The following is a 99,261-nucleotide window of genomic DNA, read 5'->3' as shown; positions in this document are numbered from 1 at the left end:
AACGCCGTAGCGCCGATGGTAGTGTGGGGTCTCCCCATGCGAGAGTAGGACACTGCCAGGCATCAAACACGAGTTATCAGAGTGACATCTGGTAACTGTCAAAATCGCTAAAAGTGGTTTTGCACAGCGCGGAGCGCTGGCCCTTATGGGGTTAAGTATCAGGAAGATACACGTAAAAGAATCGGTGGAGCGGTAGTTCAGTTGGTTAGAATACCTGCCTGTCACGCAGGGGGTCGCGGGTTCGAGCCCCGTCCGTTCCGCCACTTATTGCAAAGCCCTGAATCTAAGATTCAGGGCTTTTTGCATTGCTAAAATAGCAACAATGTAAGTTCCATCTTCCATTACCTATTTTTTTCATCCATTTATTTAGTTATCTATTTTCTCTTCACCCACTTTAGCCACCAGTGTCATGATGTCGGCTTATTCTCGCTCATTTGAAGCCAAAATTTCACCGATATTGTTGATATTTTATCAAAAGTATTATGTTTAATAGGCCATTTTTTGTCGATAAAAATCTTGCCATAATGTATTCAGTTTTTATCTGGTAGTTATTTAGAACATTCCACTGCCGATAAATATTCGTTATGACTCGCAAGATAAAATGATTGTTAGCAAAAAATGAGAAACTATTATGGGTATACCTGCATTCGGATTAGGAACTTTTCGCCTTCAAGATCAAATTGTTATTGATTCAGTGAGCCAAGCCCTGAGGTTGGGCTATCGGGCAATTGATACAGCACAAATATATGAAAATGAAGCGGCTGTTGGTCAGGCAATTCAAGAGAGTGGTATTAATCGTGATGAGCTATTTATTACTACTAAGATCTGGGTTGCTAATTTATCAAAAGATAAATTAATTTCCAGCTTGCAAGAAAGCATACAGAAACTGAAAACTGACTATGTAGACTTAACGCTGATTCATTGGCCATCACCTAATGATGAAGTGTCTGTTGCTGAATTTATGTCCGAGTTATTAAAAGCAAAAAAACTAGGTTTAACTCGTCAAATTGGTATTTCTAACTTTACTATTGATTTAATGAAGCAGGCGATTGTGGCCGTTGGTGCAAAAGAGATTGCAACTAACCAAATCGAGCTTTCTCCATTATTACAAAACCGTAATGTTGTTGATTTTGCGAAAGAAAATGGCATCGGAGTGACCTCCTATATGACATTGGCTTATGGCAAGGCACTTGAAGAACCCGTGATTAAAACGATTGCTGAGCAACATGGTGCGACCCCCGCACAAGTTATTTTGAGTTGGGCGATGCAACTGGGTTATAGCGTTATTCCGTCATCGACTAAAGCTGCTAACTTGGCCAGCAACTTACTAGCACAGGAATTATGCCTGAATGCAACTGATATGGCTTTGATCGCCACGTTGGATCGCAATGAGAGGTTGGTCAGCCCTGATGGTTTAGCCCCAAAATGGGATTAATCACAGCCTAAGCCACTGAATGAGCCACCTTACATGTAAGGTGGTTTTTCATTTTGGTACACCTTGACGGGGTCTCAAACAGATACGCCGAAAAGTGGGAAAATGGATGTGGAGTTGTCACCTGCACGGTGATAACAGGCAGTAGTAACACGCAGTAATCTGATGCTGGCTTATCAGCGAGTAGTAGAGAATAAAGGCCCGATAGGGGCAGACAACGCGATCGTTAAAAAATATGGTAGCGAGGCCATGGCGCTGTAATTTTCCGGGTTACAGCCTGACAACGGGTCACAGCCGAAAGCGCCGGGCAAGGTAACTGCGAGGCTAGCACCACTGCTGAGAGGATGGATAAGTTACTTCCGTTTAACCGAGGTAGAAGGAGAACTGGAATAGTTGGATCAGTGGATATGAAGGAAATTGAGCTGCCTGCTGTGGCGGCAGGAGCAACGATGCTTATTAGAAGAGGTCTTCTACAGAAAATGACCGGTATATCAGCGAGAAACCAACGAGGGCAGTGGTGGAACTCGGGCACGAGTCATATGAATAAAGTGGTACGAAAGAATGGCCTTGAACAGGGAGAACGGTTATCACTGAGTACACTAAATTATTTTCACCGCAATACAGGATAGATATTGATTTTCAGCCTATGACTTGAATTGTGGGCTTTTTTGTTAATACATCAGCTTATTCGTGCGATAGATTGAATATACTGTTGAGTATCCCTATATCTAGGTAATCCCTTGTGGAAAAGATATTACTGGCCGGGATATCTGGGAGTATAATCAATAGAATCCCGGCTGCTATTAACTATTGAGCCAGTGTGATTTTAGATAAGGAATAGGCGATAAGCGTGCCGAAAAGAACATATGCAATGCGGTATGTTGCAGGACAACCGGTTGAACGGATCTTCCCTGGCGCTGCTAAGCAACTCGATCAAGGCTTGCCGTTAGGCGCACCATTACCTACATCTGAATTTTTGCGAGTGGTAGTGTGGAATATCTTTAAGCAGCAGCGGGCTGGATGGCTGCCTGTACTTAAGGAACTCGGGCGTGATACTCAACTGATGTTACTGCAAGAAGCACAAACTACACCTGAGTTGGTGAGGTTTGCGACAGCTAGCTATCAGGCCGCTGATCAGGTACCTGCTTTTTCATTGCCTCAGCACCCTTCTGGTGTGATGACGCTGGCTGCGGCTCATCCAGTATACTGTTGCCCTTTGCGTGAGCGTGAGCCGCTACTGCGCTTGTCTAAATCGGCTTTAGTTACTGTTTATCCTATTCATGATGGTCGCTTGTTAATGGTGGTGAATATTCATGCAGTAAACTTCAGTCTTGGTGTCGATGTTTACAGTAAGCAGCTCGATCCGATTGGTGAGCAAATTGCTTCACATCGTGGCCCAGTTATTCTGGCGGGTGATTTCAATGCCTGGAGCCGCCAACGTATTAATGCCTTGCAGCACTTTGCACAAGAGGCCGGTTTACAAGAGGTTGAATTTCGCGTCGATCACCGCAGTCGTGCGTTCGGCCGGCCTCTGGACTTTATTTTTTATCGTGGCCTTACCGTTGTTGATGCTTCGGTTTTAGTGACCAGAGCCTCCGATCACAACCCACTAATTGTCGAATTCCAACCATAAAAAAAGCACCTCGAAAGGTGCTTTTTACAGTTATTCTGGCTCTACGTCTCCGGGGTTGATTTGTCGTTAACAAACAACGTCAATTTCAAGCCAGGTTGTAAATTGTTAGCTTTGCTGATTACCGAATTCCATCGCATCACATCGTCGGTGTTTACACCGTGACGCTTGGCAATACTGGCAAAGGAATCACCTTTACGAACTTGATAGGTGATGCTTTTGCTGGCTGTATTGCTTGCCAGTTGCAGGGTTTGCCCAACTTTTAAGGTGCTCTTGGCACGTAAGTTGTTCCAACTCTGCAAATCGCTGGTCTTGATATTCAACCGCTTGGCAATCGTAGATAAGGTATCGCCTGGGCGAACTTTATACTGCGAACTTGATGCTGATTTTGTACTGTTCGTTGCCAATTTTGTGGGTTGAACGGCAGTAATATCAGTATCAGCCAATGAATCTTTCAACTGCTCAGCATGGGCTTTCGGTAACATAATATAACGAGGACCATGTCCGTCTGGTGCCGTTACATTGCGTTTGTAGCCAGAATTAAAGGATTTCAGCTTTGTCAGTGACATCCCCGCCATCTCAGCTGCCTGAGTTAGCTCTATTTGCTGATCGACATCAACGCGAGCTAGTGCACGGTCTTTGTCAGTCTCAGGCAAGGTTATACCGTACTTTTTGCTGTTCTTAAGTAAATCACCCAAGGCTAGCATTTTGGGAACATAAATTGACGTTTCACGTGGAAGCGACAATGCCCAAAAATTGGTCGGTTTTCCCTTTGCCTTATTGGCTTTCACCGCTTGCATAACTCGGCCTTCACCGCTGTTATAAGCTGCAACTGTCAATAACCAGTCACCGTTAAACATTTTGTTCAGGCGTTCCAATATATCAAGCGCTGCTTTGGTAGAGGCAACAACATCTCTGCGACCGTCATACCATTGATTTTGCTTCAAGCCATAATTTCGCCCCGTACTTGGCACAATCTGCCATAGCCCTGCGGCATTGGCGGATGATGTCGCGTGTGGGTCAAAAGCGCTCTCCACTATGGGTAGCAGTACCAATTCCATCGGCATCTTACGTTTCTTAATCTGCTCGACTATCAGGTACATGTACGGCTCTGCCCGTAATGTTACATCGTGGAGATAGCTCTTATTTTTTAAGTATTTTTGTTTTTGCTCACGGATCCGGGAATTCTCCGGAACCTTCATCTTCAGCTCGTCTTTGATGAAGTTCCACAAATCTTGCTGCGCGTAGCTGCTTTCACTTTCCAGCCAGCGCGCTGAACCCTCTCGGGTGCTATTTGTGTACTCTCCTGCTTCACCTGCCGAAGACAAACTCTGTGCGTGCTGTTCGGGAACCTGCGCGTCCTGCTTGGACGCCTGGCACCCAACAAGCAAGACTGAGGCGAGAAGTATCGCTTTGGTCTTCATGTGTGTGTCAATGTGGTTGCTTAAAAGACGAGCAATCATACTTTGCTTCGATAAAAAACACAACTAAAAGCTCAGAAGCCGTCTTTTCGGGAGCGTAATTCGGAGAAAACAGAGATAAGTGAGTCTGGAGGCGAAGTTATGCCTATTTTTCTTTGTAAATCAATGTCGTCACAACGTAAAAAAACATTAATTTTGCGCTCAAATTGCAATTTTACTGGTAGGCTAGGTAGGTTTTTTGACCGTAATTGCTCAATTTGTTGTTGATATGTAGCAATGTCTTGATCTGCAGGCAAAATTGCGTGGGCAAACTTAAGATTTGAGAGAGTATATTCATGCGCGCAGCATATTAAGGTTTCGTCTGGTAACTGCGCGAGTCGTTGAATTGAAGCGTACATTTGCTCTGGTGTGCCCTCAAATAATCGCCCACAGCCAGCAGAAAATAGGGTATCTCCGCAGAAAAGATAAGGAGAACTGTAGTATGCAATATGACCTAGAGTATGGCCGGGGACGGCGATAATGGTGTAATCCTGGCCGTCAATGGTGAAGTTGTCGCCATCATTAACAATGACAGTGGCCCCTTTTTTCGCGGTTTCTTGTGGCCCATAGACGGGAATATCAGGGAAATGGTGGCGTAAATCAGCAACCCCTCCCACGTGATCGTTATGGTGGTGGGTCAATAATATAGCTTGTGGAACATACTGGCCTTGGGCCAGCGTGGCTAGCACTGGCGCTGACTCACCAGGATCAACGATAACACAGTGTTTTTGTGGGTTAGCCAATAGCCAAATGTAATTGTCTTGAAATGCCGGAATGCTGATAAGATTCATTAGATACCTCTCGTTGGCAACAGCTTGAAAGAAGATAATAAAACATGAAACCAGCGCAAATACGTCAAAATATTGAGACACCTACATCTTGGGCTGAATTACCTTGGGGGGAATACTACCGCGCAGCGCTTGAACAACAACTGCAACCCTGGTGGCCAAAATTTTTTGGTTTTCACTTGCTGAAGGTTGGCCATTTAAGTGCTGAAATCGCCAGCGATAAATGTGCGATTGCTCATCAGGTTAATGTCGGGGAGTGGGGCAAAAATATGCAAGTGCTCGCCAGCCCTTATCAGTTACCCTTTGCTGAAAAATCGGTAGATGCTTGCCTACTTTCCCATACTTTGGCTTACGCCGCTAATCCGCACCGTATTCTACGTGAGGTAGATAGGGTGTTAATTGATGATGGTTGGCTGGTTATCAGCAGTTTCAATCCATTCAGTTTGTTAGGCTTGGGGAAATTGGTGCCGGTATTACGTCAGCGGCAGCCATACATCAGCCGGATGTTTACTCAAATGCGTTTGCTGGATTGGCTGAGTTTACTGAATTATGAAGTAGTACATTTATCGTGCTTTCACGTTTTGCCCTTCAATAAAAACGGTGGGCACTTTATCAGTACCCACCTACCTGCGTTGGGATGTATCAATTTAATTGTTGCCCGTAAACGCACGGTACCGTTGACGTTCAATCCGATGAAGTTCGGCGCACGTAAACCTTGGTTCAGTCGGGCAGTTGGCGCAACAAAAAGTTACCGGGATCAACCCTGACTCAAGTCAATCATTCGAATGAGTAAGAGCCGCTAGCACGCCAAGCGAGCAGGATTAATCAGGGTTATAGCCCGTATCATCGAGTGTCGGCGAATTAGCCCCTTGGCGGGCCAGTTCATCGCAACGTTCGTTTTCTGGATGACCCGCATGGCCCTTAACCCACTCCCACTGTATGGTATGGCTCTGGATAGCTAGATCCAGACGCTGCCATAGGTCCACATTGCGGACAGGCTTGCGATCTGTTGTTTTCCAGCCGCGTTTTTTCCAGTTGTGGATCCATTGAGTGATACCCTGACGCACATATTGGCTATCGGTACTTAGGGTCACTTCGCAAGGCGAGGTCAATGCCTCTAGTGCTACGATGGCAGCCATCAGTTCCATACGGTTGTTGGTGGTCAAATAATAGCCAGCACTAAACATTTTTTCGTGTTGTTTATAACGTAAAATTGCGCCATAGCCCCCAGGGCCTGGATTACCGAGGCAGGAGCCATCGGTGAAAATTTCTACCTGTTTAGTCATCTCTGGTAGACTCTTCCTATCTGTTTAAACGTCAAGTCTGACATAAACGAGCGCTGTGAGCACTGCAATATGATCATTACACCGACCAGACAGATTGTTCTGGATACTGAAACTACCGGTATGAATAAGCTTGGCGTTCATTATGAAGGCCATCGGATTATTGAAATCGGTGCTGTTGAAGTTATCAACCGCCGCCTGACTGGCAGAAATTTCCATGTGTATGTGAAGCCCGATCGTTTGGTTGATCCAGAAGCGTACGGGGTCCATGGTATCAGTGATGAGTTTTTGGCTGACAAGCCAACATTTGCTGATATTACGCCGGAGTTTTTAGACTTCATCCGTGGTGCTGAATTAGTCATCCATAATGCTGCGTTTGATATCGGCTTTATGGATTACGAGTTCCGGATGTTGCAGCAAGATATTCCGAAAACGGAGACCTTCTGTACAATCACTGATAGCCTGTTGATGGCTCGCCGCTTATTCCCCGGTAAGCGTAATAACCTTGATGCCCTGTGTGATCGCTATCAGATAGATAATACCAAACGGACCATGCACGGCGCATTACTTGATGCCGAGATTCTAGCTGAAGTTTATTTAGCGATGACCGGCGGGCAAACATCGCTTACTTTCTCCATGGAAGGCGAAGTGTCACAGAATAACGCGTCTGAAGATATCCAACGCATTACCCGCCCAGCGTCGGCATTGAAAATTATCTATGCTACTGAGGATGAGTTGGCTAATCATGAATCCCGTTTGGATTTTGTTATGAAAAAGGGCGGTAGTTGCCTGTGGCGGATGCCGCTTGAGGTAGAAGAAGAGACAAAAGCAGAATAAAACCACATTCAGGTGAAAAACTGTGCAACCGACTTATTTTACTGGAAAAAGTGTTGACGTTACTCCGTTCTAACCGTAACATTCATCTCGTTCTTAACCGGAACAACAGCGTGGTGCGGTAGTTCAGTCGGTTAGAATACCGGCCTGTCACGCCGGGGGTCGCGGGTTCGAGTCCCGTCCGCACCGCCAAAATTTAGAAGCCCTGAGTTAAGTAATAATTCAGGGCTTTGTCGTTTCCGCGTAACTCAATCTTTGCCTATCTCAGGGCGTATAAACAGTGCCGCATTGTTCGGCAATTGGTCGTTGCGCGCAATAAAGCGATAGATACTCCCCCCCAGAAACGCACCAATAAACCAACTGAAGCTGGAGATCTGCTGTAGGTTGGGGATGAAAATGATCATCAAGCCAATGGCGACTGCGGGTAGTAGCGCCATAACCGCTTTCGGATTAAAACCTCCACGATACCAATAACGTCCTGATGGCGAAGCATTAAACAGATCATCTACATATAATTGGCCGCGTTTAATCAGATAGAAATCAGCGATTAAAATACCAAATAGCGGCCCCATAAAGGCACCCAGTACGTCCAGGGTGTAGTGGATAATGATTGGTGACTGGAACAGGTTCCATGGGGTAAGCAAAACAGAACCTATCGCCGCTATCATCCCACCAGTACGGAAGTTGATTCTTTGTGGTGAACAGTTAGAGAAATCAAAGGCGGGTGAAACAAAGTTTGCAACGATATTAATCCCGATAGTAGCGATAATCATGGTCAGTAGACCCAGAGCGATAGCCACGCCATTGCCGACGCGGGTGACGGTCTCGATAGGGTCGGTAATCATTTCTCCGAACAGCGATTGTGAGCCGGAGACAATTACCACGGTGACGATGGAGAATAGGAGAAAGTTAAAAGGTAGCCCCCATCGGTTGCCTCGGCGGACTTCTCGCATACTTTTGCCATAGCGGGAGAAATCACCAAAGTTCAGTAGCGGCCCAGCGAAATAAGAGACGACCAGCGCGGTCGCCGTTAGCATTTGCCAGACCTGTTCTGATGGGCTTAAGATTTTACTGGCGAGGGTGAATGAAATGTTACTCCAGCCGGTTTGATAGACAATCCATAATGCCAATGACAGCATCACGACATAGACTGCCGGCCCGGCAAAATCAATAAAGCGCTTAATCGCATTCATCCCATGCCAGAACACCATCGCCTGTAGCACCCACATAACAGAGAAGCAGATCCAGCCTAGGGTGGATAACCCCAGCCATTGGCTCTGTGTCAGGGGCATCAGGCTGGGGAAGAATTTCAGTATCACGAGCATAAAAGCATTACCTGCCAGATAGGTTTGAATGCCATACCAGGCAACGGCGATCAGCCCGCGGATAACGGCTGGGATATTTGCCCCAAATACCCCGAAAGACTGTCGACAGATAACGGCATAGGGTACGCCTGCCATCTGGCTTGGTTTAGCCACCAGATTAGCGCAAATTTGCACAATGCAGATACCGACTAATAAAGATAACAACACCTGCCAACTGGATAGTCCGAGAGCAAAGAAGCTGGCGGCGACCACATACCCCCCCATGCTGTGCACATCTGTCATCCAAAATGAGAAGATATTGTACCAACCCCAGTTCTGCTTACGAGTTGGGGCTAGATCTTCGTTAGCGAGTTTGGGGCTGTAGTTGGGGTTAATGCCGCTAGCCGAGATTTTTTCATTATTTGGCATAAAGCGTGTTCCTTCCAAAGGCAACATTCAGATGATGTGAGACAAAGTTTGTTGAACCTCACGTGAGAAATATTTACAGAGTTGGGGCTAGAGATATTTGCAGAACTAAGGCCAAAAATTATTGTTCAGCTATACGCAGTTGTTCAGCTACACGTAAATGAATTTGTACGTACAATTAACATACAATTTGTATACATAATTTATACAGTATATGTGTTTTTTATATACAATTAGCGAGCGGGCCGGAAGGCAGCAAATGTGATGATGTGGGATGAGTGATGATGTGGGATAGGCATACAATCGCTTATCTTATTAATAATAAATATATTTATAACGCGTTGGTTGCGGCTCCAGAAGAGGCTGGGATGTTTCGCTGTTTCAACGAGTCAGTGGATATACATAATGGAGTATGCCAATGCATGAGACTGAACTTAATCATGATTATCCACGGGACTTGGCCGGTTACGGTGGCCAACCCCCAGAGGCCAACTGGCCGGGGCAGGCACGTATTGCGGTGCAATTTGTCCTGAATATTGAAGAAGGTGCGGAAAATAGCGTCCTGCATGGCGATGCGGGATCTGAACAATTTCTTTCCGATATTATCGGTGCAGACAGTTATCCCGATCGGCATATGTCGATGGAGTCACTTTACGAATATGGAACTCGTGCTGGCTTCTGGCGTATTAATCAGGAGTTTGTCTCTCGGGGGCTACCTATGACGGTCTTTGGTGTCGCTATGGCATTGGAGCGTAATCCATTGATTGTCGAGGCGATTAAGCATGCGGGTTATGATGTGGTTTGCCATGGCTGGCGTTGGCTCCATTATCAACGCGTCGATGAGCAAACCGAACGTGAGCATATGCAACGGGCCATCGAGATATTACATAATTTATTCGGCCAATCCCCCGCAGGCTGGTATACCGGGCGTGATAGCCCAAATACCCGGCGGTTGGTGGTGGAGAATGGTCACCTTTTGTATGACAGCGATTATTATGGCGATGATTTGCCCTTTTGGTCGCAAGTAAGGGGCGTTGATGGCAGTACCACCCCACATCTGGTCGTGCCTTATACGTTGGATGCCAATGATATGCGTTTTGCCTCAGCACAGGGATTCAACTCCAGTGAGCAGTTTTATACCTATTTAAAAGACAGCTTCGATGTGTTGTACGCAGAGGGGGAGACCGTGCCTAAAATGATGTCAGTGGGGATGCATTGCCGGTTATTAGGGCGCCCTGGACGTTTCCGGGCTTTGCAGCGCTTTTTGGATTATATCCAGCAACACGAAAGGGTGTGGGTCTGTCGGCGTCAAGAGATTGCGGAGCATTGGGTTAAGCACCACCCGTTTGAAGGAATCAATGGTCGGTAGGGATAAAAAAACAGACACCCGAAAGTATCTGTTTTCTATCTATTTACTGTGCTGTTTGGGAATTAGCCGCTTCAGCCGCTGTTTTTACCCAACCATCAAAAGTCGCCTGATGAGCTTTGATCCAGCCATTTACATGACGTTCAATATCGGCATCTGAGGATTCACCACTGTGCATCCGCATATTTTGAGCATTCACATCATTAATTGATAATTTCATGATAGAGAACAGCTTGGCGGCTGCCGGATTGGCTTCAGCCCATTTTTTGTTCGCCACAATATGCATTACGCTGGGTGGGAAACCATAGTTCGCGCCATTAGAAAGTTGGGTATCGATAGTTTTATCTGGCAAGGAAGAGAATGGGACTTGTAGCCACACCACATCACGACCTGGCACCAATACGTCACTGACCCAATAGGGGGTCCAGGTGTAATACAGGATGGGGTTGCCTTCTTTGTAACGGGTAATGGTATCGGCGATCATGGCGGCATAGTTACCCTGATTATGGGTCACCGTATCGCTCAGGCCGTAAGCGTTGATCTGATGATTGATCGGGGCCTCACAACCCCAACCGGGGTTACAGCCAGTGAGATCGGCTTTGCCATCATTATTAGCATCAAACAATTTGGCTATTTTTGGATCTTTTAACTGTGCAATATTGGTGATGTTGTATTGGTCGGCCGTTTTTTTATCGATCAGATAACCCTGTGCCAAGCCTTCAATATAGTTACCCTGCCGGTAAAATTTAGCATCGCCACCGGCCGCATTATATTGATCGTTATGCAGTGGCACCCAATTTACCGCCAGATAGGTTGCATCACCTGCAGCAATGGAAGAGTAGGCGACATTGTAATCGACTTCTTTCGTGGGTTGGACATCGTAACCGAGTTTTTCCAACGCTTTATTAACCAGTGAGGTCTGGAATGTCTCTTCCGAAATGGTGCTTTGCAGAGGCTGGACGGTGATCCCTTTGCCCGGAAGTTCTGCTGCGGATAACTGAGAGCTGATCAGTGTCGTGAGGGCTAAGGCCCAGATTCCTGTCGTGCGCATCGTTTTTCCCTTTTTTAAGCTATTAAATTTTAGCGTAATTAATTGAAATTATTTGCTGTTACGGAAGGGGTTGGTGAGCAGCCCCACAGGGCCTGTGGTATACCAGCGACCAGTGCCTTTGCTGCGGCGATCACGGCCTAATGATTGGGTCAGGCGATCTAGAATAATGGCGAGGATCACAATACCAACGCCGCCAACGGCTGCTAGCCCCATATCTAGACGGCCAATACCGCGCAGAACCATCTGGCCTAAACCACCCACTGCAATCATTGAAGCGATAACTACCATGGACAGTGCCAGCATCAAGGTTTGGTTCACCCCAGCCATAATGGTTGGCATCGCCAGCGGTAACTGTACTTTGAACAGTAACTGACGTGGACTGGCGCCAAAGGACTCAGCGGCCTCAATCAGGTCTTCCGGCACTTGTTTGATGCCGAGAATTGTCAGACGGACAATAGGGGGCAGGGCAAAAATAATCGTCACCACGACACCGGGGACATTACCGATACCGAACAGCATGACGATGGGCACCAGATAGACAAACGCGGGTGTGGTCTGCATTGCATCCAGTAAGGGCCGAATAATCCGGGCGGCATTATTGCTGCGCGCTAGCCATATTCCGAGGGGTAGCCCAATCAGAATACAGAAGAACAGGGAGGTCAGAACCAGTGCTAAGGTCACCATGGCCTGCGACCATGCGCCGATAGCTCCTATGGCAATCAGTGATATTAGGGTTGCCGCGCCCATACTGAGCGTGGAAAACTGCCAGGCGATCAGGGCGAAAACTAAAATCGCCACAGGTGCAGGCATCCCCAGTAACAGTGTTTGAAAGCCGCTGAGGATAAAATCAACCGGTACGCGGATCCCCTGAAACAGTGGCCGAAAATGCAGAACGACCCAATCAATACCTTGGGTAACCCACAAATCCAGTGGGATCCACGTATTCTGGAACGGATCCATCAGGCTGAAATGTTCGGGTGCTGGGGTAGGCGCGCTGTTCAACCAATCGGTATTTTGTGCGGCCTGAGACGCCGCCTCATGCGTTGCAGACCCTGCGCTATTGCTACCCTCGGCCATGCTTGCTCCCCATGGGTCAGCAGCGGCTGACAGGCTCTGAGGTGCACTATCGGTAACCGTGGGTGCCACTGATGTCGCCGTATCAGTTGCCCACGGATTACTGACTGTTTGTTCGTTCACCTGAATTTGATCACTCATTTGGCGTCTCCTTATCTAAGGCCTGCAATAGCATGGCTTTTGAAATAATACCGATATAGCTACTGTCTTCACCGATTACCGGGACCGCACACGGAGCCTGTGCAACCAATGAAATCAGCTCACTGAGGGGCATATCAGCAGGAACCGGTGCGGGTTCAGCCAGCAAAGCGCTATCCAACGGTTGATGTTCTGCCAATGCTTTCTTCAGTGATTCTATCGATACTACGCCAATGAATTTTTGACCGCGTTCCAGCACATAGCCGTAATCACGGTTTTCATCCTGAAGCAGTTTTAACGCTGAACGCGGGCCGAAACCCGGTGTTTTACGGATTAATGAAGCTGGACGGCGGCGTGCGATATCTTTGGCACTGAAGACATGAGTAATATCGACACCACGGAAGAAGGTACGCACATAATCATTGGCTGGATTATTGAGGATCTCATCCGGTGTCCCCACTTGCACAACTTCACCACCTTGCATAATGGCAATACGATCGCCAATACGCATAGCTTCATCCAGGTCATGGGAAATAAAAACAATGGTTCGCTGATGCTTGGCTTGTAACTTGACCAGCTCATCTTGCATTTCGGTACGTATTAAGGGGTCAAGGGCTGAAAAGGCCTCATCCATTAATAGGATATCCGGATTATTGGCCATGGCTCTGGCTAAGCCAACACGCTGGCGCATCCCACCGGAAAGTTCGTCGGGATAGGAATTGGCATAGCTATCCAAACTGACCTGACGCAATGCTTCTAATGCTTTTTCATTGCGTTCCAGCAATGGGATGCCCGCTAATTCCATGCCGAATGCGGTATTATCTAATACATTTAAATGCGGCATTAATGCAAAGGATTGAAATACCATACTGATCTTATTACGGCGAACGGTGCGCAGGGCACTGTCAGATATTTTGGCAATATCTTCACCATCTATCAGTACTTCACCACGAGTAGGTTCTATCAGACGATTGAGAAGGCGTACCAGTGTGGATTTACCGGAACCGGATAACCCCATGATGACGAATATCTCGCCTTCTTCAATGGCCAGATTGGCATCTTTGACACCAACGGATAACCCGGTTTTGGCAAATATCTGCTCTTTATTTTTACCTGATTCAAGCAGCTTAAAAGCCCGTTCCGGATGTTCACCAAATACTTTATATAAGTTCTTTACTTCGAGTTTAATTGCCATGCAATAGGTATATCCCTCTGTTAGTTTTAAATTTTTGTTTATTCGATCAATGTTATCCTGATGAAAATATAGAACGCTATATACCCTAACACAGTGAGAATCTGAGACAACCCTCAATTTTCTTATATGCGGTTTTTATTCCCCCCCATTTTCAATATATGGCTTTTAGATGGGTATATATATCTATGTTAATAATGTGTTTTTCAGAGCCTATTAATCGTTGAATATTGGCGCAAAGAATTAAGGGTAATTAGGCTGTGGGTAGGTTAATTGTCATGCATATATTTCACCATAAGGTGACTGATTATATCCTTCTACTATGAGTTCATGTTTTGCATGATATCTGCGCGATATTACCTCATTCGATACATCCGCTATACGGCCTCGTTGTATTAGGCGAATCCCCCTTGTGCTCTGGTCTGAACGCCAATAAACAGATAACAATATGCAAAGTCAGTACAGAATATGCTGCATTAAGCAGGCTATAGCAAAGTAAGATGATGGATGGCAGTCATATGGCCGTAAATGCGTCGATTTACGGCGGTAAGCGATAAGGTATATTGAAGGGGAGGCGTGCCAACTGCCTGTTGGGGCGGAACCCTCCCTTTTTTATCTGGCATCCCTTCTTTTTTATCAAAATAAAAATGAGGGCAACTGTGTAGGAAAGTCTTAAAAATCCCAATCTTCGTCTTCAGTGTTGACCGCTTTACCGATCACATAAGATGAGCCTGACCCGGAGAAAAAATCGTGGTTTTCATCTGCATTTGGCGATAACGCCGCCAGAATTGCAGGGCTGACCGCCGCCTGGCTGGTGGGAAATAGAGCCTCATAGCCTAAATTCATGAGTGCTTTATTGGCATTGTAGTGAAGAAATTTTTTCACATCCTCTGTCCAGCCAACGTGGTCATACAGATCTTCGGTATAACGCACTTCGTTTTCATAGAGGTCTTGCAATAGGTCGAAGGCGAAATTCTTTATTTCCTGACGGCGGGTACTCTCTACTTTTTCCAACCCCTTTTGAAACTTATAGCCGATATAATATCCATGGACAGCCTCGTCTCTAATAATAAGACGAATAAGATCTGCAGTGTTGGTTAATTTAGCTCTGCTGGACCAATACATGGGTAAATAAAAACCGGAATAGAATAAAAATGATTCCAAAAATACACTGGCAATCTTTTTCTTCAGCGGGTCGTCATTATGGTAATGCTGCAAAATAATATCAGCTTTCTTTTGTAGTGGCCCATTATCCTCACTCCAACGGTAGGCGTCGTCCACATCCGATGTCATACAAAGTGTAGAAAAAATAGAGCTATAAGAACGTGCATGCACGGCCTCCATAAAGCTGATATTTGAAAATATCGCCTCCTCATGGGGGGTAATCGCATCTTTAATTAGTGCGGGGGCACCCAGCGTATTCTGGATCGTATCCAATAGCGTCAGGCCGGTAAAAACACGGATAGTCAGTTGTTGTTCATGTGGCGTGAGTGTTGCCCACGACGGAATATCATTCGACAGCGGGACTTTTTCTGGCAGCCAGAAATTAGATGTCAGTCGGTTCCACACTTCCAGATCTTTATCGTCTTCAATTTTATTCCAGTTGATGGCGCTGATACGTGTTATTGGTTTTACTACGTTCATATCATTGTTTCCTTAATCGAACCGACCTGATTAATTCAGTGCTATCTATTACAGCAAACAGGAAAAGCATTGCATTACAGAGAACAGGAAACACAGCCCTCGACTTCGGTTCCCTCTAGTGCCATCTGACGTAGCCGGATGTAATAAATTGTCTTGATCCCTTTCTTCCAAGCGTAGATCTGTGCTTTGTTAATATCGCGGGTAGTGGCGGTATCACGGAAGAACAGCGTCAGAGAGAGACCTTGATCAACATGCTGGGTTGCTGCGGCATAGGTATCGATGATTTTTTCAGGCCCGATTTGGTAAGCATCTTGATAATATTCAAGGTTATCGTTGGTCATATAAGGTGCGGGATAATAAACACGACCTATTTTTCCTTCTTTACGGATCTCAATCGGAGAGACAATCGGGTGGATGCTTGATGTCGAATGATTGATATAGGAAATAGATCCAGTCGGTGGCACCGCCTGTAGGTTCTGATTATAAATACCGTGCTCCATGACGGATTGCCGTAGCGCGATCCAATCCTGTTGGTTTGGTATGACAATACCGGCGCCGGTAAACAGTGCCTGTACTCTTGCTGTTTTCGGTAGCCAGCTTTGCTCGATATATTTGGTGAAAAAAGTACCCGAAGCATAATCTGATTCATCGAAGCCTTTGAAATGGCTGGCCCGTTCTATTGCCAACTGGTTTGATGCCCGGATCGCGTGATACGCCACGGTATAAAAATAGATATTGGTAAAATCCAACGCCTCTTCCGAACCGTAAAAAAGATGCTCCCGCGCCAGATAACCGTGCAGGTTCATCTGCCCAAGGCCAATAGCATGTGATTCTTGATTGCCTTTTTCAATGGATGGCACCGAGCGAATATTGCTCATTTCAGATACGGCAGTCAGTCCACGAATGGCGATCTCAATGGATTTACCAAAGTCGGGTGAGTCCATAACCTGCGCGATATTCAGCGAGCCAAGGTTACAGGAAATATCTTTTCCGATATGACGATAGCTGAGGTCTTCATGGTATTCAGTGGGGGCGTTGACCTGTAAAATTTCCGAACACAGATTACTCATATTAATACGGCCTTTAATCGGATTGGCGCGATTAACCGTATCTTCAAACATCATATAGGGGTAGCCAGATTCAAACTGAATTTCAGCCAGTATTTGGAAGAAATCGCGGGCTTTAATTTTGCTTTTACGGATGCGTTTGTTATCCACCATTTCGCGGTATTTTTCGCTGATGCTAATTTCAGACATGGGCACGCCGTAAACCTGTTCAATGTCATAAGGTGAAAACAGGTACATTTCTTCATTATTCTTCGCCAGTTCAAAGGTGATATCCGGTATCACTACTCCCAACGATAAGGTTTTAATCCGTACTTTTTCATCGGCATTCTCCCGTTTGGTATCCAGAAAACGCAAAATATCTGGATGATGGGCATGGAGATAGACCGCCCCCGCCCCCTGACGGGCACCCAATTGATTGGCATAAGAGAAGGCGTCCTCCAACATTTTCATTATCGGGATAACACCAGAGGACTGATTTTCAATCCGTTTGATGGGGGCACCTACTTCACGGATGTTGCTGAGCAGGAACGCCACCCCTCCACCACGTTTAGATAATTGCAGCGCCGAGTTAATTGAACGGCCAATGGACTCCATATTGTCTTCTATACGCAACAGGAAGCAGGAGACCAATTCACCACGTTGCTTTTTACCGCAATTTAGGAAGGTTGGGGTAGCGGGTTGGAAGCGGCCAGAGATAATTTCTTCTACCAGTTCCCGTGCCAGCGTTTGGTTACCTGTAGCCAGTGTCAGTGCGACCATGCAAACGCGATCTTCGTAGCGTTCTAGATAACGTTTGCCATCAAAGGTTTTCAGGGTGTAGCTGGTGTAATATTTAAACGCCCCGAGGAAAGTGGGGAAGCGAAATTTTTTGCTATAGGCTTGCTGGAATAGACTTTTGATAAAGCTAAAATCGTATTGATCCAGAACCTCTTTTTCGTAATATCCCTCCTCAATCAGGTAATCAATTTTTTCCTGTAGATTATGGAAGAACACCGTGTTTTGATTAACGTGCTGCAAAAAATATTGCCGTGCGGCCAGCCGGTCTTTATCAAACTGGATACGCCCATCAGCATCATAAAGGTTCAGCATTGCATTCAGTGAGTGATAATCCAGCTCATTGTTGGATAAATCGATGACGTTCAGTTTTGTCGTTGCCAAAATTCAGTTACTCCCTTGCGAACGTTTGCCACATCTTCTGCTGTACCCAGGAGTTCAAAGCGATACAGGTAAGGAACCTGACACTTGTGAGAGATAATATCCCCCGCCAGACAGTAGGCGTCGCCAAAATTAGTGTTGCCCGCGGCAATAACACCGCGGATCAATGAACGGTTATGAACATCGTTCAGGAACCGAATGACCTGAATAGGCACCGCGCCAACCGGGCTGCCCCCCCCGTAGCTGGGTACCAGCAAAATATAGGGCTGCTCGACCCGTAGTTTTGCCCGCGCCCCGGCAATAGGGATCCGGATGGCGGGTAGTTGTAGTTTTTCGACAAAACGATGGGAGTTCTCCGAGCTGCTGGAGAAATAAACCAGCGGATTCATATCTTCGACCTCATCAGACACTGACCGCCTGAACCAGTGCATTAATCTTATCCGGGTGGAAGCCTGACCAATGCTCATCTCCTGCCACAATCACGGGAACTTGCTGATAACCCAACGATTTGACATGGTTTAGTGCCTGCTCATCTTCTGTTAAATCAATGACTTGATATGGGATGCCTTGTCTGTCGAATGCCCGGTAGGTGGCATTACACTGGACACAGTCAGGTTTGCTGTAAATAATAATACTCATGATTCGTATTTACCTTTTATGTTAAAGGAAAATCATACCCTTCAGGCTGCTATGGGGTACGTATGACGTACCACAGTGGCCTATGATTATCATCTGCGTATTCATTTCCGTAAGTGATGACAAAATACTATATGTAGTGATTATTTAATTCAACCACACCACATGTAGTTATTTGTGCCTATTTAACCCGCTATTCAGAGATAAGGCCGTCAGCACGGGGCTGACAGCAGAATTTGGGGACATTGAGTTGGGTGAAAATATTTTATTGCAGAACAAGGAAAGGGGAGCTTAGAGATGATATCGGTTATGAGTCGTGCCAATTTTTTACTAGATCAGAACATTTACTGGACTCGGCCATTACGACCAGGCTGTACATTTGGTTACTTAGCGAAACCAATGACTCACGGAAAGGCAAATCTTGTTCCTCTATGATTTATTCCAACGGCCCCATTGGGGGCTTAGCGAAACAAACTCTGAGGATTTGAAAATGAAAAAAGTATTAGCATTAATTGTTGCAGCCACCCTGGGTCTATCTTCAGTTGCTTTCGCTGCTGACACTACGGTAACGGCTACACCAGCCCCTGCCGCAACCAGTACGACAGCCACTCCTGCCGCTTCAGCTAAGACAACTCAACATCAAAAACATAAAGTGACGAAGAAAGCCGCAGAGCAGAAAGCGCAGGCTGCTAAGAAACACGAGAAAAAAGCATCAACTCAAAAAGCACAGGCAGCAAAAAAGCACCATAAGGCGGCTAAAAAACCAGTAGCGGCACCAGCAGCATAAGGTCGCCCCAGAGGTTGTATCATCAGGTTAATCCCAATCACCCACTTAATTGTGGGTTTTTTTTATAAGTTAATCATCATGATTAATCACTCTTAGTTCGAATTTATTTTCAGCGCAATAGTATGGTGGGGCGTTTTCAATACGCTGTTTTAACTGATATTTTTATCCTTTTCTGACTTTCCGTTTCTGCAATATTAAGCGCTTTCACTCACCTGAATCACTGACGTAAACCATTATTTGAGGTATAGTCAGTTAATTGCATACCCATTAATTTAAGCTAAGCATTGATTATTTAGTTTGGTATTTTATTAATATTACAATTATTAATTATAAAAAATAATTACACAAATATACGTTTCTTATTTTTTGTTACAAAAAAGAAAATTCCTAAATGGCTTAATGAAATGACAAATTTCTGTTTAATGTATTTTTTTAATGGGATAGTAAATTATAAGAATACTTAAAATTAGGACAATTTATGTATCTGAGACCTGATGAAGTCGCTAAAGTTTTGGAAAATGCGGGTTTTGAACGTGTATATACAGTTAATGAAGCTTACGGTTATCAAAAGGGAAGGCATTATGTTTATGTTAATCGTGAATCCTATATGGGCCGAACGGCATTAGTTATTCATCCATCTCAAAAAGATAAGAGCATCGGGTTGTCGATGCCTACAGCATTAATTAAAACCAGTAATAAATATATTGAATTTCCTCTCTATTTAGTTGGTGCTGTCGGTGAGTATTATGGTATTGCTCATGGTTTTAGTTCAAGAGAGCTGCTACTAAATTTCTTAGACCGGATGTTCGAATAGCGCCATGATAAGGCTGACGGCCTATCTGATGTAGCGAGAAAATCAGATAATAATGCAGCCACATCCACGATGCTAACGGGTAAGTAATCGAGCATCACTAATGAAGCAGGGTGTCAGGTTCCGGATTAAAATGCAGATTATAATGACGGCGAAATTGCGCCAATTCAAAGGCATCTAAATCCAGTTCGGCAAAATAAAACAAAGCGGCGTCGGTATGCTCTGCTGATAGAATAGGGGAGATATGTGCACGGATTAGGGTATTTCGCCACAGTTCTACATTTTCATCCGAAGGGTTTTTGATAAAAGTATGATAAATAAAAACTAAATAAGCTGCTTTTCTAACATCTTCTGCATAGCCATTGCTGGTGGAGCGAATAAACATTTGGGTTTGGCGTGGCCCCATTTCTTGCAACATCGATTCAATATAAATCGGCTTTATTTTCAGTAAGTTAGAAATTGTGTCTATGGCTTTTCGGGTGTCTGATGTCAATATACGATAGCCCACAATAAAAACCACGATCAAAACAGCAATAATTATCCACGTCATTTAAGGTTTCTTTACGCCATAGAAGATGAATTTAGCAATGTAAAATTATCGGGTTGTTAAATTACGATAAGTTGTTAACTTGTCATAAGTTATTAAATTGCCATAAATAGACAACATCAACAAAGTAATCACGTATTATCGCCACTGAAGTTATCAGTGTTTTTGTACTGGCTATTCAGGTGAAGATTAAACGCGGCAGCATCTTTCGCCAGAGCATCAAGGTGTGCCCCCAGAATTTTCATTTGCCTGACCAGCGAATGCTGTTCCGGTAATGTATTTGCCGTATTGAGTTTTCTTAGCAGCATCTCATTCTTCACCCGCAATGCACTTTCCCGGGCTTTTGATTGTTCCAGCTCATATTGCAACGCATTATAGCTTGATTGCCATGTTTTATGCTGTTTCTCAAAAGTTGACTGCAACTCACTCATTGCTTTGAGAAATTGTACTTCAAGCTCACGCATTGTCATTGCTTTTCCTTTATGGCGTCTTTCGATTTCCGGTGGCAGTATAACGAAATCTGAGCATAACCTCATCCATCAACTCTGTCTTGTCTTCCTGCTTGTGGGTTAACCGACGAATTATGGGTGAACCGATATTGTGGATCGACCGATCGTGGAGTCAGTCAATTGATGCATTATCGTCCGTTTGTCACCACGGATACACAATTTATTTCTTTGTCACCTATTCGCAGGTGTAATAATTAAGCCTTGCTATTAGTGTCTTATCATGCGTTAATAGCGTCATCGGTTTGTAGCACAGACCTATTTATGTAAGCCATTTAAAGTAAAGAGTTCCTAGTTAAAGCGATATTTTTTAGACATCACTTCTCCGACGAATTACCTTCTTTTGTGCCCCCATAAGTAACTCAAGCAGACCTCAATTGCCATGTAGTGGCACAAAATAATGAAGGAAATATATTTATGTCTAATAAAATGACTGGTTTAGTAAAATGGTTTGATGCTGGTAAAGGTTTCGGTTTTATTTCTCCTGCAGACGGCAGCAAAGATGTATTTGTACATTTCTCTGCAATCCAGGGTAATGACTACAAAACTCTTGATGAAGGCCAGAACGTTGAGTTCAGCATCGAGCAAGGCCAAAAAGGCCCTTCAGCTGTAAACGTTGTAGCACTGTAATTCACATTAATGTTGTTAACGTTTAGCTGTAAATAGATTTAGAAGCCTCGTCTTTTGACGGGGTTTTTTTTATTATTTTTTTGGGGCTATAAAACAAATTGTAACTCTTGTTATCTTCTATCTCCCTTCCTCTTGCTTGATGTTCTCGCCATGTTAACTATTCTTAAACTCATTTCATTAAATATGTTCACCTGAACCAACTCATTTATATCGGCTCATTTTCTTGGTTGTAATACCAATGAGTTTTTGCCTGATGCCTTTCGGTTGTTCAAAAACAGGCTGATTTAGGTGGGGATAATAATACTATTACCGTGGGTAATTCATTTAATAAACAAGCGTGAGAATAATAATCCAGCTAATCAATAGCCTGAGGCTTTTGTTTCTTCGTTACCAATAGGTAAGTATCTTAATCAGATGTCATATTGAACAGTATAAGAAAAATTTATTTGTCTTTTTTTGGGTTGTAGATCAATTTCATATTTATCTATTTTATTTTAGTCTGATTTTATTTTGATTTTTATCATATAATTCTTATCTTTATAGATTAACTGCTTCAATATTCCCTCGCTAAGGGTAAGAATTAGACTCTAATGCTGTTGTAGGTATGCATTACCCATATTTATGTTTAGTGCTACGCTTAATAACGCGTTGAGTCTGTGCCTGACAGACAATCACTTATATTCGCTGATTGAATTATCAAAGGAAGATTAATGTCTAGACGTCTATGGCTTCGAAACACCTTGGTTGCAACTGCGTTATTGAGCGTTTTTTCTGTCCCAGTCAGTGCCGCAACTCACACACTGCAATTGGCTATCGGTGATGAACCAACCGAAGGTTTCGACCCAATGTTAGGTTGGAGTCACGGTAGTTATCTATTACTTCACAGCCCGTTGCTGAAACAAAATGAAGATTTTAGTTGGGATAGCCTGTTGCTCAGCCAGTACCAGCCTAGTGATGATGGCAAAACTTGGTTGCTGACGCTTAAGCCTGACCTCAAGTTCTCCGACGGCTCTCCTCTCACCGCAAAAGATGTGGCTTTTACCTACAACAATGCCGCGGCCAGTGGCGGGAAAGTGGATATGGGGAACTTCCTCAGCGCTGAAGTTATCGATCCCCTTAATGTTCGCATCCACTTGAAAGCACCACAAAGTACATTTGTGAATGTGCTGGGTTCATTGGGCATTGTTTCAGCAGATAAATACGATGCAAAAACCTATGCACAGAACCCTATTGGCGCGGGTCCTTATCGTTTAGTGAGTTTCCAGCCGGGTCAGCAAATGATCGTGGAAGCTAACCCTTATTACGCAGGTAATAAGAACGATTTTGATAAATTGATTTTTGTTTTCCTCGATGAAGATAGTGCCTTCGCTGCCGCGCAAAGTGGGCAATTAGGTGTCGTACGTATCCCGCCCTCCATGGCGGTAGGCTCGGTTAATAACATGAAGTTATGGGTCCGGCCAAGCGTGGAAAACCGTGGCATTGTGTTCCCGACCACTCCTGCGGGTAAAAAAGACGCACATGGTTACCCCATTGGCAATGATGTGACCGCCGATGTTGCTATCCGTCGTGCCATTAACTACGCGATTAATCGCCAATTATTGGCCGATCAAATCATGGAAGGTCATGCTATTCCGGCCTACACCGGTGTGCAGGGCTTGCCATGGAATAACCCTGATTCAGCGATTAAAGATGGTGATATTGATAAAGCTAAACAGATATTGGAGCAAGCGGGCTGGCAGCTTAATAGCCAAGGTATCAGAGAAAAAAATGGCCTACCGGCTAAGATAACGCTTTGGTACACCAGCGGTGATACTACTCGTCGAGATCTGGCACAGGCGCTACGCTCGATGTTGAAACCTATCGGTATCGATGTGGATTTAAAATCCGGCAGTTGGGAAACGGTTGAGCGCAATATGCACGCCAATCCAACCTTATTTGGCTGGGGGAGTCTTGATCCTATGGAGCTGTATCATCATTACAGCAGTAATGCGGCTGGCATTGAATATTATAACCCCGGTTACTACAAGAATCCGATGGTCGATAAGCATCTGCAACAAGCGTTGGATGCACCTACCTGGCAACAAGCGGTACCCTTCTGGCAACAGGTGGATTGGGATGGGACGACCGGTGCTGGTATCCGTGGCGATGCTGCGTGGGCATGGTTGCTGAACATCCAGCATACCTATCTGGCCAATAACTGCGTTGATTTAGGTAAAGGAACACCGGAAATTCACGGTTCCTGGTCATTGCTCAATAGTATTGATAGCTGGAAATGGACCTGTCAGTAATGAAGGAGCTCTCGCTGTTTACTCTGCGCTTAATTTGCCTGCTGCTGGTCACCGCAGTAGGCACCTTTACGTTGCTGAGTTTTTCCCCTGTTGACCCTATACGCGCCTATATTGGTAGCGATTTACTGCATGTACCGCCAGAGCAATACCCACTGATTGCGGCTCGTTGGGGGCTGGATTTGCCTTTGTGGCAACGTTTTCTGCATTGGTTTACTCAAGTGCTACAAGGGGATTTTGGTTATTCGATGCTGTATAACGCGCCGGTTTCTCAGGTTATCGGTGAGCGTTTTGCCACCTCGTTTGCGTTATTGGTATCGGCATGGCTATTTTCGGGAATTGTCGGGTTGCTATTGGGATTGACCGCTGGGCGTTATCTCAACCGTTGGCCTGATCGCCTGATTTCAACGTTGTCCTATTTATTGGCGTCGTTGCCCACCTTTTGGATCGGTCTATTGTTGTTGTCGTTATTTGCGGTGAAGCTCAATTGGGCACCTATTTGCTGCGCATGGACGCCTGGGAGTCATGCCGAGACCGCCAGTTGGGGGGACAAGCTTCACCACCTGATTTTACCGATGCTAGCATTGGGGTTGCTGGGGGTTGGGAACATTGCACTGCATACCCGCGCCAGAGTGGCTGAAGTGATGAATAGCGAGTTTATTCGCTATGCACAGGCGCAGGGGGATAAAGGCTGGCCTTTGGTGAACTTTCATATTTTACGCCATGCCATTACGCCTGCTCTCTGCCTGCAATTCGCTTCAGTCGGCGAGTTACTGGGTGGTTCTTTATTGGCCGAAAAAGTGTTCGCCTACCCCGGTTTGGGGCAGGCGACTATTGATGCCGGGCTGCATGGTGACATTCCACTATTGATGGGAATAGTGATGTTCTGCGCCATATTGGTCTTTTGCGGTAATAGCATTGCGAATGCCTTGTTACACCGTCTAAACCGGGGGGCTGTGCGGCAATTATGACTTATAACCCGAATCGGGCTTTGTTCCGGCTGTTTGTCTCACTGGCCTTATTATCTATTTTGATCGTTTATGGTTGGCTAATTTATGGCGCTGAAGTTCCAATGGATTTAATGGCTCGCCGCCAACCACCTTCAACGACCTATTGGTTTGGTACTGACAGCTTGGGGCGCGATTTATGGCTGCGCTGTTTTCAGGGAATGACCACAAGCTTGCAAATTGGTCTGATTGCCGCATTTGCCAGTGGTCTGCTCGCCATGCTGACGGCCAGTTTATGCGCCGTTAATAAAACCCTCGATTATCTGATCCGTGGGTTGATTGACAGTATGTTGGCATTGCCTCATTTATTGCTGTTAGTCCTGATTTGTTTCACGCTAGGAGGTGGGAAACAAGGGGTTATCCTGGCGGTAGCATTAACCCACTGGCCTAAGCTGGCCTTGATTTTACGCGCCGAGATCTTACGTATTCGTGAGACAGATTATGTGATGCTGTCTCATCGGCTGGGTAACAGTAATTTCTACCGTTGGCGTCATCATCTGCTACCGTTATTACTACCACAGTGGATTGTTGGCACACTGTTGATGTTCCCCCATGCGGTGTTGCACAGTGCCGCACTCAGCTTTTTGGGCTTTGGGCTTGCGCCTCATGAGCCGTCGTTGGGGATATTACTGGCCGATGCTTTGCGTTATCTGAGCAGTGGGTCATGGTGGCTGGCATTTTTCCCCGGCTTGATTTTAGTGGGGTTGGTGCTGATATTTGATCAGTTCGCGCGATCACTACAACAACTTTGGGTGAGGATAGCCTGATGCTGAGATTTGACCAATTTGCCATTGATGTCGCTCATTATCGTTGGTTGGGCCGGAAAACCTGGCACCCTTTGTTAAGCCATATCTCTCTGGATGTGAATCCGGGGGAACTAGTGGCATTGGTCGGCGGTAGTGGAGAGGGCAAGAGCCTGTTACTCCAAAGTGTCTTGGGGTTATTGCCGGAGAATATGCGTTGCCATGGTGAGATTATCCTCGATGGTGAGGTACTGTGCGCCCGCGATAAAATTGAGCAGCGAGGTAAAACCTTATGCTATGTCCCCCAAGGCGTCAGCGCTCTGAACCCACTGATTAAAGTCGGTTCACAAATCACCCGAGCAGCGCAATTAAGTGGTGTAAAACTGCGTTTGGAAGATGTCGCAATGCAGTTGCAAACTTATAATCTTGCGCCGGGGCTGGTAAATGATTTCCCTCGTCAGCTCTCAGGCGGCATGGCGAAACGGGTGCTGACCAGCTGCGCGACCTTGACCCATGCCCGCTACATTCTGGCCGATGAAGTTACCTCATGGCTAGATGAAGACCATGCTTGCCAGTTACTGACGCACCTGCGTGCTTCCTGTCAGCAGGGGCGCGGTATTCTGTGGGTAACGCATGATTTAGCGTTGGCTGCACGTTTTGCCGATAAAATTGCGGTGTTACATAAAGGTGAGTTGCACGAAACACTGAGCGCTGACGAATTGAAGAATAGCGGTGGTAGCCCATGGTTGCAGTCACTATGGGCCGCATTGCCGGAACAGCAATTTGTCAGCAAGCCAATAGCGCTGGCTGAGGTGGCCGATTATGCTTAGTGTCGAGAATCTGACCATCGTTCAAAGCGGAAAGCGGCTATGGGAGTCTGTATCTTTCACTTTGGCACCAGGGGAACGATTAGGTATCTCAGCACCTAGTGGTTTTGGTAAAACGACGCTGGGCCGGGTATTGGCACAATGGCAGTCGGCAACTGCGGGTCATATCCTGTTAGAGGGGAAGCCGTTAGCTAAAAAAGGATATTGTCCGGTCCAACTGGTCCCTCAGCATCCAGAACAAAGCTTTAATCCTTATCGCACCACCGGTGAGAGCCTACATGATGCCTGGCGGCCCGATGACGATTGGTTGGTGCGGATGGCGGTTAACCCTGATTGGCTGCAACGCAGGCCGGATGAATTGTCTGGCGGTGAATTGGCACGTATCGCTTTGTTACGAGCGCTGGATCCACGGACGCGTTATTTGATTGCGGATGAGGTTACCGCACAATTAGATGCACGTATTCAGGCTCAAATTTGGCAAGTTTTATTGGAAGAAGCTGAACACCGTCGGTTAGGGCTCATTGTTTTTAGCCATAATAAGGCACTATTAGAAAAAGTATGTTCACGTATTTGGATCCCTGAAAGAGAAAATAAAACTACAATCTATCCAACGCCATTGGTTAAACCCCATTTGGGGCTGGCAATGGTAAAAACAGGTTAATGGTAAAACAGGGTGATGCTAAAAATAGGTTAATTCTAAAAAGAACAGTTGGTCATATTAAATATCACCTCTGGAATAATAACTGATAGTGATGATTATGGAGGTGTTTTAATAACTATTATTTTCATGAAAATTAAAACATTGATTGAGATCATATTTCCCATTAATAATTATAATTACAGCGTTGATCGAGAGTTCGTTATTGTGGGAGATAAGTTTACACATTGGGATGTGCGATTTTTAATTTGTTTTTTGTAATTTATTTGCTATTTGTAGACTTGACGTTAATTATAGTTTTAGTATGGGATATACATTTTCCGATTACCGATTATGAGGTTAAGTTTCTCAGGTTATCTCTTGTCATTGGCAGTGTTACCCATGATTTTTGATGCTTACTTTTAATGTAAAATATACTTTTAATGGTGTTGATGATAAATATGACTTTATGTTGAATTGTTTTTAATATATTGATTTTAGGGTATTTTTATTGTTATCTTGACTGGCTTTATACTTTTAACTATAAAGTTATAAAATAATAGTGAAATTTTCAAGTTTTAGCCTATATTCTTTATAGGTGAAATATCTATAGCAACGAATTTATTTTTAGCGTCTTTTGTTACAAAAGAGATAGTGTGGGATCTAACTCATGATAATGATTTATTGACTATGTAAAGTAAATCCGTAATGGATCCTGGCATTAATATTTCAGTATAGACAAATGCAGTAAACGTATTGCCCTTTAGTAAAAAAATATTTCTGAACACTATTTTTATGTTGAATTAGCTCACTGAGCACGGTAAAAATACTTGGCAAATAAATTGTAATACAAATAAAGCGTTCGGTAATTTAGCAGGATTTTAGCTTGATGACAGTCAGCAGATTGATGGAAGTTTAAATGTAAGGTTAGCGTTAAAGATAAGGTTTTAAACGAATATACAGGAGGATGTGCTTAATTCTGAAATATTCTAACGAGTGGGTATAAATAACCTATTCTTTATCTTCTATATACCTTCTTCATTGACGTTGCAGCGGTATCAGCGGCGTTCATTCATCCGAATCACTGGCGGGAGTCAGCGTATCGTGATGCACCCGTTTGTCTGACTGTAACGCGAGAGACCCTGGATATAGGCTGGAAAGAGTATAGGTTTAGTCAGGTGTTTTTTCTCACTTTCACTTTTTTAACATGATACAGGAGGGCTTATGCAGCTCACCCCAAGAGAAGTTGAAAAGCTCATGATCTACACGCTGTCTGATGTGGCGTTTAAACGCAAAGCGCGTGGCTTGAAACTCAATTATCCGGAAGCTGTTTCCATCATTACTGTGACGGCAATGGAGGGGGCCAGAGATGGTAAATCCGTAGAAGATGTGATGAAAGAAGCCAGTAAAGTGCTTACTAAAGATGATGTGATGGATGGGGTGGCAGATCTGATCCCGAATGTTCAGGTTGAGGCGATTTTTACCGACGGCAGCCGTCTGGTCACGGTACACGATCCTATTAAGTAGTAACGGCAACATGCGAGTAAAACCTGAACTGATTATTGCAGAGGATTCAAGCATGAGCGCGAAGAAAAGTACTAAAGACAGTAAAGAACAGAATACGCCACTGGGTGGCCTCGTTTTAGCGGATACACCAATTACGTTTAACGAAAATAAACCTGTTACCAAAGTTAAAGTCCGCAATACCGGTGATCGGCCAATTCAGGTTGGGTCCCATTTCCATTTCTTCGAGGTTAACCGCGCACTGGAATTTGATCGTGCAGCGGCTTATGGCAAGCGCCTCAATATCTCCTCGACTACGGCTATCCGTTTTGAACCCGGTGATGAAACCGAAGTTTCTCTTATCTCCTTTGGAGGCAAGCAGACACTGTATGGTTTTAACAATCTGGTAGATGGGTGGACCGGTGAGGGTGTTGTACCCAATAGTGAGCGCCCGGATAAACTCGCGGCTATCCGCCTTGCCGCCGAGCGTGGTTTTAAATCATCTAAATAACGCCTTGTTTACAGAGCAAATCATCGAAATTCGCATACGTGTAATGGGGTAAAGCAGTTACACGCACCGGAAAAAGAAAGGAGCGACAGATGCCTCAAATTTCTCGGCAAGAGTACGCGGGTCTATTTGGCCCAACAACTGGCGATAAAATCCGTTTGGGTGATACCAATCTATTTATCGAAATCGAAAAAGACCTGCGTGGATATGGTGAAGAGTCGGTTTACGGTGGTGGAAAATCGCTGCGTGACGGGATGGGGGCCAATAATAATCTGACCCGCGATAATGGTGTGCTTGACCTGGTGATTACCAACGTCACGATTGTCGATGCTCGCTTAGGGGTGATTAAAGCTGACGTCGGTATCCGCGATGGCAAAATCGTCGGTATCGGTAAGAGCGGTAACCCCGGTGTTATGGATGGGGTGACGCAGGGTATGGTGGTCGGTGTTAGCACTGATGCTATCTCTGGTGAGCATTTGATTCTTACCGCAGCCGGTATCGATACCCATATTCATCTAATCTCCCCGCAACAGGCCTATCATGCGCTGTCCAACGGTGTCGCAACATTCTTTGGTGGGGGGATTGGTCCAACGGATGGCACTAACGGGACAACCGTAACACCGGGGCCGTGGAATATCCGTCAAATGCTGCGTTCGATAGAGGGGTTACCTGTCAACGTCGGTATTTTAGGGAAAGGTAATTCATACGGGCGCGGCCCGTTGCTGGAACAGGCTATTGCCGGTGTTGTGGGCTATAAAGTCCATGAAGACTGGGGCGCGACGGCGAATGCCTTGCGCCATGCGCTGCGGATGGCAGATGAGGTGGATATTCAGGTTTCGGTTCATACCGATAGCCTGAATGAATGTGGTTATGTAGAAGATACTATCGATGCGTTCGAAGGCCGCACGATCCACACGTTCCACACCGAAGGGGCGGGTGGAGGCCATGCGCCGGATATTATTCGGGTGGCCAGTCAGCCAAACGTACTGCCAAGTTCGACTAACCCAACCCTGCCATACGGTGTTAACAGCCAGGCTGAGCTGTTTGACATGATTATGGTGTGTCACAACCTTAACCCGAACGTACCTGCTGACGTCTCCTTTGCCGAAAGCCGTGTGCGCCCAGAAACGATTGCTGCTGAAAACGTTCTGCACGATATGGGGGTTATCTCCATGTTCTCCAGTGACTCACAAGCCATGGGGCGCGTAGGGGAAAACTGGTTGCGTATTATGCAAACCGCGGATGCGATGAAAGCTGCTCGGGGCAAACTGCCGGAAGATGCGGCGAGTAACGATAATTTCCGCGTGCTGCGCTATGTGGCAAAAATCACCATTAACCCAGCGATTGCGCAGGGCGTTAGCCATGTTATCGGGTCGGTTGAAGTGGGTAAAATGGCCGATTTGGTGTTATGGGATCCACGCTTCTTTGGTGCGAAACCGAAGATGGTTATCAAAGGTGGCATGATTAACTGGGCCGCGATGGGTGATCCAAATGCGTCACTGCCAACACCACAGCCAGTGTTCTACCGCCCAATGTTTGGCGCGATGGGCAAAACACTACAAGACACTTGTGTCACTTTCGTTTCCCAGGCTGCACTTGATGATGGCGTGAAAGAGAAAGCAGGGCTGGATCGTCAAGTGATAGCGGTTAAAAACTGCCGCACGATCTCCAAACGTGATCTGGTGCGTAATGACCAAACACCAAACATTGAAGTGGATCCTGAAACCTTTGCAGTAAAAGTGGATGGGGTACATGCCACCTGTGAACCAATTGCAACTGCGTCGATGAATCAGCGCTATTTCTTTGGATAACATTTATTTGGCTAACCTGAGGTAGAAGCGCTAATCCAGTTACCGGGGCGTTGTAATACTCAAAGTAAGTAGGGTAATACCCGGTTTCAGCATTCAGCTTGTTCACAGTAAAGGCGGTATCCAACGTCATTGGTGTTGCGGGTAGGCGGCAAATGAACGTCGTTAATAGCCAGCGGTTTCAAATACGAAGGGTAAATTCAGTTCCTGGTATGGGGTGTAGGAAAGTCCTTGGGCTGAATATCGTTGAACAGGATTTCATTACTGTGGGCAACTGATCGACACAAGGAGTGAACAACATGATTTTGATAGAGCACATTCTGGGCAATGTGAAAAAAGATCCGGTTTGGCGGGAAAAACTTAAAGATGCCACGTTCGATCTTTTGATCCTGGACCAACGGGAAGCACAAAAAAGCCGTTGCCGAAAATCCAGTACTCAAGGTCTGGATCTAGGTATTTCCCTCGACCGCAACATCGTCCTTGCTGATGGTGATGTACTGGCATGGGATGAAGAAACCAATGTGGCAGTGGTGGTACAGATCAATCTACGTGATGTGATGGTGATTGACTTAAGTGAACTGAAAAGTCGTTCACCTGATGAATTAATTAAAACCTGCTTTGAACTGGGACACGCACTGGGTAATCAGCATTGGAAAGCGGTTACCAAGCATAACGAAGTGTATGTGCCTCTGACCGTTGCGACAACCATGATGGACTCCGTTATGAGGACGCACGGCTTCCAACACCTACCTTTCCGTTTCGTGAAAGGTGCCGAGATTTTACCTCTGCTGACGAACTCCGAAGCCCGGCTACTGTTTGGTGGTGCTGAGGATACCGACACGCACGTTCATGTTGCCAGCCCCCTTGATGAGCCACATGGTTCTGGTCTGCACATTCACGGTATTCATTCCCACGGAGAAGGCCATAGCCATGGTGATCACGAGCATGACCATAGCCATGGTGATCATGACCACGACCATAAACACTGATTCAGGCAGCGAGGCTCCGCGATGAACGCATCAGATCTCATCCGTATCATGCAATTTGGTGATTCCGTACTGCCGGTCGGGGCCTTTACGTTTTCCAATGGCGTGGAATCTGCCATTCAAACCGGCATCGTTCATGATGTAGCAACATTGAAAGGCTTCGTTTTGACAGCGTTGAAGCAGGCGGCCAGTTGTGATGGCATGGGCGTTGTCGCGGCTCATCGTGCTGTTGTGGCGGATGACCGTGACGGTATTATCCGTGCTGACTGGGCGGTTAATAATCGTAAGTTAAATGAAGAAAGCCGCCTGATGGCAACCCGCATGGGTAAAAAGCTGGCAGAAATGTCGATCCATGTGGTGGAGCACCCATTGATCAGCTGGTGGTTGGAACAAATCAAAAATGGCAACACGGCGGGCACCTATCCGGTGACTCAAGCGGTGGTTATGGCAGCACAAGGGATCGGGCAGCGGGAAGTGGTTGTGATGCATCAATACGGTGTGGCGATGACCATTTTAAGTGCGGCAATGCGCTTGATGCGCGTTACGCATTTCGATACACAACATATCTTATTTGAACTGAACTATGACATTGAGAAATTCTGCGATATTGCCGAGATCGGCGATATTAACCAGATGTCTTCTTATGTCCCGATTGTGGATGTTTTGGCCGCCGTACATGTGAAAGCCCATATTCGCCTCTTTAGTAACTGAGTGGCCGCGGTGTGAACGATCGATACATGAATAATGCATCGATAAAAATGAATTCAGGGTACTGCGGTGAGGTGTTAGCCGAGTACATACCCAAATCAGATAAAAAGAATGAAGAGGATTATCCCGTGACCGATAAAAGCACAGCTCGTAAAAAAATAACCCGTATTGGTATTGGTGGTCCGGTAGGTTCGGGGAAAACGGCCATTATCGAAGTCATTACCCCGATCCTGATTAAACGAGGCATTAAGCCACTGATTATCACCAATGACATTGTGACGACCGAGGATGCCAAACAGGTAAAACGGACGCTGAAAGGTATTCTGGACGAAGAGAAGATCCTTGGGGTAGAAACTGGCGCTTGCCCGCATACCGCCGTGCGCGAAGACCCGAGCATGAACATTGCTGCGGTAGAAGAGATGGAAGAGCGCTTCCCTGAAAGCGACCTGATTATGATTGAAAGCGGCGGGGATAACCTGACACTGACATTCAGTCCCGCACTGGCAGACTTCTACATCTATGTTATTGATGTGGCGGAAGGTGAAAAAATTCCTCGTAAAAATGGCCCCGGCCTGGTTCAGGCAGACATTTTAGTGATCAATAAAATTGACCTGGCACCTTATGTCGGTGCCAGCCTGGATGTCATGGAGAGTGATACCAAAGTCGTGCGCGGCAATCGCCCTTATATTCTGACCAATTGCAAAACTGGCCAAGGCATTGAAGAACTGGTCGATATGATTATGCGAGATTTCCTGTTTACCCACGTACAGCCAGAAGGAGAACAGGCATGACAGCACAGAGCCAGAATATCGTGGAGACTCCTTCACGGGTTCGCGCTCACGCATTAGGTGTTAACGCGCCGGAATTAGCGAAATATCAGGATGAACCGGCGCAAATGCGTAGCGGGGCGGTTGGGAAAAGTGGCTATCTGAAACTGAGATTTGCCAAACGTGAACATCGCAGTATTTTGGCCGAAATGGAAAGGCGGGTGCCATCATTGGTACAGAAAGCACTGTACTGGGATGAAGAAATACCTGAGTTACCTTGTGTCACCATGATTTCGACATCAGGTTGTATTTTACAAGGTGATCGGTTAGCTACCGATGTGCATGTTGAAGCGGGGGCTTGTGCTCACGTCACCACGCAATCAGCCACAAAAGTTCACATGATGAATGCGAACTACGCCTCGCAGATCCAGAATTTCATTGTGGAGGAAGGCGGTTATCTGGAATTTATGCCAGACCCGCTAATTCCTCATCGAAATTCTCGTTTTATTACTGATACCACGATCAGCATTCACCCCACTGCGACCGTAATTTATTCTGAAGTGCTGATGTCCGGGCGTAAATATCACCATGCTGAAGAGAGATTTGGTTTTGATGTTTATTCCTCTCGGGTGGCAGCACAAAATCTGGCGGGCAAAGAACTGTTTGTTGAGAAGTACGTATTAGAACCAAAAGTAGAAAGCCTTGACGCTGTGGGTGTCATGCAAACTTTTGATGCGTTTGGTAACGTGATTTTATTAACGCCCAAAGAGTATCATGACCGCATTCTGGCACGGGTTCCGGCTCATTTTGATATCAAAGGGGGGATTGCCAGCGGCGCGACACGTCTACCTAATGATTGTGGTTTAGTTTTCAAGGCGCTGGGCATCGATAGCGCTGGTGTAAAGGCAGAGATTCGCCAATTTTGGAAGATAGCCCGCGAAGAGATTTTAGGCGTCACATTGCCTGAACAATTTTTGTGGCGCTGATTTTGCTGTTTTGATGCGCCATTTTAAGGGTAAAAAGGGGCGAATAAGTCAGTTTATTGAATAGAGGCTGGGTACCCAGCCTCGGAGGTTATTGACAAAGTGCCCGCGACGGAGAGAACAGGCAGATCGTAAAGACGCCATAAACCCTTCCCTGGGGGCTCGAGCCGCGCCATCCTTGGCGCGGACTCTTTACTCTTCTGCCTATCCTCACCGTTCAAGATCGCGTCATCGGGGTTTGTCAGCAGTCTGAGAGGCTGGGTACCCAGCCTCGTTTATCAGCAGTGATCCAAGTAAGTGAAAGCAGCTAGCGCCACATCAATCAGTGATTCCGAGTGAGTGAGAGCAGCGAATACCGCTGCAGCTTCAAGTAGAAGGGTAAAATAATGAATGCTAAAACAGTCAACCAATCAGGTTGGGGGCAGCTTGCCAATTCAAATGTTTTCATTGAATTTATCGATACGACTTTGCGCGGTTGTGCTCAGGTAATGTTTCAGAATAACCCACTGACCGGGCTATTCTTTTTCATCGCAATATTCATAGGTGCTTATGGTGAAGGTAACCCGGCGGTCGCTTATGGTTGTGTTCTGGGAACGCTGGTTGCCACACTCACCGGGTTGAGCATCCGTGACCGTAAATCATGGCGCTCAGGGTTATACGGCTATAACGGTTGTTTGGTTGGTGCCGCACTACCCACCTTTCTGATCGTCACACCGGTGCTATGGGCCTGCATTGTCTTGGGCAGTATCGTTTCGGTGATTGTTACCGTCTGTATCGCTGATATTTTAAAAACCTGGAAAGTGGCTGCACTGACGGCACCTTTTGTATTAACCACTTGGATGGTCTTATTGGCCAGCTATGCCTTTGCTGGCCTACATAGCAGTGGATTACCAGTACCGGCTTTACCACAGCAACTGGTATTAGAGGCCAGTAATACGTTTGCTGGCACCAACATTTTCGTCAGCATGTTCCATGGTGTTTCACAGGTGTTCTTATTCAGTAGCCTGATCGCTGGCATCCTGTTTGTCATCGGGTTGGCTATTGAATCACTTTGGGCGGCTGTTTTTGCTCTGTGTGGCGCTATATTGGCGATCCTCACCGCCACCCTCCTTGATGCGGATCATCGCAGCATTAATGACGGGCTTTATGCTTTCAGTGCGGTACTTACCGCGATAGCACTGGGGTCGACGTTTAATAAGCCCAGTTGGCGTGTTTTAGCTTATACCGTTATCGGGGTTATTTTTACGGTATTCGTTCAAGGCGCACTGAACACCCTATTATTACCTATCGGTATTCCTACTTTAACCATGCCTTTTGTATTGGCTTCGTGGCTATTCCTGGTACCGAATAAAGATATCATGCCAGAGCACCGACAGTAGCGATTAAATTTAAGACATTCTTGGTTCTGAATATTTTACTGGTCATATTTTATCGATCATATAGACCTCAAATTATTGTCGTTATCGTGTTGTCAGCGATAACGACAGCTCAGAACGGGTAGGGTTGAAAATAATCTGGAGTGCGAATATGACGACAATAATCGCCAGCAGCAGCGCCTTTGGTAATCAGCAAACAAAGCGCAGAGCTATCTACCTGCTAATCGGCCTGTTGGTGGTGAACGGGTTAGCTTGGGCTTGGGCCTTTGCTGAATTTAATGATAATGCCGTGCTGATGGGAATGGCTTTTCTAGCCTACAGTTTTGGTTTGCGCCATGCGGTTGATGCAGATCATATTGCGGCTATTGATAATGTCACTCGTAAACTCATGCAACAAGGTAAAACGCCGATTGCTGTTGGTACTTTTTTCTCACTCGGCCATTCAACTATTGTGATACTAGCCTCACTGGCAATTGCTGCGACCGCCATGGCATTTAAAAATAATATGGCGTGGTTTCACGAAACCGGTGGTTTAATCGGGACGTTGGTGTCATCAGTTTTTTTACTGTTATTTGCTTTTCTCAATTTAACGATCCTGATTTCAGTGTATAAAAAATTTAAACAGGTTAAAGCCGGTCATATTTATAAAGATGAAGAGCTTGACCTTCTGGTGGTGAATAATGGTGGTCTGTTATCCAGGATGTTTAAACGTGTATTTAATATGGTCAATAAAAGCTGGCATATGTATCCGGTTGGTTTTTTATTTGGTTTAGGTTTTGATACCGCGACTGAAATTGGTGTGTTGGGGATCTCAGCGGCCAGCGCCACTCACGGTATGAATTTATGGTCGATAATGGTGTTTCCGATTTTATTTGCGGCTGGCATGGCATTGATCGATTCACTGGATAATTTTGTGATGATTGGTGCTTATGGTTGGGCATTCTCTAAACCTGTTCGTAAGCTTTATTACAATATCACTATCACAGCCGCTTCGGTGATGATTGCTTTCTTTATCGGTGGCATTGAAGCATTAGGCTTAATTGCCGATAAATTAAATTTAACTGGCGGTATCTGGACACCAATTAATAACATTAGCGAGAACTTAGGTCAGATCGGTTACTGGATTATAGGGATGTTTATATTTTGTTGGTTAGTTTCTATTGTTAATTATTATGTCCGTGGTTATGACAAACTAAATGTAAGCCGCTAAGTAATATTTATAGAGAGTTAATTGTTATATAACTAACGTTCTCATATAGCGAGGTGCTTCTTGATGAGGTGTATCGATGGGAGCACTATTACATAGAGACACTCATTAACCGGTAACGATTAATGAGTGTCTTTTTACTGGTTACATATCGTGTTTGTTATTACATGTACACTTGTTATTACATCTTATGTTTTTTGGCGAAATTTAAAATATCCTGTTTAATTTCAGACAGTTTACTTTCTGGGGCCTTCTTACATACCTCGACCACTTTAGGTGTCACAATGGTATCGGTCTCATGCAGATCAACATAGTCACCTTGTTTATATTGGGTGTCATCGTTTAATACCCAATAAACTACCGGAGTAAATGATTTAGGATTCAGATTCAGGAACTCTTTGCAGGTCATATCGCTCGGCGTGGTACCTGTCGGCGTTGCTGCAAAGGTAGTTGCCGCAGCGGAAAGAAGTAAACCAGTCAGTGCAATATTACGCAGTGATTTGTAGGACATGTTTATTTTCCTTATTTACTTGTAAAATACAAATGCGGTAATAACCTTTATACCCGTCATTATTCAAACTGCATGTGCGTTGGCTACATTCAATCATCCGAGTTACTTACTGGTCGTTGACCTTAAAATAAATAAATGCATCAGGACTCTCTCGCTTGCCGCCTTCCTGCAACTCGAATTATTTAGGGTATAAACTCGGAGTGTCAATATTAAAAGTATTAAATAAAGGGTGATGATAAGCATCACTCTAGTATAAAACTCCAACGCTTACGAGATGTGGGAGTGCATATATTATTGTTCATAACTAGCACTATTGCCAATATCTAGATCTGTTTTTTTACACAATTTAGTGTAGTGAAGTTTACACCGTGTAAAGCTATGAAAAATAAGTTTTATGAGTAAATTATATTGTTTTATGATAATACCCCAAGGTATCTTTTTCTGTAAGTTAAATTCACTACCAGTAAGTCTTAGCTTGCCATGTATACGTGTGGTTCTGATGTTTAGATAAAAACATCAATTGATTTTCATCAAAATAATTTAATTTAAACATGATTTTTCTCATTTTTTATCTATACTAAATTTACCTATAACAATTTTAGTCACTCTATCGATGAAAATATTACGGGAACTTAGAGCTAAGGTGTCGGTACCCATTTTTCTTGCCATTTTGGTGGCAATTAACGGGTATCTAATTTTAAGCCCGGTACTCTATCGGGCGATTGCACATTCAAGCGATGCAATAAATAACTTCAATACTTGGAAGGAGGCATTAAGTTTTCTGGAATTATTCGAAATCCCGCAATTTATGATCGGTCTGGTCTTGATATTGATGGCATATGCATTATCAATGAAAACCCGTACAGCATGGTTTTTATCGGTATTATTGTTATTTACTCTTATTGCCATCAATCTTTTCATCGCGAAAAAATATGATAGCCTGACGATTTACTCCATCGTGATTATCTTAGCACTGCTCTTTTATTGGCGGCGGTTTGATTATTACAGCCTCGGCAGCGGTACGTTCTTTGCTGTTGTGAGTATCGCTTCATTAATCGTCTATAGCATGTTGGGTACGCTCTATATGGGCGATGAGTTTGCCCCAGTGGTGACTGATTTACCCACCGCATTCTATTTTGCGATTGTGTGTATGTCGACGGTGGGGTTCGGGGATATTATCCCGCATACCACTGTGGCGAGAATGTTTACTCTTACGGTGATTATTGCCGGTATAACTGTTTTTGCTACCTCAATTGCTTCCATTGCCGGCCCGATAATCAGTAATAATATTAAACGCATAGTTAAAGGTAGGATTTCTCACGTGGAACGTAAAAATCATTTTATTATTGTCGGCATCAACTCTTTGGCGCTGAATGTATATAAAGGTCTGCGTGACCGAGGTGATGATGTCACTGTGGTTTGTGCAGTAGGTAGCCAACATGATTTCCCTTCCGATGCCGATATTATCGAGGGTGATCCTTCTTCTGTTGCCACGCTAAAATTAGCCGGTGCGGCGAAAGCAAAATATATTATCGTGTTGTGCAATAATGATGCTGATAACACCTTTACCATTTTGGCGGCTAAAGAAATTGCGGGTGCGGGGACGAAAACACTGGCACTGGTCAATGAAACTCAGAATATGGAAAAAGTTAAAAGAGTCAATCCAGACATGGTCTTCTCTTTGCCATTGTTAGGCAGTGAGTTACTGGTCAGGACCCTGAACGGCGATACCATCAATAATGCCCTTATTACGGAAATGTTCTTTGGTAATTGCCAGAAACTGGATTGATATCATTAATAGCCCGCTATCACTGTGTTTATGTCAAAACACCCTCGGTTAATTGAGGGTGTTTTTTTGGATCACGAGCCTTGGTTTTTATCGGCTATTTATTCAGATGCAACTTGTGGATCTTTAGGTTTCTCTTTTGGCCCGATCATCAAACCCAACTCGACAGCAATAAAGCCAACAATCAAACTGGCGACTAAATAACAGATTGAAACCAAAACTCCGGTAGGGTTTTTCATCATTTCTACTGCGCCAAATACGAAACTGGAGAAGGTTGAAAGACCGCCCATAATCCCGGTGCCCACCATCAGATGTACATACTGGTTAATTTTATCTTTCTTAAAGAAAGAGGTTGTTAGCCCCAATAGAAATGCTGCAATAATATTAGCAACAAAGATATCCATCGGAAATCCATCAGCCAGACGTGGCACCGACAGCATAATAAATTCACGGCACATGGCACCAAAAGCACCACCGACAAAGACTAAGATAATAAGATTTGGCATAATTATTCCTCCCAATTAGTAAGCCAGCCAGGCGCCGAAGGCTGCGGCGGCTAAACCGACCAATACAGAAATAATCAGATATCCGGCGGCAATTGCTCTGCCTTGGGCGGTGGCCAGTTTGGCCGCATCTAATTGCATACTGCTGAAGGTGGTATAACCGCCTAGAATCCCAGTCAATACGGCGGCATTCATTAAGTCGCCGTAGCGGTCGCGCCAATCAACACTGAACAAAATACTCAGATAGCCAATGACAAATGCACCGGAAATATTGATTAAAAATGTACCGAGTGGAAAATTACCTTTATAGACTTTGCCAATACTTAATCCTATCCACCATCGTAAAAGTGAGCCGATACCTCCACCCAATCCCACCCACATTACATCGATTGCAGTCATAATAAAGCCTCAATGACGATTAGTTTGAGTCAAATAATTGTAGTCTAAAGTAGACAGTAAAATGATAAATATCGCGCACCTATTTATTTTAATCTGATGATATGTTCGGTTTTTTTGTCCGCCATCAATAAAGTAAAAAATAAAAATAACTCCAGTTTTATTACTACACTGGTGGCTTTATTGATTAAACACTGAAATAATATCTGAATGTTATTATTGCGCTTCTGTTTTAATTTTTTGTCAAAAAATTTAGCGGAAATAGTGATTAAAGAATATTTCACTTATTACGTATGACAGTTTATATCGATAGGGCGTTTCCTCGGTTTATGGCTCTGCGTTAGTTCTATTTGCAGGGTTATTCATTCCGCCGCAGCCTGACGACTTCTTTCGGTTCACGTATTTTCAAATATCCTCTTTATTAATAACTGCACTTACTATCGCTACACTTTTGTTAGTCCATATTTTTTACTTGGAAAAGGTGACGTCGCTTTCATAACGTGTCTGACATTGGCTAATAATTGCCACATTATTTTACAGCGATGATTACGCGTGACGGTTTCGTGCAAGGCCAGCCATAATAGCTCTATTTTTTCTGCCAGTCAGCACCGGTCTTGAAATTCAAATCGATATCTACTTCATCCTCATAAAAGACAGCATGGACGGCACAATTTTTTCCATCTGGATGCGTTCGTTTTTGGGTATTGGTGCTATGACTGGCATAACTCCGTCCGGTTGTGATTCAACGATTGTTCAGAACACTTAAACCGGATTGAGTTACCTTAGTGAACTACTATTACGTGCAGTTATTTCGCTTGAATAGAGAAAAATCTCAAATGGCTATTTTTGTCTGTTTGTTCATAGAAATGAAAACTATTACGTTGAATGATATGTAAAGTTAGAAATTTGGCTGTACAATAGTTACCCCAATGAAATGAGTTAATGGATTGATTATGGCTGACGACCTAAAATATTACATGCAAAGAAGAATGGAAGCATCGAGAAACCTAGCTTTACATGTTGATAAAACAGCAGCCGCATTGGGTGACGTCGCTGAAAACACCATCAACTCAATTCAGATGGGGGTGAAAAGAACGATTTGGCGATCATCATACTTTTTTGACGGATATAAAGATGTATACGAAAATATAAATAGTGAAGACTACAGAATGGGACTGGCTGTCGTTAAAGCCATTAAAGAACGTGATATAGTCATGTTTATGACAAGAATATATGTAGAGTATTTGTTGCAGAACTTTGATGAAAACAAACAAAAAGAAATTTTCGATAAGTTATTAAAAGGCTCTGCTAAATTTGCAACATCAAAAGCGACTAAGCTGTCAATATCTTATGCAATCGCTACTACTTTAAGTGAGTGTCTTTACTTAAACCCAAAGATACGAATGAAAATAAGAAGCTACTCTAACGTTTCAATGCTTGGTTTTCAGTTTTATGGATATATAGAAAAAGCATCAATTGCAGCTTCTGGTTTGAAAAGAGATAACCCAGCATATTATAGTTTGCTATATTCCAAAGACATAGAAATGCTTTATTTTATATTATCTCCAGTGTTATCACATGTCATTCATAATAAAAATATCAATAAAACATCTGAAGATATAATAAGAATAATAAATGAAATCGCATATAATTAAATAGGTCGGTTATGGACGAATTAAAAAGACTATTTACATCGTTTATCAAGGAATTTTTATTGTATGGATTGGTTGTTGTTTTTTTTGTAGGTTGGTGGCTAATCTGCATGGTGTATTTTACAGAGATATGGGGACGATTAGTTATTATCGGCGCTGTAGTGATCGCTATAATATATGCTCATTTTGATAGTAAATGGCAGAGGTGACTAAAACAGAGCATATTTTAACATTCAATATGCTCTGTCTTGCATCAATAAACTCTGTCATCCCATATGCTATAACCTGAAGTGCCGGCTATTTTATGTTCAACCGTTATAGAGTCATATCTTAATAATACTCGATCATATGGCATTAATTCATTATTATTGATAGAGTGAGGGTATGTTGATGAAATATCAATAATACTTGCGCCTGTTAATTTTACTTCGTAGAAAACCTCCATTTGACCTGTTGCATTCGTTCTGTAAAAATAAAAGCTAGCTGTTAGTTTCTCATTATTAGAGATAGCTATAGTTAATAAAGGAGATGATTTGTCTATTGGTTTTATAAAGTCTATAGGGTGATGAGAAACGTGTTGTTCCCTGGTGATAAGATGATTTAACCCTAATACTTGTATTTTATCTTCATGCCCAGATTGGCATCTATTCCCGATTGATTCAATCGATGAACATCCCGCTGAAATTAGCCCTTGCTGCGCCCCATTGAGGGTTAAGTAAATCATATAAGACATTGTAAATACATCCTTTGTATAATAAAAGTTAATGTTTAGTTGTGCTTTTTGTTCAAAAATGATTGTAAGTGTATGACCATCCAAACTTTAGACTCAATATTAACATATAATAATTATCAATTACTAATTTGCATTCTACATATTTAATTAAATATTTTAAAATAAGTTATGATCTCCGATATTACATCATCACATTCTTAATGTGCAATCGCCCAAATAGGCTCGGTGCCATTAGATTGTTTTTAAAGCGAAGAGTCATTGCCTAAATAACTACGTATTTTACCGCTACACCTGTCATTTTTGAGCATATGATTACACAGTAAAAGCTGTGTGCTACCAACTTAATACCATGGCATTTGGCAGCAAAATTGATCCAATCCCTTGTCTCGCAAGGGGGATGACGAAAGTGGATAATTATTAAGCGCAGTTATTTAACACACAAAATAATCTGCATATTGATCACTACGCCTGTTGGGTCTAAATGGCGTTTCTTTCCTCAATACAAAACATTCGGCAGCCAGCAAAAATAATAAGATTTGCTAATTTATATTATGACTATTTTCTATTGCCTTAAGTTAGGGTATCTTCTGTAAATAAAATAATAAAAATTTATTTAATATCAATGGATTAAACTTATTTCGTCAAGAAAAAAATTAGCCATTTTGCGATAACCATCACATTGAGATAGTTGAAAAATGTGAAGGTTGTCAATCTGCAAAGTCAATATGAGACGATTATTGTAAGCCTTGGATTACTGCTTTATCTACCAACTCCGTATACTGCCGACAACCAGAGACAATGGATGTGGGCTAAGGCGCGCAATGAGGTACAGATAAAGGGACGTTTACCATTGCAACTGGCATATCAATAACTTGTGTCTTTTGAACATCAAAAGGTGTTGGGTATGGAAAAGAAAAAAATTTATCTGTTTTGCTCTGCTGGTATGTCTACCTCGCTATTGGTTTCCAAAATGAAAGTGCAAGCAGAAAAGTATGAGGTACCGGTTATTATTAATGCTTACCCAGAAGCGCTGGCGTCGGTGCAGGGTACCCATGCTGATGTGATCTTACTGGGGCCGCAAATCGCCTATATGTTGCCTGAAATAGCCAAAATGTTCCCGAATAAACCCGTCGAAGTGATCGATGCGCTTCTTTACGGCAAAGTTGATGGGTTAGGGGTATTAAAAGCAGCTGTGGCCGCAATAAAAAAAGCAAAACAATAAGGGGATCACTGTGAGCACATTTATTACGTCGTTGGAGAAGGTCATATTACCCTTCGCCATTAGAATTGGCAGACAGCAACACGTTAATGCCATCAAGAACGGGTTTATCCGGCTGATGCCATTAACCTTGACTGGGGCTATGTTCGTTCTAATTAATAATGTTTTCTTAAGTTTTGGTGAAGGATCATTCTTCTTTTCAATGGGGGTGCGGTTAGACGGCGATACCATTACCATGCTAAATGGTTGGAAAGCCATCGGCGGTAACGTTTATAACGGAACGCTCGGGATTATGTCGTTAATGACGCCATTCTTTATCAGTATGGCATTGGCCGAAGAGAAAAAAGTGGATCCCCTCTCTGCCGCCTTACTGGCCATCGCGGCCTTTATGACTGTGACCCCGTTCAGTGTTGGCGAAGCCTATGCAGTTGGTGCCAATTGGCTCGGGGGGGCTAATATCATCTCGGGTATCATCATCGGTCTGGTGGTTGCTGAAGTCTTCACCTTTATTGTCCGACGTAATTGGGTTATCCGCCTGCCAGATAGTGTACCGACTTCCGTTTCCCGTTCTTTCTCGGCGTTGATTCCTGGTTTTATCATTCTTTCCATCATGGGGCTGATTTCATACACCCTGGCGCTATATGGCACTAACTTCCATCAAATCATTATTGATTCCATCTCCGCCCCGCTGTCAAAAATGGGCAGTGTCGTGGGGTGGGTGTATGTGATGTTCTCCTCTCTGCTGTGGTTCTTTGGTGTGCATGGTGCTATGGCCTTGTCTGCGCTGGAGAATGGCATCATGATGCCGTTCGCGTTGGAAAACGTGGCAACCTATACCCAATATGGTTCGGTTGAGGCTGCACTGGCTGCCGGTAAAGAGTTCCATATGTGGGCCAAGCCGTTTGTCGATTCCTATATTTTCTTGGGCGGAACCGGCGCAACGTTGGGACTTATTATTGCCATCTTTATTGCTTCTCGCCGTGAGGATTATCGGCAGGTTGCAAAGCTGGCGGCGCCGGCGAGTATTTTCCAGATCAACGAACCAATCCTGTTTGGCTTACCGGTCATTATGAACCCGCTAATGTTTATTCCATTTATCATGGTTCAGCCGATATTAGCCATTATCACGTCAGTAGCTTATTACAGTGGCCTTATTCCTCCGATCACCAATATTGCTCCGTGGACTATGCCCGCAGGGCTAGGTGCATTCTTTAACACCAATGGCAGCATTGCTGCGTTATTATTAAGTTTATTCAACTTGGGTGTGGCAACACTGGTTTATCTCCCGTTCGTTATTATTGCCAATAAAGCACAGGGCGAGATCGACCGTACTGTCGAAAGCGAAGACGATGTGGCTAACAGCCTGAAATTCTAAAGGTTACAACCTGTTTGAGTGTTATGGTTTTGGCTCAAAACCTATAAAAATCGTTATGGATTGGTCCGGCTCAATATGCGGACCAGACTCAAGTGCTAAAGAAAAGTGGCTATTGATTTGCGGATGTTGCAAGGCAAAATGGCTTTAATTAACGGAGTAATTGTATGTTTGATTTAAATAGCATCGTTGATAACGAACAAACCAGTAATGCGCTGGAAGATGTGGTCATGGGGCTTATCATCAACGCGGGCCAAGCCCGTAGCCTTGCCTATAACGCACTGAAACATGCCAAAGCCGGTGATTTTGCACAAGCAGATGAACTGATGGCGCAGTCCCGGAAAGCCTTGAATGAAGCCCACTTGGTGCAGACACAACTGATTGAAGCCGATCAGGGAGAAGGGAAAACCAAGGTTACACTGGTGCTGGTACATGCTCAGGATCATTTGATGAATGCCATGTTAGCGCGGGAATTGATTACTGAACTTATCGAGTTGCATCAAAAAATACAGTGATACGCAGGCGGGTCGATAATTCTCAACGGTAGAGTGATGGTGAATAAGATGGAAGTCAGGTTAGTACGTGAAAGAGACTTTTTTAACGGTAAAGAATTCCATCTGTTTATTTATAACAAAACGGAGAGTGCGACCGGTTTACATCAGCATGATTATTATGAATATACGCTGATATTAACCGGGATGTGCTACCAGGAAATTAACGGAAAGCGTGTTTTTCTGGAACGTGGGGATTTTATCTTTATTCCTCTTGGTTCCCATCATCAAAGTTTCTATGAGTTTGGTGCCACCCGGATCCTGAATGTTGGGATCAGTAAAGCTTTCTTTGAAGAGCATTATTTCCATTTACTGTCCCGGCCTATTGTGGCCTCACAGGCGTATCGCTTAAGAGGCGATTTCCTTTCCTATATCGAATCCGCGATCTCTGCTCCACACTACAGAGAAAACGAGCAAACAGAACTTTTAGAGCTACTGACATTTTATGTGACTAACCGCATCAGTCATTACAAAGAGAGTGAAGTTAACGACGATATTCCCTCGTGGCTGAAGAGTACTATCGACAAAATGCATGATAACGCGATGTTTGGTGAGAAAGCGTTGGTGAATATGGTCGAGCTTTCTGGCAAAACCCAAGAATATCTTACCAGGGCGACACGGCGCTATTATCAGAAAACGCCCATGCAGATTATCAATGAAATTAGAGTCAATTTTGCCAAAACCCAACTTGAAGTGACGAACTATTTAGTTTCGGATATTGCGTTTGAAGCGGGTTACAGCGACACCACGTTATTCATCAAAAACTTCAAAAAATTAACCTCTTTTACGCCTGGGAACTACCGCAAGAAATTCTACAGCGCCAGAGAGAGTTTATCCCATTAGTTTTCCAACCGGTTATTCCTATATTGGGATAGGGTTGACAAGGAGCCCTTAATGGAAAAATTACTTATTGTTAATGCTGATGACTTTGGTCTGTGTAAAGGCCAAAGCTACGGGATCATTGAAGCCTTCTGCCATGGCGTGGTCTCTTCGACGACCGCGATGATGAACAGCGTGGACATTAGCCATGCGGCGGAACTCAGTGCGCATTATCCGGCACTGCCGGTGGGGATGCATTTTGTATTGACCTACGGACGTCCATTGACTGTAATGCCTTCTTTAACCGACGCCAATGGTGAACTGGGTAAATGGCTATGGCAACGTGCTGAAGCAGGGACATTGGATTTAAATGAGATAGCGCAAGAGCTGGAATGTCAGTTCGAGCGGTTTAGTGCTGTTTTTGGCCGCCCTCCGACCCACATTGACAGCCATCACCATGTGCATATGTTGCCGCAGATTTATCCCTTAGTCGCCGCCTTCGCCCGCGAGAAATCACTTCCACTGCGTATTGATCGCCATGAAGTGCAGCAACATGATATAGCTCTCGATAACCCACGTAGTAGCGAGGGGTTTAATGCTGGCTTCTATGGTGAGGACTTGTCGGAGCAGTCATTCTTGCAGTTACTGGAACAGGCTAATCAACAAGGCGTTAATTCGCTGGAAATTATGTGTCATCCAGCCTTTATCGATAAGACATTGATGACCAGTGGTTATTGTTATCCGCGATTGACCGAGTTGGAGATTTTGACCTCTCCGACATTAAAGCAAGCTATTACGCAACATGGTTATAGGCTGGGGTCGTTTTTAGATTGTTAATTTTGTTTACTCAGGTGCATGGGCAGTGACTATATAGAAAATGACAAATAGGAAAGATAATAAGATTGCGAGCTTGCCTTTATCTGTTTCGATTTTAACTACGGCATAAATAAAAAGCAGAATGACCAAAATGCCGGTCGAGATGAGAAAAAGTAAAAACCTAATGTCGCTGGCTGATAGCATAGGAACTCATTGGGTGGGGTTTTCATATAGCATCACAGATAATGCCCCCATTTTTAGGGGGCATTACTCATCGAGAGAAATCGACAGATTGATAGGATTCAGTCTGGCGTCGATACCGGGGCTTCAGATGCAGCCGATGCTGGAATCGAAACATTCGCTTTCGAAAGCTGCGCAATCCGGGACTCGTACGACAAAATCAAGGCATCTTCACTCGTGAGAGTATTACGTGAGTTCTTTAGCCATTCACGCTGTTCATTGCGAATATTGATTTCTTGGTCAGGTGCTGCAGCCTGCGCCTTAGCATAAACGCTGAGAAGTGTATCATCCAGTTTAGAAAGAACAGGGTTAGTACAGATTGATGTCTCTACATAGCCTTTTGCTTTGTTGCAGTCAAAACTGGCTGCATAGCCTGGCACTGCCAGGAAAAATGTTGAAATTATGAGTCCTGATGTAAACTGTTTCACCACGTTTTATCCCTTCATTCTCATTTAGTTATAATATTGAGTCGTTGAGTATTATTGATCGAAAGACAAAAAGTAATCACCTTCAGCGTTTTTCTTGAAAAAATAGATCCCGCTTAAATAACTGTGGTACATCTTCCTTTATCTAAATAATAGTGATTACCAATCAATGTGTTAGTGTCAATTTGCATAATTGTGATGCTCTCGTTCCTCCTCGCGTTTATTTGTCTGCCACTCAGCGATATCGGCCCGCTCATAGAGAAGCCCAATGTGGTCATTGAGACGACATTGAGGCCTGGGGTAGCCGGGCATCATTGTGGTGACGATACAAAGTCATGGCGGGGAAAGTTGGATGACCCTCTAGAGTCTGTTAATCTAACCGAAAGTAATGAAATACCGTAAAACCAGATGGTTGAAAAAATGTAGGTCAAAATTAAACTTTTCTTTGATTGTTATAAAAACACTATAAAAATCAACTGCATTATTGTTTTGGATAAAGATGAAAACTATTGAACTCGACGAAGAACTTTATCGCTATATCGCCAGTCATACGCAGCACATTGGCGAGAGCGCGTCTGATATCTTACGGCGTATGCTGAAGTTTACTGCTGGTCAACCGGTGGCGGAACTTCCTGTCAGCGGTGCCGCTGTGAAAGTGACTGCCCAGCCAGCCCCACGGGATCGGGTTCGTGCAGTACGTGAGTTACTGCTGTCCGATGAGTATGCAGAACAGAGTAGGGCGGTTAACCGCTTTATGTTGGTGTTATCGACCTTATATACCTTAGATGCGCAGGCTTTTACTGAGGCAACTGAATCTTTACATGGTCGTACCCGAGTCTACTTTGCCGGTGATCAACAGACATTGCTGCAACACGGGACGCATACCAAACCCAAGCATGTGCCAGGTACGCCATTCTGGGTTATCACCAATACTAATACTGAGCGTAAGCGCAGTATGGTACAGCACATCATGCTGGCAATGCAGTTCCCGCCGGAGTTGACTGACAAAGTGTGCGGAACTATCTGATTTCATTGAAACCATCCTCTTTCTCAGTCAACGGTAACCCCCTTACTGAGGAAGTGTATAGGAGTAGTGACTGTGGCGAATCACCCTCGGGCTGGGCAACCTGCTCAGCAAAGCGATTTAATTAACGTAGCTCAGCTGACATCGCAATATTATGTGTTGCGGCCAGACGCTGAAGACCCCGCTCATGCAGTTAAATTTGGTACTTCCGGCCACCGTGGTAGTTCAGTGCGCCACAGTTTTAATGAAGCTCATATTCTTGCTATCGCGCAGGCGATAGCTGAAGTTCGTCATCAACACGGTATCAGCGGCCCATGCTATGTGGGTAAAGATACCCATGCGCTATCCGAGCCAGCCTTTATTTCGGTGCTGGAAGTGTTGACGGCGAATGGTGTCGATGTTGTCGTACAGCAAGATAATGGTTTTACGCCAACACCGGCCATTTCCCATGTCATTCTTTGTCATAACGCCCAGAGTAAAGCGCTGGCGGATGGTATCGTCATTACGCCATCCCACAACCCACCGGAAGACGGTGGCATTAAGTACAACCCGCCGAATGGTGGCCCAGCAGATACTAATCTGACCTCCGTGATTGAAAAGCGGGCTAATCAGTTACTCAGCCAGAATTTAAAGGGCGTTAAGCGTCAAACATTGGATAAAGCCTGGCAGGGCAATCATCTGCGTGAGCAGGATTTGCTCCAACCTTATGTTGAAGGTTTGGTGGATGTCGTTGATATTCCCGCCATTCAACAAGCAGGGCTGAAGCTCGGTGTGGATCCGCTTGGCGGCTCCGGTATCGCCTATTGGCAGCGCATTGCTGAGCATTACAAGCTGGATTTGACGTTGGTCAATAATGCCATCGATCAGACATTCCGTTTTATGCATCTTGACCACGATGGTGTGATCCGTATGGATTGCTCTTCAGAGTCGGCGATGGCTGGTTTGTTGGCACTGCGCGATAAATTTGATTTAGCTTTTGCTAATGATCCAGATTACGACCGTCATGGCATTGTGATCCCAGCCGGGTTGATGAATCCGAATCATTATCTCGCGGTATCTATTAATTATCTGTTCCAGCATCGTCCACAATGGGGGGCGGGGGTGGCAGTCGGTAAAACATTGGTTTCCAGTGCGATGATTGATCGGGTTGTGGCTGATTTGGGCCGCAAGCTGGTGGAAGTCCCCGTTGGCTTTAAGTGGTTTGTTGATGGTTTACACGACGGCAGTTTTGGTTTTGGTGGTGAAGAGAGTGCCGGGGCTTCTTTCCTGCGCTTTAATGGCACGCCGTGGTCGACCGATAAAGACGGCATTATCATGTGTCTGTTGGCGGCAGAAATTACGGCGGTGACCGGTAAGGATCCACAACGTCACTATGATGATTTAGCACAACGCTTTGGTGCGCCAAGTTATAACCGTATTCAGGCTCCGGCAACGCAGGCGCAGAAAAATGCTTTGTCCAGATTGTCGCCTGAAATGGTGAAAGCCAATACACTGGCTGGTGATCCGATCACTGCCCGTTTAACCAATGCCCCAGGGAATGGTGCATCAATTGGTGGCTTGAAAGTGATGACCGATAACGGCTGGTTTGCCGCCCGCCCATCAGGCACTGAAGAAGCGTACAAAATTTACTGTGAAAGTTTCCTTGGCGCGGAGCACCGCGAAAAGATAGAACAAGAAGCCGTAGAGATTGTCAGCGAAGTGCTGGCTGAGGCGAAATAAGCGGGGATATTCCTGTCTTTAAAAGCCAAAGGTGTAATCTTGGTACTCGATAAATCCGGCACAGGCTCTGTTGCCGGATTTTTTATATATTTTTCTTAATCCGTTATCTTTGACTCAATATCGCCACTGCACTCCTGTCTAGGGTTATTTTATTGGATGCCAATTCCATATTTAATGTATGGTTGTATTTTGAACGTTAACGCCATAAGGATTTGGAATGAGTTTAAGTCTGCCTGGAAACGACCTGTACTGGCTCTCAAAAGATAATCTGGCACCCGAAGAGTACGAACGTATCATCAGTGCTAATGCGGCTTGGTCGCGGATTACGTGATGATGCTAGTGATAAACTTATCGGTTTTTTGGAGCCTCCAAGATGATAAATACAAAATTAACGGCTCAAATAGCAAGTGTGCAGGATAGAGAGAATGTTGTTTATGAAATCTACTGTGGGACTGATCAAGTTGCTGAGATATCAAATGAACCAGGCATTGGCCCTCGCATAGAAATTTTCTCTTGTCCTAATGGTGGAATATGGGATTTTGAACTACAAGAATTTTTATCTCTTGTTGAGCAATCCAAGAAAAATATCATCAAGGAATTATCTGAAGAGGCTTAATGCTAAAAATATAAACTATCTTGCATGATTTGGCGCAATTAAAAATGACCGCTCAGGCGGTTATCTATAAGTGGGAATTTATTTAATAACGGCAATAGTGCATAGTTTTAATGAATAATGTTGAGTTTTTCACTTGGTAAATTTAGTGAGAGAAATACCGGAAAATAGGGCGATTTAATTTCTTCTGAACGACTTCAGCACCTGACTCATTAACGCCAAAGGCATCTCTTCCCATCAATAGTAAGGCCGCGGGTCGTCTTCTCGCCGCCGGTGGTGTGGTAATGCTAGCGCATTAAAACAAATAGAAAAATTAAAAGAAATATCTAAAAATAAATTTGGTAGCTATAGACCTGAGAGAGCATTGCCTCGTGATAAATTCGGTAATGCTATTCCTGATGTAGACCTTCCTCATACACAAATAGGAACTAAATCAGGACGTAAAGGCTCTTACACACAAGCGAGGGAGTGGGGATACGATGGAAATGGAATTCTTGTACCTAAAAGGGATATTGATTTTACCGATCATGGTCGTCCCGATGGGCATCCAAACCCACACCAGCACAGTTACACCCCAAATCCTTCTGGGGGAACTTTACAGCATGGACCGGCTGTTGAATTGGAGATGCCAAAATGAACGTAATTAAAGGTAGGGTTTTTTCAGAGGATAGTGAAAAAACGAAGCTAGATGATTTATTAAAAATGGTACCTGAGAATGACTGGGTATGGTGTGTATATGAATTCACTGGAATAGGTGAAGCACCAAATGATTTATCTATGCCTGATTTTGAACATCTTGTTTTATTAGAAGAATATGGATTTCCACTCAGTTGGCAAGAGTTAAAGACGTTGTCTGCGTCATTGGTTGATATGACTGATTGTCTTATAGCCGCAGTGACTGAACCTGTCTTATACGACGCTATAGACCGCGGTGATTTTACTCATTGTCTGGCATTAATAAAGTTTGTTGATAGTACTGAATGGGAAGTTGGTTTAGTTGATGATGTGTCTGTAATTTAAAGGACATAAATTCACTCAAAATGACCGTTTAGGCGGTCATCTAAGATTAATTCAATAATATCAATGGGGCGGGGTTTTAATTAATTATGTTTTTTGGGGAGGGTATTACCCCAGAGCCACCATCAATGCGCCGGCAGTAATCAGTGCTACGCCTAGCCCGGCAACTAATGAGATTTTTTCGCCAAACAGAATAAACGCCAAGAGCACGGCAAACACCACACTGAGTTTATCAATGGGAGCCACTTGCGAAACCGTGCCATTTTTAATGGCCATAAAGTAGAACAGCCAGGATAAAGCACCTGTAACGCCACTCAGTACGATAAACAGCAGTGCTTTTTTATCGGCCAGCACGGTACCAACCAGATTAAATTTCCCCTGAACCACGACCACGCCGACTAAAAATAGCGCCATTACCACCGCACGTACGGCGGTGGCGGTATTGGCATCTAAATGCTGCAGACCGATCTTACCGAAGATTGCCACCAGCGAGGCACTCAAGGCAGATAGCAGGGCGTAAATTAACCAAGTGCTCATAACAAATAAGACCTATTAGCATTCAAAAATAGGATGCTACGCCGCTGAGTTTCATTTTCCTAGCCTTAATCAGCAATCTGGCGTTGAAAAAAACTTAGGGAATAAAACGATAGCCAACACCGGTTTCCGTTAACAGGTGTTTAGGACGGGTGGGGTCGGCTTCTAATTTCTGGCGTAAATGCCCCATGTAAATGCGTAGGTAATGGCTGTGTTCGACATAATTCGGCCCCCAAACCTGATTCAATAGCTGGCGCTGAGTAATGACCTTACCGGCATTGGCCAGCAGTGCCGCAAGCAGACGAAATTCAATGGGTGTCAGGTGAAGATTTTCATCCGCACGGGTGACCTGGCGGTTGATCAAATCGACGCTGATATCGGCAAAATTCACTAACGGGCTTTCCTGACTGGCTCCGCTGTGGCGACGTAAGGCCACGCGTACCCGAGCGAGTAATTCGCTGATACCAAAAGGTTTACTCAAATAGTCATCAGCTCCGGCATCCAGTGCGGCAACTTTGTCCTCTTCATTGTTACGGGCGGATAGCACAATGATTGGGATAGCGCTCCACTGGCGCAGATCTTGAATATAGTTCAGGCCATCGCCATCCGGCAGCCCCAAATCCAGAATGATCAAATCAGGCTTACGGGTACCGGCTTCAATGAGACCCCGTTGTAACGTCTCACTTTCAAATACTCGCCAGCCCTCACTCTCCAGCGCAATACGCACAAAGCGCCGGATCTCTTTTTCGTCTTCTACAATGAGGATGTTTGTCGGGGATATAATCTGTTCTCCTTTTGCTCGTCATACTTACTCGTCATACTTCAAGCGGCTGATGCGTTGGCTGCCTTCGCTCACCCCGGTCACTTACTGATGTAAGCTCCCGGGGATTCTCTCCGTTGCCGCCTTCCCGCAACTCGAATTATTTAGAGTAATGTTTGTCATGCTCCAAGCTGCTGATGCGTTGGCTGCCTTCGCTCACCCCGGTCACTTACTGATGTAAGCTCCCGGGGATTCTCTCCGTTGCCGCCTTCCCGCAACTTGAATTATTTAGAGTAATGTTCGTCATGTTTCAAGCGGCTGATGCGTTGGCTGCCTTCGTTATTCTCTCTGCCGCTGCCATTTTGTTATCAACCTCAGGATATATCATTATTTTCAGTATCAATATTGTCGGCATCAATTTCCGGTGCTTTTTCCAGTGGCAAAACAAAACGGAAGCTGGCTCCGCCCTCTTGACGCTTCTCAACCCAGATACGCCCGCCGTGGACATCAATAATGGCACGACAAATGGCTAAACCCAAACCAACACCCGGAATGGCAGATTCTTTATTCCCGCGGGAAAACTTATCAAAAATAAGATCCTCCTGACCGATGGTGACTCCGGGGCCATTATCCCACACGTCCACATTTAACCACTCGCCTTGCACTTCTGCCCGGATACCCAACAATGCGGCGTGACCCGCATATTTATGGGCATTTTCCAGGAGGTTGATAAAGACCCGCTCCAGCAAACTCGCATCGCAATTGATTAACACCATTTGATCCGGCAATTCGACGTGTATTTGATGCTGACTTAATGTGGTTTCCAGCATATGTAGAGCGCTGCCAATAATCTCTTCCAGCGATTGCCACTCTTTACGTAGATTAAAACCGCCAGACTGAATACGCGCCATATCCAGTAAATTGTTCACCAGCCGGGTGGTACTCAAGACCTGCTGGCGGATTTGGTTAGCCTGTGGGGCATGGCGCGAACCTTCAGCGGCCAGATCCAGCGTCAGGATTTCCGCCTGACCGAATAACACGGTGAGAGGGGTACGCAAATCATGGGATAATGCCGCCAGCAGCGAATTACGCAATTGCTCCCGTTCAGCATCCAGTTTTGCCAGTTCAGCACTGCGGGCCAGATGTAGCCTTTCCAATGCATTGGCAATCAGGCTGGTAAACGTTTGCAACAGCCGTTGCTGCTCCGGCACCATCAGTTGGCGTAAGTTAGCGGGCTCAATCGCCAGCACGCCATAGGTCTGTTGAGCGGCAGTCAATGGCAGCAGTTGGTAGGGCACGCCCGGCAGGGTATCGGTGCCGGCCCCCGCAGAGGCACCCTTATCAAAACTCCAACGGGCAATGGCGTCATCAACGGACAGAATGCCTCCTTCATCGGGCATTATTGGCTGTAAATGACCATCTTCTTGTGGCAGCAGCAGGCTGGTTTTGGCCTGAAAACTGCTCGAAAGGAAATGGCGGCTGGTTTTGGCAATATCCTCCGGTGTCAGGGCGCGGCTTAAACCGCGAGACATTTCATACAGATGTCTGGCCCGCTGTTCCCGATAACGGGCAATTTTAGCCTGATAACGCACCCCAGCAGTCAGATTCCCCACCACGATACCGACAATCAGCATCACACCGAAAGTCAGCAAATATTGCACATCGGTAACGGCTAATGACCAGTGCGGTTGGACAAAAAACAGATCGAAACTGGCGACATTAATCACCGCCGCCAGCACTGAAGGCCAGCGGCCATAAAACAGGGCAACAATCACCACTCCCAACAAGTAAACCATCACCAGATTGGCTTGATCGAAACTGGGTATCAACCACAGCGATAGTACAGTGATCAGCGCGCACAGGGCGATAGCGGCGACATATCCCCGCAACTGCATACGCCACTTTTCAGTGAAGGGGCGAGAGTCTGGTTCTTTAGCTACATTGGTTGGTGGATCTGCGTCTAGTGCAATAATCACTAAATCCAGGTCCGGCCCCAGTTTACCTAAGCGATCGGCAAAGCTGCCTCGCAGTTTCCAATGTTGCTCGGTGCGACGGCCAATAATGATTTTCCCCAGATTGTGCTCGCGGGCGTAGCGCAACACCGCCTGTTCTTCTTTAGGGTCCGATAAGGTGGCGGTTTCCGCGCCTAGCTCTTGCGCCAGTTTAAGGGTGCGCAGGATAGCGCGCCGTTTAGCCTCTGGCAGGCCGTGCAACCGGGGCGTTTCAACATAGACCGCATGCCAGATACAGCCTAATCTGGCGGCCAACCGGGCAGCGGTGCGAACTAACTTTTCATTACCCGCGTGGTGGCCGATACACAGCAAAATGGCATCGCGGGTATGCCAAACCCGTTCACGCCCTTGAGTATCGCGGAAGGCGCGCATCTGGTCATCAACCCGATCGGCGGTACGGCGTAGCGCCAACTCACGCAGGGCGATTAAATTCCCTTTACGGAAAAAGTGTTCGATGGCGCGCTCAGCTTGACCGGGGATATACACTTTTCCTTCATTGAGGCGCTGGCGCAGATCATCGGGGGGTAAATCGACTAAAACTACTTCGCTGGCTTCGTCGAACATATGGTCGGGCACGGTTTCACGCACCCGAATACCGGTCACACCGCCAACCACGTCATTCAGGCTTTCCAAATGCTGCACATTAACGGTGGTCAGCACATCAATGCCTGCATCCAATAGCTCTTCGACATCTTGCCAGCGTTTGGGATGCCGGGAGCCATTGGCATTACTGTGCGCCAGTTCGTCCATTAGGATCAGCGCGGGACGGCGGACCAGCGCAGCATCTAAATCAAATTCACGTATCTGGCGGTTACGATGGTGGATGCGTTTCAGGGGAAGGGCGGTTAGTCCTTCAAGTAAGGCGGCAGTTTCACTGCGCCCGTGCGTTTCCACCACCCCGACCAGTACATCTAACCCCTGAGCGCGCAGGCGTTGCGCCTCTTGCAGCATGGCGTAGGTTTTACCCACACCGGCGCAGGCCCCGAAAAAGACTTTTAACCGGCCATGAGGTTTTTCATTCGCCACCGCTAACAGGCTATCGGGGTTCGGACGGGTTGGTTCTGCATCCACCATGATTGTTCCTTACGGTTTTGCCGGGTTGGCGGGTACTTTTATGTGGCTGTGGCTATCCAGCGCCATATTTAAATTCAGAACATTGACGACGGGCTCGCCAAAGAAGCTGGGTATCGCTTTTTGCACACTGTTATCAATCAATTTTTGGACATCAGACAGCGGTATTTGACGGATACTGGCGATACGCGGTGCTTGATAATAAGCGGCTGCCAGTGAAATATGCGGATCCAGACCACTGCCAGAGGCGGTGACTAAATCCACTGGTACCGGACTTGATTGGGTGGGATTAGCCTGACGCTGCAATTTAACCCGTTCACCGATAGCCAGGCCCAGCGCCGGGTTACTGATCGCCAAATTGCTACCACCGGAAGCCATCGGATTATAAGGCATATCTGTGGTTTCTGATGGGCGGCCAGTAAAATAACCCGGTTGGGTAAAGTTTTGACCAATTAAAGTGGAGCCAACAACTTTATCGCCCAGTCGCGCCAGTGAACCATTGGCTTGCTGTGAAAACATCAAGTTTGCTAACCCGGTGGTGAGCAGAGGATAAGCTATCCCGGTGATCAGTGTCAGTAAGATCAGTAAAACCAGCGCTGGCCGTAGGTATGACATGCCGGTTGTCGATGATGATGTTGTCGATGATGATGTCGATGACATGAATATTGCCTCAATTTGTGTCTTAAAGCCGGCCACCGCATAAGGTTGCAGTGGCTATGGTTAAACGGTTTATTGTCGTCGTGATAAATGTCGTTGTGATAAATGCTGTCATGATGATTGTTGCGCTTACTATTCTGCTCTGCGCAAATGATTACAGTGGTTGAGCTGTTAGCCCATATTTAGGGCCGTCAGTAGTAGATCGATCAATTTAATACCGACAAACGGCACCAGTAAGCCACCCAAACCGTAAATCCACAGATTACGGCGTAATAGGGCGGCTACGCTCATCGCTTTATAACTGACACCTTTTAGGGCCAGCGGGATCAGAAACACGATGACCAATGCATTAAAAATGACCGCCGACAAAATAGCGGAAGACGGTGAATGCAACTGCATGATGTTCAATGCATTGAGTTGCGGATACGTTGCGGCAAAGGCGGCCGGAATGATGGCGAAATATTTTGCCACGTCGTTGGCGATACTGAAGGTGGTCAGGGAGCCACGGGTCATCAGCATTTGCTTACCGATATGCACCACTTCGATCAACTTGGTTGGGTTTGAATCCAGATCCACCATGTTGCCGGCCTCTTTGGCCGCCTGCGTGCCGGAGTTCATCGCTACCGCGACATCAGCCTGTGCCAGTGCGGGGGCATCGTTGGTGCCATCGCCCGTCATCGCCACCAGCCGCCCTTCGGCTTGATATTGGCGAATCAGTGCCAGCTTGGCCTCGGGGGTTGCTTCAGCCAGAAAATCATCTACGCCAGCTTCAGCGGCAATTGCCGCTGCGGTTAGGCGATTGTCACCGGTGATCATCACGGTTTTAATGCCCATTTTGCGCAGTTCGGCAAACCGTTCTTTAATGCCCCCTTTCACGATATCTTTTAACGCCACTACTCCCAGCACGCGTGATCCCTCGGCCACCACCAATGGGGTACCGCCGGTACGGGCGACACTGGCGACCAAATCATCCACTGCGGGTGGGAAGTGGCCCTGATTGGATCCCACATGGCGGCGGATAGCGTCTACCGCACCTTTGCGGATTATCCGATCCTGCACATTGACACCGCTCATCCGCGTTTGTGCTGAGAAGGGAATAAAGGTGGCATTCAGGCTGTGCAGATCACGTTCACGTAAATTAAAACGTTGTTTAGCCAGCACGACGATACTGCGTCCTTCTGGCGTTTCATCTGCCAGCGAGGAAAGCTGAGCGGCATCCGCCAGTTGTTGCTCGGTGACACCGGGAGCGGGTAAAAACTCGGAGGCCTGGCGGTTACCGAGTGTAATGGTGCCGGTTTTATCTAGCAGCAGCACATCGACATCACCGGCAGCTTCCACCGCCCGCCCGCTAGTGGCGATCACGTTAGCCCCCAACATTCGGCTCATCCCGGCTACCCCGATGGCTGACAACAACCCGCCGATCGTGGTTGGGATCAGGCAAACCAACAACGCGACTAGCACGGTGATGGTTACCGGGCTACCGGCTTGGCTTGCCTCCACGCTGAAAACAGAGAACGGATACAGGGTTGCTGTTGCCAGTAAAAAGACGATAGTCAGTGCCACCAACAAAATGGTCAGCGCCACTTCGTTGGGGGTCTTGCGCCGTTTTGCTCCCTCGACCATGGCAATCATCCGATCAAGGAAGGTCTCGCCAGGGTTAACGCTGCACTCAACCACCAGCCAATCGGACAATACCCTTGTACCGCCGGTGACTGACGAGAAATCGCCACCGGATTCACGGATAACCGGTGCAGACTCGCCAGTAATGGCACTTTCATCGACCGATGCACCGCCTTCCAGCACTTCGCCGTCACATGGCACGGTGTCACCGGCTTCGATCAACACCAGGTCGCCTTTGCGCAAACTGTCGGCAGAGACTTTTTCTTGTGGTGCATCAACACGGGCCTCGGACAGTTTTTTAGCCCAACTGGTTTTTTTCACTCCGCGTAGACTGGCGGCCTGGGCTTTGCTACGCCCCTCGGCCAAGGCTTCGGCCATGTTGGCAAACAGCACGGTAAACCATAGCCACAAAGCGATACTGCCGGTAAACATGGCGCTGCCAGTGGTTTGTCCACTTAATATTGCCAGCCAAATTAGGGTGGTTAGCCAACTACCTAAATACACCACGAACATGACCGGATTACGCCATTGGACGCGCGGATCCAACTTTTTCACGGCATCGAGAAGCGCTGTGCGAACCAGTGCTGGCTCAAAAATCGCGCGTTGTTTGTGAGTCATCGTTATTCTCTCTTTGCGACAAATGGATATTCAGTCGGTATTGACGATTCATCTTTTGATGATCCCTTTTTTGCTCACCTATAAACCGGATAATCAATGTGCTAACCAGATTTGTAGGTGTTCAGCGACCGGCCCCAGGGCCAGTGCTGGGATAAAGGTCAATGCGCCCACTAACAAGACTGTTCCGATCAGTAAACCAATAAACAGCGGCCCAACCGTTGGCAGGGTGCCATTACCCGCAGGTTGCCGTTTCTTCGCCACCAGTGAACTGGCAATTGCCAGCACCGGCAGAATGACGCCAAAGCGCCCGATAAACATGGCGGCGGCCAGTAGCAGGTTATAAAACGGGGTGTTGACTCTCAGACCAGCAAAAGCGCTACCGTTGTTATTGGCCGCTGAGGAGAGGGCGTACAGCACCTCACTAAAACCGTGTGCACCGGGGTTGAGGATCCCCGCCCGCCCGGCATCCGTGCAGAGCGCTAATGCCGTCCCTAACAGCACGATAGTGGGTGTCACCAGAATGGCCAGCGTAGTCATTTTCATATCAAATACGTCGATTTTCTTACCCAGATATTCAGGTGTACGGCCAATCATCAGACCGGCAATAAAGACAGTCAGCAGCACGAATAGCAGCATGCCGTATAAACCGGAACCAACGCCGCCAAACACCACCTCACCAATCTGCATCAACCACAGGGGGAGCATGCCACCCAATGCGGTGAAGGAGTCATGCATCGCGTTAACCGCACCACAGGAGGCGGCGGTGGTTACCACGGCATACAGGCTGGTGGCGAGAATACCGAAGCGCGACTCCTTGCCTTCCATATTGCTATTGCTGTCGGCACCTAGCTGGGATAGATGCGGGTTTCCCGCCAGTTCGGCGTACATCACAACCACCACTGCAACGATAAAAATCAGTGACATAGCCCAGATCAGCGCATGTCCCTGACGGTTATCGCCGACGACCTGGCCGAAGGCAAAGCAGAGTGCGCAAGGGATCAGGAAAATGGCCAGCATTTGGACAAAATTGCTGAACGCAGTTGGGTTTTCAAACGGATGAGCTGAGTTTGCACCAAAGAAACCGCCGCCATTGGTTCCCAGCACTTTTATCGCTTCCTGCGACGCCACGGGTCCCATTGGTAAGGTCTGTTGCACGCCTTCCAATGTGGTGATATGCAGGTAGCCATCCAGATTTTGCAATACACCCTGACTGACAAAAATCAGGGCGATGATCAACGCGATAGGGAGTAAGACATACAGTGTGATGCGGACCAGATCGACCCAAGCATTGCCCAGTGTGGTAGCCGAATGACGTGCAAAGGCGCGGATCAGTGCAAAGGCGACGGCAATGCCGGTGGCAGCCGACAGGAAATTCTGTACGGTTAGCCCCGCCATTTGGCTCAGATAACTGAGAGTGTTCTCGCCGCTGTATGCTTGCCAATTGGTGTTAGTCACAAAACTGACAGCGGTATTGAGTGCCAGATGCCATGACATCCCCGGCAGATGTTCGGGGTTCAGCGGTAATGACCCTTGGGTCGTTAGCAGCACAAACAGTAAGACGATCCCCAGCAGGTTAAAGCAGAGAATAGCGAGAGCATATTGCCAGCCGTTCATCTCTGCATTTTTCACCCCACTGCAACGCCATAAACCGGCCTCGACTTTTTGTAGCGCAGAGAAGGGCTCACCTTCAATCAAACGTGCTAAAAACCCACCCAACGGACGGGACAATACAAACAGTACCAGCATGAAACTGGCAATAAGCAAAAATCCTGACGCTGCCATTTAAAAGTCCTCCGCGTTAAATAAGGCATAAACCAAATAGCCCAACAGCAGCAGGACCAGCAACGCACCACAAACGATGCTGAAACTCACGATATACCTCCTGAGGTATTATTTTGAAATTCATGGTTATTTAATAACCCTGTATTTCGATAGCTATCGTTTTTGATAGCCATAATTGTTAATAACCATAATTGTTAATAACCATAATTTTTAATAACAACAGCTTAGGAAGTCGTAAGAAAAATTCTTGATAAAAAAATAGGGTCGAGTGTAAAAAAAGTATAAAAACGGTCAAAAAGTGCTCATTAAGTGAATGTAATTTGATCAGTTGAGGTATTGATGTCAAGCTTGGTTTGTGAAATTTACTTTCACCGGGTGAATGTATTTGGTTTGCTAATTGACAAATAATACGCAACCAAAGCATAACAATGATTTGTTAAAATCAACTTTGCTGTAACAAAGTTACAGAATTGACAGTTTATTCCTACTTTTCAGGTAAAATAGTGGTCGGATGAGTGGTAAAATTTCAGCCAATACGGTAAAGTTTTGTCCAGTTTCCATATTCACGTATTTTATCGGGAGGATCGTTATGTCCATGTACAACGCATACCCATTGCATCAGGTTCTCCTGCGTCGGAGCGCAGTCGTCTTGATTGGTTTATTGGTGCTGCCGGTAATGCTTTTTCGCCGTGACCGCGCTCGCCTTTACAGCCACTTGCACCGTGTCTGGATAAAAACCAGCGATAAACCGGTTTGGCTGGCCCAATCAGAAAAGGCTGGTCGTGACTTTTACTGAGTCATATCTCGGCTGAATTCACACTGGTAAGAAATTTACAAACAATAGCTGGCCCGTGAGTATCATGCCCACGGGCTTTTTTAATGCGCTTTAAACAGCGCTATCCTTTGGCTGGGGCAGATAATATCTACAGTGGGTTTTTAGGAGATTCGGGGCTGGAACTGTTTTTTATGCTGCATGACTTCCCCATCAGTAAACCCAGTAACCAATACCGCAGATTCTTGGCAACTACTGTTATGATGAAAACGATTCTGATGATCAAAAGTAACAGCAGCGGGAGGATGTCATGCCAGGAACCGATCGGGCAATTCACAGTAAAGAATATCGCTATGCGTGTGAGGAACTTGATGTTTTGTGTCGTGCTGGAGTGACCCGTGGCGGGTTGATGGATTTTCATCGTCGCTATAAGTTGGTCCTACTGGCGCATTCTCAGCCTGAATACCGTGAAATTGGCCCTTTTATTGCGGCGATAAGCAACTGGCCATCCTTGAGCGAATTTACGGCTGAATATCGTCGGCGCTTGCTACATTTACTTTCTCACTTGCCCACGGTAGCCAACCACACCAATGTGTTAATGCACGTACAGGGCTATTTTCGCCCTTATCTCAGCCCAGCTCAGCGTCAGGCATTGGCACAACTTATTGACCAATACCGTTTAGGCAATCAGCCTCTGAATGTTCCCATTGCGCAAATCACAAATTATCTGGCTGAATTCCCAAATGATTATCTGGCTCAGCAGCGCTATTTTGCTTTTTATGCACAGGATTAAGTACCAGGCAGGCCGTTGTCTTGTGATTGAATGAGATTGAACCATAAAGACGTTGAACCCATGGGTAAATAAGGATAAGGCATGTCTAAACATTTGGTCTGGTTCCGCAATGATTTACGGGTCACCGATAATTTGGCGCTTCATGTGGCCTGTCAGGACCCACAAGCGACCGTAATTGCCGTGTTTATTGCCACACCCGTGCAATGGGCTTCACATGGTATGGCACCGAGGCAGGCGGCTTTCCTGCTACAAAATTTGCAACATTTGCAGGCGGCTCTCGCTGATCGAGGGATACCGCTGCATTATCACCAATGTGATGATTTTCAGGCGTCAAGTATTTGGTTGGTCGATTTTTGTCAACAACAGCAAGTAGATACCCTGTTTTATTCTCAACAATATGAACTGAACGAACGGTTACGTGACGATGCGCTGGCCGTACAACTCAGTGAGCGTTCTATCGCCTGCCAGTCTTTTCATGACAGTGTATTGCTCGCGCCGGGGGCGGTTCTGACCGGTAATAATGAGATGTATAAAGTGTTTACGCCTTTTCGTCGTGCGTTTATTCAGCGTCTACTGATGAGTGATAACCACTGTGTACCGGCACCCAAAGCCCGCGATGCTCCCCCAGTATTGATCTCACCGTTGCCTTTTGATTACCCACAGCAGTCCGTTGATAGCCGGTTATTTCCCGCAGGAGAAGAAGCAGCTTTACAGCGTTTGCGCCACTTTTGCCGTGAACAAGTACAGGATTACCGGCAATACCGTGATCTGCCAGCGGTGCCCGGTACCAGTTGCTTATCCCCCTATTTGGTATTGGGGGTCCTTTCGCCGCGTCAATGCTTTAATCGCCTACGGGCTGAATCCCCAGAGATGTTAGAAAGTGCCGACAGTGGTGCATTCACTTGGCTTAATGAGCTAATCTGGCGTGAGTTTTATCGCCATTTATTAGTGGCCTATCCCCGTTTATGCCAGCATCATCCCTTTATTGGCTGGACTGATGGGTTAACATGGAACCGCTCTGAATCACAATTGAAAGCCTGGCAGCAGGGGCAAACCGGTTATCCCATCGTTGATGCCGCGATGCGTCAAATGAATGAAACTGGCTGGATGCATAATCGCCTTCGGATGATCAGCGCCAGTTTTTTAGTTAAAGACCTGTTGATCGATTGGCGGCAAGGTGAGCGTTACTTTATGTCACAACTGGTGGATGGCGATTTAGCCGCAAATAATGGCGGCTGGCAATGGGCCGCGTCAACCGGTACCGATGCGGCACCGTATTTTCGTATTTTTAATCCCACCACGCAGGGGGAGCGGTTTGATAAGGACGGCGAGTTTATTCGCCGTTGGTTACCGGAGTTGGCTGTGGTACCAGACAGTGATATTCATCAGCCATGGCGCTGGGCAGAACGGCAACAGCAACACCTGGATTATCCTGCCCCGTTGGTTGATCACAAGCAAGCCAGATTGGCTACACTCGCGGCATTTGAAGCCGCTAAGCGGGATAGCACAAGGATCCCTAATCATGAGGAGCCTTCATGTTATTGAAATATATATCGATTAAATCTGCATCAGATAAGATAAAGAGTGGTCTGCTAAAGACTGGCGTGATTTTATCTTTCAGTCTATTCAGTTCACTGTCCACTGCGGCTTTTGAGGTTGTGGCGCTTGGCGTTGATGGGGGTGTCAGTGATGGTAATCTGACCTCTTATCTGATTCGTAATGATAGCCAGTCACTGTATTTGGGGCTGGATGCTGGCTCCGTGTTGCCAGGGATCGCCAGCGCCTTGGATAAAGGCCATTTTGCAGAGATCACCGATGCAATGGCCGCTCCGCTAACCCGGCAGGGCTACATTTTCCGCCAGAGCATTAACAGCTATTTTATTAGCCATGCGCATCTTGATCATGTCTCTGGCCTAATTATCGGTTCACCGGATGACAGCAAGAAAACCATTTATGCTTCGGCTGATACCATCGATGTGCTGAGAAACTACTATTTCAATTGGCGCGTTTGGCCCAATTTTACCGACAGCGGCAGTGGGACTCGTTTAGGGACTTACCGTATGCAAGTGGTGCGTCCGGCTCAGTCTTTGAGCTTGGGGTTGACCCGCTTAACGGGGGAAATGTATCCACTGAGTCATGATAAATCGCCCTCATCAATGCTGCTTATCAGTAGTAATAATGCATTCTTTGCCTATTTTGGTGATACCGGCCCGGATGATGTCGAAAAATCAAAAAATCTGGATACAGTCTGGCGCAAGCTGGCTGAAAAGGTCAGACAACAACAACTGAAAGGGATGATTATTGAGGTTTCCTATCCTAATGATGTGGCAGACAATAAGTTGTTTGGCCATATGACACCAAAGTGGTTGTTGAAAGAATTGAAAAAACTGGAGCAATACAGTGGTGAAGGCCAGACACTAAAAGGATTACCGGTGGTGATTAGCCACATAAAACCCTCATTCCAGCAGGGGCAGGATGTGCGTAAATTAATTCTCTCTGAGTTGCAACAAGGCAATGATATGGGAATCGATTTTATCCTGATGGAACAAGGTGATAGCCAGAAATTCTAGTTACTCGCGGTTGGTTTTTCTTTTATATGACGAAGAGAGTGATATGGCGAAACTCGTTATATGACGAAAATAGCTATATGACGAAAATAGTCCCCGCGCTTTATTTATACTGATTAATTGACACTGACCTGATGAGATTGAAATGATGCGTAACATTGAACTGGAAACTGTACTCAATAACCAACTGAATATCGGGGATTTTCAAGATTTTGCCCCCAATGGTTTGCAAGTTGAGGGGCGGCGGGATATCCAGCGGGTTGTTACTGGTGTGACCGCCAGTCAGGCGCTGTTGGATGCGGCAGTTGCGCATCAGGCCGATGCTATTTTGGTCCATCATGGCTATTTCTGGAAAAATGAACCGGTAGTGGTGCGGGGGATGAAACGCAACCGCTTAAAAACACTGTTGACCCACGATATCAATCTGTACGGTTACCACTTACCGCTGGATGCACATCCTGAACTTGGCAACAACGCCCAACTGGCTAAATTGCTTGATATACAGGTCTTGGGTGAAATCGAATCTTTGTTGCCCTACGGTGAGTTCACCACGCCGCTGAATGCTGTCACTTTACGTGAGCGTCTGGAAAAACAGTTGGGGCGCAGTGTATTACATTGTGGTGATCGGGCGCCCGCAGAGGTCCGCCGTATCGCCTGGTGTACGGGCGGCGGGCAGGGATATATCCAACAAGCGGCTGAGTTTGGTGTAGATGCATTCATCACTGGTGAAGTTTCTGAGCAAACAATTCATATTGCTCGTGAGATGAAAGTGAATTTTTATGCGGCAGGGCATCACGCGACTGAGCGTTATGGTATTAAAGCGTTGGGTGAGTGGTTGGCTGAACAGCATCAATTAGATGTTACCTTTATTGATATTCCTAACCCTGCCTGAGTTAGTCTATAGGGCCATTTTCGCCGATGTTTAGCATCGGCGTGTCTCCGTCTTACATGGCGCTGTCTGGCGATTAAGCGGCGTTTATGTTCCCGGCCAATTTGCCATTCGTTGGCTGGTTGCCCCAATTTTTTGCCAATTCTCGCTTGATATCCATAAAATAAACAGGTCTTTATCCTCTTAATGTTGCTAAAAATAGTCATCTGATTGTTTTTGGGTGATAAATCGACAGTTTTCACGCGTGTCTCTTCTCCAGTCGTTGATTATAAACAAGAAAAATATTTTTGGTCTCCCTCCATCTTGATAAAAAAACCTCAAAATGAGCCATTCACGGTGATTAATTTCACGCTTGCCCCCCCTATTTAGTGATTGATAGTATTTATTGGTTTGTTTGGTTCTATTGACAGCGACTAAGTGCTAAAGCATAAATATGTGCTTATTGACGATAATTATTGAGTTATACCCTGCTTGCTGGGCATGACGGCGTGGCGAGTGGCGAGTGGCGGTCGAATATCCGAATCTCTTGTCGAGGTAAGTTCATCGGGATTCGAGTGTTTTATTTTGCTGTTGCGTTAATGACTTTGGGTATCTAAAAACAGAACCATAAATTAATCAGGGGGACAGGGTGCAACGAGCACGATGCTATTTACTGGGAGAGAGTGCGGTGGTGCTGGAGTTAGAACCACCGGTAACATTAGCCAGCCAGCAACGGATTTGGGGCTTAGCTGATCGCCTGATTCATCATGCCGATATCCTTGAGGCGATCCCAGGCATGAATAATTTAACTCTGCTGTTGGCCGATCCGCAAAATACCGCATTGGATGCGATTGAGCAGTTACAACGTTGGTGGGAAGAGAGCGAGTCATTGATACCCGAATCGCGGGATATCACCATCCCGGTTATTTATGGCGGAGAAGCTGGCCCCGATCTGGCTGAGGTTGCACGCCATGCGGGGATGAGTGAACGTCAGGTTGTTGAGTGCCACGCGGGTGCCAGTTATATCGTCTATTTTTTAGGCTTTCAACCGGGTTTCTCTTATCTGGGAGGGATGCCAGATCAACTGGCTACACCACGGCGTGCAGAGCCACGTTTAGTCGTCGCACCAGGTTCGGTCGGGATTGGCGGCAGCCAAACGGGAATTTATCCCTTGGCAACACCAGGAGGGTGGCAGTTAATTGGTCGCACCTCACTGGCACTGTTTAATCCAGTGGAGATGCCACCGACCTTATTGCGGCCTGGGGATAATGTGCGCTTTCTGCCGCTAAAGGAGGGCGTATGCTGAATATCACCCGTGCAGGTATTTATACCACGGTACAAGATGCTGGCCGTGGCGGTTTTCGCCGCTTGGGGATCAGCCAAGGGGGAGCGTTAGATTTACCCGCGCTGAGTATGGCGAACATGCTGGTGGGTAACGCCACCGATGCGGCTGGGTTAGAAATTACCCTTGGGCAGTTTACGGCAGAATTTACCCAATCGGGTTGGATTGCCTTAACCGGTGCCGGTTGCGATGCCAGACTTGATGAACAGCGGCTCTGGACCGGCTGGTGTTATCCGGTTAAAGCCGGACAACAGCTAAAACTCAGTGTACCGCACCGCGGTATGCGCAGTTATCTGGCTATCTCTGGCGGTATTATCGTGCCAGAAATGCTGGGTTCACGCAGCACCGACTTGAAAGCCGGGTTTGGTGGTCATCAGGGGCGGCTGATTAAAGAAGGCGACCGCCTGCCATTGGGTAAACCTACTCGTTTGCCCAGTGAATCTGTTGGCGTTAAACAGCTATTATTCGGTAACCGTGTCCGTGCCGTACCGGGGCCGGAATACCACGAATTCGATGATGTTGCGAAGAATACTTTTTGGCGAGAAGCCTGGCAGCTCAGTCCACAAAGTAACCGCATGGGATACCGTCTGAGTGGCCGCGAATTAATGCGTAATACCAGGCGTGAAATGCTATCTCATGGTCTATTGCCCGGCGTGGTGCAGGTTCCCCATAACGGCCAGCCGATTGTATTGATGGCTGATGCACAAACGACTGGCGGCTACCCACGGATTGCTTGCGTGATTGAGGCGGACCTCTACCACTTGGCGCAAATTCGGCTAGGTGAGCCGATACATTTTGTGCCATGTACCGTGGAAGAGGCACTACGTGCCAAAAGAGAGCAACAGCATTTCCTACAGCAGATTGAATGGGGTTTAGAGAAGGGTTTGATTACCCCGGAGGCCTAATGAAAATTGATTTAAATGCTGATTTAGGCGAGGGCTGCGCCAATGATCAGGCGCTACTGCAATTGGTCAGTTCGGCCAACATAGCCTGCGGTTTTCATGCCGGTGATGCACAAACTATGCGTCAATCGGTACGCTGGGCGTTGGAGTATGGTGTGGCTATTGGTGCGCATCCGAGCTTCCCGGATCGGGAAAACTTTGGTCGCACTGCGATGCAGTTACCACCAGAGACCGTCTATGCCCAAGTGGTTTATCAATTGGGTGCCCTTGCTGCCATAGTGCGGGTTGAGGGGGGGGTTATGCAGCACGTAAAACCCCATGGCATGTTGTACAACCAAGCGGCGGTCGATCCGTTATTGGCGGAGGCCATTGCTCAGGCGGTTAAGGCTGTGGATCCGTCGTTACGTTTGGTCGGGTTGGCGGGGAGTGAATTGATCCGCGCCGGTACCCGTATGGGGTTAGTCACCCGGCAGGAAGTGTTTGCTGATCGCCGCTATCAACCCGATGGCACGTTAGTCCCTCGCGGTCAGCCAGATGCTCTCATTGAAAGTGATGCGTTAGCCCTATCACAAACTCTGGCTATGGTGCAGCAGCAGCAGGTTCAGGCCCGCGATGGCAGTTGGGTACAGGTACAAGCTGATACGGTATGTGTTCATGGCGATGGCGCACATGCATTAGCGTTTGCGCGTTGTTTACGGGACAGCTTTCAGCAGGAAGGCATCCGCGTGATAGCGCAATAACCAGCGCCTACCTTGGGCAGAATATATTTATCACTTAAATACATTTTACATTATTGAAATACACATCAGAACAGGAGAGAGCCCTTGGAACAAACGGTAAATCTTTGGCCGCTGATCGGCATTGCGGCGATTGTAATTGGATTTTTATTACGGATAAACGCGGTATTAGTGGTGATCACCGCCGGGATTATTACTGGTTTGGCAGCGTTGATGCCAATAGCCACCATTTTAGAAAGTCTGGGGCAGGGGTTTCTTAACACCCGAAATCTGCCTTTGATTCTGTTACTGCCCCTGGCTGTCATTGGCTTGCTTGAGCGCCATGGTTTGAAAGAGCGGGCGCAGGCATGGATTGCGCAAATTAAAAGTGCGACATCAGGTCGCTTATTAATTATTTACCTGTTTGTGCGTGAAGTGACTGCAGCCATGGGGTTAACCAGTCTTGGTGGTCACCCTCAGATGGTACGGCCCTTATTAGCGCCAATGGCAGAAGGGGCGGCAGAGAACCGCTATGGTGAATTGCCGGAGAAAGTTCGCTACCGCCTGCGAGCTATGTCAGCGGCAACCGATAACGTGGGGTTGTTCTTTGGTGAAGATATTTTTGTCGCTTTTGGGGCCATTATCTTTATGCACAACTTTATGTTGGAGTCGGGTGGCATTCAGACTGAGCCATTACATATCGCCTTGTGGGGGATCCCGACCGCGATTTGTGCGTTCCTGATCCATGCTTACCGTTTACAGCGGTTAGATAGACAACTTGCCGCGGAATTAACGGCGCTGAATCAGTCTGCCCTGGCAGCTAAGGGAGAGGCTAAATGATTTTCCAACAACAATATTTATATTGGCTGGCCGGAGTGGTGCTACTGATTGTCGCAGTGATGTCATTTCGTGATAAAGCCAATCCAAGACGTTTAACCACCGGTTTGTTTTGGGGGTTGTATGGCTTGATTTTTCTGGTTGGCGATTGGACCTATCGGCTGGCGAATGCGCTGGCGGGCGAAGGCCCGGATGAGAAACGCATCCTGAATATTATTGTTGGTCTTGTCGTGGTGGTCATGGCGCTGATTGCCGGATTTGGTGGTGTAAAGCTGGGGAGTTACCATCAACGGACTCCGCAAGAGCGTGATATTAGCGCGAAACGTTTAGGTAACCGACTCTTTATTCCGGCATTAGCCATCCCATTGGTCACGGTTATCGGTGTGCTATTGTTCAATAACATACCGGCCCTGCAACAAGGGATGTTTGGTCCGGGTAACCACTCCACGCTAGTGACTCTATTCTCAATGACGGTCGGCTGTGTTCTTGGCTTGGTTCTTGCCGTCGTGATGACCCGTGAGACGGTGGCGCAACCGGTACAGGAAGCACGCCGTCTGCTGGATTCTATCGGTTGGGCATTTATTCTGCCGCAAATCCTGGCGACACTGGGGTTGTTATTTACTAGCGCGGGTGTCGGGACTGCCATTGCTCATCTCACGCAAGAATATCTGGCCGTCGACCAGCGCTTTATTGCTGTAGCGGTCTATGCTATTGGCATGGCGTTATTAACCATGATCATGGGTAATGCGTTCGCCGCTTTCCCGATAGTGACTGCCGGTATTGGCATTCCTATTTTAGTGTTACAACACGGGGGAAACCCGGCAGTGATGGCGGCCATCGGCATGTTCTCTGGTTATTGTGGGACATTGATGACGCCGATGGCGGCTAACTTTAATATCGTTCCGGCCGCATTATTGGAATTGCCGGACAAAAATGCGGTCATCAAAGCACAAATCCCAACTGGGGTAACTCTGTTGATTGTTAACGTATTTTTACTGTATTTCCTGATGTTTCTCTAAGGAGAGGCGATGAGACGTGTATTAATTACTGGGTTTGAACCTTTTGGTGGGGAGCAGATTAACCCTTCCTGGGAAGTGGTCAAACAACTGAATGATTTAATGATGGGTGGCGTCAGAATTGTGGCACGCCAACTACCCTGCGCATTCGGTGAGGCACTGATAGCCCTGAACGCCGCGATAGATGATGTCCAGCCCGTATTGGTACTTGCTATCGGTCAGGCGGGGGGCCGTGCGGACATTACCATTGAACGGGTGGCGATTAACGTTGATGACGCGCGAATCCCAGACAATTTGGGTAATCAGCCCGTTGATCAGCCTATTGTTAAAGAGGGGCCAGCGGCATATTTTACCCGCCTACCGATCAAGGCCATGGTTCAGGGGATACGGGAAGCGGGGATACCGGCATCAGTTTCTCAAACCGCAGGTACCTATGTTTGTAACCATGTTATGTACGGTTTATTGCATCGGTTAGATCAGTTTAATAATGAGGTCAAGGGCGGTTTTATTCATATCCCTTATTTGCCGGAACAGGCAGTTGATCACCCCGGTGCGCCCAGTATGTCGGCACAATCAGTGTTGGTCGCGTTAGAATTGGCTATCTCTATCGCATTGCAGATTGAGCATGATTTGCATATTACGGGTGGGGCAGTTCACTGATCTTTCAATAACCTCACGGCACCCGAAGGTGGCGTGAGGTTATTGACAAAGTACCCGTGGCGCGGACGCTTTACTCCCTTGCCTATCCTCACCGTTTCAGAGTGAGTCATCGGGGGTTGTCAGTAGTTTCAGGGCCAGAGCTTTGCTCTGAACGGTGATTTACTCCACCGCAGGCAGCTTAGGTTGCCAATCAATCGGCTGCTTATTTTGTTGTTGCAGTAATTGATTAGCTTGTGAAAAGTGCTTACAGCCCAGAAAACCACGGTGTGCTGACAAGGGTGATGGATGGGGTGCTTTCAAAATATAATGGCGCTCAGCATTAATAATGCGGCCTTTTTTCTGAGCATGTGATCCCCACAACATAAAAATCACACCTTCTCGGTGTTCATTCAGCGCAGCAATCACTTTATCCGTAAAGGTTTCCCAGCCAAGGTTAGCATGAGAATGGGCTTTGCCCGCTTCTACCGTCAGGACCGTATTAAGCAATAAAACGCCTTGCTCGGCCCAGCTTTGTAAAAAACCGTGGTTAGGGCGCTGGAATCCTGGAATATCAGTAACCAGTTCCTTGTATATATTCCCCAATGAAGGGGGGGCAGGAACACCGGGTAGAACCGAAAATGATAATCCATGAGCCTGGTTAGGGCCGTGATACGGATCTTGCCCTAGAATGACGACTTTTACTTGATCCAGTTCGGTCAGGCGAAAAGCGTTAAATATATCTTTTTGTGGTGGATAGATGGTCTTACCAGCACTGCGTTCTGCTGCCACATAGGCCAGCGTATCTTTAAAATATGGTTGTTCTTTTTCTTGGCCGATCACATCGTGCCAAGTAAGGGAGGGGGACATAAACACTCTCCTTGGTTTCTGCAAGGTATTGATGTGCGCTAGCTTACCGGTTCAAACCGATGAGTGAAACTGTTAAACCCAAGTCTGTGACATGATGTTGTTTTTTTGACCTTTATATATAAAAAATGTTTAAAATTTACAAAAATAATTGCTGACCACGTTTCTGACAAAATTGATATAAAACATAAATTTGCCATTGTCTATATTGATGGTGTGGCGAAAAAATTGATTTGAATCAATGAATGGTAAGGGCTGGACTGGTATATAGAACAATAAGACAACAATGGTTTTACCAAATAACCAAGATAATTCTCTTCCCTTGGAATTTATAGCCGTACTACGGAGGCACCAAATGATTACTGGTATTCAAATTACTAAAGCTAACAATGAAGCCTTGCTGAACTCTTTTTGGCTGTTGGATGATGAAAAAGCTGAACTGCGCTGTGTTTGCGCGAAATCTGGCTATGCTGAAGATCAGATAGTTCCAGCAAGTGAGTTGGGCGAGATCGAATATCGCGAAGTGCCACTGGAAGTGCAACCAACTGTACGTGTTGAAGGCGGTCAGCATCTGAACGTTAACGTTCTGAGCCGTGATACCCTGGAAGATGCAGTGAAAAATCCAGAGAAGTATCCACAACTGACTATCCGGGTTTCCGGTTATGCAGTGCGTTTCAACTCACTGACACCAGAACAGCAACGCGATGTGATTACCCGGACTTTCACTGAAAGTCTGTAATTCTTAGGCGAGCAGTTAAGTCATAAGAGATTTAATCATAAAGTGATAGGGGACTCCGGTCCCCTTGAGGTTATTGACAAAGTGCCCGCGACGGAGAGAACAGGCAGATCGTAAAGACGCCGTAAATACATCCATGTAGGCTCGAGCCGCGCCATCCTTGGCGCGGACTCTTTACTCTTCTGCCTATCCTCACCGTTCAAGAGTGAGTCATCGGGGTTTGTCAGCAGTCTGAGGGGACTTCGGTCCCCTTTTTCATACCTGAAATTTAGCAAGTTAACTTAAGAGCATCAGCTGATGTGTCGATAGATACCCTCATTGAGCCGGGATAACGATTTAGATTATCCCCCAACAAGGAGTTGGCATGAGTGAATCTGTCAGTTTGACTACGCCTGTTTTAGTCTCTTGCTTAATGAATGATGTTAATCCATCGGTTAAGGTAGAGAAAGAAGACGCCACGGCAGTGACCACCGCACAGGCCACCAAAATATCAGAGGCAATTCACCGAGCAACAGCCATGTTGGCGGACAATGTTCTCTATGACAGTACGCCATACACTCACGAGGTGACCGCAGGCAGTACCAATGTACCAATATCAAGTGGGCAGAGGCCACAGCAAGCGGACTATTCATTAGCACTGCTCGCTAAAGATGTTTATGCCCCCACCTCTGGCAATCTCAACGGGTTTGTCCGTTTAAGTGACGAGAGGCTACTGGCAGCAGGTATTGACCCAGCCGCTTTGTCTGATAGTGCTTCAGGCTTTCTCGCCGGGATTTACAGTGATAATCAACAGTATGTCTTATCCTTTGCTGGCACGAATGATAGGCACGATTGGTGGAGTAATATCCGACAGGCGGTGGGCTATGAGGATGTGCAATACAATGAAGCGGTCGCTCTGGGGAAAACAGCAAAAATGGCTTTTGGTGATGCGCTGGTGATCACCGGGCATTCATTGGGCGGTGGGTTGGCGGCTACCGCAGCATTAGCCACCGGGACTTTTGCCGTTACCTTCAATGCCGCAGGGGTTGCCAAGAATACACTCAAACGCCTTGGTATGGACTCCGCTAAAGCGCGGCGTTCGGCAGAGAATGGTGGGATACGGAGCTATAGCGAGAAGTATGATTTACTGACTGGTATTCAGGAGTTAACTTCGCTTATTCCTAATGCTGTGGGTCATAAAATTGTATTGGCCAATAGCGACAAATTGACTGGGGTGGATGATTGGTTACCACACAAACATCTCGAACGCCGTTTATCGGCGCATAGTATTGAGAAAGTACTTAGCTCAATGAGTGAACAACAGCCTTGGGAGCGGCAGTATGTTTGAATATGAACATGAGATGTCTACAGCGTTATGCTATCAGCACTGTTTTGATGCCACTATTGGGTTTTGGGGGAGGGGCAATGACAGAGATTAGTACTGCTTTTACTGATCCATTAGTTATGCCGATCGCCGATGCGATTGCGCGCGGAGAAGTACAACAGATCCATACGTTGGCCAATGAATCATTGTTGCAGCAGCGAGGTGATCAATTAATAACACTGATGCAATGGGCGATCCTTAACCAACAGCCAACTAGCCTGGTGGCATTAATACAAGAACACGCCGATCCTTCTCAATCAGGGATACAAGGCGACACGGCATGGCATACCGCCGCCAGTGTACAAGATGCACGCTATATGCGCATTTTACTCGATAGCGGCCAGCAGCCGAGTATCCGAAACAGCGTGACTTTAGCGGTACCCTTAGCATCGGCGGTTATGGCTGGGCGCGAGATTCAGGTGAGTCTGCTATTGGCCGCAGGCGTTGACCCGAATCTTGCAGATCGTATGGGTGACACACCGTTACATGTTGCGGGTAAGATTAATTCGCCGGGGTTGGCGTTGCGGCTGCTGCAAGCCGGCGCTGATCCTAAATTACGTAACAAGCAGGGCGCAACGTTCCAACAGTATTTAGCGATGACGCCATTGGACATCCAAGGAATTGAAATACAGCAAGAATATCAGGAATTGAATGGTTGGCTGCGCGGTAACAATTTTGCAGAAGTTGATGAGCAATAGAGTAAAAAAGTCAGTTGCAGGTAACGCAATATTCGCAATGTCATTTCAGTCTGAAAGCGGTATCGGTAATGAGCATATATCTAACAAAAAAGCCGCTATTTTTTGAGCAGCGGCTTTTTTGCGTACATGTCACTAACCAGCACTCTTGGTATCAGGTTTTGCTTTTGGTGTCCGCCGTTTGCCAACGTTTTTGGCATCACGATGACGAACCTTAACCTTTACTTTCTCTTTGCTGGCTTCTTTTTGTTCTTTACGCTTCGCTAAAACCTTTTTAGAGGGTTTACCCGTCGCTTTTTCACTTGGAGCCTTGCTCGTTGGGCGCAACTCATCAATAACGCGTGGTTTCAGTGGTTCGTTAAGATAACGGCCAATTTTACCCAACAATATATGATCATGAGCTTCAACCAATGAAATAGCTACGCCTTTGCGGCCAGCACGGCCAGTACGACCAATGCGATGTAAATAAACATCGGCGGTGCGCGGCATATCAAAGTTGAATACATGGCTGATATCATCAATATCCAACCCGCGTGAGGCAATATCGGTGGCAACCAGCACATTTACCCGGCCATCACCCAAGCGAATAACCGCTTCGGTACGTTTAGCTTGCACCATTTCGCCTTCAAGGAACCAGGCATTAATACCCGCCTCACGTAGCCAACTGACTAACTCATGGACACGCTCGCGGGTACGAACAAAAATGATGGACTTCGATACATCTGGCTGTTTCAGCAGATGACAAAGTAACGCTGTCTTATGCTTGATATCGTCTGCACGGTAGTACCATTGCTGAATTTTTTTGCGTTCGCGGCGTGATGGATCCGCCTCAAGTTCTACTGGCTCATTTAGGATCCGCTCCGCAAATTCGCGGATAGCTTCACCTTCAAGAGTGGCAGAGAACAGCAGTGTTTGCTTACGCCAGCGGGTTTCGGCTGAGATGGTTTCAATATCCTGGGCAAAACCCATGTCCAGCATACGGTCAGCTTCATCCAGGATCAGGGTCTCTACCGCACGACAATCAAAGTTTTCTTCTTTAATGTATTGCAGCAGGCGGCCTGTCGTGGCAACGACAACATCCTGATTCTCACTGAAGACTTCGGCATGGTTCATATACGCCACGCCACCAGTTATTGTGGCGATATCCAACTGAGTATACTTTGCCAGTTCACGGGCTTGGTCTGCCACTTGCATGGCTAACTCACGGGTTGGCGTCAGGATCAGGATCCGCGGTGGCCCGGATTTTTTGCGGGGGAAATCCAGCAAATGCTGCAAGGCTGGCAGCAAAAAGGCGGCAGTTTTGCCGGTACCTGTTGGAGCCGAACCTAATACGTCACGCCCATCCATAGCTGGCGGGATCGCCGAAGCTTGAATAGCCGTAGGACGCTCATAGCCTTTGTCGCGCAGTGCGTCAATCAGACGTTCATCGAGATCGAGTTCGGAAAAATTGGTTACAGTCATGGTCTTCCTCTACTTGGGGCGCCGATTATAGACGGGTTAGCCGAATTCTTCACCTGTTTAAGTCGGAATGATGTCTTTTCCCTTTAATAATATTGTCCTATGCTACGCCAGCTATATACTCGCCATACTTCAAGCTGCATGTGCGTTGCTACGTTCAATCACCCGAACCGATTCGTCTCTCGCTTGCTGCCTGCCTGTAATTCGAAGTATTTAGAGTATAAATTTTGGTGACTAATGTGGGCGAACAATTGAAAAAACAACAGGTGTTACGTGGTGGTGGTTTCACCTTTAAACAATTCTTTGTGGCACATGATCGCTGTGCAATGAAAGTGGGCACTGACGGCGTTCTGCTGGGTGCTTGGGTGCCAGTGTTACACGCCCGTAGAGTTTTGGATATTGGCTGTGGCAGTGGGCTTATCGCCTTAATGATTGCCCAACGCTCAACAGCACAGGTACAGATTGACGGGGTTGAACTGGAACCCGCCGCCGCACAACAGGCTAGCAATAATGTTGAATTATCCCCTTGGGCTGAGCGCATTCATATCCACGAGCAGGATATTAATCAGTTTGCCGAGAATCACCCCCATCAGTATGACCTGATTGTCAGTAACCCACCTTATTTTGCTCCGGCTATTGCTTGTCGGGATGAAGCCCGTGATACCGCGCGCTATACCGGGTCACTCACTCATGATGCTCTACTGAACTGTGCGGAGAAGCTTATCACAGAGGACGGGATGTTTTGTGTGGTTTTACCCCATGAGTTAGGGATTGAATTTGCCCACCTTGCTGGGCAACAGGGCTGGTTTCCCCGGTGCCAGGTTGATATCAGGGATCGCCCCGGTAAACCGTTACACCGAATGCTACTGACACTTTCAAGACAAGCGGGTGAGACTGTGTATCAACATTTAGCTCTGCGTCAGTCTGAAGGTGTTTACTCACCTGAGTTTTGCCAGCTAATCAGTGAGTTCTATCTAAACTATTAATTTTAAATAAAGTAATTAATTTTAAATAAAATAATTAGCGTGAAATAAGAATCGGGCGTCGTAGAGACGCCCTGAGGTTATTGACAAAGTGCCTGCAACGGAGAGAACAGGCAGATCGTAAAGACGCCGGCTTCCCTGTATAAAAATAGCCTTCCCTGGGGGATCGAGCCGCGCCCTCCCTGGCGCGGACGCTTTACTCTTCTGCCTATCCTCACCGTTCAAGAGTGAGTCATCGGGGTTTGTCAGCAGTCTGCGGGCGTCGTAGAGACGCCCTCAATATCATGGATGCAGAATGGTTGGCTGTGGGTTTTCTATTTGATCAGGGTAATCAAGCGTATAGTGCAACCCACGACTCTCTTTACGTTCCATCGCACAGCGCACGATTAACTCCGCGACTTGTACCAGATTACGTAACTCCAGCAGGTTATTGGAGATACGGAAGTTGGCATAATACTCATCAATCTCTTGCTGCAACGTGTTAATACGACGTAAAGCCCGCTCTAAACGTTTTGTGGTACGGACAATGCCGACGTAATCCCACATAAATAAACGCAACTCATGCCAGTTATGTTGAATGACAACCCGTTCGTCAGAATTATCAACGCGGCTTTCATCCCAATCTGGCAAATGCTTGGCCAGTTTGGCATTCGGCAGCCGTGTCAGAATGTCTTCTGCGGCTGACCAGCCATAGACCAGGCATTCGAGCAGGGAATTGGAGGCCATGCGGTTGGCACCGTGTAAGCCGGTGTAGCTCACTTCACCAATTGCATACAACCCATCTAAATCGGTACGCCCATGTTGATCAACCATCACGCCACCGCAGGTATAATGAGCCGCAGGGACAATCGGAATAGCTTCTTTGGTTAGATCGATACCCAATGACAGCAGTTTTTCATAGATCATTGGGAAATGTTGCATCACGAAATCAGTGGGTTTATGGCTGATATCCAGATACATGCAATCAGCGCCGAGACGCTTCATTTCATGGTCGATGGCTCGGGCAACGATATCGCGTGGCGCAAGTTCACCGCGTGGATCAAAATCAAGCATGAAACGGCTGCCATCAGGGCGTTTAAGGTAGGCACCTTCACCACGTAAGGCTTCTGTCAGTAAAAAATTACGTGCCTGCGGGTGGAAGAGGCAGGTTGGATGAAATTGGTTAAATTCCAAATTAGCGACCCGGCACCCGGCACGCCACGCCATGGCAATACCATCACCAGACGAAATATCTGGGTTAGTGGTATATTGATAAACTTTAGCCGCACCGCCTGTCGCCAAAACTACGGCTTTGGCGCGGAAAGTCTCAACTTTCTCTAACTCGCGGTTCCAGATATAAGCACCGACGACGCGTTTGGTGCCCGCCAAACCAATTTTGTTCGATGTGATAAGATCGACAGCATTACAGCGTTCTTTCACTGAAATATTAGGGTGATTGCTTGCTTTACCCACTAAGGTAGTTTCTACTTCTTTACCGGTAGCATCCGCGGTATGCAGAATACGGCGGTGGCTATGACCACCTTCACGGGTAAGGTGATAGCGCTCTTCGCCATTAGCACTAGTCTCTGTATCAAAAAGAACGCCTTGATCGATGAGCCATTGGACACAAGAGCGGGCGTTGCTGGCAATAAATTCAACGGCCTCTCTGTCGCAAAGTCCGGCACCGGCGATTAAAGTGTCATCGACATGTGAACTTATACTGTCTGTTTCGTCAAAAACAGCGGCAATACCTCCCTGAGCATAAAAAGTGGCTCCCTCATTAAGAGGCCCTTTGCTTAGAACGGTAACTTTACAATGTGGCGCGAGGCGGAGAGCTAAAGACAAGCCAGCAGCGCCACTCCCGATGATCAAGACATCGCTAATGTGTTCAGATGATGATTGCATATCGTATGATGTGTGCGGAAGAAGAGTTGGTTTCATGTTAGCCTATCTGCTTGAGAAAAAGCTATGGGTATAAGATATCTGAATAATATTTGGACAAAGAATCGGGCAACATGGAACTTTACAATTTTTATAAACTCCAAGCGAGTGCTTGCTCAGGAAACAATGATATGGCTGGCAGTACTGTTTTTAGCGTGGGGATAGATTTCGGGAGAGTTCACCTCGGATGAGCGAGCAGTTAACGGATCAGATGCTGGTTGAACGGGTCCAGAAAGGTGATCAACAATCGTTCAATTTACTGGTCATTCGATACCAGCATAAAGTTGCGAGCCTCGTATCCCGGTATGTGCCTCAGGGCGATGTTCCTGATGTTGTTCAGGAATCTTTTATTAAAGCGTATCGCGCACTGGAGTCATTTCGTGGTGATAGCGCTTTTTATACGTGGCTATATCGTATTGCTGTTAATACAGCGAAAAATTACTTAGTCGCTCAGGGGCGGCGCCCGCCATCCAGTGATGTGGATGCAAATGATGCTGAAAATTATGAAAATGCGGGTGCATTGAAAGAAATATCGAACCCTGAGAACTTAATGTTGTCTGAAGAGTTAAGGCAGATAGTTTTTAAAACCATAGAGTCACTTCCTGAAGATCTCCGAATGGCGATTACATTAAGGGAGCTAGATGGTCTAAGCTATGAAGAGATAGCAGCCATTATGGACTGTCCGGTGGGTACTGTTCGTTCACGTATCTTCCGCGCCAGAGAAGCTATTGATAACAAAGTTCAGCCGCTAATTCAGCGATAGGCGGACACACAAAGGGTATTTAGGCATGCAGAAAGAAAAGCTTTCCGCTTTGATGGATGGAGAAACTCTCGATAGCGAGCTGCTTGGGACTTTATCGAAAGATAAAGCGTTGCAGCAAAGCTGGCAGAGCTACCATTTAATCCGTGACACTTTGCGCGGAGATGTTGGCAATGTTTTACATCTGGATATTGCCAGCCGTGTAGCAGAAGCGCTCAAGAACGAGCCAGCGCGCTTGGTTCCTATTGCTATACCTGAATCTCAGCCACAGCCACATCTTTGGCAGAAAATGCCTTTCTGGCAAAAAGTCCGTCCGTGGGCCAGTCAGATTACTCAGGTGGGAATGGCCGCTTGTGTTTCTCTCGCTGTCATTGTAGGTGTTCAACAATATAACCAACCGGCACAAAATTATTTACAACCTGAATCACCGGCATTTAATACCTTGCCAATGATGGGTAAAGCGTCACCAGTCAGTTTTGGTGTCCCTGCTGATGGTTCTTTTGGTACCAATCAACAGAATCAGGTTCAAGAGCAGCGTCGGCGCGTCAACATGATGACCCAATTGCAAGATTTTGAATTGCAACGTCGTTTACCACAAACTGATGTATTGCAGCAGCCTTCAGATTCAACACAAGCCGCAATTCAAGTCCCTGGAACTCAATCCTTAGGAATGCAGCAGCAGTAATGAAGCAACTTTGGTTTTCCGTCTGTTTAATGACGGGCAGCCTGTTCATGACAAACATTGCTTCGGCGGAACCTACGCCGATAGCAATGTTGCAGGAAATGGGCAGTGCCAGCAAGTCGCTCAATTATGAGCTATCTTATATTAACGTTAACAAGCAAGGGATTGATTCTCTTCGTTATCGACATGCCATTTTAGACAAAAAACCGTTAGCACAATTGTTGCGTATGGACGGCCCTCGTACAGAGATTTTACAACGTGGCAGTGAGATAAGCTATTTCGAACCCGGCTTTGAATCTTTCACATTGTCTGGTGAGCACATTGTTGATGCTCTGCCGTCTATTGTTTTCTCCAATTTTGAAAAACTATCCAAGACGTATAACTATATTGCGTTAGGTCGGGCACGTGTGGCCGATAGGCCATGCCAGGTGATTAGAGTGGTTGCTAATGACAGCACCCGGTACAGCTATATTATTTGGCTGGATGAGGCAACGAAACTGCCAATGCGGATAGATTTGTTGGATCGTGATGGCGAAACACTTGAACAATTCCGTGTTATCTCTTTTGTGGTTGGCGAGCCTATTCAGCAAGTTTTACAAGGTATGCTGAAATTATCCTTGCCACCATTACTGGCGTTGCCAGCGAAGACTAAAGCTGATTTTACCTGGGCTCCGCGTTGGTTACCGCAGGGGGTTGCAGAGGTTTCACGTAGTCGCCGTACACTGCCGAATATGGATACACCAACAGAGTCTCGCTTGTATACCGATGGCTTGTTTAGTTTTTCAGTCAATGTGAATCCCGTAGGCAAGGAGGGGACTTCGGAGCAATCCCTGCGTCAGGGGCGGCGTACTGTCCAGACTGAAGTCCGTAATAACGTCGAGATAACGGTAGTGGGTGAATTGCCACCGTCAACGGCCAAACGTATTGCCGACAGTGTGGTTCTGGAGTCGACAAAATGATGAAAGAATGGGCGACGGTGATATCGTGGCAAAATGGTATTGCCCTATTACGTTGTGAACCACACTCTGGTTGTGGGAACTGCCATTCTCGCCGTGGATGTGGTAGCCATTTATTAAATGAGTTAGGGCCTGAAACCGACCATCAATTACAAGTTGAGATTTCACAACCGCTAGAGCCAGGGCAAAAAGTTGAAGTTGGCATCAGTGAGGGGAGTTTATTACGTTCTGCATCATTGGTTTATTTAACCCCGTTAGTTGGGTTAATTTCTGGGGGGGCACTGTTCCAGTCTCTATTTTTAACCGATGTATTTACGGCTCTTGGGGCTATTTTGGGCGCGAGCTTAGGTTTTTTACTGGCACGAAAACTGGCAACTAAGGTTGAGGGGTTAAGTGCTTATCAGCCTGTTATTTTACAAATCGGTTTACCACCAACGGCTATGCGTATTCAGCAAGAATAATACGTTATTATTTATTAAGTATTATAGGCAGGAATGCGGTTTTGTATCATATGTTTGATCAATGCAATAAAAAGGTCTGCATTGATTAAATCAGAATAATCTATTGAGAAAATAATATTCCCTTGAGTATCCAATAAGCGTATTTTTTCATAAAAAGCTTCTTGTAATGTTTCTATCCGAAAAATATTCTCAATATTAATAATGCCGTTAATTGTGATTAGTGTGTGTGCGCTGAGTGACAGCGAGGATGTATCCATCTGATGAGTATTCATTCTTCCTATACCCGTTTTAATCTCTCCATGATATATCATTCTTTTTAACCAACCCTCTTCTTTCTTAATAATATCAAATTCCAGTGTTTCGCCGTGCGATAAACTGTTTAAGTTTATTACGCCTATCCTCATGATTTGTTGATGAATTATTGTATTTATCAACGGATATGCATTATTGATGTTGTTAATAATAACGTTCCATGGCTGAGATTTAGATGTGCGAAATGCCATAGCGTGAATCCTTCCGTTGGGGTTTATTCCTGTATTATATTTATAAATGTATTTGATTTTATCAAATGGGATGAAATAAATTTCCATGTTGTTATGATTAAAAACCCTAACACCATTTTCATAAAGAAAATAAGTAAATTCTGGATTTTCATGTAGATGTAAATAAAGTAACCCGCTCAGTGATATTGCGGCGATAGCAACGCATAAGATAGAAAAAATTGATGGTGTTAAGAATATTGATGTCGTAAGTGCCAGTGTGATAATTACAGTGCTAAATACTAATATAGCTATTATTATAGTAATAGTAATCCATGAGTTTTCATTTCTCATTTCGTGGCGGCTCAGTATTTTTCCTTCGTCAATCATAATACTCTCCTCGTTACCGCCAAGAGAATATTTCACTTGGTTATTATAAAATCACACTAATGCTGTAACTGTATGTCTTTTCCTCGGTAGGTATATGAGCATTTTCCTAAAGTGGCAGGGTGTTTTTTTAGGTTGTAACTGAATATCTCGAATATCATCAACATGACCAGACTGCGTTTATTCAGTAGATGATTATCAGAAAATAAATTTTACAGTTATAGCGGTTAATCGACATCCTATATAAATAGGGTGATTAGCCAGTGCTTTATCGGATAACGGCTGAAATGATACTGCGCGTCATGGTTTCTCCCCTGACTTCAAACGAAGGGGAATGCAGCCTTTGTATAGAATAAATCAGGTAACAAGCTAGGTGTGATGCCTTTCACGAGGCTGACTTACAGTGTAAGATGCGTGAATATTTATGTGGGTAGTTTTGGGTTTGAATCCATCGCTGTGTCCACCAATAATTAATTAAAGACAACGACTAGAGAAAAATTCATATAAATGAAGCACATAAGAAACTTTTCTATTATTGCCCATATTGACCACGGTAAGTCGACGCTGTCTGACCGCATTATTCAGATTTGTGGCGGTTTATCTGAGCGTGAAATGGCCGCACAGGTACTGGACTCCATGGATCTGGAACGTGAGCGTGGTATTACCATCAAGGCACAGAGTGTGACGCTTGATTATCATGCGAAGGATGGTCAAACCTATCAACTTAACTTTATCGATACCCCCGGTCACGTTGACTTTTCTTATGAAGTTTCACGCTCTTTAGCCGCGTGTGAAGGGGCTCTGTTGGTTGTGGATGCAGGGCAAGGCGTTGAGGCTCAGACGCTAGCAAACTGCTACACTGCGATGGAGATGGATCTGGAAGTTGTTCCGGTTCTGAACAAAATTGATTTGCCTGCTGCCGATCCTGAGCGGGTTGCTGAAGAAATCGAAGACATTGTGGGGATTGACGCCACTGATGCGGTTCGTTGCTCGGCAAAAACCGGTGTGGGCGTACCTGATGTTCTTGAGCGGTTGGTCCGCGATATTCCAGCCCCCGAGGGGGCTCCAGATGGGCCATTGCAGGCATTGATTATCGATTCCTGGTTTGATAACTATCTGGGCGTCGTGTCATTAATACGTATCAAAAATGGTTCGTTGCGTAAAGGCGATAAAGTTAAGGTTATGAGTACCGGCCAGAGCTATAACGCTGATCGTTTAGGGATATTTACACCAAAACGTGTTGATCGCGATGTTCTGAACTGCGGCGAAGTAGGCTGGTTGGTTTGTGCGATAAAAGACATTCTTGGCGCACCTGTTGGCGATACATTGACATTAACGCGTAACCCGGCAGAAAAATCATTACCCGGTTTTAAGAAAGTAAAACCACAAGTTTATGCGGGCCTGTTCCCGATAAGCTCTGATGATTATGAATCTTTCCGTGATGCGTTAGGTAAGTTAAGTCTTAACGATGCCTCTTTATTCTATGAGCCAGAAAGTTCTACAGCATTAGGTTTTGGTTTCCGTTGTGGCTTCCTTGGCTTGTTACATATGGAGATCATCCAGGAGCGTCTGGAGCGTGAATATGATCTGGAACTGATTACTACGGCACCAACGGTGGTGTACGAGGTAATTACGACCAATCAAGAAACGGTCTACGTCGATAGCCCTTCTAAACTGCCTGCGTTGAACAATATTGAAGAACTGCGTGAACCGATCGCTGAATGCCATATGTTGTTGCCACAGGAATACCTCGGTAACGTCATTACATTGTGTATCGAAAAACGCGGTACACAGACCAATATGGTTTATCACGGTAAGCAAGTCGCGCTGACATATGAAATTCCAATGGCGGAAGTCGTGCTTGATTTCTTTGATCGTTTGAAATCAACGTCACGTGGTTACGCTTCACTGGATTATAATTTCAAACGCTTCCAGACTTCCGACATGGTACGTGTTGACGTATTAATCAATAACGAACGTGTGGATGCACTGGCACTGATTACACATCGTGATAATGCACAATATCGTGGCCGTGATTTAGTTGAGAAAATGAAAGAACTGATCCCACGTCAACAATTTGATATTGCGATTCAGGCCGCGATTGGTAACCACATCATTGCTCGCTCAACAGTAAAACAGCTCCGTAAAAACGTATTGGCGAAGTGTTATGGTGGGGATGTTAGCCGTAAGAAAAAACTTCTTCAAAAACAGAAGGATGGTAAGAAACGTATGAAGCAAGTCGGTAACGTTGAATTACCACAAGAGGCCTTCCTGGCTATTCTGCATGTTGGAAAAGACAGCAAATAAGGAGTTTTTATGGCTAACATGTTTGCTTTGATTCTGGCAATAGCAACGCTGTTGACGGGGATTGTCTGGTGCTTTGAGCGGTTTAAATGGGGGCCAGCCCGTCAGGCAAAAATTGCGGCTGTTAATGCGCAAACTGCGGAAATCAAGGCCCAAACCGGGTGTGCTGTAGATAATAAAACCTTAGCCCAAGCTGCAAAACAGCCGGGTTGGATCGAGACATGTGCCTCTATCTTCCCGGTGCTGGCCTTGGTCTTTATCGTGCGTTCGTTTATTTACGAGCCTTTCCAGATCCCTTCTGGTTCGATGATGCCAACGCTGCTTATCGGTGATTTTATTTTGGTTGAGAAATTTGCTTATGGGATTAAAGATCCCATTACTCAGACCACATTAATTCCAACGGGTAAGCCAAACCGCGGTGACATTGCGGTGTTTAAATATCCGCTGGATCCACGTTTGGATTATATCAAGCGTGTGGTGGGGCTGCCGGGGGATAGGGTGATTTATAACCCGATAAGTAAAGAAGTTACGGTACAGCCATCATGTAATACCGGTGCTTCTTGTGATAGCGCGTTGGCCATCACTTATAGCACGTCTGAGCCAAGTGAATTTGTGCAGACATTCCGTTATAGCGGTAATGGCGAGACCTCCGCAGGGTTCTTCCCGATCCCGACAAATCAGGCAGTACCTGATGGCGGTGTCCGGTTACGCGAGCGTACTGAAAGCCTCGGCCCGGTGGCACACCACATTCTGACCGTTCCTGGGCGACAGGATCCGTTAGGCTCTTATTATCAGCAACCCGATCAACCGTTAGGGGTTTGGGTAGTACCGGAAGGCCATTACTTTATGATGGGCGATAACCGGGATAACAGCGCAGATAGCCGCTTCTGGGGTTTTGTACCAGAACGTAATCTGGTGGGTAAGGCTACGGCTATTTGGATGAGTTTTGAAAAGCAAGAAGGTGAATGGCCAACGGGTGTGCGTTTAAGCCGAATTGGTGGAATTCACTAAAGCAGCGGATATGCCCCCAATCCATTGACGTTGCAGTAAGGTAATAAGGCCGTCATTGAGTGAACCCCGATGAGCTATATAAGTTAGTGATTCGGGGGAATGAGAGCCACTCGTGGCGCTGTAACTTCAAATAAAGAGGGCATATAAACGCAGCATTATATATCCACTCGTTGTAGAATAACCTTTCGAGCGATAAAGTTGGCTCTCTTATGGGAGCCACTGCAAACGAAACAGTTTTGTCTTGGTTATTTTTGTCGGTCAGGCCTGTTCCGTATGCTGTAGTTTTTGACGCATTCTTGATCTATTGGTAACTCATGAATCCCATCGTAATAAACAGGCTGCAGCGGAAGCTGGGCTACACTTTTCAACAGCAGGAGCTCTTGCTGCAAGCACTGACTCATCGTAGCGCCAGCAGCAAACACAATGAGCGTTTGGAGTTCCTGGGTGACTCTATATTAAGTTTTGTTATCGCCAATGAGCTATATCGCCGTTTCCCCCGCGTTGATGAAGGGGATATGAGTCGTATGCGGGCCACATTGGTTAGAGGGAATACACTTGCCGAAATGGCCCGTGAATTTGACCTTGGCGAATGTTTGCGCCTTGGGCCGGGTGAATTGAAAAGTGGTGGTTTTCGCCGCGAATCAATTTTAGCCGATACGGTAGAAGCCTTAATTGGCGGTGTATTCTTAGATAGCGATATCCATACGATTGAACGGCTGATCCTTGAGTGGTATCGCAGTCGGTTAGAGGAAATCAGCCCGGGTGATAAGCAGAAAGACCCAAAAACGCGCTTGCAAGAGTATTTGCAGGGCCGTCATCTGCCATTACCTTCATATCTGGTCGTGCAGGTTCGCGGCGAAGCACATGACCAGGAGTTTACTATCCACTGCCAGGTGAGTGGCTTGAATGAACCAGTAATAGGTACTGGCTCAAGCCGTCGTAAAGCTGAGCAGGCGGCAGCGGAACAAGCGCTGAAACAGTTGGAGCTTGAATGAGCGAAGTAGAAAAAACGTATTGTGGTTTTATTGCCATTGTAGGGCGCCCGAATGTAGGCAAATCGACCTTACTAAATGAGCTGTTGGGGCAAAAAATCTCCATCACCTCACGTAAACCGCAAACCACACGTCACCGTATTATGGGGATCCACACTGAAGGGCCTTATCAGGCTATTTATGTTGATACCCCAGGGCTGCATATTGAAGAAAAACGCGCCATTAACCGCTTAATGAACCGTGCGGCAAGTAGCTCTCTTGGTGATGTGGAATTAGTCATTTTTGTGGTTGAAGGCACTCATTGGACTGCTGATGACGAGATGGTGGTTAATAAGCTGCGCAGTTTGCAATGCCCGGTATTATTGGCCATCAACAAAGTAGATAACGTAACGGATAAAACCAAGTTATTACCGCATATGCAGTTCCTTAGCCAGCAGATGAACTTCCTGGACGTTGTGCCAATCTCGGCTGAGAAGGGAATGAATGTTGATACCATCGCCAGCATTGTGCGCAAGCATATGCCGGAAGCTGAGCATCACTTCCCAGAGGATTACATCACTGACCGTTCCCAGCGTTTTATGGCGTCGGAAATTATTCGTGAAAAGTTGATGCGTTTCCTGGGCGAAGAACTGCCTTATTCGGTGACGGTTGAGATTGAGCAGTTCGTGCCGAATGAACGTGGCGGCTATAATATCCATGGTCTGATTTTGGTTGAGCGCGAAGGCCAAAAGAAAATGGTTATCGGCAACAAAGGCAGCAAAATCAAAGTAATCGGTACCGAAGCCCGTCAGGACATGGAGCGGATGTTTGAAGCTAAAGTGCATCTTGAACTGTGGGTGAAAGTGAAATCAGGCTGGGCAGATGACGAACGTGCATTGCGCAGCTTAGGCTATACCGACGATTTGAAATAAGGCTTGCCGATGGACGGTTGGCAACGCGCATTTGTTCTGCATGGGCGGCCTTACAGTGAAACCAGCTTAATGCTGGATTTATTTACTGAAGGGGAAGGGCGCATGCGGGTTCTGGCAAAAGGTGCGCGCGGGCGTCGTTCTAATTTAAAAGGCTGCTTGCAGCCTTTTACGCCGTTATTGGTTCGTTGGTCAGGGCGTGGTGAAGTTAAAACATTACGCAGTGCGGAGCCAGTATCGCTGGCTCTTCCCCTGAGCGGTTCTATGTTATACAGCGGCTTATATGTTAATGAGCTGCTTTCCCGCGTGTTAGAACACCAAACCAGCTACTCAGCCCTATTCTTCGATTATCTGCACTGCTTACAAGCGTTGGCGGGGAGCGATGGTTCACCTGAACATGCTTTACGTCAGTTTGAATTAGCAATACTGGCGAATCTGGGATATGGCGTCGATTTTCTGCATTGTGCCGGTAGCGGGCAGCCTGTATCCGATACCATGACCTATCGTTATCGGGAAGAGAAAGGTTTTATTGCCAGTCTGGTGGTCGATCACTACAGCTTTACTGGCCGTCAATTGTTAGCTTTAGCCAATCGAGAGTTTCCTGACGCCGATACTTTGCGAGCGGCTAAACGTTTCACCCGTATCGCCCTCAAACCTTATCTGGGCGGAAAACCTTTAAAGAGTCGCGAGCTATTTCGTCAGTTTGTGATTAAGCCTCCAGCCGATCCTTCCCCCTAGCGCTGCTTTAAACTGCCTATTATTAACTTTCCCGTGGTGTAGCCTATCCGCTACGGGTCTAGTCGGTGTAAACTGAAAATCACTGACGTGGTTATTGGTATGCTTTATTTATATGCTTATTAACCTATTAAAGATGCATCCATATTTGGAGGGCTGTCATGGCTGATTTGTTGCTGGGCGTTAATATCGATCACATCGCGACACTACGGAATGCACGCGGGACCATTTATCCCGATCCGGTTCAGGCCGCTTTTATTGCTGAGCAAGCGGGCGCTGACGGCATTACCGTACATTTACGTGAAGATCGCCGTCATATTACGGATCGTGATGTACGTATTCTGCGTCAGACCATCCAGACTCGCATGAATCTGGAAATGGCGGTAACGGATGAAATGGTTGATATTGCTTGTGAAATCAAACCGCACTTTTGTTGTCTGGTTCCTGAAAAACGTCAGGAAGTCACTACTGAAGGCGGGCTAGATGTTGCCGGCCAGGTTGATAAAATGACACTGGCGGTAGGGCGGTTAGCGGATGTTGGCATACTGGTTTCACTCTTTATTGATGCAGATTTTCGCCAAATCGATGCTGCCGTTGCCGTAGGCGCACCTTATATTGAAATTCATACTGGTGCCTATGCTGATGCTTCGACCGATCTGGAACGTCAGGCTGAATTGATGCGTATCGCCAAAGCGGCGACCTATGCTGCAGGCAAAGGGTTGAAAGTGAATGCGGGTCATGGTCTGACATACCATAATGTGCAGCCGATAGCTGCATTGCCAGAAATGCATGAGCTGAATATTGGTCATGCGATCATTGGTCAGGCTGTGATGACAGGCCTTGCTGCCGCAGTGACAGACATGAAGGTATTGATGCGGGAAGCGCGCCGTTAATGGCTATTCTTGGGCTAGGAACGGATATCGTTGAAATCTCACGTATTGAAGCGGTTGTTGAGCGTACTGGTGAGAGGCTGGCGCGGCGTATTCTCAGCTCGTCTGAATGGCAACATTATCAACAGCATCAGCAACCGGTCCGCTTTTTAGCCAAACGTTTCGCCGTTAAAGAAGCTGCCGCTAAGGCATTTGGAACGGGCATCCGCAATGGGTTGGCGTTTAATCAATTCGAAGTGGTTAACGACGCATTGGGGAAACCGACACTGCGTTTGCATTCGCGGGCCGCGGAGTTGGCTGTAGAATTAGGGGTAAAATCGCTGCATGTCACTCTGGCTGATGAACGGCGTTATGCCTGCGCGACAGTGATTATTGAAAGTTAACCACTGAGCGGGGTAGCCGAAAATTTAAGGGATGGGTATGGAAATGCCATCCCTTTTTGCATACTGGGGCTTGTTGATATGAGCGAGGAGGTATGACGAGCGGTATTACAGACGATCGGCATGGTGTAGCTGAACAAACTTATCCCACAACTGCTCGTTACTTTCAACCCAATCGGGGTCGGCAGAAATCGTATTATCAATAGGGCAAACCAGCTGACAGGTTGGCGTTTCGTAATGACCTACACACTCAGTACAGCGCATCGGATCAATTTGATAGATTTCTGCACCCATGGAGATTGCCTCATTCGGGCATTCCGGTTCGCACATATCGCAGTTGATACAGCGTTTAGTAATCAATAAAGCCATTTCAATAACTTACCTTTTAATCTTTTTAAATCATGCAGTTAATGACATATTTCATCGCTTTCCGCTTTACATAACCTACTTTTTATGCCGCGTATTATGCATTAAACAACTTAAGTGAGTCACATAAAACCGCACAATAAGCCGTTTTGTTGCCTGCCGTTAGAGCAGCTTTTTGATCAGTGCTGCACTGTGCTTAATGTGATCTTGCGCATTTTCAATGTCTTGCTGGATCATGGCCATAAACAAAAGATCGGTCAGTGCGTATTGTGCTGTGCTGGAAGAGATCGCCGCGCTACGGATAACCGGTTCTTCCGAAATGGTATACAAGCAGTGATCTGCTCGTTGCTGCAAGCTGTTGGGGGAAAAGCAGGTTAATGCCAACACTTTAGTACCACAATATTGTGCTTCTTCCGCTGCCAGATTGATCTCACGGCGTTCGCCACTGAAAGAGATAGCCAAGAGTAAACCCTGCTCTCCCAGCGCTTGTGCTGCCGCCAATTGCACGTGCATATCTGTCTCTGATATGGCGACTATGCCTATCTTTAGTAACTTATAGGCAAGATCTTTGGCAACCAAACCAGAGGCACCAATACCGATTAAAAGCACCTTTTGTGCCGCTCGTAACATCTCTAATCCCTGGATAAGACGCTGTTCGCTATTAATGTCCAGTGTTGCTCGCAGCGCCGCTGTTTTCTCGTTCAGCAACTTCTCCCCGATTGTTTTTAAACTGTCAGTGCTCAAGATCTGATTATGTAGCGTTACCGTCTTTGGTATAGCGACCACTTCGCTCAGGGCCAGTTTCAACGCGGGGAAACCTTTATAGCCTAATTTTTGGGCAAATTTGACCACGGCAGACTGGCTGACACCGGTCTGTTGCGCCAACTTTTGTGAACTGAGATGGCGAGCCTGCTCGGGATTAATCAGCAAAAAGTCCGCCAGCTTACGGTCATTTTGTGCCAGTGTGGAATAAATCTGGCGAATGCGTAGGAGGCTACTCATAAATCAGTTCCTGTGTTTGGGGAGGTATTCTGACATGTTTATGAGTGATACCTATAAATACTTATGGCAAAAGGTTGAGTTATGAGCGTTGACTACACTTTTTTGTGATTCACAGACGAAAGGGGTAGTAAAGTGTTTGTTTTAATGAATATTACATTCAATCATAACTAGATAACTATGAATTAAAAATTCAACAAGGAGTGGGCTATGAGTCTGGGGGCATTAATTTCTGAAAGCCGTAATCCGGCAACCATGGAATTAGATAAACTTTCTACGTTGGCGATGCTGACCTGTATCAATGATGAGGATCGTAAAGTGCCAGATGCTATTCGTTTGGTATTACCGGCGGTTGCTCAGGCGGTAGATTTAGCCGCTGAAGCATTAAAGCAGGGCGGGCGTTTGATCTACTTAGGGGCCGGAACCAGTGGGCGGCTCGGTGTGTTGGATGCTTCTGAATGCCCGCCGACCTTCGGGGTTCCCCATGGTATGGTTATTGGCCTGATTGCTGGTGGCCCAGAGGCTTTGCTCAAAGCGGTGGAAGGCGCTGAAGATGATACGGCTCTGGGGATGCGGGATCTGCAAGATTTGCAACTCACTGCCACCGATATGGTGGTTGGGCTGGCCGCATCTGGCCGCACGCCTTATGTGATTGGTGCGTTACGTTATGCCCGTGAGTTGGGGTGCCCAACGGCCGCCATTTCTTGCAATCCAGATTCCCCTATCGCGCAGGAAGCGCAGGTTGCGATTTCACCGGTAGTAGGGCCTGAGGCATTGACTGGTTCGACCCGGATGAAGTCAGGCACTGCACAGAAACTGGTGCTGAATATGTTATCCACCGGAACTATGGTTAAACTGGGTAAAGTCTATCAAAATTTGATGGTTGATGTGAAGGCAACCAATGTGAAGTTAGTTGACCGTGCTTGCCGCATTGTTGTCGAAGCTACTGGTGTCAGCCGGGCAGAGGCTGAATACGCGTTGAGACAAACAGATTTTGAGGTCAAACCCGCCATTCTGATGCTCTTGAAAGGGGTGAGTGCTGAGCAGGCGCGTCAGGATTTACTGCAACATCATGGCTATCTACGTGCAGCTTTATAAATGCTCACATTCAAGACATTGGCAATGGATAAATTAGCCGTATTCAAAATGCGTAACACCCATTATTGAATCATGAAACTATTGATCAGTATATTCATTCTTGTTATGCCTGCGTTCATTGTCTCTGGTTTGATTCTGAGGATAATTAGCTTGCTGAAGTGACCTGCAGCGAAAATAGTTATCACTGCATTGATTGGTTTTATCTTTATGATTTTTAGGGGGTTTTTTGAACGAAGAGTACGCTGGTGTTCGTGATAGAAATAGGGCAGATGCGGCGGTTGAACCACAATCAGCCGGGGCGAAACGTATTGTCTTCTTTGATTTAGATGGCACGTTACATCAGCAGGATATGTTCGGCAGTTTTTTGCGTTTTCTATTACGCCACTTACCACTTAATCTGTTACTGGTTATCCCATTGCTGCCGCTTATTGGCTTAGGGCTACTGGTGGGGGGGCGCTGTGCACGTTGGCCAATGAGCCTCTTGTTGTGGGCGATGACTTTTGGGCGACGGGAAGCACATCTGCGCGACCTGGAGTTGCGCTTTGTGGCAGCGTTTCGCCAAAAAGTGACTGAATTTCCTGTGGTTGCCATGCGCTTGCGCCAGTATTTGGAAAGTAACGATGCAGAGGTGTGGCTAATCACCGGTTCCCCACAGCGGCTGGTCGAACAGGTTTACCATGATTCAGATTTTATACACCGCTTACGGTTGATTGGTAGCCGTATGGCACGGCGCAATGGGGGGTGGGTACTGCCACTGCGCTGTTTAGGGCCAGAGAAAGTGGTGCAATTAGAACAGCGTCTGGGGTCTCCACTGAAGCTATATAGTGGCTATAGCGACAGTAAGCAGGATAATCCACTGTTAACTTTTTGCGAACACCGCTGGCGGGTAAGTAAAACCGGCGAATTACAGCAACTGGAGTAGCAGGTAATTTTAGTCACTAGCCAAAGTAGCCCTATGGCTTACGACAAACTAACGGTGACGGCAGCAAGCTATGTATAATGCACGCCGCAAAAGTACCAAAGAGGTTAATGTGTCTGCTGATAATCGTTTGCCTGCTGATAATAGTTTGTCTTCTGAATGTAATTCTCCTGCTGAATACAGTGATGAGTTCTGGATGCGCCATGCCTTAACGCTGGCGCTGAGGGCGCAGGAAGAGGGTGAAGTTCCGGTGGGCGCAGTGCTGGTATTGGGGAATGAGGTGATTGGTGAAGGGTGGAACCGACCAATTCGTAATAATGACCCAACCGCTCATGCTGAAATTATGGCGCTACGCCAGGGCGGGCAATCGGTGCAGAATTACCGCCTGCTGGATGCCACCTTATATGTGACACTGGAACCTTGCGTGATGTGCGCCGGGGCCATGGTACACAGCCGGATACGCCGGTTGGTTTATGGCGCAAATGATGTAAAAACCGGAGCCGCGGGATCGCTGGTAGATATTTTGCGCCACCCAGGGATGAACCACCAAATAGAGGTCAGTGCTGGCATATTGGCGAGCGCGTGTTCCCATCAATTGAGTGCGTTCTTTCGCCAACGGCGTGAGCAGCAGAAAGCATTGAAGCAAGCACTGCGGGCAGCAGAAGATAAAATTTGACTGCGGCCAGGTGATGCGCCGCCCAGCATGTTATGACGGGCGGCGGTTGGTGACTAAATCACGGTGTAATTAAGGTTGAACGACTGCCGACGAGTGACTGATAACAGACGAATTACTGGCTAGCGATTAGTCACTGATTGACCAACCGGGGCCGACAACCGGGTTGCTTTTGCCCAGTTCAGCCTCAATAGCGGCATGTTGAGCCGCTTTTTTCTCTTTTTCCTGCAAATATCCCACCAGACTGACCTGATAACGGCGAATATTCTCGACATAGTTGTAGGCTTCATGGCCACGGGCATAACCGTAAGTGGTGCTTGGATAGTAGCGCTTTTGGCTTAGCATCGGTAAACGCATTTTCACATCAACCCAACTGTCTGGATTACCATTCTGATTTTTAGTCAGACGGCGGGCATCCAGCATATGACCATAGCCTAAATTATACGCAGCCAATGCAAACCAAATACGCTCATCTTCTGGGATGGTTTCAGGGAGTTTTTTCATCAGCCGTTGTAAATAGATAGCCCCGCCTCTGATACTTTCTTCAGGGTCAACCCGATCCTTTACCCCTAAACCGTCCGCTGTCGCACGGGTTAGCATCATCAAGCCACGAACACCGGTAGGGGAGGTTGCTTGCGGGTTCCAATGTGATTCTTGATAGGCAATCACGGCCAGCAATTTCCAGTCAATGTCTCCTGCATGTTTTTCAAATAGATGCTGGTAAGAGGGCAGGACATTATCGATAGCGGACAGGAAAGTTTTGGTATCGACATAGTCAAAGCTCCCCACATGGCCCAGATATTTCTCCTCCAGACGCGCGAGGCTACCGTCCTCCACCATCTCACTGTAGAAATCCAGCATTGCCGCATACAGGCTATCGTCGTCACCCTGTTTAAAATACCAGGTGACGGGCTCTTCATCGGTGACATCAAATGCAACCGCCAATTGCGGATGAATACGTTGTAGCAGGGCAATGGTGGCTGAATCGCCGAGGGTATAGTCGAGCTTACCTTCCGCGACTTGCTCCAGTAATTCTTTACCGGACCTATCGACGGATGAACTCCAATTGAGTTCAGGATATTTTGTCTGCTTAAGCCGTTTTAGTGTGGTCATATGGGCCGAACCGGAGGCCACAACCACCTGACCTTTTAGATCGCTGAACGATTTAGGCCGTGGCGAACCCAGCCGGTAGACCAATTGCTGAGAAACAGAATAGTAAGCAGGGCCAGTCCGCGCCCGGTTGAGACGTTCACGGTTATAAATCAGCCCAGCGGCCAGCAGGTCTGTGTCATCGTTATCTAATGCGTCAAACAGATCGTCAATATTATGACGGGGGGTGATAACCAGTTTAACCCCCAGATAGTCAGCAAAACGTTTTGCTAGCTCATAGTCAAAACCGGAAGGGGTATCCTTTTCGGTAGAGTAGATCAAAGGAGAACTGATGGTGCTGACTCGCAGTTCTCCACGGGCTTTTATTTGGTCAAGTTGGCCCTCTTGCCCATTGCGCCAAGGAATATTGGGCCACAGTGCAAGCGCCAGAAGCAGAGCAACCAGACCGATGGCAAAGTAACTTAATTTTATGCGTGTCAAATAGTTATCTCTCGGAAACGCTCTCTTCGTGTGTGCAGTAAAGCTAAATTCAACATGGTTAAATCCCCAGTGGAGTGGCATTTTGCGCAACAAAACGCCAGTGTGCAACTTTATTGCGAGCTATTTGCTGAGTATGCGCTACACACACATAGCGGCTGTTTCTGACTGAATTATTAATAATAGATACGCAAACGGTTTCGTCGGCGGCTCAGATTCACTATAATGGCGCGCGTTTTGCCCTGTTGTTGCGCCAATGAATGTTGCGCCCAATGAAGTGCTGTTCCAGTCGCTTCGAAGACGAGAGAAACTTAGATTATGGAAATACTGCGTGGTTCACCCGCTTTGTCGGCTTTTCGTATCACTAAACTGCTGTCCCGTTGCCAGGATGCTCACCTGCCGGTGAGTGATATCTACGCCGAATATGTTCACTTTGCTGATGTCAGCGCCCCACTGAGTGCTGATGAACACGCCAGACTCCAGCGGCTGCTTCAATATGGCCCATCTCTTCCCGAGCATCTGCCCGCAGGGCGTTTACTGTTAGTCACTCCAAGGCCGGGTACTATTTCTCCATGGTCTTCTAAAGCCACCGATATCGCGTATAACTGTGGATTATCACAAATTTTACGTTTAGAACGTGGTTTGGCTTTCTCTATCCAAGGCCCGGATTTGAACGAAAGTCAGTGGAAACAATTAGCGGCGTTATTACATGACCGCATGATGGAAACTGTCTTCACCGATTTACAGCAAGCAGAGCAGCTATTCTCTCATCACCAACCGGCACCAGTACAACGGGTCGATATTCTGGGGCAGGGCCGCAGTGCATTGGAGCAGGCCAATATTAAATTGGGTCTGGCACTGGCACAGGATGAGATTGACTATTTGCTGACCGCCTTTACCGGTTTGGGGCGCAACCCAACGGATATTGAGCTGTATATGTTTGCGCAGGCAAACTCAGAGCATTGCCGCCATAAAATCTTTAATGCGGATTGGGTCATTGATGGTGTTGCTCAGCCAAAGACCCTGTTCAAGATGATCAAAAACACCTTCGAACACACCCCCGATTATGTGTTGTCTGCTTATAAAGACAACGCGGCGGTGATGGAAGGCTCTCAGGTCGGGCGTTTCTATGCCACGACGGAGAAAGGGATTTATGACTACCATCAGGAAGAAGCCCATATCCTGATGAAAGTTGAAACTCATAACCACCCGACAGCGATTTCACCGTGGCCTGGGGCAGCAACCGGCTCAGGGGGTGAAATCCGTGATGAAGGTGCAACCGGGCGTGGTGCCAAGCCTAAAGCGGGGCTGGTAGGGTTCTCCGTTTCTAACCTGCGTATTCCAGGTTTTGAGCAACCGTGGGAAGAGAACTTCGGTAAGCCCGATCGTATCGTGACTGCGCTAGATATCATGACTGAAGGCCCATTAGGCGGTGCCGCATTTAACAATGAGTTTGGTCGTCCGGCACTGCTGGGTTACTTCCGCACCTATGAAGAGCGGGTTAACAGCCATAACGGTATTGAATTACGGGGTTACCATAAGCCTATTATGTTGGCGGGTGGGCTGGGGAATATCCGTGCAGATCATGTGCAAAAAGGTGAAATCACCGTGGGGGCCAAATTGGTGGTACTCGGTGGCCCATCGATGAATATAGGTTTAGGTGGGGGGGCGGCTTCCTCGATGGCATCCGGGCAGTCGGATGCGGATCTGGATTTTGCATCGGTACAACGGGATAACCCAGAAATGGAGCGCCGTTGTCAGGAAGTTATCGACCGCTGCTGGCAGTTAGGCGAATATAACCCCATTCTATTTATCCATGATGTTGGCGCAGGCGGCCTCTCTAATGCCATGCCTGAACTGGTCAACGATGGTGGCCGTGGTGGCCGCTTTGAATTGCGGGATATCCTCAACGACGAACCCGGTATGAGCCCGCTGGAAGTGTGGTGTAACGAGTCTCAGGAGCGTTATGTACTGGCAGTCGCACCCGCACAGATGGCCCTGTTTGACGAAATTTGCCGCCGTGAACGCGCGCCGTATGCTGTCATTGGTGAGGCAACAGAAGAAAAACATCTGCTACTAAATGATCGCCATTTCGGCAATCAACCCATTGATATGCCGCTGGATGTGCTATTAGGTAAAACGCCGAAGATGCTACGTGATGTTACCCGCCTACAGGCTAAGGGTGACGCGCTGCAACGGGCTGATATCAGTATTGCCGAGGCGGTAAAACGCATTATGCATTTACCGGCAGTGGCGGAAAAAACCTTCCTGATCACCATCGGCGACCGCACGGTAACCGGTATGGTAACTCGTGATCAGATGGTTGGCCCTTGGCAGATCCCCGTGGCTGATTGTGCGGTAACCAGCGCTAGCCTTGATAGCTATTATGGTGAAGCCATGTCGCTGGGCGAGCGCGCTCCGGTGGCATTGCTGGACTTTGCCGCCTCTGCCCGTTTGGCGGTTGGCGAAGCCTTGACGAATATCGCGGCGACCCAAATTGGTGAATTGAAGCGTATCAAGTTATCTGCTAACTGGATGTCTGCTGCCGGTCACCCAGGGGAAGATGCTGGTTTGTATGACGCAGTACGTGCGGTAGGTGAAGAACTGTGTCCAGCCTTGGAAATCACTATTCCTGTGGGCAAAGATT

96 protein-coding genes, 2 tRNA genes and 2 pseudogenes (1 of these 100 running past the window's edge) are annotated in these 99,261 nt (G+C 46.4%); 66 read left to right on the top strand and 34 right to left on the bottom strand.

What is annotated here, in order from left to right; translation table 11 throughout:
- The first annotated feature begins 186 nt into the window (after nt 1-186).
- The 4 genes and pseudogenes from AC971_RS04375 to AC971_RS04360 all read left to right on the top strand — a co-directional run bounded on the left by AC971_RS04375 (nt 187) and on the right by AC971_RS04360 (nt 3,065).
- A tRNA-Asp gene (locus tag AC971_RS04375) sits at nt 187-263 on the top strand.
- Nucleotides 264-631: 368 nt separating this feature from the next.
- The gene (dkgB, locus tag AC971_RS04370) at nt 632-1,435 is read left to right on the top strand and encodes a 2,5-didehydrogluconate reductase DkgB (RefSeq protein WP_025380972.1); all 804 of its coding nucleotides are present in this window, start codon (nt 632-634) and stop codon (nt 1,433-1,435) included.
- A gap of 327 nt (nt 1,436-1,762) precedes the next feature.
- Nucleotides 1,763-1,825: pseudogene (locus tag AC971_RS25570) on the top strand (reverse transcriptase domain-containing protein); the annotation flags it as partial.
- A gap of 457 nt (nt 1,826-2,282) precedes the next feature.
- Nucleotides 2,283-3,065 (top strand): endonuclease/exonuclease/phosphatase family protein, encoded by a 783-nt coding sequence (locus tag AC971_RS04360; protein WP_025380971.1) that lies wholly within the window; start codon nt 2,283-2,285, stop codon nt 3,063-3,065.
- 41 nt (nt 3,066-3,106) lie between these two features.
- On the opposite strand, the gene mltD is transcribed toward AC971_RS04360, so the two are convergent.
- A complete protein-coding gene (mltD, locus tag AC971_RS04355; RefSeq protein WP_025380970.1) occupies nt 3,107-4,486 on the bottom strand; it encodes a murein transglycosylase D in 1,380 nt (459 codons plus the stop codon).
- 71 nt (nt 4,487-4,557) lie between these two features.
- The gene (gloB, locus tag AC971_RS04350; protein ID WP_025380969.1) at nt 4,558-5,313 is read right to left on the bottom strand and encodes a hydroxyacylglutathione hydrolase; all 756 of its coding nucleotides are present in this window, start codon (nt 5,311-5,313) and stop codon (nt 4,558-4,560) included.
- 44 nt (nt 5,314-5,357) lie between these two features.
- Between gloB and AC971_RS04345 the strand changes: the two genes are divergently transcribed.
- A complete protein-coding gene (locus AC971_RS04345; RefSeq protein ID WP_025380968.1) occupies nt 5,358-6,077 on the top strand; it encodes a class I SAM-dependent methyltransferase in 720 nt (239 codons plus the stop codon).
- Nucleotides 6,078-6,131: 54 nt separating this feature from the next.
- Here AC971_RS04345 and rnhA read toward each other — a convergent pair whose 3' ends face one another.
- Nucleotides 6,132-6,596 (bottom strand): ribonuclease HI, encoded by a 465-nt coding sequence (gene rnhA, locus AC971_RS04340; protein ID WP_025380967.1) that lies wholly within the window; start codon nt 6,594-6,596, stop codon nt 6,132-6,134.
- Between the two features lie 69 nt (nt 6,597-6,665).
- Between rnhA and dnaQ the strand changes: the two genes are divergently transcribed.
- The gene (dnaQ, locus tag AC971_RS04335; protein ID WP_025380966.1) at nt 6,666-7,430 is read left to right on the top strand and encodes a DNA polymerase III subunit epsilon; all 765 of its coding nucleotides are present in this window, start codon (nt 6,666-6,668) and stop codon (nt 7,428-7,430) included.
- Nucleotides 7,431-7,542: 112 nt separating this feature from the next.
- Nucleotides 7,543-7,619 (top strand) — tRNA-Asp (locus AC971_RS04330).
- 56 nt (nt 7,620-7,675) lie between these two features.
- On the opposite strand, the gene AC971_RS04325 is transcribed toward AC971_RS04330, so the two are convergent.
- Nucleotides 7,676-9,160 (bottom strand): NCS1 family nucleobase:cation symporter-1, encoded by a 1,485-nt coding sequence (locus AC971_RS04325; protein ID WP_025380965.1) that lies wholly within the window; start codon nt 9,158-9,160, stop codon nt 7,676-7,678.
- Nucleotides 9,161-9,575: 415 nt separating this feature from the next.
- Here AC971_RS04325 and puuE point away from each other — a divergent pair, with 415 nt between their 5' ends.
- On the top strand, nt 9,576-10,526 hold the full coding sequence (puuE, locus tag AC971_RS04320; protein ID WP_025380964.1) for an allantoinase PuuE: 951 nt from the start codon (nt 9,576-9,578) through the stop codon (nt 10,524-10,526).
- A 43-nt stretch (nt 10,527-10,569) separates the two neighbouring features.
- On the opposite strand, the gene proX is transcribed toward puuE, so the two are convergent.
- From proX to AC971_RS04285, 7 genes are all read right to left on the bottom strand, one after another.
- Nucleotides 10,570-11,574, bottom strand: coding sequence for a glycine betaine/L-proline ABC transporter substrate-binding protein ProX (gene proX / locus AC971_RS04315; protein ID WP_025380963.1), 1,005 nt, complete (start codon nt 11,572-11,574; stop codon nt 10,570-10,572).
- Nucleotides 11,575-11,622: 48 nt separating this feature from the next.
- On the bottom strand, nt 11,623-12,789 hold the full coding sequence (gene proW, locus AC971_RS04310) for a glycine betaine/L-proline ABC transporter permease ProW (RefSeq protein WP_025380962.1): 1,167 nt from the start codon (nt 12,787-12,789) through the stop codon (nt 11,623-11,625).
- Complete coding sequence (proV, locus tag AC971_RS04305; RefSeq protein WP_002212210.1) at nt 12,782-13,981, bottom strand: glycine betaine/L-proline ABC transporter ATP-binding protein ProV; 1,200 nt, start codon at nt 13,979-13,981, stop codon at nt 12,782-12,784. Before proV ends, proW begins: the two co-directional genes overlap by 8 nt.
- Nucleotides 13,982-14,650: 669 nt before the next feature.
- Nucleotides 14,651-15,622, bottom strand: coding sequence for a class 1b ribonucleoside-diphosphate reductase subunit beta (nrdF, locus tag AC971_RS04300; RefSeq protein WP_025380961.1), 972 nt, complete (start codon nt 15,620-15,622; stop codon nt 14,651-14,653).
- 74 nt (nt 15,623-15,696) lie between these two features.
- Nucleotides 15,697-17,847 (bottom strand): class 1b ribonucleoside-diphosphate reductase subunit alpha, encoded by a 2,151-nt coding sequence (gene nrdE, locus AC971_RS04295; protein ID WP_025380960.1) that lies wholly within the window; start codon nt 17,845-17,847, stop codon nt 15,697-15,699.
- Entirely contained in the window at nt 17,829-18,233 is a 405-nt protein-coding gene (nrdI, locus tag AC971_RS04290) for a class Ib ribonucleoside-diphosphate reductase assembly flavoprotein NrdI (RefSeq protein ID WP_038402323.1), read from the bottom strand. Before nrdI ends, nrdE begins: the two co-directional genes overlap by 19 nt.
- Before the next feature lie 13 nt (nt 18,234-18,246).
- Nucleotides 18,247-18,483: a redoxin NrdH gene (locus tag AC971_RS04285; protein WP_025380958.1), complete on the bottom strand. Its 237-nt coding sequence runs from the start codon at nt 18,481-18,483 to the stop codon at nt 18,247-18,249.
- Nucleotides 18,484-18,970: 487 nt separating this feature from the next.
- Here AC971_RS04285 and asr point away from each other — a divergent pair, with 487 nt between their 5' ends.
- Together asr and AC971_RS04275 are read left to right on the top strand one after the other, a co-directional pair.
- Nucleotides 18,971-19,267, top strand: a complete 297-nt coding sequence (asr, locus tag AC971_RS04280; RefSeq protein WP_025380957.1) for an acid resistance repetitive basic protein Asr — start codon at nt 18,971-18,973, stop codon at nt 19,265-19,267.
- Nucleotides 19,268-19,745: 478 nt separating this feature from the next.
- Nucleotides 19,746-20,081, top strand: a complete 336-nt coding sequence (locus tag AC971_RS04275; RefSeq protein WP_025380956.1) for a DUF2002 family protein — start codon at nt 19,746-19,748, stop codon at nt 20,079-20,081.
- A gap of 97 nt (nt 20,082-20,178) precedes the next feature.
- On the opposite strand, the gene AC971_RS04270 is transcribed toward AC971_RS04275, so the two are convergent.
- Together AC971_RS04270 and AC971_RS04265 are read right to left on the bottom strand one after the other, a co-directional pair.
- Entirely contained in the window at nt 20,179-20,628 is a 450-nt protein-coding gene (locus AC971_RS04270) for a DUF1198 domain-containing protein (RefSeq protein ID WP_025380955.1), read from the bottom strand.
- A 128-nt stretch (nt 20,629-20,756) separates the two neighbouring features.
- Nucleotides 20,757-21,095: an MbeD/MobD family mobilization/exclusion family protein gene (locus tag AC971_RS04265; RefSeq protein WP_025380954.1), complete on the bottom strand. Its 339-nt coding sequence runs from the start codon at nt 21,093-21,095 to the stop codon at nt 20,757-20,759.
- Nucleotides 21,096-21,548: 453 nt separating this feature from the next.
- Here AC971_RS04265 and cspE point away from each other — a divergent pair, with 453 nt between their 5' ends.
- The 15 genes from cspE to AC971_RS04190 all read left to right on the top strand — a co-directional run bounded on the left by cspE (nt 21,549) and on the right by AC971_RS04190 (nt 37,109).
- Nucleotides 21,549-21,761, top strand: a complete 213-nt coding sequence (gene cspE / locus AC971_RS04260) for a transcription antiterminator/RNA stability regulator CspE (RefSeq protein ID WP_002212220.1) — start codon at nt 21,549-21,551, stop codon at nt 21,759-21,761.
- A 710-nt stretch (nt 21,762-22,471) separates the two neighbouring features.
- The gene (locus AC971_RS04255; RefSeq protein WP_025380953.1) at nt 22,472-24,049 is read left to right on the top strand and encodes an ABC transporter substrate-binding protein; all 1,578 of its coding nucleotides are present in this window, start codon (nt 22,472-22,474) and stop codon (nt 24,047-24,049) included.
- Complete coding sequence (locus AC971_RS04250; protein ID WP_025380952.1) at nt 24,049-25,017, top strand: ABC transporter permease; 969 nt, start codon at nt 24,049-24,051, stop codon at nt 25,015-25,017. Before AC971_RS04255 ends, AC971_RS04250 begins: the two co-directional genes overlap by 1 nt.
- Nucleotides 25,014-25,820, top strand: coding sequence for an ABC transporter permease (locus AC971_RS04245; protein WP_025380951.1), 807 nt, complete (start codon nt 25,014-25,016; stop codon nt 25,818-25,820). Before AC971_RS04250 ends, AC971_RS04245 begins: the two co-directional genes overlap by 4 nt.
- A complete protein-coding gene (locus AC971_RS04240) occupies nt 25,820-26,626 on the top strand; it encodes an ATP-binding cassette domain-containing protein (RefSeq protein ID WP_025380950.1) in 807 nt (268 codons plus the stop codon). The genes AC971_RS04245 and AC971_RS04240 overlap by 1 nt, the downstream gene beginning before the upstream one ends.
- Nucleotides 26,619-27,284 (top strand): ATP-binding cassette domain-containing protein, encoded by a 666-nt coding sequence (locus AC971_RS04235; RefSeq protein ID WP_025380949.1) that lies wholly within the window; start codon nt 26,619-26,621, stop codon nt 27,282-27,284. The genes AC971_RS04240 and AC971_RS04235 overlap by 8 nt, the downstream gene beginning before the upstream one ends.
- Nucleotides 27,285-28,484: 1,200 nt before the next feature.
- Complete coding sequence (locus tag AC971_RS04230; RefSeq protein WP_002215288.1) at nt 28,485-28,787, top strand: urease subunit gamma; 303 nt, start codon at nt 28,485-28,487, stop codon at nt 28,785-28,787.
- Between the two features lie 52 nt (nt 28,788-28,839).
- A complete protein-coding gene (gene ureB, locus AC971_RS04225) occupies nt 28,840-29,274 on the top strand; it encodes an urease subunit beta (protein ID WP_038401975.1) in 435 nt (144 codons plus the stop codon).
- Nucleotides 29,275-29,363: 89 nt separating this feature from the next.
- Nucleotides 29,364-31,082 carry an urease subunit alpha gene (locus AC971_RS04220; protein WP_025380947.1) on the top strand — a complete coding sequence of 573 codons (1,719 nt, stop codon included), beginning with the start codon at nt 29,364-29,366 and terminating at the stop codon, nt 31,080-31,082.
- A 296-nt stretch (nt 31,083-31,378) separates the two neighbouring features.
- Nucleotides 31,379-32,068 carry an urease accessory protein UreE gene (gene ureE / locus AC971_RS04215; protein WP_025380946.1) on the top strand — a complete coding sequence of 230 codons (690 nt, stop codon included), beginning with the start codon at nt 31,379-31,381 and terminating at the stop codon, nt 32,066-32,068.
- A 21-nt stretch (nt 32,069-32,089) separates the two neighbouring features.
- Nucleotides 32,090-32,776 carry an urease accessory protein UreF gene (locus tag AC971_RS04210; RefSeq protein ID WP_025380945.1) on the top strand — a complete coding sequence of 229 codons (687 nt, stop codon included), beginning with the start codon at nt 32,090-32,092 and terminating at the stop codon, nt 32,774-32,776.
- Nucleotides 32,777-32,901: 125 nt separating this feature from the next.
- Complete coding sequence (gene ureG / locus AC971_RS04205; RefSeq protein WP_002212232.1) at nt 32,902-33,564, top strand: urease accessory protein UreG; 663 nt, start codon at nt 32,902-32,904, stop codon at nt 33,562-33,564.
- Entirely contained in the window at nt 33,561-34,526 is a 966-nt protein-coding gene (locus tag AC971_RS04200; RefSeq protein WP_025380944.1) for an urease accessory protein UreD, read from the top strand. The genes ureG and AC971_RS04200 overlap by 4 nt, the downstream gene beginning before the upstream one ends.
- A 383-nt stretch (nt 34,527-34,909) precedes the next feature.
- Nucleotides 34,910-35,902: an urea transporter gene (gene yut / locus AC971_RS04195; protein ID WP_025380943.1), complete on the top strand. Its 993-nt coding sequence runs from the start codon at nt 34,910-34,912 to the stop codon at nt 35,900-35,902.
- Between the two features lie 148 nt (nt 35,903-36,050).
- Nucleotides 36,051-37,109, top strand: coding sequence for a HoxN/HupN/NixA family nickel/cobalt transporter (locus AC971_RS04190; RefSeq protein ID WP_025380942.1), 1,059 nt, complete (start codon nt 36,051-36,053; stop codon nt 37,107-37,109).
- 178 nt (nt 37,110-37,287) lie between these two features.
- On the opposite strand, the gene hdeB is transcribed toward AC971_RS04190, so the two are convergent.
- Nucleotides 37,288-37,617 carry an acid-activated periplasmic chaperone HdeB gene (gene hdeB / locus AC971_RS04185; protein WP_025380941.1) on the bottom strand — a complete coding sequence of 110 codons (330 nt, stop codon included), beginning with the start codon at nt 37,615-37,617 and terminating at the stop codon, nt 37,288-37,290.
- A gap of 613 nt (nt 37,618-38,230) precedes the next feature.
- Here hdeB and kch point away from each other — a divergent pair.
- Complete coding sequence (gene kch / locus AC971_RS04180) at nt 38,231-39,406, top strand: voltage-gated potassium channel protein (RefSeq protein WP_025380940.1); 1,176 nt, start codon at nt 38,231-38,233, stop codon at nt 39,404-39,406.
- A gap of 98 nt (nt 39,407-39,504) precedes the next feature.
- On the opposite strand, the gene crcB (AC971_RS04175) is transcribed toward kch, so the two are convergent.
- The 3 genes and pseudogenes from crcB (AC971_RS04175) to AC971_RS24630 form a co-directional block, all read right to left on the bottom strand.
- Nucleotides 39,505-39,909, bottom strand: a complete 405-nt coding sequence (gene crcB, locus AC971_RS04175; RefSeq protein ID WP_025380939.1) for a fluoride efflux transporter CrcB — start codon at nt 39,907-39,909, stop codon at nt 39,505-39,507.
- A gap of 15 nt (nt 39,910-39,924) precedes the next feature.
- Nucleotides 39,925-40,305, bottom strand: coding sequence for a fluoride efflux transporter CrcB (gene crcB, locus AC971_RS04170; protein ID WP_025380938.1), 381 nt, complete (start codon nt 40,303-40,305; stop codon nt 39,925-39,927).
- 440 nt (nt 40,306-40,745) lie between these two features.
- Nucleotides 40,746-40,895 (bottom strand): annotated as a pseudogene (locus tag AC971_RS24630) (IS630 family transposase); the annotation flags it as partial.
- A 360-nt stretch (nt 40,896-41,255) separates the two neighbouring features.
- Between AC971_RS24630 and AC971_RS04165 the strand changes: the two are divergent.
- Complete coding sequence (locus tag AC971_RS04165) at nt 41,256-41,957, top strand: hypothetical protein (RefSeq protein WP_025380937.1); 702 nt, start codon at nt 41,256-41,258, stop codon at nt 41,955-41,957.
- A gap of 250 nt (nt 41,958-42,207) precedes the next feature.
- Here AC971_RS04165 and AC971_RS04155 read toward each other — a convergent pair whose 3' ends face one another.
- Nucleotides 42,208-42,687 (bottom strand): Hcp family type VI secretion system effector, encoded by a 480-nt coding sequence (locus tag AC971_RS04155; protein WP_025380935.1) that lies wholly within the window; start codon nt 42,685-42,687, stop codon nt 42,208-42,210.
- A 904-nt stretch (nt 42,688-43,591) separates the two neighbouring features.
- Here AC971_RS04155 and AC971_RS04150 point away from each other — a divergent pair.
- From AC971_RS04150 to chbG, 5 genes are all read left to right on the top strand, one after another.
- Nucleotides 43,592-43,909, top strand: a complete 318-nt coding sequence (locus AC971_RS04150) for a PTS sugar transporter subunit IIB (protein ID WP_025380934.1) — start codon at nt 43,592-43,594, stop codon at nt 43,907-43,909.
- Between the two features lie 10 nt (nt 43,910-43,919).
- Nucleotides 43,920-45,281: a PTS N,N'-diacetylchitobiose transporter subunit IIC gene (gene chbC, locus AC971_RS04145; RefSeq protein WP_025380933.1), complete on the top strand. Its 1,362-nt coding sequence runs from the start codon at nt 43,920-43,922 to the stop codon at nt 45,279-45,281.
- A 164-nt stretch (nt 45,282-45,445) separates the two neighbouring features.
- A complete protein-coding gene (chbA, locus tag AC971_RS04140; RefSeq protein WP_025380932.1) occupies nt 45,446-45,793 on the top strand; it encodes a PTS N,N'-diacetylchitobiose transporter subunit IIA in 348 nt (115 codons plus the stop codon).
- A gap of 36 nt (nt 45,794-45,829) precedes the next feature.
- Nucleotides 45,830-46,672, top strand: coding sequence for a transcriptional regulator ChbR (gene chbR / locus AC971_RS04135; protein WP_072081377.1), 843 nt, complete (start codon nt 45,830-45,832; stop codon nt 46,670-46,672).
- Nucleotides 46,673-46,723: 51 nt separating this feature from the next.
- On the top strand, nt 46,724-47,485 hold the full coding sequence (chbG, locus tag AC971_RS04130; protein ID WP_025380930.1) for a chitin disaccharide deacetylase: 762 nt from the start codon (nt 46,724-46,726) through the stop codon (nt 47,483-47,485).
- 281 nt (nt 47,486-47,766) lie between these two features.
- Here chbG and AC971_RS04120 read toward each other — a convergent pair whose 3' ends face one another.
- Nucleotides 47,767-48,135 carry a lysozyme inhibitor LprI family protein gene (locus AC971_RS04120; RefSeq protein WP_025380928.1) on the bottom strand — a complete coding sequence of 123 codons (369 nt, stop codon included), beginning with the start codon at nt 48,133-48,135 and terminating at the stop codon, nt 47,767-47,769.
- 493 nt (nt 48,136-48,628) lie between these two features.
- On the opposite strand from AC971_RS04120, the gene seqA reads away from it, so the two are divergent.
- The 4 genes from seqA (at nt 48,629) to AC971_RS04100 (ending at nt 52,505) form a co-directional block, all read left to right on the top strand.
- Nucleotides 48,629-49,156, top strand: coding sequence for a replication initiation negative regulator SeqA (gene seqA / locus AC971_RS04115; protein ID WP_025380927.1), 528 nt, complete (start codon nt 48,629-48,631; stop codon nt 49,154-49,156).
- 72 nt (nt 49,157-49,228) lie between these two features.
- Nucleotides 49,229-50,872 (top strand): phosphoglucomutase (alpha-D-glucose-1,6-bisphosphate-dependent), encoded by a 1,644-nt coding sequence (gene pgm / locus AC971_RS04110; protein WP_025380926.1) that lies wholly within the window; start codon nt 49,229-49,231, stop codon nt 50,870-50,872.
- A gap of 373 nt (nt 50,873-51,245) precedes the next feature.
- Nucleotides 51,246-51,488, top strand: coding sequence for a hypothetical protein (locus AC971_RS04105; RefSeq protein ID WP_002209646.1), 243 nt, complete (start codon nt 51,246-51,248; stop codon nt 51,486-51,488).
- A gap of 630 nt (nt 51,489-52,118) precedes the next feature.
- Nucleotides 52,119-52,505, top strand: a complete 387-nt coding sequence (locus tag AC971_RS04100; protein WP_025380925.1) for a hypothetical protein — start codon at nt 52,119-52,121, stop codon at nt 52,503-52,505.
- 105 nt (nt 52,506-52,610) lie between these two features.
- Here AC971_RS04100 and AC971_RS04095 read toward each other — a convergent pair whose 3' ends face one another.
- From AC971_RS04095 to AC971_RS24625, 8 genes are all read right to left on the bottom strand, one after another.
- Nucleotides 52,611-53,039, bottom strand: coding sequence for an EamA family transporter (locus AC971_RS04095; RefSeq protein WP_025380924.1), 429 nt, complete (start codon nt 53,037-53,039; stop codon nt 52,611-52,613).
- A 94-nt stretch (nt 53,040-53,133) separates the two neighbouring features.
- Nucleotides 53,134-53,817: a two-component system response regulator KdpE gene (gene kdpE, locus AC971_RS04090; protein ID WP_025380923.1), complete on the bottom strand. Its 684-nt coding sequence runs from the start codon at nt 53,815-53,817 to the stop codon at nt 53,134-53,136.
- A 353-nt stretch (nt 53,818-54,170) separates the two neighbouring features.
- Nucleotides 54,171-56,882: a two-component system sensor histidine kinase KdpD gene (gene kdpD, locus AC971_RS04085; RefSeq protein ID WP_025380922.1), complete on the bottom strand. Its 2,712-nt coding sequence runs from the start codon at nt 56,880-56,882 to the stop codon at nt 54,171-54,173.
- A 9-nt stretch (nt 56,883-56,891) separates the two neighbouring features.
- The gene (gene kdpC / locus AC971_RS04080; RefSeq protein WP_025380921.1) at nt 56,892-57,494 is read right to left on the bottom strand and encodes a potassium-transporting ATPase subunit KdpC; all 603 of its coding nucleotides are present in this window, start codon (nt 57,492-57,494) and stop codon (nt 56,892-56,894) included.
- 213 nt (nt 57,495-57,707) lie between these two features.
- On the bottom strand, nt 57,708-59,774 hold the full coding sequence (gene kdpB, locus AC971_RS04075) for a potassium-transporting ATPase subunit KdpB (protein WP_025380920.1): 2,067 nt from the start codon (nt 59,772-59,774) through the stop codon (nt 57,708-57,710).
- A 93-nt stretch (nt 59,775-59,867) separates the two neighbouring features.
- Complete coding sequence (gene kdpA / locus AC971_RS04070; protein WP_025380919.1) at nt 59,868-61,556, bottom strand: potassium-transporting ATPase subunit KdpA; 1,689 nt, start codon at nt 61,554-61,556, stop codon at nt 59,868-59,870.
- Nucleotides 61,557-61,646 (bottom strand): K(+)-transporting ATPase subunit F, encoded by a 90-nt coding sequence (locus AC971_RS04065; RefSeq protein ID WP_033850939.1) that lies wholly within the window; start codon nt 61,644-61,646, stop codon nt 61,557-61,559.
- A gap of 88 nt (nt 61,647-61,734) precedes the next feature.
- Nucleotides 61,735-61,980, bottom strand: coding sequence for a hypothetical protein (locus AC971_RS24625; protein WP_038401973.1), 246 nt, complete (start codon nt 61,978-61,980; stop codon nt 61,735-61,737).
- Between the two features lie 165 nt (nt 61,981-62,145).
- Between AC971_RS24625 and AC971_RS04060 the strand changes: the two genes are divergently transcribed.
- From AC971_RS04060 to pcp, 11 genes are all read left to right on the top strand, one after another.
- Nucleotides 62,146-62,352: a YbfA family protein gene (locus tag AC971_RS04060; RefSeq protein WP_025380918.1), complete on the top strand. Its 207-nt coding sequence runs from the start codon at nt 62,146-62,148 to the stop codon at nt 62,350-62,352.
- Nucleotides 62,353-62,638: 286 nt separating this feature from the next.
- Nucleotides 62,639-63,121: a YbgA family protein gene (locus AC971_RS04050; protein WP_025380917.1), complete on the top strand. Its 483-nt coding sequence runs from the start codon at nt 62,639-62,641 to the stop codon at nt 63,119-63,121.
- Nucleotides 63,122-63,202: 81 nt separating this feature from the next.
- Nucleotides 63,203-64,666 carry a deoxyribodipyrimidine photo-lyase gene (gene phrB, locus AC971_RS04045; protein ID WP_025380916.1) on the top strand — a complete coding sequence of 488 codons (1,464 nt, stop codon included), beginning with the start codon at nt 63,203-63,205 and terminating at the stop codon, nt 64,664-64,666.
- Nucleotides 64,657-65,691, top strand: a complete 1,035-nt coding sequence (locus AC971_RS04040) for an MBL fold metallo-hydrolase (RefSeq protein WP_025380915.1) — start codon at nt 64,657-64,659, stop codon at nt 65,689-65,691. Before phrB ends, AC971_RS04040 begins: the two co-directional genes overlap by 10 nt.
- Nucleotides 65,692-65,836: 145 nt before the next feature.
- Nucleotides 65,837-66,580: a type 2 GTP cyclohydrolase I gene (locus AC971_RS04035; protein WP_038402320.1), complete on the top strand. Its 744-nt coding sequence runs from the start codon at nt 65,837-65,839 to the stop codon at nt 66,578-66,580.
- A gap of 625 nt (nt 66,581-67,205) precedes the next feature.
- Nucleotides 67,206-67,862 (top strand): 5-oxoprolinase subunit PxpB, encoded by a 657-nt coding sequence (gene pxpB, locus AC971_RS04030; RefSeq protein WP_025380913.1) that lies wholly within the window; start codon nt 67,206-67,208, stop codon nt 67,860-67,862.
- Nucleotides 67,856-68,803: a 5-oxoprolinase subunit PxpC gene (gene pxpC / locus AC971_RS04025; RefSeq protein ID WP_025380912.1), complete on the top strand. Its 948-nt coding sequence runs from the start codon at nt 67,856-67,858 to the stop codon at nt 68,801-68,803. Before pxpB ends, pxpC begins: the two co-directional genes overlap by 7 nt.
- The gene (gene pxpA, locus AC971_RS04020; protein ID WP_025380911.1) at nt 68,803-69,540 is read left to right on the top strand and encodes a 5-oxoprolinase subunit PxpA; all 738 of its coding nucleotides are present in this window, start codon (nt 68,803-68,805) and stop codon (nt 69,538-69,540) included. The genes pxpC and pxpA overlap by 1 nt, the downstream gene beginning before the upstream one ends.
- Nucleotides 69,541-69,624: 84 nt before the next feature.
- Nucleotides 69,625-70,356 carry a DUF969 domain-containing protein gene (locus AC971_RS04015; protein WP_025380910.1) on the top strand — a complete coding sequence of 244 codons (732 nt, stop codon included), beginning with the start codon at nt 69,625-69,627 and terminating at the stop codon, nt 70,354-70,356.
- On the top strand, nt 70,353-71,372 hold the full coding sequence (locus AC971_RS04010) for a DUF979 domain-containing protein (protein WP_025380909.1): 1,020 nt from the start codon (nt 70,353-70,355) through the stop codon (nt 71,370-71,372). The genes AC971_RS04015 and AC971_RS04010 overlap by 4 nt, the downstream gene beginning before the upstream one ends.
- A gap of 9 nt (nt 71,373-71,381) precedes the next feature.
- Nucleotides 71,382-72,029, top strand: coding sequence for a pyroglutamyl-peptidase I (pcp, locus tag AC971_RS04005; RefSeq protein WP_025380908.1), 648 nt, complete (start codon nt 71,382-71,384; stop codon nt 72,027-72,029).
- A gap of 159 nt (nt 72,030-72,188) precedes the next feature.
- Here the strand turns inward: pcp and ung are convergent, their stop codons facing one another.
- Nucleotides 72,189-72,875 (bottom strand): uracil-DNA glycosylase, encoded by a 687-nt coding sequence (ung, locus tag AC971_RS04000; protein WP_025380907.1) that lies wholly within the window; start codon nt 72,873-72,875, stop codon nt 72,189-72,191.
- Nucleotides 72,876-73,227: 352 nt separating this feature from the next.
- Here ung and grcA point away from each other — a divergent pair, with 352 nt between their 5' ends.
- The 3 genes from grcA to AC971_RS03985 all read left to right on the top strand — a co-directional run bounded on the left by grcA (nt 73,228) and on the right by AC971_RS03985 (nt 75,669).
- The gene (gene grcA, locus AC971_RS03995) at nt 73,228-73,611 is read left to right on the top strand and encodes an autonomous glycyl radical cofactor GrcA (protein WP_025380906.1); all 384 of its coding nucleotides are present in this window, start codon (nt 73,228-73,230) and stop codon (nt 73,609-73,611) included.
- Between the two features lie 361 nt (nt 73,612-73,972).
- On the top strand, nt 73,973-74,935 hold the full coding sequence (locus AC971_RS03990) for a Tle-like phospholipase domain-containing protein (RefSeq protein ID WP_025380905.1): 963 nt from the start codon (nt 73,973-73,975) through the stop codon (nt 74,933-74,935).
- Nucleotides 74,936-75,012: 77 nt separating this feature from the next.
- A complete protein-coding gene (locus tag AC971_RS03985) occupies nt 75,013-75,669 on the top strand; it encodes an ankyrin repeat domain-containing protein (RefSeq protein WP_025380904.1) in 657 nt (218 codons plus the stop codon).
- 132 nt (nt 75,670-75,801) lie between these two features.
- Here AC971_RS03985 and srmB read toward each other — a convergent pair whose 3' ends face one another.
- Entirely contained in the window at nt 75,802-77,127 is a 1,326-nt protein-coding gene (gene srmB / locus AC971_RS03980) for an ATP-dependent RNA helicase SrmB (protein WP_012104783.1), read from the bottom strand.
- Nucleotides 77,128-77,363: 236 nt separating this feature from the next.
- On the opposite strand from srmB, the gene trmN reads away from it, so the two are divergent.
- Nucleotides 77,364-78,110 carry a tRNA(1)(Val) (adenine(37)-N(6))-methyltransferase TrmN gene (gene trmN, locus AC971_RS03975; RefSeq protein ID WP_025380903.1) on the top strand — a complete coding sequence of 249 codons (747 nt, stop codon included), beginning with the start codon at nt 77,364-77,366 and terminating at the stop codon, nt 78,108-78,110.
- A gap of 279 nt (nt 78,111-78,389) precedes the next feature.
- Here the strand turns inward: trmN and nadB are convergent, their stop codons facing one another.
- Nucleotides 78,390-79,991 (bottom strand): L-aspartate oxidase, encoded by a 1,602-nt coding sequence (gene nadB, locus AC971_RS03970; protein ID WP_025380902.1) that lies wholly within the window; start codon nt 79,989-79,991, stop codon nt 78,390-78,392.
- Nucleotides 79,992-80,214: 223 nt separating this feature from the next.
- On the opposite strand from nadB, the gene rpoE reads away from it, so the two are divergent.
- From rpoE to rseC, 4 genes are read left to right on the top strand one after another with little or no spacing between them, the layout of a single operon-like run.
- On the top strand, nt 80,215-80,790 hold the full coding sequence (rpoE, locus tag AC971_RS03965; protein WP_002209672.1) for an RNA polymerase sigma factor RpoE: 576 nt from the start codon (nt 80,215-80,217) through the stop codon (nt 80,788-80,790).
- A 25-nt stretch (nt 80,791-80,815) separates the two neighbouring features.
- Nucleotides 80,816-81,472, top strand: a complete 657-nt coding sequence (rseA, locus tag AC971_RS03960) for an anti-sigma-E factor RseA (protein ID WP_025380901.1) — start codon at nt 80,816-80,818, stop codon at nt 81,470-81,472.
- Nucleotides 81,472-82,428, top strand: coding sequence for a sigma-E factor regulatory protein RseB (gene rseB / locus AC971_RS03955; RefSeq protein ID WP_025380900.1), 957 nt, complete (start codon nt 81,472-81,474; stop codon nt 82,426-82,428). The genes rseA and rseB overlap by 1 nt, the downstream gene beginning before the upstream one ends.
- Nucleotides 82,425-82,886 (top strand): SoxR-reducing system protein RseC, encoded by a 462-nt coding sequence (rseC, locus tag AC971_RS03950; RefSeq protein ID WP_025380899.1) that lies wholly within the window; start codon nt 82,425-82,427, stop codon nt 82,884-82,886. The genes rseB and rseC overlap by 4 nt, the downstream gene beginning before the upstream one ends.
- Nucleotides 82,887-82,900: 14 nt before the next feature.
- Here rseC and AC971_RS03945 read toward each other — a convergent pair whose 3' ends face one another.
- Entirely contained in the window at nt 82,901-83,755 is an 855-nt protein-coding gene (locus AC971_RS03945; RefSeq protein WP_025380898.1) for a hypothetical protein, read from the bottom strand.
- 504 nt (nt 83,756-84,259) lie between these two features.
- Between AC971_RS03945 and lepA the strand changes: the two genes are divergently transcribed.
- The 7 genes from lepA to acpS all read left to right on the top strand — a co-directional run bounded on the left by lepA (nt 84,260) and on the right by acpS (nt 90,975).
- On the top strand, nt 84,260-86,059 hold the full coding sequence (gene lepA / locus AC971_RS03940) for a translation elongation factor 4 (protein WP_025380897.1): 1,800 nt from the start codon (nt 84,260-84,262) through the stop codon (nt 86,057-86,059).
- Between the two features lie 9 nt (nt 86,060-86,068).
- The gene (gene lepB, locus AC971_RS03935) at nt 86,069-87,067 is read left to right on the top strand and encodes a signal peptidase I (RefSeq protein ID WP_025380896.1); all 999 of its coding nucleotides are present in this window, start codon (nt 86,069-86,071) and stop codon (nt 87,065-87,067) included.
- A gap of 314 nt (nt 87,068-87,381) precedes the next feature.
- Nucleotides 87,382-88,062: a ribonuclease III gene (rnc, locus tag AC971_RS03930; RefSeq protein WP_025380895.1), complete on the top strand. Its 681-nt coding sequence runs from the start codon at nt 87,382-87,384 to the stop codon at nt 88,060-88,062.
- Nucleotides 88,059-88,970: a GTPase Era gene (gene era, locus AC971_RS03925; RefSeq protein WP_002214829.1), complete on the top strand. Its 912-nt coding sequence runs from the start codon at nt 88,059-88,061 to the stop codon at nt 88,968-88,970. Before rnc ends, era begins: the two co-directional genes overlap by 4 nt.
- Before the next feature lie 9 nt (nt 88,971-88,979).
- Nucleotides 88,980-89,705 (top strand): DNA repair protein RecO, encoded by a 726-nt coding sequence (recO, locus tag AC971_RS03920; protein WP_025380894.1) that lies wholly within the window; start codon nt 88,980-88,982, stop codon nt 89,703-89,705.
- A gap of 158 nt (nt 89,706-89,863) precedes the next feature.
- Entirely contained in the window at nt 89,864-90,595 is a 732-nt protein-coding gene (pdxJ, locus tag AC971_RS03915) for a pyridoxine 5'-phosphate synthase (protein WP_025380893.1), read from the top strand.
- Nucleotides 90,595-90,975, top strand: coding sequence for a holo-ACP synthase (gene acpS, locus AC971_RS03910; protein WP_025380892.1), 381 nt, complete (start codon nt 90,595-90,597; stop codon nt 90,973-90,975). The genes pdxJ and acpS overlap by 1 nt, the downstream gene beginning before the upstream one ends.
- A 105-nt stretch (nt 90,976-91,080) precedes the next feature.
- Here the strand turns inward: acpS and AC971_RS03905 are convergent, their stop codons facing one another.
- Entirely contained in the window at nt 91,081-91,341 is a 261-nt protein-coding gene (locus AC971_RS03905) for a YfhL family 4Fe-4S dicluster ferredoxin (RefSeq protein WP_025380891.1), read from the bottom strand.
- Between the two features lie 159 nt (nt 91,342-91,500).
- Nucleotides 91,501-92,340, bottom strand: a complete 840-nt coding sequence (locus AC971_RS03900) for a MurR/RpiR family transcriptional regulator (protein ID WP_025380890.1) — start codon at nt 92,338-92,340, stop codon at nt 91,501-91,503.
- Nucleotides 92,341-92,547: 207 nt separating this feature from the next.
- Between AC971_RS03900 and murQ the strand changes: the two genes are divergently transcribed.
- From murQ to tadA, 3 genes are all read left to right on the top strand, one after another.
- On the top strand, nt 92,548-93,435 hold the full coding sequence (gene murQ / locus AC971_RS03895) for an N-acetylmuramic acid 6-phosphate etherase (RefSeq protein ID WP_025380889.1): 888 nt from the start codon (nt 92,548-92,550) through the stop codon (nt 93,433-93,435).
- Between the two features lie 226 nt (nt 93,436-93,661).
- A complete protein-coding gene (gene yfhb / locus AC971_RS03890; RefSeq protein ID WP_025380888.1) occupies nt 93,662-94,357 on the top strand; it encodes a phosphatidylglycerophosphatase C in 696 nt (231 codons plus the stop codon).
- A gap of 70 nt (nt 94,358-94,427) precedes the next feature.
- On the top strand, nt 94,428-95,030 hold the full coding sequence (gene tadA, locus AC971_RS03885) for a tRNA adenosine(34) deaminase TadA (RefSeq protein WP_038401970.1): 603 nt from the start codon (nt 94,428-94,430) through the stop codon (nt 95,028-95,030).
- A 126-nt stretch (nt 95,031-95,156) separates the two neighbouring features.
- On the opposite strand, the gene mltF is transcribed toward tadA, so the two are convergent.
- Complete coding sequence (gene mltF / locus AC971_RS03880; protein WP_025380886.1) at nt 95,157-96,617, bottom strand: membrane-bound lytic murein transglycosylase MltF; 1,461 nt, start codon at nt 96,615-96,617, stop codon at nt 95,157-95,159.
- Nucleotides 96,618-96,932: 315 nt separating this feature from the next.
- Between mltF and purL the strand changes: the two genes are divergently transcribed.
- On the top strand, nt 96,933-99,261 hold the 5' portion of the coding sequence (gene purL / locus AC971_RS03875) for a phosphoribosylformylglycinamidine synthase (RefSeq protein WP_025380885.1). Its footprint extends 1,562 nt past the window's final position; 2,329 of the gene's 3,891 nt are visible here — the first part of the coding sequence; the start codon lies at nt 96,933-96,935; its stop codon lies off the right edge, out of view.

Source organism: Yersinia similis (genome assembly GCF_001053095.1).
In the GTDB taxonomy this organism is placed as follows: Bacteria; Pseudomonadota; Gammaproteobacteria; order Enterobacterales; family Enterobacteriaceae; genus Yersinia; species Yersinia similis.
This window is presented reverse-complemented; position numbering and strand designations above follow the sequence as displayed.

Bases quoted from the DNA above. Each gene is read 5' to 3' on its own strand.
- dkgB (WP_025380972.1), top strand. From the start codon at position 632: ATGGGTATACCTGCATTCGGATTAGGAACTTTTCGCCTTCAAGATCAA.
- mltD (WP_025380970.1), bottom strand. From the start codon at position 4,486: ATGAAGACCAAAGCGATACTTCTCGCCTCAGTCTTGCTTGTTGGGTGC.
- gloB (WP_025380969.1), bottom strand. From the start codon at position 5,313: ATGAATCTTATCAGCATTCCGGCATTTCAAGACAATTACATTTGGCTA.
- AC971_RS04345 (WP_025380968.1), top strand. From the start codon at position 5,358: ATGAAACCAGCGCAAATACGTCAAAATATTGAGACACCTACATCTTGG.
- rnhA (WP_025380967.1), bottom strand. From the start codon at position 6,596: ATGACTAAACAGGTAGAAATTTTCACCGATGGCTCCTGCCTCGGTAAT.
- dnaQ (WP_025380966.1), top strand. From the start codon at position 6,666: ATGATCATTACACCGACCAGACAGATTGTTCTGGATACTGAAACTACC.
- AC971_RS04325 (WP_025380965.1), bottom strand. From the start codon at position 9,160: ATGCCAAATAATGAAAAAATCTCGGCTAGCGGCATTAACCCCAACTAC.
- puuE (WP_025380964.1), top strand. From the start codon at position 9,576: ATGCATGAGACTGAACTTAATCATGATTATCCACGGGACTTGGCCGGT.
- proX (WP_025380963.1), bottom strand. From the start codon at position 11,574: ATGCGCACGACAGGAATCTGGGCCTTAGCCCTCACGACACTGATCAGC.
- proW (WP_025380962.1), bottom strand. From the start codon at position 12,789: ATGAGTGATCAAATTCAGGTGAACGAACAAACAGTCAGTAATCCGTGG.
- proV (WP_002212210.1), bottom strand. From the start codon at position 13,981: ATGGCAATTAAACTCGAAGTAAAGAACTTATATAAAGTATTTGGTGAA.
- nrdF (WP_025380961.1), bottom strand. From the start codon at position 15,622: ATGAACGTAGTAAAACCAATAACACGTATCAGCGCCATCAACTGGAAT.
- nrdI (WP_038402323.1), bottom strand. From the start codon at position 18,233: ATGAATCCGCTGGTTTATTTCTCCAGCAGCTCGGAGAACTCCCATCGT.
- AC971_RS04285 (WP_025380958.1), bottom strand. From the start codon at position 18,483: ATGAGTATTATTATTTACAGCAAACCTGACTGTGTCCAGTGTAATGCC.
- asr (WP_025380957.1), top strand. From the start codon at position 18,971: ATGAAAAAAGTATTAGCATTAATTGTTGCAGCCACCCTGGGTCTATCT.
- AC971_RS04275 (WP_025380956.1), top strand. From the start codon at position 19,746: ATGTATCTGAGACCTGATGAAGTCGCTAAAGTTTTGGAAAATGCGGGT.
- AC971_RS04270 (WP_025380955.1), bottom strand. From the start codon at position 20,628: ATGACGTGGATAATTATTGCTGTTTTGATCGTGGTTTTTATTGTGGGC.
- AC971_RS04265 (WP_025380954.1), bottom strand. From the start codon at position 21,095: ATGACAATGCGTGAGCTTGAAGTACAATTTCTCAAAGCAATGAGTGAG.
- cspE (WP_002212220.1), top strand. From the start codon at position 21,549: ATGTCTAATAAAATGACTGGTTTAGTAAAATGGTTTGATGCTGGTAAA.
- AC971_RS04255 (WP_025380953.1), top strand. From the start codon at position 22,472: ATGTCTAGACGTCTATGGCTTCGAAACACCTTGGTTGCAACTGCGTTA.
- AC971_RS04250 (WP_025380952.1), top strand. From the start codon at position 24,049: ATGAAGGAGCTCTCGCTGTTTACTCTGCGCTTAATTTGCCTGCTGCTG.
- AC971_RS04245 (WP_025380951.1), top strand. From the start codon at position 25,014: ATGACTTATAACCCGAATCGGGCTTTGTTCCGGCTGTTTGTCTCACTG.
- AC971_RS04240 (WP_025380950.1), top strand. From the start codon at position 25,820: ATGCTGAGATTTGACCAATTTGCCATTGATGTCGCTCATTATCGTTGG.
- AC971_RS04235 (WP_025380949.1), top strand. From the start codon at position 26,619: ATGCTTAGTGTCGAGAATCTGACCATCGTTCAAAGCGGAAAGCGGCTA.
- AC971_RS04230 (WP_002215288.1), top strand. From the start codon at position 28,485: ATGCAGCTCACCCCAAGAGAAGTTGAAAAGCTCATGATCTACACGCTG.
- ureB (WP_038401975.1), top strand. From the start codon at position 28,840: ATGAGCGCGAAGAAAAGTACTAAAGACAGTAAAGAACAGAATACGCCA.
- AC971_RS04220 (WP_025380947.1), top strand. From the start codon at position 29,364: ATGCCTCAAATTTCTCGGCAAGAGTACGCGGGTCTATTTGGCCCAACA.
- ureE (WP_025380946.1), top strand. From the start codon at position 31,379: ATGATTTTGATAGAGCACATTCTGGGCAATGTGAAAAAAGATCCGGTT.
- AC971_RS04210 (WP_025380945.1), top strand. From the start codon at position 32,090: ATGAACGCATCAGATCTCATCCGTATCATGCAATTTGGTGATTCCGTA.
- AC971_RS04200 (WP_025380944.1), top strand. From the start codon at position 33,561: ATGACAGCACAGAGCCAGAATATCGTGGAGACTCCTTCACGGGTTCGC.
- yut (WP_025380943.1), top strand. From the start codon at position 34,910: ATGAATGCTAAAACAGTCAACCAATCAGGTTGGGGGCAGCTTGCCAAT.
- AC971_RS04190 (WP_025380942.1), top strand. From the start codon at position 36,051: ATGACGACAATAATCGCCAGCAGCAGCGCCTTTGGTAATCAGCAAACA.
- hdeB (WP_025380941.1), bottom strand. From the start codon at position 37,617: ATGTCCTACAAATCACTGCGTAATATTGCACTGACTGGTTTACTTCTT.
- kch (WP_025380940.1), top strand. From the start codon at position 38,231: ATGAAAATATTACGGGAACTTAGAGCTAAGGTGTCGGTACCCATTTTT.
- crcB (WP_025380939.1), bottom strand. From the start codon at position 39,909: ATGCCAAATCTTATTATCTTAGTCTTTGTCGGTGGTGCTTTTGGTGCC.
- crcB (WP_025380938.1), bottom strand. From the start codon at position 40,305: ATGACTGCAATCGATGTAATGTGGGTGGGATTGGGTGGAGGTATCGGC.
- AC971_RS04165 (WP_025380937.1), top strand. From the start codon at position 41,256: ATGGCTGACGACCTAAAATATTACATGCAAAGAAGAATGGAAGCATCG.
- AC971_RS04155 (WP_025380935.1), bottom strand. From the start codon at position 42,687: ATGTCTTATATGATTTACTTAACCCTCAATGGGGCGCAGCAAGGGCTA.
- AC971_RS04150 (WP_025380934.1), top strand. From the start codon at position 43,592: ATGGAAAAGAAAAAAATTTATCTGTTTTGCTCTGCTGGTATGTCTACC.
- chbA (WP_025380932.1), top strand. From the start codon at position 45,446: ATGTTTGATTTAAATAGCATCGTTGATAACGAACAAACCAGTAATGCG.
- chbR (WP_072081377.1), top strand. From the start codon at position 45,830: ATGGTGAATAAGATGGAAGTCAGGTTAGTACGTGAAAGAGACTTTTTT.
- chbG (WP_025380930.1), top strand. From the start codon at position 46,724: ATGGAAAAATTACTTATTGTTAATGCTGATGACTTTGGTCTGTGTAAA.
- seqA (WP_025380927.1), top strand. From the start codon at position 48,629: ATGAAAACTATTGAACTCGACGAAGAACTTTATCGCTATATCGCCAGT.
- AC971_RS04105 (WP_002209646.1), top strand. From the start codon at position 51,246: ATGATAAATACAAAATTAACGGCTCAAATAGCAAGTGTGCAGGATAGA.
- AC971_RS04100 (WP_025380925.1), top strand. From the start codon at position 52,119: ATGAACGTAATTAAAGGTAGGGTTTTTTCAGAGGATAGTGAAAAAACG.
- AC971_RS04095 (WP_025380924.1), bottom strand. From the start codon at position 53,039: ATGAGCACTTGGTTAATTTACGCCCTGCTATCTGCCTTGAGTGCCTCG.
- kdpD (WP_025380922.1), bottom strand. From the start codon at position 56,882: ATGGTGGATGCAGAACCAACCCGTCCGAACCCCGATAGCCTGTTAGCG.
- kdpC (WP_025380921.1), bottom strand. From the start codon at position 57,494: ATGTCATACCTACGGCCAGCGCTGGTTTTACTGATCTTACTGACACTG.
- kdpB (WP_025380920.1), bottom strand. From the start codon at position 59,774: ATGACTCACAAACAACGCGCGATTTTTGAGCCAGCACTGGTTCGCACA.
- kdpA (WP_025380919.1), bottom strand. From the start codon at position 61,556: ATGGCAGCGTCAGGATTTTTGCTTATTGCCAGTTTCATGCTGGTACTG.
- AC971_RS24625 (WP_038401973.1), bottom strand. From the start codon at position 61,980: ATGCTTTGGTTGCGTATTATTTGTCAATTAGCAAACCAAATACATTCA.
- AC971_RS04060 (WP_025380918.1), top strand. From the start codon at position 62,146: ATGTCCATGTACAACGCATACCCATTGCATCAGGTTCTCCTGCGTCGG.
- AC971_RS04050 (WP_025380917.1), top strand. From the start codon at position 62,639: ATGCCAGGAACCGATCGGGCAATTCACAGTAAAGAATATCGCTATGCG.
- phrB (WP_025380916.1), top strand. From the start codon at position 63,203: ATGTCTAAACATTTGGTCTGGTTCCGCAATGATTTACGGGTCACCGAT.
- AC971_RS04040 (WP_025380915.1), top strand. From the start codon at position 64,657: ATGTTATTGAAATATATATCGATTAAATCTGCATCAGATAAGATAAAG.
- AC971_RS04035 (WP_038402320.1), top strand. From the start codon at position 65,837: ATGCGTAACATTGAACTGGAAACTGTACTCAATAACCAACTGAATATC.
- pxpC (WP_025380912.1), top strand. From the start codon at position 67,856: ATGCTGAATATCACCCGTGCAGGTATTTATACCACGGTACAAGATGCT.
- pxpA (WP_025380911.1), top strand. From the start codon at position 68,803: ATGAAAATTGATTTAAATGCTGATTTAGGCGAGGGCTGCGCCAATGAT.
- AC971_RS04010 (WP_025380909.1), top strand. From the start codon at position 70,353: ATGATTTTCCAACAACAATATTTATATTGGCTGGCCGGAGTGGTGCTA.
- pcp (WP_025380908.1), top strand. From the start codon at position 71,382: ATGAGACGTGTATTAATTACTGGGTTTGAACCTTTTGGTGGGGAGCAG.
- ung (WP_025380907.1), bottom strand. From the start codon at position 72,875: ATGTCCCCCTCCCTTACTTGGCACGATGTGATCGGCCAAGAAAAAGAA.
- grcA (WP_025380906.1), top strand. From the start codon at position 73,228: ATGATTACTGGTATTCAAATTACTAAAGCTAACAATGAAGCCTTGCTG.
- AC971_RS03990 (WP_025380905.1), top strand. From the start codon at position 73,973: ATGAGTGAATCTGTCAGTTTGACTACGCCTGTTTTAGTCTCTTGCTTA.
- AC971_RS03985 (WP_025380904.1), top strand. From the start codon at position 75,013: ATGACAGAGATTAGTACTGCTTTTACTGATCCATTAGTTATGCCGATC.
- srmB (WP_012104783.1), bottom strand. From the start codon at position 77,127: ATGACTGTAACCAATTTTTCCGAACTCGATCTCGATGAACGTCTGATT.
- nadB (WP_025380902.1), bottom strand. From the start codon at position 79,991: ATGCAATCATCATCTGAACACATTAGCGATGTCTTGATCATCGGGAGT.
- rpoE (WP_002209672.1), top strand. From the start codon at position 80,215: ATGAGCGAGCAGTTAACGGATCAGATGCTGGTTGAACGGGTCCAGAAA.
- rseA (WP_025380901.1), top strand. From the start codon at position 80,816: ATGCAGAAAGAAAAGCTTTCCGCTTTGATGGATGGAGAAACTCTCGAT.
- rseB (WP_025380900.1), top strand. From the start codon at position 81,472: ATGAAGCAACTTTGGTTTTCCGTCTGTTTAATGACGGGCAGCCTGTTC.
- rseC (WP_025380899.1), top strand. From the start codon at position 82,425: ATGATGAAAGAATGGGCGACGGTGATATCGTGGCAAAATGGTATTGCC.
- AC971_RS03945 (WP_025380898.1), bottom strand. From the start codon at position 83,755: ATGATTGACGAAGGAAAAATACTGAGCCGCCACGAAATGAGAAATGAA.
- lepA (WP_025380897.1), top strand. From the start codon at position 84,260: ATGAAGCACATAAGAAACTTTTCTATTATTGCCCATATTGACCACGGT.
- lepB (WP_025380896.1), top strand. From the start codon at position 86,069: ATGGCTAACATGTTTGCTTTGATTCTGGCAATAGCAACGCTGTTGACG.
- rnc (WP_025380895.1), top strand. From the start codon at position 87,382: ATGAATCCCATCGTAATAAACAGGCTGCAGCGGAAGCTGGGCTACACT.
- era (WP_002214829.1), top strand. From the start codon at position 88,059: ATGAGCGAAGTAGAAAAAACGTATTGTGGTTTTATTGCCATTGTAGGG.
- recO (WP_025380894.1), top strand. From the start codon at position 88,980: ATGGACGGTTGGCAACGCGCATTTGTTCTGCATGGGCGGCCTTACAGT.
- pdxJ (WP_025380893.1), top strand. From the start codon at position 89,864: ATGGCTGATTTGTTGCTGGGCGTTAATATCGATCACATCGCGACACTA.
- acpS (WP_025380892.1), top strand. From the start codon at position 90,595: ATGGCTATTCTTGGGCTAGGAACGGATATCGTTGAAATCTCACGTATT.
- AC971_RS03905 (WP_025380891.1), bottom strand. From the start codon at position 91,341: ATGGCTTTATTGATTACTAAACGCTGTATCAACTGCGATATGTGCGAA.
- AC971_RS03900 (WP_025380890.1), bottom strand. From the start codon at position 92,340: ATGAGTAGCCTCCTACGCATTCGCCAGATTTATTCCACACTGGCACAA.
- murQ (WP_025380889.1), top strand. From the start codon at position 92,548: ATGAGTCTGGGGGCATTAATTTCTGAAAGCCGTAATCCGGCAACCATG.
- tadA (WP_038401970.1), top strand. From the start codon at position 94,428: ATGTATAATGCACGCCGCAAAAGTACCAAAGAGGTTAATGTGTCTGCT.